The sequence below is a fragment of the Streptomyces sp. UG1 genome (assembly GCF_049974585.1).
Taxonomy (GTDB): domain Bacteria; phylum Actinomycetota; class Actinomycetes; order Streptomycetales; family Streptomycetaceae; genus Streptomyces.
In genome coordinates this window covers 1-113053 of record NZ_JBNGGG010000023.1, presented here as the reverse complement: position 1 = coordinate 113053, position 113053 = coordinate 1, and the positions used below count along the sequence as shown (strand labels likewise).

Annotated in this window: 105 protein-coding genes, 1 tRNA gene and 5 pseudogenes; 49 read left to right on the top strand and 62 right to left on the bottom strand. The window is 70.6% G+C overall.

Translation table 11 applies throughout. The features are described from left to right. Positions 1-15: 15 nt before the first annotated feature. Positions 16-501: an N-acetyltransferase family protein gene (locus ACP4J3_RS25385; RefSeq protein WP_426538202.1), complete on the bottom strand. Its 486-nt coding sequence runs from the start codon at positions 499-501 to the stop codon at positions 16-18. A gap of 170 nt (positions 502-671) precedes the next feature. Then, complete coding sequence (locus ACP4J3_RS25380; RefSeq protein WP_426538200.1) at positions 672-2522, bottom strand: S9 family peptidase; 1851 nt, start codon at positions 2520-2522, stop codon at positions 672-674. A gap of 114 nt (positions 2523-2636) precedes the next feature. On the opposite strand from ACP4J3_RS25380, the gene ACP4J3_RS25375 reads away from it, so the two are divergent. Both ACP4J3_RS25375 and ACP4J3_RS25370 read left to right on the top strand, forming a co-directional pair. Next, on the top strand, positions 2637-3005 hold the full coding sequence (locus ACP4J3_RS25375; RefSeq protein ID WP_426538198.1) for a nuclear transport factor 2 family protein: 369 nt from the start codon (positions 2637-2639) through the stop codon (positions 3003-3005). Positions 3006-3090: 85 nt separating this feature from the next. Next, positions 3091-3891 (top strand): SURF1 family protein, encoded by an 801-nt coding sequence (locus tag ACP4J3_RS25370; RefSeq protein WP_426538196.1) that lies wholly within the window; start codon positions 3091-3093, stop codon positions 3889-3891. Positions 3892-3986: 95 nt separating this feature from the next. Here ACP4J3_RS25370 and ACP4J3_RS25365 read toward each other — a convergent pair whose 3' ends face one another. The 4 genes from ACP4J3_RS25365 to ACP4J3_RS25350 all read right to left on the bottom strand — a co-directional run bounded on the left by ACP4J3_RS25365 (position 3987) and on the right by ACP4J3_RS25350 (position 8568). Continuing rightward, complete coding sequence (locus ACP4J3_RS25365; protein WP_426538194.1) at positions 3987-5063, bottom strand: hypothetical protein; 1077 nt, start codon at positions 5061-5063, stop codon at positions 3987-3989. Between the two features lie 83 nt (positions 5064-5146). Then, on the bottom strand, positions 5147-5830 hold the full coding sequence (locus ACP4J3_RS25360) for a SigE family RNA polymerase sigma factor (protein ID WP_426538192.1): 684 nt from the start codon (positions 5828-5830) through the stop codon (positions 5147-5149). Between the two features lie 396 nt (positions 5831-6226). Next, on the bottom strand, positions 6227-7291 hold the full coding sequence (locus ACP4J3_RS25355) for an aspartate-semialdehyde dehydrogenase (RefSeq protein WP_426538190.1): 1065 nt from the start codon (positions 7289-7291) through the stop codon (positions 6227-6229). Next, complete coding sequence (locus ACP4J3_RS25350; RefSeq protein ID WP_194043037.1) at positions 7291-8568, bottom strand: aspartate kinase; 1278 nt, start codon at positions 8566-8568, stop codon at positions 7291-7293. The genes ACP4J3_RS25355 and ACP4J3_RS25350 overlap by 1 nt, the downstream gene beginning before the upstream one ends. Before the next feature lie 303 nt (positions 8569-8871). On the opposite strand from ACP4J3_RS25350, the gene ACP4J3_RS25345 reads away from it, so the two are divergent. From ACP4J3_RS25345 to ACP4J3_RS25330, 4 genes are all read left to right on the top strand, one after another. Continuing rightward, entirely contained in the window at positions 8872-9615 is a 744-nt protein-coding gene (locus ACP4J3_RS25345; protein WP_426538302.1) for a tRNA-dependent cyclodipeptide synthase, read from the top strand. After that, positions 9605-10792 carry a cytochrome P450 gene (locus tag ACP4J3_RS25340; RefSeq protein ID WP_426538187.1) on the top strand — a complete coding sequence of 396 codons (1188 nt, stop codon included), beginning with the start codon at positions 9605-9607 and terminating at the stop codon, positions 10790-10792. Before ACP4J3_RS25345 ends, ACP4J3_RS25340 begins: the two co-directional genes overlap by 11 nt. A 94-nt stretch (positions 10793-10886) precedes the next feature. Beyond that, entirely contained in the window at positions 10887-11591 is a 705-nt protein-coding gene (locus ACP4J3_RS25335) for a response regulator transcription factor (RefSeq protein WP_426538185.1), read from the top strand. Continuing rightward, the gene (locus tag ACP4J3_RS25330; RefSeq protein ID WP_426538183.1) at positions 11588-12958 is read left to right on the top strand and encodes a sensor histidine kinase; all 1371 of its coding nucleotides are present in this window, start codon (positions 11588-11590) and stop codon (positions 12956-12958) included. The genes ACP4J3_RS25335 and ACP4J3_RS25330 overlap by 4 nt, the downstream gene beginning before the upstream one ends. On the opposite strand, the gene ACP4J3_RS25325 is transcribed toward ACP4J3_RS25330, so the two are convergent. Further along, on the bottom strand, positions 12924-13436 hold the full coding sequence (locus ACP4J3_RS25325) for an SgcJ/EcaC family oxidoreductase (protein ID WP_426538181.1): 513 nt from the start codon (positions 13434-13436) through the stop codon (positions 12924-12926). The two genes, ACP4J3_RS25330 and ACP4J3_RS25325, sit on opposite strands and share 35 nt — an antisense overlap. Before the next feature lie 132 nt (positions 13437-13568). On the opposite strand from ACP4J3_RS25325, the gene ACP4J3_RS25320 reads away from it, so the two are divergent. Beyond that, a complete protein-coding gene (locus ACP4J3_RS25320) occupies positions 13569-14309 on the top strand; it encodes a TSUP family transporter (protein ID WP_426538179.1) in 741 nt (246 codons plus the stop codon). Between the two features lie 49 nt (positions 14310-14358). On the opposite strand, the gene ACP4J3_RS25315 is transcribed toward ACP4J3_RS25320, so the two are convergent. Then, the gene (locus ACP4J3_RS25315; protein WP_426538177.1) at positions 14359-14775 is read right to left on the bottom strand and encodes an SsgA family sporulation/cell division regulator; all 417 of its coding nucleotides are present in this window, start codon (positions 14773-14775) and stop codon (positions 14359-14361) included. 185 nt (positions 14776-14960) lie between these two features. On the opposite strand from ACP4J3_RS25315, the gene ACP4J3_RS25310 reads away from it, so the two are divergent. After that, positions 14961-15797 (top strand): PhzF family phenazine biosynthesis protein, encoded by an 837-nt coding sequence (locus tag ACP4J3_RS25310; protein ID WP_426538175.1) that lies wholly within the window; start codon positions 14961-14963, stop codon positions 15795-15797. A 15-nt stretch (positions 15798-15812) separates the two neighbouring features. On the opposite strand, the gene ACP4J3_RS25305 is transcribed toward ACP4J3_RS25310, so the two are convergent. The 3 genes from ACP4J3_RS25305 to ACP4J3_RS25295 form a co-directional block, all read right to left on the bottom strand. Beyond that, positions 15813-16481: a DUF5063 domain-containing protein gene (locus tag ACP4J3_RS25305; protein WP_426538173.1), complete on the bottom strand. Its 669-nt coding sequence runs from the start codon at positions 16479-16481 to the stop codon at positions 15813-15815. Further along, positions 16474-17073 carry a recombination mediator RecR gene (gene recR / locus ACP4J3_RS25300; RefSeq protein WP_030053254.1) on the bottom strand — a complete coding sequence of 200 codons (600 nt, stop codon included), beginning with the start codon at positions 17071-17073 and terminating at the stop codon, positions 16474-16476. The genes ACP4J3_RS25305 and recR overlap by 8 nt, the downstream gene beginning before the upstream one ends. A gap of 82 nt (positions 17074-17155) precedes the next feature. Beyond that, on the bottom strand, positions 17156-17500 hold the full coding sequence (locus ACP4J3_RS25295; protein ID WP_380850694.1) for a YbaB/EbfC family nucleoid-associated protein: 345 nt from the start codon (positions 17498-17500) through the stop codon (positions 17156-17158). 303 nt (positions 17501-17803) lie between these two features. Between ACP4J3_RS25295 and ACP4J3_RS25290 the strand changes: the two genes are divergently transcribed. Continuing rightward, a complete protein-coding gene (locus ACP4J3_RS25290) occupies positions 17804-18559 on the top strand; it encodes an SLATT domain-containing protein (RefSeq protein WP_426538170.1) in 756 nt (251 codons plus the stop codon). Positions 18560-18578: 19 nt separating this feature from the next. On the opposite strand, the gene ACP4J3_RS25285 is transcribed toward ACP4J3_RS25290, so the two are convergent. From ACP4J3_RS25285 to ACP4J3_RS25270, 4 genes are all read right to left on the bottom strand, one after another. Further along, entirely contained in the window at positions 18579-20120 is a 1542-nt protein-coding gene (locus ACP4J3_RS25285) for a PstS family phosphate ABC transporter substrate-binding protein (RefSeq protein WP_426538168.1), read from the bottom strand. A gap of 57 nt (positions 20121-20177) precedes the next feature. Next, positions 20178-22556 carry a protein kinase domain-containing protein gene (locus tag ACP4J3_RS25280; protein ID WP_426538166.1) on the bottom strand — a complete coding sequence of 793 codons (2379 nt, stop codon included), beginning with the start codon at positions 22554-22556 and terminating at the stop codon, positions 20178-20180. Positions 22557-22635: 79 nt separating this feature from the next. Next, the gene (locus ACP4J3_RS25275; RefSeq protein WP_426538164.1) at positions 22636-23094 is read right to left on the bottom strand and encodes a MarR family winged helix-turn-helix transcriptional regulator; all 459 of its coding nucleotides are present in this window, start codon (positions 23092-23094) and stop codon (positions 22636-22638) included. Next, positions 23091-23723, bottom strand: coding sequence for a type 1 glutamine amidotransferase family protein (locus tag ACP4J3_RS25270; RefSeq protein ID WP_426538162.1), 633 nt, complete (start codon positions 23721-23723; stop codon positions 23091-23093). The genes ACP4J3_RS25275 and ACP4J3_RS25270 overlap by 4 nt, the downstream gene beginning before the upstream one ends. Before the next feature lie 106 nt (positions 23724-23829). Between ACP4J3_RS25270 and ACP4J3_RS25265 the strand changes: the two genes are divergently transcribed. The 5 genes and pseudogenes from ACP4J3_RS25265 to ACP4J3_RS25245 all read left to right on the top strand — a co-directional run bounded on the left by ACP4J3_RS25265 (position 23830) and on the right by ACP4J3_RS25245 (position 30057). Next, positions 23830-24075: a hypothetical protein gene (locus tag ACP4J3_RS25265; protein WP_426538160.1), complete on the top strand. Its 246-nt coding sequence runs from the start codon at positions 23830-23832 to the stop codon at positions 24073-24075. Positions 24076-24176: 101 nt separating this feature from the next. After that, entirely contained in the window at positions 24177-25532 is a 1356-nt protein-coding gene (locus ACP4J3_RS25260; RefSeq protein WP_426538158.1) for an aspartate aminotransferase family protein, read from the top strand. Positions 25533-26013: 481 nt separating this feature from the next. After that, positions 26014-26715 carry a GntR family transcriptional regulator gene (locus ACP4J3_RS25255; protein ID WP_426538156.1) on the top strand — a complete coding sequence of 234 codons (702 nt, stop codon included), beginning with the start codon at positions 26014-26016 and terminating at the stop codon, positions 26713-26715. A 206-nt stretch (positions 26716-26921) separates the two neighbouring features. Continuing rightward, positions 26922-29370 (top strand): annotated as a pseudogene (locus ACP4J3_RS25250) (dolichyl-phosphate beta-glucosyltransferase). A 36-nt stretch (positions 29371-29406) separates the two neighbouring features. After that, on the top strand, positions 29407-30057 hold the full coding sequence (locus ACP4J3_RS25245) for a hypothetical protein (RefSeq protein ID WP_426538154.1): 651 nt from the start codon (positions 29407-29409) through the stop codon (positions 30055-30057). Here ACP4J3_RS25245 and ACP4J3_RS25240 read toward each other — a convergent pair. The 3 genes from ACP4J3_RS25240 to ACP4J3_RS25230 form a co-directional block, all read right to left on the bottom strand. After that, the gene (locus ACP4J3_RS25240) at positions 30050-30340 is read right to left on the bottom strand and encodes a hypothetical protein (protein ID WP_194043100.1); all 291 of its coding nucleotides are present in this window, start codon (positions 30338-30340) and stop codon (positions 30050-30052) included. The genes ACP4J3_RS25245 and ACP4J3_RS25240 overlap by 8 nt on opposite strands. A gap of 142 nt (positions 30341-30482) precedes the next feature. Then, positions 30483-30635: a hypothetical protein gene (locus ACP4J3_RS25235; RefSeq protein WP_426538152.1), complete on the bottom strand. Its 153-nt coding sequence runs from the start codon at positions 30633-30635 to the stop codon at positions 30483-30485. Between the two features lie 527 nt (positions 30636-31162). Further along, on the bottom strand, positions 31163-31846 hold the full coding sequence (locus ACP4J3_RS25230; protein WP_426538150.1) for a TetR/AcrR family transcriptional regulator: 684 nt from the start codon (positions 31844-31846) through the stop codon (positions 31163-31165). Positions 31847-31994: 148 nt separating this feature from the next. Here ACP4J3_RS25230 and ACP4J3_RS25225 point away from each other — a divergent pair, with 148 nt between their 5' ends. Continuing rightward, on the top strand, positions 31995-33005 hold the full coding sequence (locus ACP4J3_RS25225; protein ID WP_426538300.1) for a hypothetical protein: 1011 nt from the start codon (positions 31995-31997) through the stop codon (positions 33003-33005). Here the strand turns inward: ACP4J3_RS25225 and ACP4J3_RS25220 are convergent. Beyond that, positions 32974-33240 carry a hypothetical protein gene (locus ACP4J3_RS25220; RefSeq protein ID WP_426538148.1) on the bottom strand — a complete coding sequence of 89 codons (267 nt, stop codon included), beginning with the start codon at positions 33238-33240 and terminating at the stop codon, positions 32974-32976. The genes ACP4J3_RS25225 and ACP4J3_RS25220 overlap by 32 nt on opposite strands. Before the next feature lie 48 nt (positions 33241-33288). Here ACP4J3_RS25220 and ACP4J3_RS25215 point away from each other — a divergent pair, with 48 nt between their 5' ends. Beyond that, entirely contained in the window at positions 33289-33513 is a 225-nt protein-coding gene (locus ACP4J3_RS25215) for a hypothetical protein (protein WP_426538146.1), read from the top strand. Between the two features lie 50 nt (positions 33514-33563). On the opposite strand, the gene ACP4J3_RS25210 is transcribed toward ACP4J3_RS25215, so the two are convergent. After that, positions 33564-34847: an adenylosuccinate synthase gene (locus ACP4J3_RS25210; protein ID WP_426538144.1), complete on the bottom strand. Its 1284-nt coding sequence runs from the start codon at positions 34845-34847 to the stop codon at positions 33564-33566. Positions 34848-35044: 197 nt separating this feature from the next. Between ACP4J3_RS25210 and ACP4J3_RS25205 the strand changes: the two genes are divergently transcribed. After that, positions 35045-35938 (top strand): diacylglycerol kinase family protein, encoded by an 894-nt coding sequence (locus tag ACP4J3_RS25205; RefSeq protein ID WP_426538143.1) that lies wholly within the window; start codon positions 35045-35047, stop codon positions 35936-35938. A gap of 59 nt (positions 35939-35997) precedes the next feature. Here ACP4J3_RS25205 and ACP4J3_RS25200 read toward each other — a convergent pair whose 3' ends face one another. After that, complete coding sequence (locus ACP4J3_RS25200) at positions 35998-36492, bottom strand: GbsR/MarR family transcriptional regulator (RefSeq protein WP_426538141.1); 495 nt, start codon at positions 36490-36492, stop codon at positions 35998-36000. Between the two features lie 114 nt (positions 36493-36606). On the opposite strand from ACP4J3_RS25200, the gene ACP4J3_RS25195 reads away from it, so the two are divergent. Continuing rightward, positions 36607-37542, top strand: coding sequence for an ATP-binding cassette domain-containing protein (locus ACP4J3_RS25195; RefSeq protein ID WP_426538139.1), 936 nt, complete (start codon positions 36607-36609; stop codon positions 37540-37542). Continuing rightward, positions 37539-39197 (top strand): ABC transporter permease, encoded by a 1659-nt coding sequence (locus tag ACP4J3_RS25190; protein WP_426538137.1) that lies wholly within the window; start codon positions 37539-37541, stop codon positions 39195-39197. The genes ACP4J3_RS25195 and ACP4J3_RS25190 overlap by 4 nt, the downstream gene beginning before the upstream one ends. An 11-nt stretch (positions 39198-39208) precedes the next feature. Here ACP4J3_RS25190 and ACP4J3_RS25185 read toward each other — a convergent pair whose 3' ends face one another. Genes ACP4J3_RS25185 through ACP4J3_RS25175 form a run of 3 tightly spaced genes read right to left on the bottom strand, consistent with a single transcriptional unit; the run spans position 39209 to position 43095 of the window. Then, positions 39209-40429: a cytochrome P450 gene (locus ACP4J3_RS25185; protein ID WP_426538135.1), complete on the bottom strand. Its 1221-nt coding sequence runs from the start codon at positions 40427-40429 to the stop codon at positions 39209-39211. A 9-nt stretch (positions 40430-40438) separates the two neighbouring features. Further along, complete coding sequence (locus ACP4J3_RS25180; protein WP_426538133.1) at positions 40439-41641, bottom strand: FAD-dependent monooxygenase; 1203 nt, start codon at positions 41639-41641, stop codon at positions 40439-40441. Beyond that, positions 41641-43095 (bottom strand): MFS transporter, encoded by a 1455-nt coding sequence (locus tag ACP4J3_RS25175; RefSeq protein ID WP_426538131.1) that lies wholly within the window; start codon positions 43093-43095, stop codon positions 41641-41643. The genes ACP4J3_RS25180 and ACP4J3_RS25175 overlap by 1 nt, the downstream gene beginning before the upstream one ends. Positions 43096-43193: 98 nt before the next feature. Between ACP4J3_RS25175 and ACP4J3_RS25170 the strand changes: the two genes are divergently transcribed. Then, a complete protein-coding gene (locus tag ACP4J3_RS25170) occupies positions 43194-43760 on the top strand; it encodes a TetR/AcrR family transcriptional regulator (protein WP_426538129.1) in 567 nt (188 codons plus the stop codon). 81 nt (positions 43761-43841) lie between these two features. Here the strand turns inward: ACP4J3_RS25170 and ACP4J3_RS25165 are convergent, their stop codons facing one another. From ACP4J3_RS25165 to ACP4J3_RS25130, 8 genes are all read right to left on the bottom strand, one after another. Further along, on the bottom strand, positions 43842-44282 hold the full coding sequence (locus ACP4J3_RS25165; protein WP_426538127.1) for a VOC family protein: 441 nt from the start codon (positions 44280-44282) through the stop codon (positions 43842-43844). A 23-nt stretch (positions 44283-44305) separates the two neighbouring features. Further along, positions 44306-44971 carry a response regulator gene (locus ACP4J3_RS25160; protein WP_194043133.1) on the bottom strand — a complete coding sequence of 222 codons (666 nt, stop codon included), beginning with the start codon at positions 44969-44971 and terminating at the stop codon, positions 44306-44308. Then, positions 44968-46305: a sensor histidine kinase gene (locus tag ACP4J3_RS25155; protein WP_426538125.1), complete on the bottom strand. Its 1338-nt coding sequence runs from the start codon at positions 46303-46305 to the stop codon at positions 44968-44970. Before ACP4J3_RS25155 ends, ACP4J3_RS25160 begins: the two co-directional genes overlap by 4 nt. Positions 46306-46432: 127 nt before the next feature. Further along, on the bottom strand, positions 46433-47107 hold the full coding sequence (locus ACP4J3_RS25150; protein WP_426538123.1) for a response regulator: 675 nt from the start codon (positions 47105-47107) through the stop codon (positions 46433-46435). Then, complete coding sequence (locus tag ACP4J3_RS25145) at positions 47104-48363, bottom strand: sensor histidine kinase (RefSeq protein WP_426538298.1); 1260 nt, start codon at positions 48361-48363, stop codon at positions 47104-47106. Before ACP4J3_RS25145 ends, ACP4J3_RS25150 begins: the two co-directional genes overlap by 4 nt. A 184-nt stretch (positions 48364-48547) precedes the next feature. Next, positions 48548-49816: an acyltransferase family protein gene (locus tag ACP4J3_RS25140; RefSeq protein WP_426538121.1), complete on the bottom strand. Its 1269-nt coding sequence runs from the start codon at positions 49814-49816 to the stop codon at positions 48548-48550. Then, the gene (locus ACP4J3_RS25135; RefSeq protein WP_426538119.1) at positions 49809-50843 is read right to left on the bottom strand and encodes an alpha/beta hydrolase; all 1035 of its coding nucleotides are present in this window, start codon (positions 50841-50843) and stop codon (positions 49809-49811) included. Before ACP4J3_RS25135 ends, ACP4J3_RS25140 begins: the two co-directional genes overlap by 8 nt. Before the next feature lie 196 nt (positions 50844-51039). Continuing rightward, a complete protein-coding gene (locus ACP4J3_RS25130) occupies positions 51040-51972 on the bottom strand; it encodes an alpha/beta hydrolase family protein (protein WP_426538117.1) in 933 nt (310 codons plus the stop codon). A gap of 206 nt (positions 51973-52178) precedes the next feature. On the opposite strand from ACP4J3_RS25130, the gene ACP4J3_RS25125 reads away from it, so the two are divergent. After that, positions 52179-52793 (top strand): TetR/AcrR family transcriptional regulator, encoded by a 615-nt coding sequence (locus tag ACP4J3_RS25125; RefSeq protein WP_426538115.1) that lies wholly within the window; start codon positions 52179-52181, stop codon positions 52791-52793. Between the two features lie 4 nt (positions 52794-52797). On the opposite strand, the gene kynU is transcribed toward ACP4J3_RS25125, so the two are convergent. The 8 genes from kynU to ACP4J3_RS25085 form a co-directional block, all read right to left on the bottom strand. Beyond that, positions 52798-54003 (bottom strand): kynureninase, encoded by a 1206-nt coding sequence (gene kynU / locus ACP4J3_RS25120; protein WP_426538113.1) that lies wholly within the window; start codon positions 54001-54003, stop codon positions 52798-52800. Further along, positions 53996-54868 (bottom strand): tryptophan 2,3-dioxygenase family protein, encoded by an 873-nt coding sequence (locus ACP4J3_RS25115; protein WP_426538111.1) that lies wholly within the window; start codon positions 54866-54868, stop codon positions 53996-53998. The genes kynU and ACP4J3_RS25115 overlap by 8 nt, the downstream gene beginning before the upstream one ends. 150 nt (positions 54869-55018) lie before the next feature. Then, positions 55019-55432: a DUF3151 domain-containing protein gene (locus tag ACP4J3_RS25110; RefSeq protein WP_194043149.1), complete on the bottom strand. Its 414-nt coding sequence runs from the start codon at positions 55430-55432 to the stop codon at positions 55019-55021. A 160-nt stretch (positions 55433-55592) separates the two neighbouring features. Further along, the gene (locus tag ACP4J3_RS25105; RefSeq protein WP_426538109.1) at positions 55593-57092 is read right to left on the bottom strand and encodes an MFS transporter; all 1500 of its coding nucleotides are present in this window, start codon (positions 57090-57092) and stop codon (positions 55593-55595) included. Between the two features lie 89 nt (positions 57093-57181). After that, positions 57182-58204 (bottom strand): class II fructose-bisphosphate aldolase, encoded by a 1023-nt coding sequence (gene fbaA / locus ACP4J3_RS25100; RefSeq protein WP_426538107.1) that lies wholly within the window; start codon positions 58202-58204, stop codon positions 57182-57184. Between the two features lie 154 nt (positions 58205-58358). Then, positions 58359-58907: an orotate phosphoribosyltransferase gene (pyrE, locus tag ACP4J3_RS25095; protein ID WP_426538105.1), complete on the bottom strand. Its 549-nt coding sequence runs from the start codon at positions 58905-58907 to the stop codon at positions 58359-58361. Positions 58908-58917: 10 nt separating this feature from the next. Continuing rightward, positions 58918-59706, bottom strand: a complete 789-nt coding sequence (locus ACP4J3_RS25090; RefSeq protein WP_426538103.1) for an aldose 1-epimerase — start codon at positions 59704-59706, stop codon at positions 58918-58920. Between the two features lie 10 nt (positions 59707-59716). Then, complete coding sequence (locus ACP4J3_RS25085) at positions 59717-60976, bottom strand: pyridoxal phosphate-dependent aminotransferase (protein ID WP_426538101.1); 1260 nt, start codon at positions 60974-60976, stop codon at positions 59717-59719. An 830-nt stretch (positions 60977-61806) separates the two neighbouring features. Here ACP4J3_RS25085 and ACP4J3_RS25080 point away from each other — a divergent pair. The 3 genes from ACP4J3_RS25080 to ACP4J3_RS25070 all read left to right on the top strand — a co-directional run bounded on the left by ACP4J3_RS25080 (position 61807) and on the right by ACP4J3_RS25070 (position 65135). After that, the gene (locus ACP4J3_RS25080; RefSeq protein WP_426538099.1) at positions 61807-62364 is read left to right on the top strand and encodes a DUF2617 family protein; all 558 of its coding nucleotides are present in this window, start codon (positions 61807-61809) and stop codon (positions 62362-62364) included. A gap of 103 nt (positions 62365-62467) precedes the next feature. Next, positions 62468-64111 carry a polyamine aminopropyltransferase gene (locus tag ACP4J3_RS25075; protein ID WP_426538097.1) on the top strand — a complete coding sequence of 548 codons (1644 nt, stop codon included), beginning with the start codon at positions 62468-62470 and terminating at the stop codon, positions 64109-64111. A gap of 124 nt (positions 64112-64235) precedes the next feature. Continuing rightward, entirely contained in the window at positions 64236-65135 is a 900-nt protein-coding gene (locus tag ACP4J3_RS25070; RefSeq protein WP_426538095.1) for an SRPBCC family protein, read from the top strand. Positions 65136-65294: 159 nt separating this feature from the next. Here the strand turns inward: ACP4J3_RS25070 and ACP4J3_RS25065 are convergent, their stop codons facing one another. Both ACP4J3_RS25065 and clpB read right to left on the bottom strand, forming a co-directional pair. Next, positions 65295-65822 (bottom strand): YbjN domain-containing protein, encoded by a 528-nt coding sequence (locus ACP4J3_RS25065; protein WP_194043165.1) that lies wholly within the window; start codon positions 65820-65822, stop codon positions 65295-65297. 140 nt (positions 65823-65962) lie between these two features. Next, positions 65963-68560 (bottom strand): ATP-dependent chaperone ClpB, encoded by a 2598-nt coding sequence (clpB, locus tag ACP4J3_RS25060; protein ID WP_426538092.1) that lies wholly within the window; start codon positions 68558-68560, stop codon positions 65963-65965. Positions 68561-68680: 120 nt separating this feature from the next. Between clpB and ACP4J3_RS25055 the strand changes: the two genes are divergently transcribed. Beyond that, positions 68681-69094, top strand: coding sequence for a pyridoxamine 5'-phosphate oxidase family protein (locus ACP4J3_RS25055; RefSeq protein ID WP_426538090.1), 414 nt, complete (start codon positions 68681-68683; stop codon positions 69092-69094). A 182-nt stretch (positions 69095-69276) separates the two neighbouring features. On the opposite strand, the gene ACP4J3_RS25050 is transcribed toward ACP4J3_RS25055, so the two are convergent. Next, positions 69277-69615 carry a hypothetical protein gene (locus tag ACP4J3_RS25050; RefSeq protein ID WP_426538088.1) on the bottom strand — a complete coding sequence of 113 codons (339 nt, stop codon included), beginning with the start codon at positions 69613-69615 and terminating at the stop codon, positions 69277-69279. A 295-nt stretch (positions 69616-69910) separates the two neighbouring features. Here ACP4J3_RS25050 and ACP4J3_RS25045 point away from each other — a divergent pair, with 295 nt between their 5' ends. From ACP4J3_RS25045 to ACP4J3_RS25035, 3 genes and pseudogenes are all read left to right on the top strand, one after another. Next, positions 69911-70951: a helix-turn-helix transcriptional regulator gene (locus ACP4J3_RS25045; protein ID WP_426538086.1), complete on the top strand. Its 1041-nt coding sequence runs from the start codon at positions 69911-69913 to the stop codon at positions 70949-70951. Beyond that, on the top strand, positions 70948-71943 hold the full coding sequence (locus tag ACP4J3_RS25040) for a helix-turn-helix transcriptional regulator (protein ID WP_426538085.1): 996 nt from the start codon (positions 70948-70950) through the stop codon (positions 71941-71943). The genes ACP4J3_RS25045 and ACP4J3_RS25040 overlap by 4 nt, the downstream gene beginning before the upstream one ends. A 2-nt stretch (positions 71944-71945) precedes the next feature. Continuing rightward, positions 71946-72918: pseudogene (locus tag ACP4J3_RS25035) on the top strand (helix-turn-helix transcriptional regulator). Here ACP4J3_RS25035 and ACP4J3_RS25030 read toward each other — a convergent pair. From ACP4J3_RS25030 to ACP4J3_RS25020, 3 genes are all read right to left on the bottom strand, one after another. Beyond that, on the bottom strand, positions 72881-73930 hold the full coding sequence (locus tag ACP4J3_RS25030) for a LuxR C-terminal-related transcriptional regulator (RefSeq protein WP_426538083.1): 1050 nt from the start codon (positions 73928-73930) through the stop codon (positions 72881-72883). The pseudogene ACP4J3_RS25035 and the gene ACP4J3_RS25030 overlap by 38 nt on opposite strands. A gap of 443 nt (positions 73931-74373) precedes the next feature. Then, entirely contained in the window at positions 74374-75408 is a 1035-nt protein-coding gene (locus ACP4J3_RS25025; protein WP_426538081.1) for an NADP-dependent oxidoreductase, read from the bottom strand. A 23-nt stretch (positions 75409-75431) separates the two neighbouring features. Further along, complete coding sequence (locus ACP4J3_RS25020) at positions 75432-75770, bottom strand: DoxX family protein (RefSeq protein ID WP_426538079.1); 339 nt, start codon at positions 75768-75770, stop codon at positions 75432-75434. 247 nt (positions 75771-76017) lie between these two features. On the opposite strand from ACP4J3_RS25020, the gene ACP4J3_RS25015 reads away from it, so the two are divergent. The 4 genes from ACP4J3_RS25015 to ACP4J3_RS25000 all read left to right on the top strand — a co-directional run bounded on the left by ACP4J3_RS25015 (position 76018) and on the right by ACP4J3_RS25000 (position 80810). Next, the gene (locus ACP4J3_RS25015; protein ID WP_426538296.1) at positions 76018-76914 is read left to right on the top strand and encodes an RNA polymerase sigma-70 factor; all 897 of its coding nucleotides are present in this window, start codon (positions 76018-76020) and stop codon (positions 76912-76914) included. A gap of 545 nt (positions 76915-77459) precedes the next feature. After that, a complete protein-coding gene (locus tag ACP4J3_RS25010) occupies positions 77460-79001 on the top strand; it encodes a circularly permuted type 2 ATP-grasp protein (RefSeq protein ID WP_426538077.1) in 1542 nt (513 codons plus the stop codon). Beyond that, positions 78998-79930 carry an alpha-E domain-containing protein gene (locus ACP4J3_RS25005; protein ID WP_426538075.1) on the top strand — a complete coding sequence of 311 codons (933 nt, stop codon included), beginning with the start codon at positions 78998-79000 and terminating at the stop codon, positions 79928-79930. Before ACP4J3_RS25010 ends, ACP4J3_RS25005 begins: the two co-directional genes overlap by 4 nt. Before the next feature lies 1 nt (position 79931). Continuing rightward, positions 79932-80810 (top strand): transglutaminase family protein, encoded by an 879-nt coding sequence (locus ACP4J3_RS25000; protein ID WP_426538073.1) that lies wholly within the window; start codon positions 79932-79934, stop codon positions 80808-80810. A 37-nt stretch (positions 80811-80847) separates the two neighbouring features. Here ACP4J3_RS25000 and ACP4J3_RS24995 read toward each other — a convergent pair whose 3' ends face one another. Continuing rightward, positions 80848-81972 carry a substrate-binding domain-containing protein gene (locus ACP4J3_RS24995; protein WP_426538071.1) on the bottom strand — a complete coding sequence of 375 codons (1125 nt, stop codon included), beginning with the start codon at positions 81970-81972 and terminating at the stop codon, positions 80848-80850. A 304-nt stretch (positions 81973-82276) separates the two neighbouring features. Here ACP4J3_RS24995 and ACP4J3_RS24990 point away from each other — a divergent pair, with 304 nt between their 5' ends. After that, complete coding sequence (locus tag ACP4J3_RS24990) at positions 82277-82789, top strand: hypothetical protein (RefSeq protein ID WP_426538069.1); 513 nt, start codon at positions 82277-82279, stop codon at positions 82787-82789. 94 nt (positions 82790-82883) lie between these two features. After that, positions 82884-84917: a fibronectin type III domain-containing protein gene (locus tag ACP4J3_RS24985; protein ID WP_426538067.1), complete on the top strand. Its 2034-nt coding sequence runs from the start codon at positions 82884-82886 to the stop codon at positions 84915-84917. A 69-nt stretch (positions 84918-84986) separates the two neighbouring features. Here the strand turns inward: ACP4J3_RS24985 and ACP4J3_RS24980 are convergent, their stop codons facing one another. From ACP4J3_RS24980 to ACP4J3_RS24960, 5 genes are all read right to left on the bottom strand, one after another. Then, positions 84987-85433, bottom strand: coding sequence for a heat shock protein transcriptional repressor HspR (locus ACP4J3_RS24980; RefSeq protein ID WP_426538065.1), 447 nt, complete (start codon positions 85431-85433; stop codon positions 84987-84989). A gap of 5 nt (positions 85434-85438) precedes the next feature. Further along, a complete protein-coding gene (dnaJ, locus tag ACP4J3_RS24975; RefSeq protein WP_426538063.1) occupies positions 85439-86620 on the bottom strand; it encodes a molecular chaperone DnaJ in 1182 nt (393 codons plus the stop codon). Positions 86621-86656: 36 nt separating this feature from the next. Next, entirely contained in the window at positions 86657-87334 is a 678-nt protein-coding gene (gene grpE, locus ACP4J3_RS24970; protein ID WP_426538061.1) for a nucleotide exchange factor GrpE, read from the bottom strand. Continuing rightward, positions 87334-89181, bottom strand: coding sequence for a molecular chaperone DnaK (gene dnaK / locus ACP4J3_RS24965; protein WP_426538059.1), 1848 nt, complete (start codon positions 89179-89181; stop codon positions 87334-87336). The genes grpE and dnaK overlap by 1 nt, the downstream gene beginning before the upstream one ends. 94 nt (positions 89182-89275) lie before the next feature. Further along, on the bottom strand, positions 89276-90340 hold the full coding sequence (locus ACP4J3_RS24960; protein WP_426538057.1) for an MraY family glycosyltransferase: 1065 nt from the start codon (positions 90338-90340) through the stop codon (positions 89276-89278). A 187-nt stretch (positions 90341-90527) separates the two neighbouring features. On the opposite strand from ACP4J3_RS24960, the gene ACP4J3_RS24955 reads away from it, so the two are divergent. Next, positions 90528-92810 (top strand): (Fe-S)-binding protein, encoded by a 2283-nt coding sequence (locus ACP4J3_RS24955; protein ID WP_426538055.1) that lies wholly within the window; start codon positions 90528-90530, stop codon positions 92808-92810. Positions 92811-92938: 128 nt separating this feature from the next. After that, positions 92939-93232 (top strand): zinc-ribbon domain-containing protein, encoded by a 294-nt coding sequence (locus ACP4J3_RS24950; protein WP_426538053.1) that lies wholly within the window; start codon positions 92939-92941, stop codon positions 93230-93232. A gap of 33 nt (positions 93233-93265) precedes the next feature. Here the strand turns inward: ACP4J3_RS24950 and ACP4J3_RS24945 are convergent, their stop codons facing one another. From ACP4J3_RS24945 to ACP4J3_RS24925, 5 genes are all read right to left on the bottom strand, one after another. Beyond that, positions 93266-93958: a DUF2637 domain-containing protein gene (locus ACP4J3_RS24945; RefSeq protein ID WP_426538051.1), complete on the bottom strand. Its 693-nt coding sequence runs from the start codon at positions 93956-93958 to the stop codon at positions 93266-93268. 2 nt (positions 93959-93960) lie between these two features. Then, positions 93961-94140 (bottom strand): hypothetical protein, encoded by a 180-nt coding sequence (locus ACP4J3_RS24940; RefSeq protein WP_426538049.1) that lies wholly within the window; start codon positions 94138-94140, stop codon positions 93961-93963. A 173-nt stretch (positions 94141-94313) separates the two neighbouring features. Then, positions 94314-94928 (bottom strand): dihydrofolate reductase family protein, encoded by a 615-nt coding sequence (locus ACP4J3_RS24935; protein ID WP_426538047.1) that lies wholly within the window; start codon positions 94926-94928, stop codon positions 94314-94316. A gap of 454 nt (positions 94929-95382) precedes the next feature. Further along, positions 95383-96549, bottom strand: coding sequence for an MFS transporter (locus tag ACP4J3_RS24930; protein WP_426538294.1), 1167 nt, complete (start codon positions 96547-96549; stop codon positions 95383-95385). Between the two features lie 56 nt (positions 96550-96605). Then, the gene (locus ACP4J3_RS24925) at positions 96606-97436 is read right to left on the bottom strand and encodes a Chromate resistance protein ChrB (protein ID WP_426538045.1); all 831 of its coding nucleotides are present in this window, start codon (positions 97434-97436) and stop codon (positions 96606-96608) included. Between the two features lie 268 nt (positions 97437-97704). On the opposite strand from ACP4J3_RS24925, the gene ACP4J3_RS24920 reads away from it, so the two are divergent. From ACP4J3_RS24920 to ACP4J3_RS24910, 3 genes are all read left to right on the top strand, one after another. Next, the gene (locus ACP4J3_RS24920) at positions 97705-98985 is read left to right on the top strand and encodes an FG-GAP repeat domain-containing protein (protein WP_426538043.1); all 1281 of its coding nucleotides are present in this window, start codon (positions 97705-97707) and stop codon (positions 98983-98985) included. Positions 98986-99099: 114 nt separating this feature from the next. Next, entirely contained in the window at positions 99100-99753 is a 654-nt protein-coding gene (locus ACP4J3_RS24915) for a DUF5701 family protein (protein ID WP_426538041.1), read from the top strand. Between the two features lie 244 nt (positions 99754-99997). Further along, positions 99998-100927, top strand: a complete 930-nt coding sequence (locus ACP4J3_RS24910; RefSeq protein ID WP_426538039.1) for a YIP1 family protein — start codon at positions 99998-100000, stop codon at positions 100925-100927. A gap of 103 nt (positions 100928-101030) precedes the next feature. On the opposite strand, the gene ACP4J3_RS24905 is transcribed toward ACP4J3_RS24910, so the two are convergent. Beyond that, positions 101031-101528 (bottom strand): phosphoribosyltransferase, encoded by a 498-nt coding sequence (locus ACP4J3_RS24905; protein ID WP_426538037.1) that lies wholly within the window; start codon positions 101526-101528, stop codon positions 101031-101033. After that, positions 101525-102100 (bottom strand): dCTP deaminase, encoded by a 576-nt coding sequence (dcd, locus tag ACP4J3_RS24900; RefSeq protein ID WP_426538035.1) that lies wholly within the window; start codon positions 102098-102100, stop codon positions 101525-101527. The genes ACP4J3_RS24905 and dcd overlap by 4 nt, the downstream gene beginning before the upstream one ends. Positions 102101-102626: 526 nt before the next feature. Here dcd and ACP4J3_RS24895 point away from each other — a divergent pair. The 10 genes and pseudogenes from ACP4J3_RS24895 (at position 102627) to ACP4J3_RS24850 (ending at position 109338) form a co-directional block, all read left to right on the top strand. Next, positions 102627-102700, top strand: a tRNA-Gly gene (locus tag ACP4J3_RS24895). 400 nt (positions 102701-103100) lie between these two features. Beyond that, positions 103101-104086, top strand: a pseudogene (locus tag ACP4J3_RS24890) (SLC13 family permease); the annotation flags it as partial. A gap of 25 nt (positions 104087-104111) precedes the next feature. After that, positions 104112-104696 carry a universal stress protein gene (locus tag ACP4J3_RS24885; protein ID WP_426538033.1) on the top strand — a complete coding sequence of 195 codons (585 nt, stop codon included), beginning with the start codon at positions 104112-104114 and terminating at the stop codon, positions 104694-104696. 355 nt (positions 104697-105051) lie between these two features. Further along, positions 105052-105399, top strand: coding sequence for a GntR family transcriptional regulator (locus tag ACP4J3_RS24880; protein WP_426538292.1), 348 nt, complete (start codon positions 105052-105054; stop codon positions 105397-105399). A gap of 68 nt (positions 105400-105467) precedes the next feature. Further along, a complete protein-coding gene (locus ACP4J3_RS24875; RefSeq protein ID WP_426538290.1) occupies positions 105468-106382 on the top strand; it encodes a DUF1648 domain-containing protein in 915 nt (304 codons plus the stop codon). A 131-nt stretch (positions 106383-106513) separates the two neighbouring features. After that, a complete protein-coding gene (locus tag ACP4J3_RS24870) occupies positions 106514-107245 on the top strand; it encodes a sporulation delaying protein family toxin (protein WP_426538031.1) in 732 nt (243 codons plus the stop codon). A gap of 84 nt (positions 107246-107329) precedes the next feature. After that, a complete protein-coding gene (locus tag ACP4J3_RS24865; protein WP_426538029.1) occupies positions 107330-107929 on the top strand; it encodes an SdpA family antimicrobial peptide system protein in 600 nt (199 codons plus the stop codon). Next, positions 107929-108291, top strand: a complete 363-nt coding sequence (locus ACP4J3_RS24860) for a hypothetical protein (RefSeq protein WP_426538027.1) — start codon at positions 107929-107931, stop codon at positions 108289-108291. Before ACP4J3_RS24865 ends, ACP4J3_RS24860 begins: the two co-directional genes overlap by 1 nt. Before the next feature lie 8 nt (positions 108292-108299). After that, positions 108300-108887 carry an HTTM domain-containing protein gene (locus ACP4J3_RS24855; protein ID WP_426538025.1) on the top strand — a complete coding sequence of 196 codons (588 nt, stop codon included), beginning with the start codon at positions 108300-108302 and terminating at the stop codon, positions 108885-108887. 16 nt (positions 108888-108903) lie between these two features. Then, positions 108904-109338 carry a hypothetical protein gene (locus tag ACP4J3_RS24850; protein WP_426538023.1) on the top strand — a complete coding sequence of 145 codons (435 nt, stop codon included), beginning with the start codon at positions 108904-108906 and terminating at the stop codon, positions 109336-109338. A gap of 408 nt (positions 109339-109746) precedes the next feature. Here the strand turns inward: ACP4J3_RS24850 and ACP4J3_RS24845 are convergent. The 3 genes and pseudogenes from ACP4J3_RS24845 to ACP4J3_RS24835 all read right to left on the bottom strand — a co-directional run. Next, a pseudogene (locus tag ACP4J3_RS24845) lies at positions 109747-110073 on the bottom strand (tyrosine-type recombinase/integrase); the annotation flags it as partial. A gap of 225 nt (positions 110074-110298) precedes the next feature. After that, a complete protein-coding gene (locus ACP4J3_RS24840; protein ID WP_426538021.1) occupies positions 110299-111768 on the bottom strand; it encodes a carboxylesterase/lipase family protein in 1470 nt (489 codons plus the stop codon). Between the two features lie 402 nt (positions 111769-112170). Continuing rightward, positions 112171-112371, bottom strand: a pseudogene (locus ACP4J3_RS24835) (hypothetical protein); the annotation flags it as partial. Between the last annotated feature and the right edge of the window lie 682 nt (positions 112372-113053).

Here is a 113053-nt window from a genome sequence, read left to right as displayed (position 1 = left end):
GGGCAGCGTTCCGGATCAGGGCTCGGGTTTCGCAGGAATGCTCGCCGTCGCCCCCGGCGGGCGCATCATGAAGACGTCGATCGCGTCCTGCGTTTCCACGACGAATCCGTGGCGCTCGTAGAGCCGACGGGCGGCACTGCCCTGCAAGACGTTCAAGCCCACGGTCGTGCCCTGCGCGTCCGTTCGCTCCAGTACCGTGCGCAGCACAGCGGATCCGAGCCCTCTGCCCTGACAGTGCGGGGCAAGGTAGAAGTGCTCCAGCCACTGCCTGCCTTCAGCGGGCCGGACCGTGACACATCCTGCGAGGTCGCGGTCGATCATGATGATCGACGTGTGCCGCGGAGCGAACGAGTCCCGCAACCGCTGCCGTACCCGGTGCTCGTCGTAGCGCCCAAGGCGTTCCAAGTCCGCCCGCATGACGGTGGCCCGCAGCTCCGCGATCACCTCGACGTCCGCCGCCACCGCAGAACGCAGCACCCAGCCCGGGGCGTTCGCCGGCATGTCCGGTCGCGTACCGCTGGCCTCCATGGCCGGAGTATCTCAGTACGCCTGAACTGAACAGGCACATGGGCATCACGACCCGAAACTCCCGCACCGGGGGGCAGGCCCTGGAGTGGCAGGGTGCCCCCCCGCGCCGAGAGGGGGTTCGGCCCTCTGCGGGAGGCCGGAGATCAGGCAGGGCGCCGCCCGTTCAAGTGCCGCTCCGCGAAGTCCAGTTCCAGTCTGACCTGCTTGATCCGCTCGTCCACCACCAGCGAGCCGTGTCCCGCGTCGTACCGGTACACCTCGTGCATCGCGCCCCGCGCCTCCAGCCGCTTCACATAGTTGTCGATCTGCCGGATCGGGCAGCGCGGGTCGTTCACACCCGCCGAGATGTAGACCGGAGCCTGCACGCGGTCGACGTACGTCAGGGGTGACGAGGCCTCGAAGCGCTCCGGGACCTCCTCGGGTGTGCCGCCCAGGAGGGTGCGGTCCATGGCCTTCAGGGCCTCCATCTCGTCGTGGTACGCGGTGACGTAGTCGGCGACCGGGACCGCGGCGATGCCCAGCGTCCACGCGTCCGGCTGGGTGCCGAGGCCGAGCAGGGTGAGATAGCCGCCCCACGAGCCGCCGGTCAGGATCAGCCGGGACGGGTCGGCGAGGCCCGATGTCACCGCCCACTCCCGCACCGCCGCGATGTCCTCCAGCTCGATCAGGCCGACGCGGTGCTTGAGGGCGTCCGTCCATGCGCGGCCGTAGCCCGTCGAGCCGCGGTAGTTGACCCGCACGACCGCGTAGCCGTGGTCCACCCAGGCCGCCGGCCCCGCCGCGAACGCGTCGCTGTCGTGCCAGGTCGGGCCGCCGTGGATGTCGAACACGGTGGGCAGCGGGCCCGTCACGCCCGCCGGGCGCTGCACGAGCGCGTGGATGCGGCCGCCCGGGCCCTCCACCCAGACGTCCTCCACCGGCACCGAGCCGGGGGACTTCATGCCGGGCGGGTCCAGCACCACCCGCCCCGTCGTCGACCGCACCGCCGACGGTTCCGCCGCCGACGACCACAGGTACTCCACGCTGCCGTCCGGCCGGGCCGTCGCCCCCGACACCGAGCCCGCCGGGGTCGGCACGGGCACCAGCGCGCGCCGGGCCAGGTCGTACCGGAACAGCTCACTGCGCGCCTCGAAGCTGTGCGCGATCAGCAGCGCGGTGCCGTCGGGACACCACTCCGCGCTCACATCGCCCGGCAGCTCCAGCGCGAGGTCGGTCTCCTCCCCCGTCGCCACGTCCCACACCAGCGGCTCCCAGCGGCCCCGCCGCTGATGCCCGATGAGCAGCCGCGTGTCACCGCCGACCGGCGCGAAGCCCAGGACCTCCAGGCCCAGCTCCTCGGTGCCGCCCTTGGTGTCGTCCAGCTCGGCGACCGCCGTGCCGTCCGGGCGCAGCACGCGCAGCGCCGAGTGCATCGCGTCGCCGTGCTCGGTGTGCTCGACGGCGATGAGCGAACCGTCGTGGGAGAGATCGCCCACGCCCGCCGACTCGCGGTGCCGGTAGATCTCCACGGGCGGGTCACCGGCGCGGGCCAGATGGATCGTCGTGCCGTCCTCGTCCGTCGAGCGGCCCACGATCGCCGTGCGCCCGTCCCGGCCGAGGGCGAGGCCCGCCGGGTAGGAGGGGTCCAGACCCGGCGCCGCGAGCTCGTCCTCGCCGCCGCCGAAGCGCTGGCGGCGCCACACGCCGAACTCGTCGCCGTCCTTGTCGTCGAACCACCAGATCCAGGCGCCGTCCGGGGTGAGCACACCGTCCGTCGTACCGTTCGGCCGGTCGGTCACCTGGCGCTGCTCGCCCGTCGTACGGTCCCAGGCGTACAGCTCGTACGTCCCGGTGGCGTTCGACACGAACAAGGAGCGGTCCGGCGCGTCTTCCGCCCAGTCGGGCAGCGACACCCGGGGCGCCCGGAACCGCTTCTCCCAGTCCGGCATGTCCTTGTCCTGCATGTGCCCCCGCCTGTGGTGATCGCGCGAATCGGACCCGTTGCTCTCAGTCATGACCCCATAGTGCCCGGCCCGACCGACAGTCCGCTGGCGAGGTCCCCAGCCTGTGGATAACTTCACGGCCGCGGCCGGACCCGATTGTCAGTGCCGGGGTGCAGACTTCCCGGCATGACCGATCTGCGCAAGACAGTCGAGAGGTTCTGGGCCGCCGCCGAGGCGCGGGACTGGGACGCGTTCGCCGGGACGCTCGCCGAGGATGTGGTGTACACCCTGCCGCAGACGCGGGAGCGGATCCGTGGCCGGGAGCGGTATGTGCGGTTCAACCGGGAGTACCCGGGGGACTGGCGGCTGCGGGTCGAACGGATCGTCGCCGAGCCGGGACAGGTCGTGACGTGGATCCACTTCACGGTCGGGCTGGAGGAGATGTACGGCATCTCGTTCTTCACCGGCACCGAGCGGATCGACGCGATAACCGACTTCTGGCCCGAGCCCTACGAGCCGCCGGCCGGTCGGGAACACCTCGTCGAGCGGTACTGAGACGGGGCGGACCGGGGCAGACCGGGGCGGACAGGAACTGACCCCGCGGCCCGGCCCTCGCGACAGCCCCCGTACCTTTGAAGGCGTGTACCGGTTTCTGCTGACGCCCCGTTGGTGGGGGATCAACGTCTTCGTGCTGCTCGCCATCCCGTTCTGCGTGTTCATGGGGTCGTGGCAGCTCGGCCGGTTCGAGGCGCGGGTCGCGGACCATCGCAACGCCGGTGAGCAGGCCGAGGAGAACAAGCGGGAGGCGCCCCGTCCGCTCGCCGAGCTACTGCCGGTGGACAAGGCGACGTCGGGCAGGCAGGCCACCGTGCGCGGGCGGTACGCCGAGCAGTTGCTGGTCCCGGACCGGGAGCTGGACGACAAGCGGGGCTACTACGTCCTGACGCTGCTGCGCACCGACGACGGCAAGGCCCTGCCGGTGGTGCGGGGCTGGCTGCCGGGCGACGCCGACCGGGCCGCCGCCCCCGCCGCACCCGGCGGCGAGGTCACGGTCACCGGCGCGCTCCAGGCGTCCGAGGTGCCCGGGGAGAACGGCGTTCCCGCGCGCGGCGGCCTGCCGTCCGGTCAGACGGGGGCGATCAGCGCGGCATCGCTGGTGAACCTGGTGCCGTACGAGCTCTACGACGCCTGGATCACCCTCGACAAGGCCGACTCCGGTATGAAGCCGGTCCCGGTGGCCGCCCCCAATGACACCGGCCTGGACCTGAAGGCCTTCCAGAACCTCGGCTACACCGGTGAGTGGTTCGTCTTCGCGGGCTTCGTGGTCTTCATGTGGTTCCGCCTGCTGCGCCGCGAGGTGGAGTTCGTGCGGGACGCGCGGCTGGGGCTGGCGCCGGACGAGGACCACCAGGAGCGCGTCTCCAGCCCGTCCGGCGTCTGAAAAGGTCCGTCAGTCCGTCACGGCCCGATGCGTCCGAAAGGGTGCGCGGCCCGAAGAGTCCGAAGGGGTGCGCGGCCCCGGCCCTGCGTACGCGCCTACGCCCCAGCCAGCACACCCGTCCAGTAAATGGCCCCGGCGCACGCGTTGGACACCGTCACCGTGGCCGTCGGGGCTCCCGCCTCCGGCGTGTTGGTGATCGTGACGCTGCCTTCGGCGGTGGTGTCCTCGCTCATGAGCTGGGTGGTGGTGCCGGTGCCCGTGTCGCCGCCCGTGGAGGTGCCCTCGGTCGCGCTGGCCGCGTTGTCGGTCGGGGTCGGGTCGGCTGAGGGTTCGCCGCCGCCCGCGCCTGAGCCGCCCGTGCTCCCGCCGCCGGTCGTGGGGTCGCCCGTGGTGGGGCAGGTCTCCGAGGGGACCCAGGCGAACCGCACCTCGTACGAGGCGCCCGGCTTGAGCAGGAGTGAGGTGAGCTCCTGGGACGGGGCGGGCAGGCCGACCGCCGCGTCGCCGGAGACATGCCGGGACTGGGTGATCTTCGTGGCGTCGGCCGCTCCGCCGGTCACGAAACTCACCGTGCCGGGCGCGCTCACCGTGCAGTCGGCCTGGGAGGCGTTGCTGAAGCGGAAGGTGCCGTACACGCTGCCGTTGGAGTCGGGCGCCTCGGCGGTCCCGCCGGAGGTGCCGAGCTGTTCGGCGGTGCACGCGGTGGCGCCGGCCGCGGTCGTCGCCGAGGGGCCGGTGGTGCTTCCGGCGCCGGAGCCGGTGTCCTTGCCGGTGCCCTTGTCCTCCTCCTTGCCGCTCCCCTTGCCCTGGTTCTCGGTCTTGCCGGAGGAGCCGCCCGAGGTGCTCTGGCCGCCCTCGGTCTCCTTGCTCTGACCGGCCCCGCCCTGCGCCTGCTCACCGTGGCCGGCGACGGACGAGTTGACCTCGGAGCCGGTGGAGTTGGACACGTGCACCAGGGCCGGGACGGCGGTGCCGACGAAGAGGGCCGCGGCCGCCATGCCGACGAGCGCCTGCCGCTTGCGCGCCCGCCGCGCGGGCACCGCCCGCCGCAGATGGTCCAGCGTGCCGTCGCGCGGCTCAATCTCCTGGACCACATCGTGCAGCATGCGGCGCAGGGCCAGCTCGTCCGAGTCGAGTCCCTTGGGACCCTGGTCGTCGGGGCCGTGGTTCACAGTTCCGTTCCCAGCGTGCGATTGCTTCGGATCTTGTTCGTCCGGGCCCCCAGCCGGACCGCGTCGCGCGTCCCGGTCCCCGCTCATGCCGGTGCCTCCATGGCGACCCGCAGCGCCGCGATGCCGCGCGAGCCGTACGCCTTCACCGAGCCCAGCGAGATGCCGAGCGTCTCGGCGACCTGGGCCTCGGTCATGTCGGCGAAGTACCGCAGGACCAGCACCTCGCGCTGGCGGCGCTGCAGGCCCTTCATCGCCTTGATCAGGGAGTCCCGTTCGAGCTGGTCGTAGGCGCCCTCCTCCGCGCTCGCCATGTCGGGCATCGGCTTGGACAGCAGCTTCAGGCCGAGTATGCGGCGGCGCAGGGCCGAGCGGGACAGGTTCACCACGGTCTGGCGCAGGTACGCCAGCGTCTTCTCCGGGTCGCGCACCCGCTTGCGCGCGGAGTGGACGCGGATGAACGCCTCCTGGACGACGTCCTCGCAGGAGGCGGTGTCGTCGAGGAGGAGGGCCGCGAGCCCCAGCAGCGAGCGGTAGTGGGCCCGGTAGGTCTCAGTGAGGTGGTCGACGGTGGTGCCGGCCGCCGCGGTGTTCTCGGCCTGCTCGGCGCCGTCACGCTGACTGGGTATGCGGGCGGGCCGCGCTGCGGGCATGGGCGCGATCACCGGCATGCCACCGGACGCGCCGGGCCTGCCGGGTCGGATGGGCCGGCGGGGCGGCCGTAGGGCCGTACCGCGGGTCGCCGCGCTGAAGTCGAGAACCTCTGCCACGCCAGTTGGACACGCGTCCCCCCGGAAGGGTTGTACGTGCCGGACGTCACTTTCGCGCCACTCTGCGCAGCCGGCCCTCTCACGCCAGGCAGTCCAGTCGACCGTGCGTCAAACGCCCACATGCCTACCCGCTCTTCCCCTATGTCTATGTATGAACGGTCGTCCCCACGCCCGCTCATGGCGTCCCCACGCCAGAAAAACGCGTCTCACACCCACAAGGGCGACCGCAAAGACGCTCCCCGCTCTGCAAGCGGTTGCAGAGCGGGGAGGAAAATCTTCGGCCGCCGACCGGGCCCGGTTCAAGAGGTCCGGACCATCGATCGGCTCACATTCATCACGCAGATCCTACAAACGATTCAGTCGCGGCCCAGCGAATTTCCCGGGCGCCCCGGGAGGTCACGAAAGCTCCGCCGCCACCAGCTCAGCGATCTGCGCGGTGTTGAGCGCCGCGCCCTTGCGCAGATTGTCGCCGCAGACGAAGAGTTCGAGCGCGGTCGGATCGTCCAGCGCACGCCGCACCCGGCCGACCCAGGTCGGGTCGGTGCCCACCACGTCGGCGGGCGTCGGGAACTCGCCCGCCTCCGGGTCGTCGTACAGCACGACCCCGGGTGCGGTGGCCAGGATCTCGCGCGCCTTGGCGACCGTGACCTCGCCCTCGAAGCGGGCGTGCACGGTCAGCGAGTGCACGGTCAGCACCGGCACCCGCACACAGGTCACGGCGACCGGAAGCTGCGGCAGCCCGAGGATCTTGCGGGACTCGTCCCGCACCTTCATCTCCTCCGAGGACCAGCCGTCCTCGCGCAGCGACCCGGCCCAGGGCACGACGTTCAGCGCGACCGGCTCCGGGAACGGCCCGGTGTTCTCGCCGATGGCCCGCCGTACGTCACCGGGGGCGGTCCCCAGCTCGGTGCCGGCCACCAGGGAGAGCTGCTGGCGCAGCGTCTCGACGCCGGCCCGCCCGGCCCCGCTCACCGCCTGGTAGGAGGACACCACCAGGGAGCGCAGCCCGAACTCGGCGTGCAGCGCGCCCAGCGCCACGATCATGGAGAGGGTCGTGCAGTTGGGGTTGGCGACGATTCCGCGCGGCCGCATCCGGACCGTGTGCGGGTTCACCTCGGGCACGACCAGGGGCACATCCGGGTCCATCCGGAAGGCGCCCGAATTGTCCACCACCACCGCGCCCTTGGCGGCGGCGATCGGCGCCCACTGGGCGGCCACCTCGTCCGGTACGTCGAACATCGCGACGTCGATCCCGGCGAAGGCCTCCTCGGTGAGCGCCACCACCTCGACCTCCTCGCCGCGCACGGCCAGCTTGCGGCCGGCCGAGCGCGGCGAGGCGATCAGACGGATCTCACCCCAGATGTCCGCGCGCTGGGACAGGATCTGGAGCATGACCGAGCCGACGGCCCCGGTCGCTCCCACGACCGCGAGCGTCGGTCGGCGCGGCCCCTTCCCCGCCATCAGCGCCCGGTGCCCCCGTACACCACAGCCTCGTCACTGTCGGAGTCGAGCCCGAAGGCGGAGTGCACCGCGCGCACGGCCTCGTTGACGTCGTCGGCACGGGTGACGACCGAGATACGGATCTCGGAGGTCGAGATCAGCTCGATGTTCACACCGGCGTCGGACAGCGCCTTGAAGAAGTCGGCCGTGACGCCCGGGTTGGTCTTCATGCCGGCGCCGACCAGGGAGATCTTGCCGATCTGGTCGTCGTAGCGCAGCGAGTCGAAGCCGATGCCGCCCTTGTTCTTCTCCAGGGCGTCGATGGCCTTGCGGCCCTCGGACTTCGGCAGCGTGAAGGAGATGTCCGTCAGGCCGGTGGACGCGGCGGACACGTTCTGCACGATCATGTCGATGTTGATCTCGGCGTCGGAGATCGCACGGAAGATCGCGGCGGCCTCGCCCGGCTTGTCCGGGACGCCGACGACCGTGACCTTGGCCTCGGAGGTGTCGTGCGCGACACCCGAGATGATGGCCTGCTCCACCTGCTTGTCCCCTTGCTCGATCGGCTCGCTGCTGACCCACGTGCCCCTCAGTCCGCTGAAGCTGGACCGGACATGGATCGGGATGTTGTAACGACGGGCGTACTCCACACAGCGGTGGAGCAGCACCTTCGAGCCGGACGCGGCCAGCTCCAGCATGTCCTCGAAGGAGATCCAGTCGATCTTCTTCGCCTTCTTGACCACACGCGGGTCGGCGGTGAACACGCCGTCGACGTCGGTGTAGATCTCGCACACCTCGGCGTCGAGGGCGGCGGCCAGCGCGACGGCGGTGGTGTCGGAACCGCCACGGCCCAGCGTGGTGATGTCCTTGCTGTCCTGGCTCACACCCTGGAACCCGGCGACGATCGCGATGTTGCCCTCGTCGACCGAGGTCCGGATCCGGCCCGGCGTGACGTCGATGATCCGCGCTTTGTTGTGGACCGAGTCGGTGATGACACCTGCCTGCGAACCGGTGAACGACTGGGCGCTGTGGCCCAGGTTTTTGATCGCCATGGCCAGCAGGGCCATGGAGATCCGCTCTCCGGCGGTCAGCAGCATGTCGAGCTCGCGCCCGGCAGGCATCGGGGATACCTGCTCGGCGAGATCGATCAGCTCGTCCGTCGTGTCGCCCATCGCGGAAACCACGGCGACCACCTGGTGGCCGTTCTTCTTGGCTTCCACGATCCGCTTGGCGACGCGCTTGATGCCCTCGGCATCGGCTACGGAGGAGCCTCCGTACTTCTGCACGACAAGGCCCACGTGCGCTCCTCGCTCAGTCCGTGTGTGTCGGCTCAGTCTATCGAGCGTCCGAAAACGACCTTGGGGTTCCCAGATGGTGAGATTCGAACGCTCCGGGATGGTGCCTGCCCCGGTGCGCGCGGGGCACTCCGGAAAGTGGGGCAGGTCACTAGTGCGAGGTGCGGCCGCCATGAGCCCATTGACGCCCCGACCCCATTGACGCTCTCCGTAGTCGCACACTAACTTCGCGTCGTCGTCGCCACACCAGGGGCACAAGGCTCCATCGGGACTAGCGACGCGAAGGACTTTCCTCCTTTGACGACTGTGACCGCTTCCGAGATCCAGCACGTCACACAGGCCGAATCCGATACGGGCCACCCGGCCGGCCTCTTCAAGATCGAGCCCTTCACTCCGCACTGCGAGGTGATCCGCGCCGCCGGCGATCACGCCGTCATCGGCGTCTCCCCCGGCAACAGCTACTTCTCCGCCCGCCGCGTCCTCGACCTCGCCCGCTGGGGTCTGGCGCTCTTCGCGCGGGTGGACTTCGTCTACACGGATCTGTACGTGGCCGAGATGTACGCGGCGTCCGGCTATCCGCCCGAGGACGCGCGCCGCAAGGCGGTGAAGAACCTGCGCGGAGTACGGGCCAAGGTGCTCGGCGCCGTACGGTCCACGGACCCCGGCGGCACCCGGCTGCACGCGCACGCCATGTCCGACTTCCACGGCAACGCGGCGTACCGCGAGATCCACGACCGCCTCCAGGCCCGCCTCGCCACCGACGACGAGTTCCGCACGACCTGCGAGAAGCTCGTCGACTCCTTCCTGGCCGGCCGGGCCGGACGGGCCAGCGCCGCCCAGCGCGAGGTCTGCCTGGCCTACGTCTGCGCCGAGGCGCCCCTCTTCCTGGACACCCCCGCCATCCTCGGCGTCCCCTCCTCCCTGAACTGCTACCACCAGTCGCTGCCGATGGCCGAGCTGCTCTACTCCCGCGGCGCCGGCCTGCGCGCCTCCCGCAACCAGGGACACGCCATCGTCACGCCGGCCGAGGGGACAGCCGATGCTCACTGAGGACCTCATCGACTTCCCCTTCTCCTGGCGCGGCGACCGGCTCCCGGAGGAAGTGGAGGAGCTGCGCGGCCGCACGCCCGTGCGCCGTGTGCGCACCATCGCCGGGGACGAGGCCTGGCTGGTGTCGTCGTACGAGCTGTGCCGGCAGGTCCTTCAGGACCCCCGCTTCAGCCTCAAGGACACCTCCGCCCCCGGCGTGCCCCGCCAGTACGCGCTGACGATCCCGCCCGAGGTCGTCAACAACATGGGGAACATCACCGGCGCCGGGCTGCGCAAGGCCGTACTGAAGGCACTGAACCCGAAGAGCCCCGGCCTGGTGGAGTGGATGCGGCGCCATGCCGCCGAACTCGTCGACGCTCTGCTCGGCGAGGGCGCCCCGGCCGATCTGCGCGGCGGCTTCGCCGATCCGTACTCGGCGGGCATGCACTGCCGCGTCCTCGGCATCCCGCGGCAGGACGCGCCCCGGCTGATGCGCAGCCTGGACATCGCGTTCATGAACTCGGCCTGCCCCGTCACGGGCGCCCGGCTCAACTGGGACCGGGACCTCGCCTATATGACGGAGCGGCTCGACGACCCGGCGACGACGGGCCTGATGGCCGAGCTGGCCGCGCTGCGCACGGACCCCGACTACGGCCATCTCACCGACGAGATGCTCGCGACGGTCGGGGTGACCATGTTCGGCGCGGGCGTGATCTCCACCTCGGGCTTCCTGACCATGGCCCTGGTGTCGCTGATCCAGCACCCGGACCTGCGGGACGAGCTGGTCGCGCACCCCGGCAGGATCCCGGCCGCCGTCGAGGAGCTGCTGCGCGTCAACCTGTCCATCGGCGACGGCCTGCCGAGGCTGGCGACGCAGGACGTACGCCTCGGAGAGGTGGAGATAAGGGCCGGCGAGCTGGTGCTGGTCCTCGTCGAGGGCGCGAACTTCGACCCGGCCGCCTTCCCCGACCCGCACACGGTCGACCTCGGCCGCGACAACGCCACCGCCCATCTCTCCTTCGGCGGCGGCCGCCACTACTGCCCCGCCACCGCCCTCGGCCGCAGACACGCCGAGATCGCTCTGGAGACCCTCCTGGAGCGGATGCCGAAACTCCGGCTGGCGGTGCCGATCGAGCAGCTCGTGTGGCGGACGGGCTTCATGAAGCGGATCCCGGAGCGTTTGCCGATCATGTGGTAAGTGCGGATCTACCCGCTTTACCCGCAGATCGCCTGTTCACAGGCTCGGCGGCCGGTCTCGATTACCGAAAAGTTCAAGCACTATGGTTCGCCCTGTGCGTGTACTTCTGGTGGAAGACGACGAACCGGTCGCCGAGTCGCTGCGGCGAGGACTGCTGCGCTACGGCTTCGAGGTGGCGTGGGTCACCACGGGTGCCGCGGCGCTGAGCCACCGCGACCCCTACGACGTCGTACTCCTCGATCTCGGCCTGCCCGACACCGACGGACTCGACGTCTGCAAGGCGCTGCGCGAGCGCGGCGATGTGCCGATCATCGTGATCAGCGCGCGCAGCGACGAGACGGACCGGGTGGTCGGTCTGGAGATCGGCGCGGACGACTACGTCTCCAAGCCGTTCGGGGTCCGTGAGGTCATCGCGCGGATACGGGCCGTGATGCGCCGCATGCAGCCCCGTACGCCCGCCGCCGAGGCCGGCCCGGACCGGTACGGCGACCGCCTCACCATCGACCGCAAGGCGGCCCGCGTCCGCCTGGACGACGAGGAGGTCCCCCTCGCGCCCAAGGAGTACGACCTGCTGGCCTTCCTCACCGAGGAGCCCGGGGCGCTGATGTCGCGCGAGCAGATCATGGAGGCGGTCTGGGACGCCAACTGGTTCGGGCCGACCAAGACGCTGGACGTGCATGTGGCGGCGCTGCGGCGCAAGCTCGCCGGGGTGATCTCGATCGAGGCGGTGCGGGGGGTCGGGTTCCGGCTGGAGATCGTGGACGGTGCCAGGGCCGACGGCGGTGGCGGCACGTCATGATCCGCCAGCTCGTCCGCAGCTACATCCTGCTCGTCGCGATCGCCATCGCCCTGTTCACCGTGCCGGTGGCGTTCTCGCTCACCGACCAGTTGCGGTCCGACACCAAGGAATCCGTGCAACGCAAGGCCGCGACCATGGCGGCGCTGCTGGGCAACGGGGACAGCGCCTCGTGCCTGGCCCTGGAACGGATGGCCAAGGCGTACGGCACGGCGACGGAGGGCGAGGTCGAGACGACCACCACCCCGCAGTGCACGCCGCCGCTGGAACGCCCGGACCAGGACGCGGCCCTGACCAGGGCCCTCGAAGAGGACAAGGCCACCGCCGACTGGGGATCCTCCTTCGTCTGGGGCCCGGAACTCGTGATCACGGTCCCCGCCCACTCGGGCGCCGACGACAAGGTCGTCGGCGCCGTACGCATCAATTTCTCGACCGACAAGATGACCTACCGCCTGTGGACCATCTGGGGCTTCAGGGCCGGCCTGGCGGTCGCCGTCCTCGGCGTGGCCGCCCTGATCGGTGCCGGGGTGGCCCGTCGGCTGACCCGCCCGCTGCGTCAGCTCAACGACATGGCGAGCAAGTTCAGCGACGGCGACCTCACGGCGCGCTCTCCCGTCACCGGCCCCCAGGAGACCCAGACGCTGGCCCGCACCCTGAACCAGGGCGCGGAGCGCCTGGACACCCTGATCGCCTCGCAGCGCATCTTCGTGGCCGACGCCTCGCATCAGCTCCGTACTCCTCTCACGGCGTTGCGCCTGTCCCTGGACAACATCGCGGACGGGGTGGACGACGAGTTCGTCAAGGAGGACGTGGAGCAGGCGACGGCCGAGGTCGTCCGCATGAACCGGCTGGTCAGCGGACTGCTGGTGCTGGCCCGCGCGGAGGCGAAGGTGACGGCCGCGGAGCCGCTGCCGCTGCTGGACATCGTGCGGGAGCGGCTGGACGTGTGGAGGCCGGCCGCCGACGAGCGTGGAGTCACCATCACGCTCAAGGGGGGTGCCGACGGCCGGCCGCTCGTGCTGACCAGTCCCGGCCATCTCGACCAGGTCCTGGACAACGTGCTCTCGAACGCCCTGGAGGTGTCACCCGACGGCGGCACGATCACCGTCCAGGTGGAGCCGAGGGGCGACGAAGTGGTGCTGTCGGTTCTCGACGAGGGCCCCGGGATGTCGGACCTCGACAAGTCCCGCGCCTTCGACCGCTTCTGGCGCGGCAAGGGCCTGACCGGGAAGGCCGGCTCCGGGCTCGGCCTCGCCGTCGTCAAACAGCTGGTGACGGACGACGGCGGGACCGTGACGCTCGGGGACGCGCCCCGGGGCGGGCTGAAGGTGACGATCAGCCTTCGGGCATCTTCGAGGAGTGGTGGTTGACGATGAGCCACTCGCCGCCGCGCTTCTCGTACTCGTAGGTGTAGCGGGCCTTGGTCGCGCTCTTCTCACCGGTCTCGGGGTCGGTGAGCGCGAACTCGTACACTCCCGCGTCGATGGCGGAGTTGCCGTCGAGGACGTTGATGTGCGACTCGACCTTCGTGCCGACCGGCTTGTTCTCCAGGAAGTGCTCGAAGTAGTCGACGATGCCGGCGCGGTCGGCGCGGACCTTGTTGGACAGGGTGGGCAGCAGGACCGCGTCGCTCGCGTACAGGTCGGCGACCTTGTCCGGGTCACCGGTCTGCAGCGCTGTGTTCCAGTCGTCGAACAGCCCGGCTATCTCCCTCTCGCTGGGCTTCCCGTGGCCCCACCCAGGCCCGGCGACCGCGGCACCGGCGGCGACGGTGCCGACGGCGACCACGGCGGTGGCGGTGACAATGGCTACGCGCTTGCCCATGGACTTGCGTGCGGTACGAGTCATTGCATCTCCAGTGCGGATCTGGTGCGGAAGTGACTCCAGATTCGCCGTGCACTGGTTAGCGCCCGTGCAGGGGACGTACAGCCCAGGGACAGGGTTCGCCCAATTCGCGCGCGGTGGCCGTACGGTTACCCGATGGCCCAAACCGTGGCGGGCGAGGCGCTGCTGGCCGGCATCGTGCTGCTCGGTGCCTCCGTCCAGTGGCTCACGGGCATGGGTTTCGCCCTGGTCGCCGTACCGGCCCTGGTGCTGTTGCTGGGCCCGGCGCAGGGGGTCGCCCTCGCCAACTGCGCGTGTGGCGCGATCAGCGCCGTCGGCCTGGCGAGCGGCTGGCGGCGGGTGCGGCCGGGCGCGATGGTGCCGCTGTGCGCCGCGGCGGCCTGCACGGTGCCGGCGGGGACCTTCACGACCCGCCAACTCCCCGAACCACTCCTGCTGTTGCTGATGGGCGGCCTGGTGACGATCGCCGTGCTCCTGGTCATGCGAGGCGCCCGGGTCCCCGCCCTGCGCGGCACGAAGGGCGCGGTGGCGGCCGGTGCGGTGGGCGGGTTCATGAACTCCGCCGCCGGGGTGGGCGGTCCGCCGGTGTCCCTGTACGCGGTCAACGCCGGTTGGACGGTACCGGAGTTCGTGCCGAACGCGCAGTTCTACGGGGTGGTCGTCAACGTGTTCTCGGTGACGGCGAACGGGGTGCCGGAGCTGAGTGCGGGGCGGTGGGGGACGGTGGTCGCGGCGATGGCGGCGGGCGGGTTGACCGGCAGACACCTCGCCGCCCGCACACCCGAACGGCGAGCCCGGCGGCTGGTGCTGACACTGGCACTGCTGGGCGGGGTCACGGCGGTCGGGAAGGGGGTGTGGGGCGTGTGGGGGCTGTGAACCCGGTCGGGCCGAGGAGGGCAACGCCTTCCCCGGGTGCGACCGCACCTCACACCCGCCCCCCGAACAGCCCCGCGAGCCCGTCGTCCAGTTCGGCCCCCACGGTCTCCTCGCCGGGCGCGATCACGGTGTAGGTGCGGGCGAGGAAGCGGTACAGGTCCGAGGTGGTGAAGCGGAGGACGGCCACGCCCGTCGGCGAGTGGAACTCCACGTAGGTGTGGGACGTCCCGCACGGCCGTACCCGTACGGTGCCGGGCCCGGCCGGCGCCCGCAGTCCCTCGCCCAGCAGCACCCGGGCGAACGTCCAGGTCGCGGCCTCGCCGTCGAGGGTGACGTGGGGCGGGAAGTCGATGTGCACGGCGAGGGGGTCGGCCGAGGTGTAGCGGAGGGTGGCGGGTATCGCGATGTCGTGGTCCGCGGCGGTGATCAGGTGGGCGCCGGTCGGCTGCTCCAGGGTGACGTACATGGGCGGGCTCCGATTCGGGGGGGGCGGGCGAAGGCATGCATCGGCCGGGTGTGGCCGTTGTGCATGTGAGACCGCCCGGAGGGCCGCCGCATTACGCCACTTCAGAAGCCTTTTCCTGTAACCCACGTCACTCTTCGCTCGTAATCCCCTGGTCCCGTGTCGCGCACGGCGGCTACCGTCCACGAATGGAGATTTCGCGATACGTGGCCTTCAGCAGCGACCCCGCCGGTGGCAACCCGGCGGGCGTGGTGCTCGACGCCACCGGGGTCGACGACGCGACGATGCTGGCGACGGCGGCCGACCTCGGCTACTCGGAGTCGGCGTTCGTGGTGCCGGCCGACGACGGCACGGTGGACATCCGGTACTTCAGCCCACTCGCCGAGGTGCCGTTCTGCGGGCACGCGACGATCGCGACGGCCGTCGCCCACGCGCAGCGGCACGGCACCGGCCGGCTGCACCTGCGTACCAAGGCGGGCCCGGTCACGGTCACCACCGACCGGGCGGCGGACGGCAGCGTGGTGGCGACGCTGGTGAGCGTGGCGCCGCGTACGGCCCCGCTCGCGGGGGCCGACCTGGCCGAACTGCTGGCGGTCCTGGGCTGGTCCGCCGGGGAACTGGACCCGGCGCTGCCGCCGCGCGTGGCCTTCGCCGGGGCCTGGCACCCGGTCGTCGCCGCCGCGAGCCGGGACCGGCTGGCCGACCTCGACTACGACATGGACGCACTCGCCGCCCTGATGGCCCGTCACGACTGGACCACCGTCGATCTGGTCTGGCGGGAGTCCCCCACCACGTTCCACGCCCGCAACCCGTTCCCGCCCGGCGGTGTCGTCGAGGACCCCGCCACCGGTGCCGCGGCGGCCGCGTTCGGCGGCTATCTGCGGGAGCTCGGGCTGGTACCGACGCCCGCCACCCTGACCATCCACCAGGGCGTGGACATGGGCCGCCCCAGCACGATCACCGTGACGGTCCCGGCCGAGCCGGGCACGGGCATCGGCGTGTCCGGGACGGCCGTACAGATCTGAGCCGGTCCTACGGCTCTACGGCTGCTGCACCGACCGCAGCCCCAACTGCTCCCCGATCTCCTGCTCCATCACCTTGCCGGCCTCGAACTCGAGGGTCTCGTCGCCCATCACGCCATGGTCGGTGTCGAGGCCGTCGAGTTCCTCGAGGGGCTGGTCCAGGCGGATGTGGGCCAGGACCGAGTGCAGGGCGCGCAGCGTCGCGGACGCCGTGGAGCCCCAGTTGGAGAAGTAGGAGAACTGCCACCACCACAGGGCCTCGGTGGTGCGCCCGGCGCGGTAGTGGGCCATGCCGTGGCGCAGATCGGTGATGACGTCGGCGAGGTCGTCGGAGATACGGGCCGGGACGGGGGCCTTGCGGGGCTCGTAGGGGTCGAAGACCTCCGAGTAGACGTCGACCGGGTCCAGGAGGCGGGCGAGGTTCTCGCGGAGTTCGTCGACGTCCGGTTCCGGGCCCAGGTCGGGCTCGTAGCGCTCCTCGGGGACGATGTCCTCGTGGGCGCCGAGGCGGCCGCCGGCCAGCAGGAGCTGGGAGACCTCCAGCAGGAGGAAGGGCACCGTCGAGCCCGGCTCGTCGCCCTTCGCGACCTCGGAGACCGCGACCAGGAAACTCTCGATCTGGTCCGCGATCTGGACCGCGAAGTCATCCGGGTTCTGCTCGGTCGCGTGCAGCGTGGCGTCAGACATCTAGGAGTCGTCTCCCCTCGAAGGCGCGGCCGAGGGTGACCTCGTCCGCGTATTCCAGGTCGCCACCCACCGGGAGGCCGCTGGCCAGGCGGGTGACCTTCAGGCCCATGGGTTTGATCATGCGGGCGAGGTAGGTGGCTGTCGCCTCGCCCTCCAGGTTCGGGTCGGTGGCCAGGATCAGCTCCGTGACCGTGCCGTCGGCCAACCTCGCGAGAAGTTCTCGTATACGGAGGTCGTCGGGCCCGACACCCTCGATCGGGCTGATCGCGCCGCCGAGGACGTGGTAGCGGCCGCGGAACTCACGGGTCCGCTCGATCGCCACGACGTCCTTGGGCTCCTCGACCACGCAGATCACCGCCGGGTCGCGGCGCGTGTCCCGGCAGATGTTGCACAGCTCCTCCTGTGCGACGTTCCCGCACGTCGCACAGAAGCGGACCTTCGCCTTGACCTCCATCAGGGCCTGGGCGAGGCGCCGTACGTCCGTCGGTTCCGCCTGCAGGATGTGGAAGGCGATCCGCTGGGCGCTCTTGGGACCGACGCCGGGCAGCCGCCCCAGCTCGTCGATGAGGTCCTGGACCACGCCTTCGTACAACGGACTGCCGTCCTTCCTGGGGTTCCTTACGGTACGTACGGTAGTTGGCGGCGGCCCCTGTAAGGAAGGCGCGCCGGGAACGTCAGAACGGCAGGCCGGGGATGCCGCTGCCGCCGCCCAGGCCCTGGGCCAGCGGGCCCAGCTTCTGCTGCTGCAGGTTCTGCGCGTTCTCGTTGGCCGCCTGTACGGCCGCGATGACCAGGTCGGCGAGGGTCTCGGTGTCCTCCGGGTCCACCGCCTTCGGGTCGATCTTCAGCGCCCGCAGCTCGCCGGCGCCGGTCACGGTCGCCTTCACCAGGCCGCCGCCCGCCTGGCCGTCGACCTCGGTCTGCGCCAGTTCTTCCTGCGCCCGCTGCAGGTCCTGCTGCATCTTCTGGGCCTGCTGGAGCAACTGCTGCATATTGGGCTGGCCACCACCGGGGATCACGATCAGCTCCTTGCGCGTGTACGCGTTTGATGTTTCAGCACGAGCCTACGTGGTCGGCGTGGCCGTCGCCCCAGCACTCTTTCGAGTGAGACGAACTGGAGTGAACTGGAGTCCTATACCTGATCAAGGACCCCTTCCGGGCGGAAAAGAGGCGAAAGGCATCTCTTCGCCACCCATTGGGCGGTAGGAAGGGTCCGGCGCGTCAGCCTCAGGTGTCGCGTGACGTTCCGTGCGCGGTGGGGGGCCTACGGCCCTTCCCGACCCGTACGTGATGTCACGCACCGTGACAGTAGGGAGTGCCGGGTGGGTCAGCCGGAGATGCAGCCCGACAGGTCGCCGCAGGACGGGCGGGGCGGCGGAGGGGCGGCCGGACTTCGGCCGGGCGATCTGACGGGACGGGCGTTTCCGCACGGGGACTGGGGGGAGCCGGCGGTGCGGCTGGACGAGCTGTACCGATGGGTGGAGCGCGGGGCGCTGGAAACGGCGGCGTGGTATCTCGCCGACCGGGTGTGGAAGCGGCGGGCGGCGCGGGCGCTGCGCGGCGGGGCGGCGGCGGGAGCGGTCGTAGGGGCCGCGCTGCCCCTGCTGGACCTGACCGGGGTCGCGGGCGGGGTGGCCCCCTGGGGATATCTGGCGCTGCTGCTGGCGGTGGCCTGCCTGGCGACCGACCGGTTCTTCGGTCTCACGTCGAGTTGGATAAGGGACGTCGCCACGGCCCAGGCCGTGCAGCGGCGGCTTCAGGTGCTCCAGTTCGACTGGGCGACGGAGAGCGTGAGAGAGGTCCTGGGCCCGGCCGAGGGCACGGCCGGTGAGGCCGCCGAGCGGTGTCTGGGCGTACTGCGCCGCTTCTCGGAGGACGTGACCGAGCTGGTGCGGTCGGAGACGGCGGACTGGATGGTGGAGTTCCGCACGGGGGCGGCGCCGATGGGGATCCAGTCGGCGGTGACCGGGGGGACCCGTCAGGAGGCGGGCATGAGCGGCCTGGGCCGCTTCCCCGTCCCGCCGCCGAACGGGTCCCGCCCGAACATGCCGCGCCAGCGCCCGCCGGAGCCGCGGTGATCCCGCCCCCGCCCCCCTCTCAGCGGCACAGCTCCAGCCCCACCGGCGTCCCGCACGGCACATGCCCCTGGGTACGGATCACCTGTCTGCTGCTCTCCTCGCCCAGGTAGGACAGAAACCCCGCCGTCAGGGACTCGTCGGGCGCGGTCCCGTAGGTGTAGGCGTACTCGATGTCGCGGTACGGGTAGGCGCTGTCGCCGCGCTCGATCTCGTCGACGTCGGCCCGGTCGCCGTCGAGCGGCACCGTCCGTACGCCCTTGTGCTCGGCGGCGGCGCTCAGCTCGCTGTACCCGAGGGCGCCGGGCTGCTCGGCGATCTTGTCCAGGACGTCGGAGGTACGGGCGAGTTCGCAGCGCGTGACCGCGGTGACGGCGGTGCCCTCGGGCGGGCGGCAGTCCAGTGACGTGCTCTGCGCCTGCTCCCATCCCCCGAGCACCCGGTCCTGGAACACCTGCCGCGTCCCCGAACTGTCGCTGCGGCTGACCAGGACGATGGGCAGGTCGGCGGTCGCCTTGTCGATGCCGGGCAGCACCTCGCCCCACCGCTTGTACCGCCCCTTGTAGATGTCCCTCACCTGCCGCACGGACAGCCCCTGTGCCCCGAGCCCGATCCCGTCGTTGACGGCGAGGGTGAAGACCGACAGCGCGACCTTCTTCCCCTTCAGCCCCAGGCGCTCGCCCAGCGGGCCGTCGGAGAACGCGATGACCGACCGCGCCCGGACCTTCGACTGGTCGGCCAGCGCGGCGAGTTCGGCGACGCCGGCCTCGCTGCCGCGGGTCTCGACGTCGATCTCGGCACCCTCGCACTTGTGCTCGTAACTCTGCGCCAGCCTCGAGACCACCGGCTCGAAGGCGGTCGAGCCGATCACCGTCAACCCGCCCTGCTCGCAGTCGATCGGATTGCCGTCACGGAAGACGACGATGCCCGCGACCGCCAGCACGCAGAGGGTGAGCAGTCCGGAGAGGATCCTGGCCGGCAGGCTGAACAGCGGCGGCTTGTCGTCCGGCGTCGCGCTGCGGTTGGGGTGCACCTCGCCGTTCCGGAGCCCGCCGCGCAGCCGGATGTCCTTGCCCACGGCACCGCCGGACAGCAGCACCAGCAGCTTGTAGTAGTCGCCGGGGTTGAGCGGGACGCGCGGCAGGCGCATCCGGTTGTCCTCGTAGGAGAAGCCGCGTTGCGGGGTGAAGTGGTCCATCAGGTGGTCGATGTCGGTCGGCTGGGTGACCGAGACGCCCCGGATGGTGCGGTCGGCGAACACCGCGGTCAGGCCGTGCAGTTCGGGGCCGGTGTAGTCGTCGCGGTCGATGTTCTGCGCGCCGTCGTTCTCGACGCGCAGCAGCACGAGTGTCGCGTCGTCCATGTCCGCGTCGAACGCGCCCAGCCGGACGTTGGCCCGGCCCGAACTCAGATCGTCGCCTATGGGGTTGTCCATCTGGACGCGGTAGCCGATCCGCTTCTTGCGCGGCACCCGGCGCTCGTACCAGACCATGAAACCGGACGCGACGACACCCAGCACAGCCGTACCGACGGCCACGATGTTCTCTGCGCTCAGCCACTCCACCGGCGTGACCGTAAGCTCGTTCGACCTCAACAGCCTTACGCATACGGGTACTTGGGGTTACCGCTTGGTGTACGTCAGCTTCTCCCCACTGCTCGTGTTCACGCGCTCCAGCCTGCCGTCGGGCAGCAGCGTGACCTCGGTGGCGGCGCCCGGCGAGCAGGCGGTGGCCGGCTCACCGACCGTCACGCGGGAGGGGCCCACCTCCAACGGGCCGTCCGCGCCCGGCGCCTCGCTGAGCACCGCCTCGAACTCACAGTGATAGGTACCGGTGCCGGCTGGGCCGTCGGCCACGAGCGAGAGCACCGTGTCACCCACCTCGCCCTGCCGGATGGTCAGCCGACGGGTGTTCTGGCCGGTGTCACCGCCGATCGAGGCGGTCCAGGTACCGAGGAACCGCGCCGGGATCACGCCGTCGGCGGATGCCGAGGTGCTCGGGGTGGGTGTGGGCGTGGGCGTGGGTGTGGTCGGGGTCGGGTCGGAGGTCGCGCCGGCCGTGGCGGTGACGGTCGGGGTGGGGCCCGGCCCACCGTCGGCTCCGTCATCGCCGCTCATGAGGGCGTACACCGAACCACCGGCGGCGAGCGCGACGACCAGCGCGACGAGGACGAGCGCCGCGGTGGAACGGGCGCTGCGGTGGGGCGGTTCGGGCTGGGGCGCGGGGAGGTACGGGAGGGGTGGGTCGTGGGGCGGGGATGGGTTGTAGGGCAGGGGTTGGTCGTAGGGCGGAGGTGGGTTGTAGGGCGGGGTGGGAGCGTACGGCCCTGTCGGGTCGTGCGGCGGGATGGAGCCGTACGGCTGGTCGGGAGCGTGCGGCGGAGTGGAGCCATACGGCTGGTCGGGAGCCTGCGGCGGAGTGGAGCCATACGGCTGGTCGGGAGCCTGCGGCGGAGTGGAGCCATACGGCGCAGTCGGGCTGTGCGGCGGAGTGGAGCCGTACGGCGGCGAGGTCGGGTCGGCCGGTGGGTAGCCGTACGCCGGCTGCTGCGGGTGCTGCTGCGGGGAGCCGTACGCCGGGTGGGCCGGGGTGCCACCAGGGGCGGCGGCATCTCCGAAGGCGCCGGCGGGTGGAGCGCCGGGGCTCGGCGGCGGGGTCGGGCCGCTCTGGGGCGCAGCGACGGTGGGGAGTTGGTCGGGCGGTGTCGCGGAGGCGGCCGGGGAGTGCTCGGGGGAGGCGGCGGGGGTGGGTTCGGCGGGGCGGGGCACGGCCGGGACGGGCGCGCCCGGGGCGAGGGCGGGGCTCGGCACAGCAGGCCCCTGCACATCGGAGCCCGGCGCACCCGAGCCCGGCGCACCCGAGCCCGCTTCACCGGACCCGACCGGTCCCACCTCCGGTCCCTCCGGTCCTCCGGGGCCCGCCGATCCTCCCGGCCCTCCCGGTCCCACCAGCCCTCCCGGTCCTCCCGGTCCTCCCGGTCCCGCCGATCCTCCCGGCCCTCCTTGTCCCCCTTGCCCCCCTGATCCCCCTCGTCCCCCTGGTCCCGTGAACCCCACCGGTCCCCCCAGATCCCCCGCCCCCACCGGATCCTCCGTATCCAGCAACCGCACCGCATGCCGCCCCAACTGCGCCACCAGCGCGCTCGGCAGCCACGGGTCCCGGGAGCGGCCGTCCGAGACGGTGTCCTCCGCGCCCGTGCGCTCCAGGATCCAGCCCAGCGTCGGTCGGGCGCCGGGGGGCTTGCGCAGGCAGGCGCGGACCAGTTCGGCGATGCCCTCGGGGACGCCCTCCAGGTCGGGCTCCTCCTGGGCTATCCGGAACATCAGGGCGTGTGCGCCGCTGTCGACGGAGCCGAAGGGGAGCTTGCCGGTCGCGGCGTACGCGAGGATCGAGCCCAGGCAGAAGACGTCGCACGCGGGCGTGATCCGGTCCCCGCGCACCTGCTCGGGCGCCATGAACCCCGGCGACCCGACGAGCGAACCGGTGCGGGTGAGCCCGCTCTCGCCGATCGTCTCCAGGGCTCGGGCGATACCGAAGTCGATGACGCGGGGGCCGTCGATGGTGATCAGGATGTTGGAGGGCTTCAGGTCGCGGTGCACGATGCCCGCGGCGTGGATGTCCTTGAGCGCGTACGCGAGGCCCGCCGCCAGCGTCCGTACCGAACGCTCGGGCAGCGCCCCGTGGTCGTGCCCCACGACCTGCTGGAGGCTCGGCCCGGCGACATACCCGGTGGCCACCCACGGCACCTCGGCCTCGGTGTCCGCGTCCAGCACCGGCGCGGTCCAGAACCCGCCGACCTGCCGCGCCGCCCGCACCTCCTGCCGGAACCGGGCGCGGAACTCCTCCTGCGCGGCCAGCTCCCGCCGTACGAGTTTCACGGCGACGGTACGCCCACGGTCCGACCGGGCGAGATAGACGTCCCCCATGCCGCCCGCGCCCAGCCGCGCCAGCAGCCGATACCCGCCGATCCCCGGCGGATCCCCCGGCCCCAGCTTCTGCATCGCACGCCCCCCAACCAGCCCCCGCCTACGCGTCGGCCCCACGATAGTGCGGCATATGAGGAGGTGAACGGGCCGGTGCCTACGGTTCCGTAACAGGAACGGCGATCTGGTCGAGGGTCTTCGACAACCGTTCCAGAACCCTTACGGCATCGGCGAGTTCCGCCTCCCCGACGGCCTCGGCCAGCAGGTCCGCGAAGGCCGCGTGGCCGGGGTCGATACGGGAGACGGCCGCCCGCCCCCGCTCCGTCGGCGCGAGGAGCTTCGCGCGGCGGTGGGCCGGGTTGGGCCGGTACTCGGCGAGCCCCTTGTCCACCAGCAGATCGGCGATGCGCTGCACGCTCTGCCGGGTGATGCCCATGGACCGGGCGATGCCGGAGACGGGGAGGGGGTCGGTGAGCACCGCGCCGAGGACCTGCCACCAGGCCGCCGTCAGCCCGGCCGGCCTGGCCAGCTCCTCGGCGACCGCGAGGAACTGGCCGTTGAGCCGGAAGACCCCGAGCGCGCTGCGGCTGAGCAGGTCCTGTCGTTCGCGGCTCACAGGACGCCGGCCTTCTCCAGTACGGCGTACGCCTCGGCGTCGGAGTCGTGGAACAGCCGGTACCAGGCGTCGACGGCCTCGTCGTCGTACACCTTCAGCAGCCGCAGGATCTCCCGGGCGAAGGCGACCGGCTCGGTGGGGCCGGCCGTGACGAGCCCACCGTCGGTGACGGCGTCCGCCTCGACATACCGCCCGCCGCCGGCGTACCCGGTCGCGGCCAGGTAGAAGGAGACCGCGCTGGTGTGGTCCCGGTCGTCGAGCAGACCCTCGCGCGCCATGCCTGCCGTCGCCCCGCAGATCGCGGCCACCGGCACCCCGGCGTCCAGGAAGGCGCGGGCGGTGCGGGCGAAGGGGGCGAGTTCGTCGCCCCCCGCCGCGGTAGCGGCTGATGTCTCAGTCCAGAGGTCGGCGCCCGGGAGGATCAGCAGGGCCACGTCGGAGGGCCGTACGTCGGCCAGGGCCAGGTCGGGCTGGATGCGCAGGCCGCCGACGGTCGTGACGGGTTCGCGGGTCGGGCCGACGGTGCGGATCTCGTAACCGGCGCGGGCGAGCTGCGCGGTGGCGTGGCCGGGCTCCCAGTCGGCGAGGGTGTCGTAGACGGCGAGGTACACGGGCTTGCTGCTGCTCATGACTCCTCCAAGGTGAACTCCCCAAGATGAGGATGACAATATGCTGTCATCTCGACAGCTTCCTGTCAATAGCACATCCTCCCGCCACCGCCGTCGTTGGGTAGGCATGAAGATCATCACTGCCACCGCGCTCACCGGCGCGGCTCTCCTCACGGCCGCCGCTCCCGCCTCCGCGGACGACGGCCCCCTCGACTTCGGCATCTTCCAGGGCATCAACGGCACCAAGGGCGACTCGGGCTTCACGGACTCGCGCGTGGGCTGGGGGCAGACGGGCGGCGAGTCGAGCAGCACCGTCCCGAAGTCGGCGCTGGGCATGCTGCTGACCGACCTGACAGCGCCAAGTCAGCGGTAAAACACGCGTCGACACGCGTCGACAACCTGTCGCGGAATCCCGCCGACCACAGACAAGTCGCCGATATCGCGCCGGCCGAACCGGCTCCTACGCTCGGCCGCATGACCCCTCAGCCAAATCCCGAGGTCGGCGCTGCCGTGAAGGCCGCGGACCGTGCGCATGTGTTTCACTCCTGGTCCGCGCAGGAACTCATCGACCCGCTCGCCGTCGCCGGTGGGCAGGGGTCGTACTTCTGGGGCTACGACGGCCGGCGCTTTCTCGACTTCACCAGCGGGCTCGTCTACACCAACATCGGCTACCAGCACCCGAAGGTCGTCGCCGCGATCCAGGAGCAGGCGGCGCGGATGACGACCTTCGCGCCGGCGTTCGCGGTCGAGGCGCGGTCGGAGGCGGCGCGGCTGATCGCCGAGCGGACGCCGGGTGACCTGGACAGGATTTTCTTCACCAACGGCGGCGCCGACGCCGTGGAGCACGCGGTGCGGATGGCCCGGCTGCACACGGGCCGCCCCAAGGTGCTCTCGGCGTACCGCTCGTACCACGGCGGCACCCAGCAGGCCGTGAACCTCACCGGCGACCCGCGCCGCTGGCCCTCCGACGGCGGGACGGCGGGCGTGGTGCACTTCTGGGCGCCGTTCCTGTACCGCTCCCGCTTCTACGCCGAGACCGAGGAGCAGGAGTGCGCCCGGGCGCTGGAGCACCTGGAGACGACGATCGCCTTCGAGGGGCCGTCGACGATCGCCGCGATCATCCTGGAGACGGTGCCCGGGACGGCGGGCATCATGATCCCGCCGCCCGGCTACCTCGCCGGTGTCCGTGAGCTCTGCGACAAGTACGGGATCGTCTTCGTCCTCGACGAGGTCATGGCGGGGTTCGGGCGGACCGGTGCGTGGTTCGCGGCGGACCTGTTCGGTGTGACGCCGGACCTGATGACCTTCGCGAAGGGCGTGAACTCGGGGTATGTGCCGCTGGGCGGCGTGGCCATCTCGGGTGCCGTCGCCGAGACCTTCGCGAAGCGGCCGTACCCGGGCGGTCTGACGTACTCGGGCCATCCGCTGGCCTGCGCTGCCGCCGTCGCGACGATCGAGGTCATGGCCGAGGAGGGCGTGGTCGAGAACGCCGCGCGACTGGGCGCCGACGTGGTCGGACCGGGACTGCGGGAGCTGGCCGAGCGCCATCCCTGCGTCGGCGAGGTGCGGGGCGTGGGCATGTTCTGGGCGCTCGAACTGGTCAGGAGCCGGGAGACCCGCGAACCGCTGGTCCCCTACAACGCGGCCGGCGAGGCGAACGCCCCCATGGCAGCGTTCGCCTCCGCCGCGAAGACCGCCGGCCTGTGGCCGTTCGTGAACATGAACCGCACCCACGTGGTACCGCCGTGCAATGTGACCGAGGCGGAACTGAAAGAGGGCCTGACAGCACTGGACGCGGCGCTGACAGTGGCCGACGAGTACACGCAGTAGCCGCGGGCAGGCGCAGCTCACCGAGTCGGACGGTCACCTGTGAACACCGACCCGCGCCACCCTCCAGCCCACCCGGCGTTCGACCACAAGCCCTCGCCATCCCCACCCCACCCCACCCGCTGGAGGCGCCACCCAACACCGACCCCCACCCCCCTCCGACCCACCCAGCGTTCGACCACAAGCCCTCGCCGCCCCCAGCCCTCACCCACCCGCTGGAGGCGCCCCCCCAACGCCAGCCCGCCCCACCCTCCAGCCCGCACCACCCCCCAGCCCGTCCGGCGTTTGAGGACGAGGCCCGTTCAGGGCCGATGCGGGGGTCTGGGGGCGCAGCCCCCAGGGGACGGGAATGGGTAGGGGCGGCGGGGGCGAGAAAAGTGCGTCGGCGCAGAAAGGTCGCCCAGCACCCGAACGCGTAAGGTGGCGTGCCCGTAGACATAGACGTGCTCGCCACCTCACCGCGACGACGGGAGACGCCCTGACCATGCCCGGCACCAGCGGCAACGGCTCCGTGACGCGAAGTACCCTGCGCCAGCAGATCGCGGACGCGCTGCGGGACGAGGTACTGGCCGGGCGGCTCCAGGCAGGCCGGGAGTTCACCGTCAAGGAGATCGCCGAGCAGTACGGCGTGTCCGCCACCCCGGTGCGCGAAGCGCTCGTCGATCTCTCCGCCCAGGGCCTCCTCGAGGCCGACCAGCACCGCGGCTTCCGCGTCCACGAGTACTCCGTAGAGGACTACCGCGGCATCGTCGAGGCCCGCGGCCTGGTCCTCGACGGCATCTTCCAGGTCCTGGCCACCGACCGGGCGCGCCATCGCGACCCCGACGACCCCACCGTCCACGCCGCCGTCGTCGGAGTGCGCCGCCGCGCCGAGGAGGCCCAGCGCGCCGCCGTCGCCGGCGACCTCACCGTGCTCATCGGCTACGACCTGCGCTTCTGGCGCGAGCTCGCCGCCCTCTTCGGCAACCCCTACCTCGCCGACTTTCTGCACCGGCTGCGCCTGCAGTCCTGGGTCTGCGCGGTCCAGCACCTGCGCCGCCTCCACGATCTGCGCGGCCACCTGTGGTCCCGGCACACCGAACTGGTCGACGCCCTGCTGCGCCGCGACCTGCCCTCGGCCCGTGCGATCATCGCCGCCCACGACGCGGACTCCCTCGCCCTGATCGAGCGGCTGGCAGCCGGATGAGCCCCGAGCGGGGCCTGCCGGGCCCGCCCGAGCTCTCCGCGGACATCACCGATCACGACGCCGCACACGACCCCGGACATAACCACGGACACGACCCCGATCACGACCCCGCCGACACCCACGCCACCGCCGACGCCCACGCCACCAACGCCGACCCCGCCACCGACGCCGACCCCGGCACCGACGCCGCCCCCGGCACCTGCGACCTGTCCGTCGTCATCCCCGCCTACAACGAACGGCACCGCCTCACCCCCACCCTCGACTCCCTCACCGACCACCTCAGCGCCGAAGCCGCCCGCTGGCCCTCCTGGGAGATCATCGTCGCCGACGACGGCTCCACCGACGCCACCGGCGACCTCGTCACCGCCCGCCAGGACCCCCGTATCCACCTGGTCACCGGCACCCGCAACCGCGGCAAGGGCCACGCCCTGCGCCTGGGCGTCGCCGCCTCCCGGGGCCGCCGCGTCCTGGTCACCGACGCCGATCTCGCGACCCCGATCGAGGAGTTGGACCGGCTCGACAAGGCGCTCGGCGAGGGCAACTCCGCGACGATCGGCTCCCGTGCGATCCCCGGCGCCACGATCGGCAACCGCCAGCACCGGCTGCGCGAACTCCTGGGCCGCGCCGGGAACGTACTGATACGCCGTACAGCCCTCCCCGGCATCCACGACACCCAGTGCGGCTTCAAGCTCTACGACGGCGACCACGCCCGCGAGGCCTACGCCGCCTCCCGCGTCAACGGCTGGGCCATCGACGTGGAGGTCTTACGACACCTGCGCCGCGCGGGGCTCACCATCGCCGAGGTCCCCGTCCGCTGGTCCCACCGGCCCGGCTCGAAGGTCGGCCCGCTCGACTACGCCCGAGTGCTCACCGAGATATCCCGGATGGCACTGCGCTCCGTCCGCCCCGCCGACCTCTACGCCACCCTCCTCTTCCTCCTCATGTCGGTGGCGCTCTATTCCGGCCGCGTCTTCGACCCGGCCCACCGCTACCTCCCCGATTCCCTCCGCGACCAGAACCAGTGGGAGTGGTTCTTCGCGGTCACGGCCGACAACGTCGCCCACTTCCGCAACCCCCTCTTCACCGACCTCCAGGGCTTCCCCGACGGCGTGAACCTCATGGCCAACACGGTCATGCTGGGCCTGTCCGTCCCCCTCACCCCCCCTCACCCTCGCCGCCGGCCCCGCGGTCACCCTCAGCCTGGTCATGACGCTGGGCCTCGCCGCGACCGCGGCCGCCTGGTACCGGCTGATGGTCAAGTACGTCGTACGCGGCCGGATCCCGGCCTTCCTCGGCGCCTCGCTCGCCGCCTTCGCCCCGCCGATGGTCAGCCACGCCCACGCGCACCCGAACTTCGTCGTCCTGTTCATGATCCCGCTGATCATCGACCGCGCCCTGCGCCTCACCACGGGCACCCGGACCACCAGGGACGGCGTGGTCCTCGGACTCATGGCGGCGTACCAGGTCTTCCTCGGCGAGGAACCGTTGCTGCTGGCGGCCCTGGGCATGCTGCTGTTCGCCGCCGCCTACGCCGCCGTACGCCCGGACGTGGCACGCGCGTCCTGGCGCCCCCTCCTACGAGGCCTCCTCATCGCCGCCTCCGTCTGCCTCCCCCTCGTCGTGTATCCGCTCGTCTGGCAGTTCGCCGGCCCGCAGAGCTACACCGACATCGAGCACAACCCCCGCTCCTTCAACAGCCCCCTCGCCCTGCTCTCCTTCGCCGAGCGCTCCTGGCTCGCGGGCGACGCCGAGACGGCGGACGCGCTGGCCTTCAACGCCACCGAGCAGAACGCCTTCTACGGCTGGCCGCTGGTCCTGCTCGCCTTCGCGATCCTCGTACGGCTGTGGAGGCAGGCCCTGATCAGGGCGCTGGCGTTCACGGCGGTGGCGGCGGCCTTGCTGTCCCTGGGACGGGAGTTCCGCCTCCCGCTCACCCGCATCACCCTCCCCGGCCCCTGGGAACTCCTCGCCGACAAGCCGCTGTTCGAGGCGGTCATCGAGAGCCGGGTCGCGATGATCTGCGCCCCGGCGCTCGGCATGCTGCTCGCCGTCGCCCTGGACCGGCTGCTCGCGGCCCGCCGCCCGACCACCCGCTACGTCGGCCTGCTCGCCGTCGGTCTCGCGCTCCTCCCCGTCATCCCCGCCCCGCTGCGGGCGGCCGACCGCGTCCCCGTCCCCGCCTTCATCGCGGACGGCACCTGGAAGTCGTACGTCCGCGACGGCGAGGCACTCGTGCCGGTGCCGTTGCCCGACCCCTCCGACGCGGAGGCGCTGCACTGGCAGACCGAGGCCGGTCTCGGCTTCAAGCTGGCGGGCGGCTACTTCAACGGCCCCTACGGCGACGAACGCGTCGGCATCTACGGCGCCGAGCCCCGCTTCACCTCCAACCTGCTGCGCGACGTACGCAACTCGGGCGACGTACCGCCGGTCAACGACTCCTGGCGGGAGCAGGCACGGCTGGATCTGGCGTACTGGAGGGCAGGCGTGCTGGTGCTGGCTCCGCAGCCGAACGACGATGCCCTGCGGGAGACGGTGGAGAAGCTGGTGGACCAACCCGGTAGGTGGACGGACGGAGTGTGGGTATGGGACTGGGACCGGGGCCTGGGACCTGCACGGGAGGAGCTGCCCCCGCGCACACCGACTACCCTGCCTTGACCAATGTGCTGAACGTGCTACGCGAGGAGCCCTCTTTTGGCCTGTGACCTGTGGCTGGTACCGCTTGTCGATGTGTTGTGCCACACCCCCGACAACCCTTTCGCCGAGGAACTCGCGCAATACAACAAGGTGCTCGCCGAGGCCGGGCTGCCTCCGGTGCCGGTGTACCAGTACATGCCGGGCCTGTCCGGCGACGTCGCCCCGGTGGCCGGCTTCGACTACGACGCGCTGCACTTCCTGCGCCGCGCCTATCTGCTCCAGGTCTGCGGCCTCGCGGTGACGCCGGTCGACGAACTGGGCGGCGACTACGAACAGCTCCTGGAGATGTTCGAGTCGACGGCCCAGCAGTCGCACCTGGTCTGGCACTACGACCACGCGGGCGCCTATGTCCCGGTCGACTTCGCCGGCCCGCTGTCCAACGACGAGCTCCTCGCGGGCGGCGGCCCGTTGGGCTCCTCGCAGGCACTGCTGCGCGAGCTGGAGTTCGTGGCCCCGGTGATCGGCATCGACCCGGCCAACCCGCCGGCGGCGCCGCAGCCCCCGCTCACCCCCACGTCCCTGGAGGAACCGGCCGTGCCCGCCCCGTACGACCCCAGCCCGTTCGCCCGTGAACGGCACGTCTGGCTGGGGCTGCACGCGGCGGCGACACGGAGTCTGGCGCAGGGGTCGATGATCGTCTTCAGCTGATCTGGGCCAGGCCCTTCTGCAGGTCGTCGACGTTCATGAGCGGGAAGACCTCGACCGTGGCGCCGAGCTCGTTGAAGAACACCTCGCTGTCCGGGACCAGCTCGGTGCTGTCCTTCATGTCGAAGACCAGGAAGGCGGTCCGCCGTCCTCCCTCTGGCCCGAAGTAGGCCGCCTCCGGCTTGAGCCGCTCCATGCCCCTCTTCATCAACTCCGGCATCCTGCCACTGCGGATGACTTCGGAGGCCTTCTCGGTGTCGAGGGTCGCCTTGAGCATGACGCGCATCGGGTCCGCCTTTCTCTGGGTACGTGCGGGGTCGTGCAGCCCCAGGCTATGGGCGGGATGTACGGTTTGCCCGTTCAATACTCCACTGGGGGTCGGGACCCGGGGGGGGGGAGGGCACCGGCCGGGCACCCTCCCAGCCTCGTCAGTTCTGCTCGACGATGCGGATGGTGCGGATGCCGGTACCCGATAGCGCGTCGGCGTCCTGGTCAGGACCGGGCTTTTCGGTTTCACCCGTTCGTGGATCGGGTTCGTACGGCCCGTCGAACACCTCGTAGGCGACGGGGCGTTGGCCCACCTCCCGGGAGGGCCAGCAGGCACGTCAGTACGCTCACCGCGCGCCAGGAGATGCTCCGGTCGCGGAGCAGGGCGAGCGGCCCCTGGGTGTTGGCGCACCGCGGGGGCATTTCGTTTGTTGGCGTGGCTCTAAGGGGGGCCGTCGGGCGGTAGCGCCAGCTCAAGGGCCAGGTCAGGCCGTTGAGCGCGGGTACCGCGCGATGCGACGTACCCCATCTCGCCTGGGGTCCGCCCGAGACACCGGCTGCGCCCTGCGTGTGGATCGGTAATCGGCCCATTTGGATCGGCTTCGACAGCCGTGAGCAGGCGGGACCAGGGTCGCCGGTGGCCCAAAGGGGCCACTCGCTCAGCCAAGTCCGCCTGCCGCCTGGCACGTTCCCCTGCCGTTCAGAACGCGGTCGCTGCGCGAGCAAGGGCCCCTTCGGATCCGGCACCCCCGCACGGGTCCAGCCGGCGAGGTTGCCACCAGGCGCCCGCACCTGCCATCGACTCGCCGCTCTCGCGCACGGCCCACACCACTGGCGTCATCTATGTTGAATCGGCCGCCGAGGACGACGGCCGGGTGCGTTGCTCGGCGGCGTCGAACGCGGGCGCGAGCGGGTTCAGCGCCGCGCGGAGCTGGTCGGGCAGTGAGCCGGAGGGCACAACCAGTCCTACGGCGGCGAGCCTCTCGGTGACCTCTGCGTTCCCGGCCGGCCGGAGCCAGGCTTCCAGCGCAATGCGCACTGCCGCGGCCACACTTGCCGCGAGGACGCGGGCTGTGTGCGCTCCGGCGTCGTCCAGGCGCTCGGCGATCACCGCCGTGAGAGGGGGCTCGATGCCGGCGGCGGTGTCGAGGAACGCGTCGCCCAGCGCGGTCTGGGTGGCGATCAGCAGCAACGCCTTGTGTTCGCGCTCGCCCGTGTTCGCGTACTGCTCGACCACCGCTTCGGTGACGGCGTCAGCCAGCCGCACCCCTGCGGGCCGGGCCGCGACCGCCGCCGCGATGCGCACCTCCCGGTCCGCGGTGACGGCGGAGACGATCGCCTGCTCACGGCTGGCGAAGTAGTTGTTGTAGGTACGCGGCGAAACCCCGGCCGCTTCGGCGATGTCCTCGACCCGTACCTGGTCCGGTCCGCGCTCTAGGGCCAGGCGCAGGGCCGCCTCGCGCAGCGCCTCGCGCGTGGCCCGCTTCTTCCGTTCCCGCAGCCCCGGTGGTGGTGGTGTCGTCACGGTGTCAGCGTTCCACACAGGACTGCGCGCACGCAAAGTTACGCGGCCGAAAACTTGCGTCTCGGCAAACTTGCGTGCACGCACTTTTCCTGCCAGCCTCGACCCGACTGAAACCGACAGCGAGGACGGCATCATGCGAGCAAGGGGAATGACCTACGGCACCGGATTCGTCGTGCACGGCCAGATGTCCCGCGAGCACTTCGACCCCGCGGTGATCCGGCGCGAGCTCGCCATCATCCGCGACGACCTGCACTGCAACGCGGTCCAGGTCATCGGCGGCGACCCGGACCGGCTGGAGCTGGCCGCCGGTGCCGCCGCCGAACTCGGCCTGGAGGTCTGGTTCTCGCCCTATCCGCTGGAGCTGGATCCGGAGCAGATCCTCAAGCTCTTCCGCGACTGCGCCGAGCGAGCGGAACGACTCCGGCAGCGGGGGGCCACAGTCGTGTTCGTCGCAGGGGTCGAGCTGAGCGTGATGAACCGCGGGTTCCTGTCCGGAGAGAGCCCCGAGGCGCGGGTCGAGCAGCTGATGAGCCAACCCGAGCGGCGGGCCGAGGCGATGCGCGAGCTCGGCGTGCGCATCAACGCATTCCTCCGCGAGGCCGCGGCCACGGTCCGCGAGCGCTTCCAGGGCAGGCTCACCTACGCATCCATCCAGTTCGAGCAGGTCGACTGGACTCCCTTCGACATCGTGACGTTCGAACTGATCCGCTCCGCCGAGGTCGCCGACCGGTTCCGGGACGCGGTGCGCGCCCTGGCCCGAGGCCCGAAGCCGCTCGCCATCACCGGGTTCGGCACCGCGGCCTACCGTGGCGCGGGAGACCGCGGTGGGCGGGTGCTGGAAGTGGTCGAGTACGCCCCAGAGACCAAGGCGCCCGTACGGCTGAACGGCATATACGAGCGTGACGAGGCCGGCCAGGCCGCATATCTGAGCGAACTGCTGGAGATCTTCGAGACCGAGGGCGTGGACAGCGCGTTCGTGTTCTTGTTCGCCTTGCCCGGCTACCCGCACCGCCCGGACGGCGACCCCAGGGACGACTTGGACCGGGCCGGCCTTGGCATCGTCAAACTCCTCGAAGGGCGCCGAGGGCAGACCTACCCCGACATGGAATGGGAACCCAAGGCCGCCTTCACGGCAGTGGCGCAGCGGTATCGGAGGTGACAGGGCCCACGCACGGTGACCACGGTTCCTGGACGACAGCGCCGTGGACCGTCCCGCTGGAGATCTCGTTGCGCACGTCTCCCGCGCCGGTGCGCGTGCCGGCCTCGGCGCCGGCCCGCCGCCGCCAGATGTCCAGCGCCCTGGCGAAGTCCGGATCCTGATCGGCGCGCCCGTTCAGCGGCTCGGCCAGTTGCCGGGCGCGCTCCTCAAGCAGTCCAGCCGTGATCGGCTCCACCGACATTCCCCTGGGCCAGACCGACGGTCATGCCGAGTGCCCGGACATATGGGAGCTGGACCATGGAAGCTGGAGTGCCGACAGCACTTCGAGGAACAGGGCAGCCCCAGTGGGGACGCGGTGCGCCGAGGGGAGTGGGAGAGGTCGCTGCGGGTGGTCGAGAAGCCGGTCTCGCCGTACGTGCAGTGGGAGCTCGCCGTCCGGGACGGAGCCCATCGGCTCACCCTGGGAACGCTGCCCGAGCACACTCCCCATCACGGTCGGGACCGGTGACCGAGGCCGTTACAGCCCTCCTCGGTCACCGGTCCCTCGCGCACCGCGCCCTACAGGAACGAGTTGACCTCGATCGTCTCGTCCCGCCCGGGACCGACGCCGATCGCGGAGATCGGCGCGCCGGACATCTCCTCCAGCGCCTTGACGTAGTTCTGGGCGTTCTTGGGGAGGTCGGCGAAGGTCTTGGCCTTCGTGATGTCCTCCGACCAGCCCGGCAGCGTCTCGTAGACCGGCTTCGCGTGGTGGAAGTCGGACTGCGAGTACGGCAGCTCCTCGACGCGCTTGCCGTCGATCTCGTACGCCACGCAGACCGGGATCTCCTCCCAGCCGGTCAGCACGTCGAGCTTCGTCAGGAAGAAGTCCGTCAGGCCGTTGACCCTCGTCGCGTAGCGGGCGATGACCGCGTCGAACCAGCCGCAGCGGCGGTCACGGCCGGTGGTGACGCCCCGCTCGCCGCCGATGCGGCGCAGCGCCTCGCCGTCCTCGTCGAAGAGCTCGGTGGGGAACGGGCCGGCGCCCACGCGCGTCGTGTACGCCTTGAGGATGCCGATGACGCGGCTGATCTTCGTCGGGCCGACGCCCGCGCCGGTGCAGGCGCCGCCCGCGGTGGGGTTGCTCGACGTCACGAACGGATACGTGCCGTGGTCGATGTCGAGGAGGGTGCCCTGGCCGCCCTCGAAGAGGACCACCTTGTCGTCCTCGAGCGCCTGGTTGAGGACCAGGACGGTGTCGGCGACGTACGGCTCGATCTTGGCCGCGTAGCCGAGCAGTTCCTCGACGACCTGGTCGACGGCGATCGCGCGCCGGTTGTAGAGCTTGGTGAGAACCTGGTTCTTGACGTCGAGGGCGGCTTCGACCTTCTGGGTGAGGATCGACTCGTCGTACAGGTCCTGCACGCGGATTCCGACGCGGTTGATCTTGTCGGCGTAGGTCGGACCGATACCGCGGCCGGTGGTACCGATCTTCCGCTTGCCGAGGAAGCGCTCCGTCACCTTGTCCACCGTCACGTTGTACGGCGTGATGATGTGCGCGTTTCCGCTGATGAGGAGCTTGGACGTGTCGACGCCGCGCTCGTTCAGACCGCTCAGCTCGGAGAGCAGGACCGACGGGTCGACGACGACGCCGTTGCCGATGACCGGAGTGCACCCCGGCGAGAGGATGCCGGAGGGGAGAAGGTGGAGGGCGTACTTCTGGTCGCCGACGACGACCGTGTGGCCGGCGTTGTTGCCGCCCTGATAGCGGACCACGTAGTCGACGGATCCGCCGAGCAGGTCGGTGGCCTTGCCTTTACCCTCGTCACCCCACTGAGCACCGAGCAGCACAAGTGCGGGCACGCGCGTACACCCCTTCCGGGCGGGGCATGTCCAAGGTCAGGGGTGCACGCGTAAGGTGTGTCGCCGCGTGCCCCACCACCGGCTGCGACCGTCATTGGCCGCGAACCGTCGGACCGGATGGCCCCGGAATAGACGAAGCCCCTGGCGCAATAGCGCAAGGGGCTCTTGCACAAAGATGCTACCCGAGGAAGCGAGGCATGGCCGAGGTGGCGACTTTCGCGATGTCCGATCAGCTGCTGGTGGTGATCGATCCGATCGCCCGAAGGACGGACGGCGAGTCCGTGAGGATCGCGAAAGACGTGCTCAGCGCGGGTGCGGCGACGAAAGTGTGCCTTCCGGAGGGCCCGGACGAATTCGCCCGGGCGCTGGCGCGACGCGGCGCTCGCCGGCCGGTGGTGATCGGCGACGACGGGGCGCTGACCCGTGCGGTGGCACTGCTGCACCGGCAGCGGCAGCTTGCCGAGTGTGTGCTGTCGGTGGTGCCGGTCGGGGGCGCGCTGTCGCTGGCCGGATCCCTCGGGGTGCCGACGGGCGCGGTCGCGGCGGCGCGGGCGGTGCTGGACGGGGTGGAGCGGCGGCTCGATCTGCTCGTGGACGACAGCGACGGGGTGGTGCTGGGCGCGCTGCGCATTCCGCCGATACGGGACCCCGCCGCGCCGGCGGGGGCGAGCTCGGTGGGGCCGGGCGCGGGGCGGCCGTGGCTGCGTACGTGCCAGTCCCTCGTACGGACCCTGGTGCCGGCCCGGAGCACGCCCGTGGCCGCGGCGCCGGGACCGTCCCGGCTGCGGGTCGAGGTCGACGGGGCGACGCTGGTGGACCTCGGCCATCCGGTGGAGACGGTGTCGGTGACGCCGGGCTCCTCGGGAGTGGCCGCGGTGGAGGTACGCCCGGCCTCGGTGGGCGCGGAGGCGTCACCGCTACGGGCCGAGGGACGGACGGTAACCGTGTCGGGAGCCCATTTCCGGTACCGGGCGGACACGGCGGTGTCCGGGCCGGTGCGCCGACGGACGTGGACGGTGGGGGAAGGGGCGCTGCGGTTGGTGGTGCCGGGGCGGGGCGGCGCTGCGGGTGGTGGTGCCGGGGTGGGGTGAGCGGTCGAGCGCCGTGGCGCGGTGAGCGGTCGAGCGCCGGGTGCGGTGAGCCCCCGGCCCTACGGGCCGAAGGTCTGCTCCCGGTGTTCCCGCCACCGTTCCAACAGCTTGCCGAACTCGCCCTCCAGGAACTCGAAGAAGGCCAGCGTCTCGGCGATGCGCCGGCCGCCGGGGGTCTCGGCGCCCAGGCTGTCGACGCCCTCGCGCAGGGTTGCCTCCCAGCGCCTGAGTATGGCGTCGCGGTTGGTCATCGCCTCGTACCACTGGTCGCTGTGCACCCGGTAACGCTCGCGCCGCGAGCCCGGTTCGCGCTCGCGGGAGACCATGTGGACCTGGGCGAGATAGCGCACCGCGCCGGAGATCGCGGCCGGGCTGACCTGGAGCTGTTCGCCGAGCTCGGCGGAGGTCATGGCGCCGGCGTCGGACGCGAGCAGCGCGGCGAACACGCGCGCGGCCATACGCTGCATCCCGGCCTCGACCAGCTGCGCCGCGAACGCCTCCACGAACTTCGACACCGCTTCGGGATCCCGGCCCGCCTCACTCGGTTGCGTCATCCGTAGATCATCTCCCTTGCGTTCGCCCAGCTCGCGCGGCACCCCCGAGCCTATCCGCGATTTTGACGCTTTCTTAACTTCACAAATTTGTGAAGACAGCGTACGTTCTGAAGCATGACGAAGGCAATCACCGTCTCCGGACTGCACAAGTCGTTCGGCAAGACGCATGCGCTCGACGGCCTCGACCTGGACGTCGAGACCGGCGAGGTCCACGGCTTCCTCGGCCCCAACGGCGCCGGCAAGTCCACCACGATCCGGGTCCTGCTGGGCCTGCTGCGCGCCGATTCCGGTGCCACCCAGGTGCTCGGCCGGGATCCGTGGGCCGACGCGGTCGAGCTGCACCGGCATCTCGCCTACGTCCCCGGCGACGTCGAGCTGTGGCCCAATCTCACCGGCGGCGAGGCCATCGACCTGCTCGCGCGGCTGCGCGGGGGCATCAACAAGCAGCGCCGGGCCGACCTCATCGAGCGCTTCGACCTGGACCCCACCAAGAAGGGCCGCGCCTACTCCAAGGGCAACCGGCAGAAGGTCGCCATCGTCGCCGCGCTCGCCTCCGACGCCGAGCTGCTGCTGCTCGACGAGCCGACCGCGGGCCTGGACCCGCTGATGGAGGTCGTCTTCCAGGACGTCATCGTCGAGGCCAAGGCCGCCGGCAAGACCGTGCTGCTCTCCAGCCACATCCTGGCCCAGGTGGAGAAGCTCGCCGACCGGGTGAGCATCATCCGGCTCGGGCGGATCGTGCAGTCCGGCACGCTCACCGAGATGCGCCACCTGACCCGTACGACGATCGAGGCCGAGACCGAGCGCCCGGCCGTGGGCCTGGACGCGCTGCCCGGCATCCACGACCTGCAGACCGTCGACGGCCGCGTCCGCTTCGCGGTCGACGGCGCCCGGGTCGACGGCGCCGTGCGCAAGCTCACCGAGTTCGGCATCCGCAGCCTGGTCAGCCACCCGCCGACGCTGGAGGAGCTGATGCTCCGCCACTACGGCGACGAGCTGGCCGCCAACGGGCACTCCGGCAACGGCAAGAGCAACGGAGCGGTGAAATGACCACCGCCGCCACCGCCAAGGCCCCGGCCCCCGCCGCCCCCGTCACCGGCGGCAACACCCTGGCCGGCACCCGCACCCTGATCCGCTTCGCGCTGCGCCGGGACCGCATCCGGCTCCCGGTGTGGATCCTGGCACTGTTCCTCGGCACCCTCTCCACGGCCCAGAACTACAAGCAGCTCTACGGCGACCCCAAGGACCGCGCGAACGTCGTCAAGACCATGGACAGCCCGGCCGGCCTGGCCATGTCGGGCCCCCGCCACTACCTCGACGACTACAACTTCGGCTCGATGCTGGGCCATCAGATGCTCGGCTTCATGGCCGTCCTGGTCGGCCTGATGAGCGTACTGATCATCACCCGGCACACCCGCGCCGAGGAGGAGACCGGCCGCGCCGAGCTGCTGCGCTCGACGGTCGTGGGCCGCCACGCCCAGCTCGCCGCCGCCCTGTCGGTAGCGGTCCTGGCCAACCTGGTCCTGGCCCTGCTGCTCGCCTTCGGACTGTCCGGCGCGGGTATCGAGGGCATCGACACCGCCGGGTCGCTGCTCTACGGCCTCGACCACGCGGCCGTCGGCATCTTCTTCGCCGCCGTCGCCGCGATCACCGTCCAGATCACCGCCCACACGCGCGGCGCGAGCGGCATGGCACTCGCGGTCATCGGCGTCGCGTACGTACTGCGCGCCGCCGGCGACAGCGGCTCCAGCGGCGCCCTGTCCTGGCTGTCCCCGATCGGCTGGGTGCAGCGGACGTACCCTTACGTCGACAACGACTGGTGGCCGCTACTGCTGTGCCTCGTGCTCGCGGTGGCCTGCGCGGCGACGGGCTTCGTGCTCTCCACCCGGCGGGACGTGGGCGCGGGGCTGCGCCCGGAGAAACTGGGCAGCCCGGCCGCCTCCGACGCGCTCACCACGCCGGTCGGCTTCGCGCTGCGGCTGCACCGCGGCATGCTGATCGGCTTCGGGGTGGGCCTGTTCGTGATGGGCGCGATGTACGGCTCGATCCTCGGGGACGCCGAGGACATGCTGAAGGACATCGACCAGATCCAGGAGGCCCTGGACCGCATCGGGGGCTCCAGCATCGCCGAGTCGTTCGCCTCGATGGTGATGGTCGTCATCACGGTCGTGGCGGCGGTGTACGTGGTGATGGCAGCCCTGCGCCCCCGCTCGGAGGAGACCGCGGGCCGCGCCGAGCCTCTGCTGTCCACCGGCCTCTCGCGCAGCCGCTGGGTCGGCAGCCACCTGGCCATGGCCATGGGCGGCGGCACGCTCGTCCTGCTGCTGGCCGGGCTCGGCTTCGGCATCTCGGGCGCGGCCTCGACCGGCGACGGCGGCCTGCTGCTGAAGCTGGTCGGCGCGGCCCTGGCCTACGCACCGGCCCTGTGGGTCACAGTCGGCGTGGCGGTCGTGCTCTTCGGCTGGTTCCCACGCGCGAGCGCGGCGGCCTGGATCGTCCCCGTGTACGCCTTCGTCGTCGGCTACCTCGGCCAGATCCTCCAGTTCCCGGACTGGATGAACAACCTCTCCCCCTTCGGCCACGTACCGCAGCTTCCCGCCGCGGACATGTCCTGGACCCCGATGCTGCTCCTGACCCTCGTCGCGGCGGGACTGGTGTGGCTGGGACTGGAGGGCTTCCGGCGCCGGGACCTGGAGACGAAGTAGGTCCGCAGCCCCTAAAGCTCGACCTCCAACCCTGACAGCCCTCGGATCACGAAGTTCGGCTTCCGCTCCGGCTCCGCCGCCAGGCGCAGTGCCGGAGCCTGCTTCAGCAGGGCCGTCATGGAGGCCGCCAGTTCGATGCGGGCCAGCGGGGCGCCGATGCAGTAGTGGATGCCGGCGCTGAAGGAGATGTGCGGGTTGTCCCTGCGGGTGAGGTCCAGGGCGGAGGGGGTGTCGAACACCGCCCGGTCGTGGTTGGCGGAGCCGAAGAGCATGGCGATCTCCGCGCCGCGCGGGATCGTCGTGCCGGCGATCTCGACCTCGTCCAGGACCCAGCGCTCGAAGAGCTGGAGCGGGGTGTCGTAGCGCATCAGCTCCTCGATCGCGGAGGGGATCAGGGAGTGGTCCGCGCGCAGGGCCGACAGCTGCTCGGGGTTGCGGAACAGGGCGTACCAGCCGTTGACCGTGGCGTTCACCGTGGCCTCGTGGCCGGCGTTGAGGAGGAGGACCGCCGTGGAGATCATCTCCTGTTCGGTGAGGCGGTCGTCGTCCTCGTCGTGCGCCGCGATCAGACCCGAGATCAGGTCGTCGCCCGGCTCCTTGCGGCGGGCCGCGATCAGCTCCCGCAGGTAGTCCGAGAACTCGACGGAGGCACGGACCGCCCTGGTCGCCGTCTCCTGCGACGGGTTCAGCTCGTACATCCCGCAGATGTCCGCCGACCAGGGCCGCAACTGCCCCCGGTCCGCCTCGGGGATGCCCAGCATCTCGGCGATCACCGCGACCGGCAGCGGCTCCGCGACATCCGTCAGCAGATCACCGCCGCCCGCCTCGACCAGCCCGGCCACCAGCTCGCCCGCCAGCCGCTGCACATACGGCTTCAGCCGCTCCACCGTGCGCGGCGTGAACGCCTTCGACACCAGCCGCCGGATCCGGGTGTGGTCCGGCGGCTCCAGGTCGAGCATCCCGTGGTCGTTGAGGACGTGGAACGGCTCGTGCTCCGGCGGCGGCGCGGTGCGGCCGAAGTCCTCGTGCGTGAAGCGGTGCTGGTACGTCCGGCCCAGGCGCCGGTCCCGCAGCAGCGCCGAGACGTCCGCGTGGTGCGGGACCAGCCACTGGTCGGTGGGCTCGTAGTAGTGCACCCGGCCCCGGGCGCGCAGTTCGGCGTAGGCGGGGTACGGGTCGGCCAGGAACGCCGGGTCCCACGGGTCGAAAGCGAGGTCGGAAGCAGCTGCCATGCACGGACGTTAGAACGCCGTCCCCCTCTCTGACCAGGGGGGCAGGGTGAGGGCCGGATGGGCCGGGCGCCCGGTCGCCGGTGGCAGGGCGGTGAGGCCGCGAAGCCTGGCGTTGCGTCTTTCCAGGGCTTCGGCGGTGGTGGGGAAGAGCGCCGCGTCGCCTCGGCCGACCTGTGCCTGGTTATGTTCGACGAATCCGCGGATGTCGCGCTCGTAGGCGGCGAAGGCCGCGGAGTGGTCGCGATGGGCGGCCAGCGAGCAGGCGAGCAGGTAGGCGCCGACGAGGGCGAGGCTGGACCCCTGCCCGGTCAGGAACGACGGGGCGTAGGCGGCATCGCCGACGAGCCCGACCCGGCCGCTGGACCAGTACGGCATGCGGACCTGGCTCACGCTGTCGAAGAACGGGTCGTCCGCGTGGCGCATGGCGGCGACCATGGCAGGGATCTCCCATCCGTCGTCGGCGAAGGTGGCGGCGACGAGGTCACGTTGCGCCTCGGGGTCGCGCAGGGCCTCGCGCGGTGGTTCGGGGTCGGCGAAGTTGAGGAACGCGTGCAGCTCTTCGCTGTCCCCGACCGCGTAGAGCGCGGCGGCCCTTCCGGGGGTGTTCCACATGAGTACTTCATGGGAGAGCCCGAAGGTGTTGGGCATGGGGAAGATGGCGAAGCGGTACCCCAGGTAACGGTGGAATCGGCGCTCGGGGCCGAATACCAGCTTCCGGGTGTGCGAGTGCAGTCCGTCCGCGCCCAGGACCAGGTCGAAGCCGCGCTGAAGGCCGCTGCGGAAGGTGACGTCGACGCCGTGCTCGTGTTCCGTGAGCGCATCGATGGAGTCCTCGAACACGAACTCCACCTCGTCACGGACGGCCCCGTACAGGACGTCCGTCAGCTCCCCGCGAGGCACCTCGACGTCATGTCCCTCGACCCCGCCGGCCACGGACTGTGGATGAACCACCGCCACCTGACTGCCATCGGCGTCGAGGAACGTCAGCCGGCGCGACCGGATGTGCGCCTTGTGGAGCTGCGGCAGGATTCCCATCCGGCGGGCCACCTCCACCGCGGTGCCCCGCACGTCGACCGGGTACCCGCCGCTCCGCGGTCCGGCGGACTTCTCCACCACCGTCACCGCGAAGCCGAAGCGGTGCAGCCAGAACGCCACGGCGGGACCGGCGATACTCGCGCCGGAAACCAGGACGGTGCCTTTCGACGCGGTCATCACACCGCCTCCCGCTCGAGGTCGGGCGACGGCGCATCGTGGCTGAGGCGGGTGCTTCGCACGAGCATGACGGCCAGCACCGCGGCGATCGCGAACGCGCCGGAGGCGACCGCGACATAGCCGTACACGCCCGTGGCCGAGTTCGTCGTCTCCCCGTCGACGACCACGGCGGTCGTCTTGAGCACGGCCGCGCCCACGAAGTCCATCACCACCGCCCCGATCGAGACCATGACCATGACCAGGCTGGACACGATGCCCTGCCGCTCGGGGGACGCCAGGCTCCCCGCCATGTTGAAGCCGGAGGTCCCGAGCGCCCCCACCGTGACGCCCAGCAGGAATCCGCAGCACAGCGCGGCGGCGAGCTGGGAGGCCCCGAGGAACATGCCCAGGGTCACCACCGTGCCGAGCATGATCGCCCCGGCCAGCGTCAAGGCCGGTCCGATGCGTGCGGCGAGCCATCCGGCCCCCGGGCCGCCGAGCGTGACGCCGACTCCCGGCGCCGCGAGCAGCAGTGCCACGGATCCCTGGTCGGCCAGTCCGTACCCGAGTCCCTGATCCGTCGAGACGTCACCGATGAGCGGGATGAGCTGAAGCATGCTCTGGTACGAACCGGCCGCGAGGAAGACGACGAGGAGCGTGAGCACCAAGGGCCCACCGAGGTTCCTGACGTCGATCAGGGGGTCGGGCTTGCGGCTGGAGACCAGGAACCACCTGGCCAGTGCGGCGACCCCGCCGGCGAGGAAAGCCAGCGGGACGGCGGCGAGCCAGCCGAGGTCCGAGCCCAGGCTGACGTAGCCGAGCACCCCGGCGAGACCTCCGCCGAGCAGGAGGGCACCGCCGACGTCGATCTTGCCCGGTGTCCTGGTCGGGGACTCGGGAAGGACGTGGTGCACACAGATCGCCATCACGGCCGCGACGACGGCCGACAGGAGGAACAGGATCTGGAAGCCGAACTCCACGGCCAGTTTCTCGACGAGGAAACGGGACGCGATGTTGAGCACCGCGGAGCCGGAGGTCACGATGCCCACGATGATCATCGCGATCCGGGGTGCGCAAATCCCTCGCACGATGGCGACGGAGAGAAACACGCTGGCCAGAGCCGCCCCTTGCAGCATGCGCCCCGGCACGAACAGCCAGATGCCGGGAGCCACCGCGCACAGGACGGCCCCCGCGCAGCTCAGGCATAACGTCAGCACCAGCACCTTGCGTTTGCCGTAGATGTCGGCGCTCTTTCCGAGCAGCGGCGCCCACAGCACTCCCGCGAGCATCGCGGTGGCGTTGAGCCACGCCGCCTGGTCGGTGTCGAAGTGGTCGAGCATCTCCGGGAGGACGACCAGTGGCGCGGTGATCGCCGAGTCGACCACGAAGTTCACCAGGGCCAGGACCGCCACCAGTCCGATGAGCCGCCCGTTCCATCTCGTGTGCAGTCCGGTGTCTGTGCTTCCGGTGCTCACACGCACCCCCCTTAAGATACGTTTCGGTTTCTTATTTGCGAGAGTAGAGTACGCCGATAAGAAACGTCAAAGTTTCTAATGAGGGTTGAAGGAGTGTTGTGGGAAGACGGCGCGGTGAAGCACTCGAGGCGGCGATCCTCGAAGCGGCCTGGGACGAGTTGAGCGAGCGGGGGTACACGAACCTGACCGTCGACTCCGTCGCCCGGCGGGCCGGCACCAGCAAACCGGTGCTCTACCGGCGCTGGGCGGACAAGCAGAAGCTGGTCGAGGCGGCGGTCGTACGCCGCAACGCCCTCCAGCAGGTCACCCCGGCCGACACCGGGTCCCTGCGCGGCGACCTGATCGCCGTCCTCACCGAGCTGAGTGAGAAGCAGACGCCGTTCCTCGTCCAGCTCAGCCTGCTGCTCACCGGCTACTTCGCCGAGACCGACACCAGCTTCGCCGAGCTGCGCGAGATGTTCCTCGCCGGGCGCCGCTCCGGACGCGACGAGATCATGGAGCGCGCCGTCGAGCGCGGCGAGATCGACCCGGCCAAGCTCACGCCACGGATCGCCTCACTCCCCTTCGACCTGCTCCGAGGCGAGACGATGATGACGCTGCGGCCGGTCCCGCGCGAGGCGATCGAGGAGATCGTCGACACGATCTTCCTGCCGCTGGTGCGGTAGCGCTCCGCTGGGAGGGCCGGGATGGGGTTGTTGGTTGTGTGCGGCGCCGTGGGGGCTGGTCGCGCAGTTCCCCGCGCCCCTTTAGGGCGTTGCCGTGCCGAAGTCCGGCAGGGTGACCGAGCCATCTTCGGCCAGAGGGAAAGCGGGGTTGTGGGCGATCTCCCACGCGTGGCCGTCGGGGTCGGTGAAGGCGCTGGAGTAGAAGCCGATCTCATTGACGGCCGCGGGCTTGGTGATCGTCGCGCCGGCCCGCTCCGCCGCCGTGAGGAGCGCGTCCACCTCCGCCTCGGAGCGGACGTTGTGGGCGAGGACGATCCCGCCGAACCCACCCGCCGTCCCGGGCTCCAGACCGCAGTCCCGCGCCAGCTTCTCCCGGCTCCACAGCACCAGCCCCAGACCGCCCGCCTGGAAGAAGACGGTCTCCTCGACCTCCTGCCCCCGCCAGCCCAGCGCCTCGTAGAAGGCCTTGGCACGGGCGAGATCGGAGACTCCCAGCGTGATCAACGTGATGCGCTGTTCCATCCCCTCACCGTAGCCCCGGTGCCTCAGCCCGGCGTGACCAACCGCGCCTCGTACGCGAACACCGCCGCCTGCGTACGGTCCCGCAGCCCCAGTTTCACCAGGATCCGGCTGACGTGGGTCTTGATCGTCGACTCGGCGACCACCAGCCGCTCGGCTATCTCCGAGTTCGACAGGCCCTGCGCGATCAGCACCAGCACCTCCGTCTCCCGCTCGGTCAGATCCCCGTACGCCGCGTGCGCGGACGGCATCAGGCGCGGGGAGTCGGACAGCTTGGAGAACTCCGTGATCAGCCGTCTGGTGACCGAGGGGGCGAGCAGCGCCTCGCCGGCCGCCACCACCCGCACCCCGTCGGCGAGCTGGCGCGCCGAGGCGTCCTTGAGCAGGAAGCCGGAGGCCCCCGCGCGCAGCGCCTGGTACACGTACTCGTCGAGATCGAAGGTGGTCAGCACCAGCACCTTGGCCGCGCCGTCCGCCGCGACGATCTCCCGGGTCGCCTCGATGCCGTTCAGCTCCGGCATGCGGATGTCCATCAGCACGACGTCCGGGGTGAGTTCACGGACCCGGTCCACCGCCTCACGGCCGTTGACCGCCTCGCCGACGACCTCGATGTCCGGCATCGCGTTCAGCAGGACCGAGAAGCCCTCACGCACCATCATCTGGTCGTCCGCGATCAGCACACGGATGGTCATGACGCGTCCTCAGTCGTCACCGCGACCGGCAGGAACACCGTCACCTCGTAGCCTCCGTCGTCCGTCGGGCCGGCCGTCATCTCGCCGTTCAGCATGGTGACCCGCTCCCGCATGCCGGTGATGCCGTGCCCGGCGCCCGGTGAGGGTTTCACCAGGCTCGGCGCGGGCGGCGGGCCGTTGACTATGCGCAGGCCCAGCCCGCCGAGGACGTACCCGATCTCCACCGCGGCACTCGCTCCCGGCGCGTGCCGCAGGCTGTTGCTCAGCGCCTCCTGCACGATCCGGTACGCCGACAGCTCCACGCCCTGCGGAAGGGCGCGCACCGCTCCGGTCACCGTCTTCTCGACGCTCAGTCCGGTGTCCCGCACATTCGCCAGCAGTCCGTCCAGGTCGGCGAGGGTGGGCTGCGGGGCGTCCGGGGCCTCGTAGTCCTCGGCGCGGACGACGCCCAGTACCCGGCGCAGCTCGGTCAGCGCCGCCACCGCGTTCTCCCGGATGGTGGCGAAGGCCCGCTCCAGCTCCGGCGGGGGGTTCTCCACCCGGTAGGGGGCGGCCTCCGCCTGGATCGCGACCACGGACATGTGGTGTGCCACCACGTCGTGCAGCTCACGGGCGATGTTGGTGCGCTCCTCCAGCCGGGTGCGCCGGGAGCGCTCGTGCGCGGTCACCGTCTGCTGGGCGGTCACCTCCTGGCGGGCCTCCCTGCGGGTGTGCCAGATGGCGACGACGAGGAGGATCAGCGCGGAGAACACCAGCATGGGGGCGGTGTCGTCGCCGTAGTAGTAAGACGGGCCGAGCATCACGTCCGCCACGAAGCCGTACACCGCGGTGAGTGCCCACATGTATCCCGCCGTGCGCGGTCGGGTGCGTATGGCCACGACCGTCAGCACGGTCAGATGGCAGGCGAAACTCGCGGGCAGCCACGGATAGCCGTCCATGGTGTCGCCGAAGACCTGGCTGACCGGGGCAGCCGCCATGGACAGCCAGAACGCGCCGATGGGCCGGAGCATGGTCAGCAGGACGGGGAACGCGGTGAGCGGGCCGATCAGTACGCCTGCGTCGTTGTCGACGGCCCCGATGAACAGCGTGATCACGGCGATCCCGGTGATCAGGGTGTGCGGTGTCCAGGCCGCGTACTCCCGCAGCCGGCCCGGCAGCCGCCGGGTCACCGGCCCGTCCACGCTCATGCGGGCCAGGGGGCGGTAGGCGAAGGCGTCGTGGAACAGGTCCTGCCGCAGCCCGCGCAGGGCGTTCGCGGCGAGCCGGAACTCCGGGCTGCGCGGCTTGGCCTCGTCCCTGGGCGGCGGGGTCGGCATCTGGGTCGTCTCGGTCACGTACAGAACGGTATGCGCCAGGGGAGGTCGCGGTCGTCCCCATGGAGAGGGGTTCCGGCGGGTCCATCTCAGGTACTACGGGTATCCCCGCTGGTCGGGCCCGGTCGGTGCCCCGACACATGCCCGGTCAGTACCCCGAGGGCCGCACCACCCCCGACTCGTACGCGAACACCGCCGCCTGCGTACGATCGCGCAGCCCCAGCTTCACCAGGATCCGGCCCACGTGCGTCTTCACCGTCTGCTCGGCCACGACGAGGCGCTCGGCGATCTCCGCGTTCGACAGGCCCTGAGCGATCAGGGCGAGGACCTCCGTCTCGCGCTCGGTCAGGTCCTCGACGCGCTTCTTCAGCGGGGCGCGGGGACGCTCCCTCAGCCGGGAGAACTCGGTGATCAGGCGGCGGGTGATGACGGGCGCGAGGAGCGCGTCGCCGGCCGCCACGACCCGTACCGCCTCCGCGAGCTGGTCGGCGGAGGCGTCCTTGAGGAGAAAGCCCGAGGCGCCCGCGCACAGCGCCTCGTAGACGTACTCGTCGAGGTCGAACGTCGTCAGCACCAGCACCTTGATGTGCGGTGCCGCGGCCGTGATGCGGCGGGTGGCCTCGATGCCGCCCAGCTCGGGCATGCGGATGTCCATCAGGACGACGTCAGGGACCAGCTCGGCGACCTTCGCGACCGCGTCCAGGCCGTCGACCGCCTGGCCGACCACGTCGATGTCGGGCTTGGTGTTGAGCAGCACGGAGAACCCCTGCCGGACCATCTGCTGGTCGTCGGCGATGACTACGCGGATCGGGCTGCTCGTCATGGGGTCGGTTCTCCTGTCGGGGGGTGGGAAGGTGCCGGGGTGTCGCCCCGCGGGAGGAAGGCCGAGACCGCGAACCCGCCGTGCTGGGTGGGGGCCGCGGTGAGGTGGCCGCCGAGCATGGCCGCGCGCTCCCGCATGCCGAGCAGGCCGTGCCCCGCGCCCGGGCCGGCCGGGGCGGGGTGCTGCGGGCGGGAGTTGACGACGCCCAGATGCAGGCCGCGGAAGTCGTGGGAGACCTCGACCCGCACCTGCGAGCCCGGCGCGTGCCGCAGGGCGTTGCTGAGCGCCTCCTGGATGATCCGGTACGCCGACAGCTCCACGCCCGTGGGGTACGGCGGGGCTTCGCCCCTGATGTCGGTGACGACGTCCAGTCCGGCGGCACGGGTGTTCTCGATGAGGGCGTCCAGCCGGTCCAGCACGGGCTGGGGGGCGTCGGGAGCGGCTCCGGTGCCGGGACCGCCGAGGCCGTAGGGGTCTTCCGCACCCTCCGGTGTCTCGGAGCGCAGGACGCCCAGCACACGGCGCAGTTCGGTGAGGGCGTCCAGCGCGTTCTGCCGGATGCCCGCGAGGTTCTCCCGCAGCTCCTCGGAGGGGTTCTCCACCAGGTGCGGGGCCACCTGGGCCTGGATGGAGATCACCGACATGTGGTGGGCGACCACGTCGTGCAGCTCGCGGGCGATGCGGCTGCGCTCCTCCAGCACGGTGCGCCGGGCCCGCTCCTCGGCGGTGAGTGTCTCCTGCTCGACGAGTTGGGTACGGGCCTCCCTGCGGCCGCGCAGCGCGGTGCCGACGAGGACGGCGACGGCGAAGACGGCGACCGCCGTCACTCCCGTCGACGAGTACTGCCCCCCACCGATGATCCCCTGCACGACGAACGTCGCCACGCCGGTCGCCGCCAGAGCGACGAGCGCCGTGCGCGTCGTCGGTCTCAGGGCGAGCAGAAGGAAGATGGCGGCATGGGCGAGGATCTCCGATGTGCTCCAAGGCCAGTTGGGGCCCGGTTGGCGGGTCGGAAGCATCCCGCGGACGGCCAGGGCCGTGACGACCGCGCCGCCCAGTGACAGGGCCCAGGCGAGACCGGGCCGGCGCAGGGCGAGGACGACCGCCACGCCCTGGACGCCGCCGGCCAACAGGCCCTGAGCGACGCCGAGTCCGTAGTCGTCGCTCATGTCGGTGCCGCCGGCCAGGAAGACGCCGAGAGCGAGATAGCAGGTCAGCAGGATCGTCAGCCAGCGCAGCCAGCGGTACCGGGACAGGTGCGGGAAGGTGGGGGAGGGGGATGCGCCGAGGGCCCTGCGAAGACGGTGGCGGGGCTTGGAGGCGGGTTCGTCGCCGGGTGCGGGCGACCCCTGCGGGGGCCGGGCGCTCTCGGCGACTGCGGGAACAACGCGCCTCTCCTCGGACTTGGGGCCGCACTCCTCGCCGTTCACGCGGTCAACCCTAGACATGGCGGTGTGCCTTCGCTTCCGTACCGCGAGCGGCCGGGCGGGAACGGATCACCCGGGACGCACGGCCGGTCGGGCGGCGCGGGCCCTGTTCATACCCGCGGAACGCCGTCCAGCACACCGCCAGGGCCAGCGTGAACACCGGGAGCCAGAGCACCCGGGCCGCCACCCAGCCGAGGTCGTCGGGGACCGTGTGCAGGCCGGGGAGGTGGCCCGCCGTCAGGGCCGTGGCCGTGGTGGCCATCAGGGCCGTCTGGTGCCAGAGGAAGATCGTCATCGCGGAGAGGTTGAGCACGGCCACCGCCGCCCAGGCCAGGGGGCGGCGCATCACGCGGCGCAGCGGTGCGCGCAGCAGCAGCGCCAGGCCGCACTGCGCCAGCCCGAAGGTGACCGCGGCCAGCGTCGGCGGGTTGAGGTTGGAGACACCGGCACCGGGCACGCCGACCATGGACGCCGGATAGCCCGCCCAGGCGACGAGCGCCGCCGTCGTCACCGCGCCGCCGCTCAGCAGGATCCAGCCCTCCCCCACTCTCGAATTCGCTCGAGCGGGGGGACCCCCATGCCGGCGCTCCAGCTCGCCCCGGGTCCAGGCCGCGCCCAGGGTGAACGGCACCAGCCAGCCCGCCGCCAGGTTCACCCAGCCGAGCCAGTCCGGGCCGCCCAGGCCGAAGCGGATGAGGTCCACATGGAGGACGACGGCCAGGGGCCACAGCGGGTTGAGGCGCAGCAACAGCGGTGTCGCCGCCGTCAGCGCGGCGAAGACCAGGAGGAACCACAGCGGGGACAGCGCCAGTTTGCACAGGGTGTGGACGGTGTCGACGTCCGTGCCCGACAGGAGCAGCAGCGCCGACGCCACCGTCCACAGGACGAGGACCGCCGCCACCGGTTTGAACAGCCGGGACAGCCGGGACCTCAGCCACTGCCCGTACGTCGTGCCGCGCTCCCGCGCCGAGGTGTAGCCGCGGGTGGCCACATGCCCGCCGACCAGGAAGAACACGGCGAGGGTCTGGAAGACCCAGGAGATCGGGGCCAGCCAGGGCAGGTGGTGGAGCGGGCTCGCGGTGCGCAGGCCCGCCCCTGCGCCGTCCGCCACCAGGGCCGTCACCAGCCAGTGGCCCAGGACGACGCCGAGGATGGCGAAGGCCCGCAGGGCGTCGACCGCCCGGTCACGGTCGGCGGGGGTGGCGGCATCGACCTGGGCGGCGCCCCGGTGTACGCCCTTCCAGGCGCCACTCAGGCGCGCTGTCGCCGTCGACTCAGCCATGGGTCACCTCCGAGGTCTCGCCCAGGACGATGCGGGTCAGGTTCGCCAGGGACGTCGACCCTGGCCTGAAGTAGTCGCTGTGGCCGCCGTCGCCCGCCGCGAAGACACGGGCGCCGAACGACGGGGAGATCGGGTCGGTGCCGAAGCCGACGGTCGTGCCGAGCAGGTCGACGCTGACGTGCGGCACCTCCGCGACCCAGTCGTCACCGCCGCGAGCCGCCCAGACGCGGGCCGGGGTGTGCAGGGCCGCGGCGGTGTCCGCGCCGGTGCCAGGGCTGCCGACCAGGGCGATGTCGTCCACGTCCAGGTGGGAGGCGGCACGGCCGCACACCACCGAGCCGTAGGAGTGGCACAGCAGCGAGAGGCGGGCCTCCTGACCGGTGACGGCGCGCAACCGCCGTATGAACTCCCGCAGTTTCGGGGCCGCCTGTTCGGCTCGGCCCGTCGTCGTGACCGTGGTGCTGACCGTGCCCGGGGTCTCGTAGCCGAGCCAGGCCACCACGGCGGTGCCGGTGCCTTGCGGGACCTCGCTGGTCAGCCGCTCGTACAGGGCGCGGGCGGCGTCGCGGAAACGGTCATAGGTGTCGATGGACGTGTCGGAGCCCGGTACCAGGACCGCGATGCGGTCGGCGTGGGCCAGGTCGCCGAAGACCTCTGTCGCGAGGCCGGCACCGCGGCCGTCGAAGGTGAGGAACTGGCGGGACGCGTCGGCCATCTCACGATCGGCGGCGGCGCGGTCCCGGTTGCCGTGGGCCGCGGCCATGCGGGCCGCCTCGGCGGCGTTGGCACGGTTGGCCGCGTAAGCCTTGTCCAGCGTCGTCGCCGTCACGGGTGCGAGGGCGGCGGGGGCCGGGGCCGGTATCTCCGGGCGGGCGGCACCGGACAGGGGGACGACCACGGCGGCGGTGATCAGCGCGGCGAGGAGGGCTCGGCGCCGACGGTGGGTACGGCGGGGCTTCCCGTACTCGCCGGTCCGGTGCCCCGCCCCGGCCTCGGCGGTCCCTGTCGTACGCCCCGTACGCCCCATGGTCGTCTTCCCTTCCAGTCCGCCCGGCCATCGGGCTTGTCTGGAGGGGAAATTACGGATCCGGACTCGTCGTCCGCGTCACACCAGGGAACTCACCTGCGACGTAGCTCTCAGGTACTACGGGTATGAAGGGTCACCCCGAGGAACCCCGAGAACCCCCGAGGAACCCCGAGGAACCCCGAGGAAGATGAAGCGGTCACCACGCCAACTGCGCGATCTCCTCCACCACCACCGCACACGCATCCGCCGCAGGATCGATCAGCGGAAAGTGGCCTACGTCCTCCAGCAGCGTCAGACCGACCACCTCCCCCGCCTTCGCCGCCGCGTCCGCGTACGACTCGGCGACCGCCGGCGGGACCACGATGTCGGTGCGGCCCTGGACGAGCGTGGTCGCGATGCCCGTCGGGAGCAGGAACGCGGGGTCGGCGTACGGCTGGCGCTCGGCGAACTCCGCGTCGCCGCCGAGGAGTTGCCGCGCCGCGCCGGAGCAGACATCCAGCTTGTCGGCGACCGTGAAGTCGGCGATCGGGGCGAGGGCGACCACACCGCGCAGGGGCGCGGGCCGGTCGATGCGCCAGGGCGCGTCCGCCGGGAGGACATGGCGGGCCGCCGCCCAGAGCGCCAGATGGCCGCCCGCGGAGTGGCCGGTGAGCACCGTCCGGCGCGGATCGGCCTGCGGAAGAGCCTCCCGTACGAGCGCGGGCAGCGCGTCCAGGGCCGCGGCGACATCGTCGAAGGTCTCCGGCCAGCGCCCGGCGACCGGACCGCCCCCACCCGGCCCCGCGGCCTCCGGACCGCCGCCCGGACCCGCCGCCCCCGAAGCACCGCCGTCGCCCGCCCCCCGCCGGTACTCCACATTGGCCACGGCGAACCCCCGCCGCGCGAGGAACTGCGCAAACGGCGTGACATGCCGGCGGTCGTAAGGGGCCCGCCACGCCCCGCCGTGCAGGACGACGACCAGCGGGGCCGGCACGCCGCTCGCCGCGGTCTCCCCGCGGGGTACGTAGAAGTCGATCACCTGGTCGGGGTGGTCGCCGTAGGACGCGATGGCGTCGGGATCGACGGGCGGGTGCGAGAAGGCCGACTGCTCCTCGGCGGCGTCCCGGGCAGCTACGGCGTCGTCCGGCATGCTCCAACCTCTCAGCGACGAAACGGATTTGGACGAGAACAATGGGCGGACCAGGTGGGAATCGGCCGTTGGCGGGGACGGTACCAGGCCCGTTACATGCGCCGACACGCGGATGTCACGCTCGGTGAGGGGTAAACGGTTCTGCCGTTTCGTTACGCTGGCCCCGGAGATCGCACCGCACCTCGCCGTGCACCAAGGAGGCCGATATGTCCGCCGAACCCGGCACCGTACGTCCCGGAGGGCGTACCGCGCGTGTTCGTACGGCCGTGCTGCGGGCGGCCGGAGACGTGCTGGCGGAGCAGGGTTTCGCCGGCCTCGACCTCGCCGACGTCGCCCGCCGCGCGGAGGTCGGCAAGACGACCGTGTACCGGCGGTGGGGCTCGGTGACGGGGCTGGTGGCCGATCTGCTCGCCGACATGGCCGAGCAGTCGCTGCCGCGCGAGGAGACCGGGTCGGTGCTGGACGACCTGCGCGCCAACGCGGCGCTGGTGCGGCGGACGCTGGCCGACCCCCGGCAGGGTGCGCTGTTCCGCGCCGTGATCGCCGCGGCGACCTGCGACGAACGTACGGCGCAGGCGCTGCGGCGGTTCTACGAGGTGCGGGTGGCCGAGTGGGCGCCGTGCGTGGAACAGGGCGTCGCCAGAGGGGAGTTGCCCACCGGGACGGACGCGGAGGCGGTCGTACGGGCGGTGTCGGCGCCCTTGTACTACCAGTTGCTGACGACCGGGGTGGTTCCCGACGCCCCCGCCGCGGAGCGCGCCGCGCGGGCCGCGCATGCGGCTGCCGTGGCGGGGGTGTACGTACGTCAACGCCCGGGCTAAGGAGCTACGGCAAGACCTCCCCCAGCACCCGCGCCGCCCGCTCCACCTCCGCGAACCCCACATACAGCGGCGTGAAACCGAACCGCAGCACATCGGGATGCCGGAAGTCGCCCACGACCCCCCGCTCGATCAGCCGCTTCATCACGTCCCCGGCGTCCTCGCACCGCAGCGCCACCTGGCTGCCGCGCTCCGAGTGAGGCACCGGCGTCAAGGACTCCACGCGCCCCTCCCCCACATACTCCGCCACGCACTCCAGGAAGAAGTCCGTCAGCGCCAGGGACTTCGCCCGCACCGCCTCGATCGACACGCCCTCCCAGACCTCCAGCGCCGCCTCCAGGGCGAGCATGGAGAGGATGTCCGGCGTGCCGACGCGACCGCGCAGCGCGCCCGCCGCCGGCTCGAAGTCGCCGCGCATGCCGAAGGGGTCGGCGTGCGAGTTCCAGCCGGGGAGCGGGGAGTCGAAGCGGTCCTGGAGGTCCCGGCGCACATACAGGTACGCCGGTGAACCCGGGCCGCCGTTCAGGTACTTGTAGGTGCAGCCGACCGCCAGGTCCACGCCGTGCTCGTCGAGCCCGACCGGCAGCGCGCCCGCGCTGTGGCACAGGTCCCAGACGGCGAGCGCGCCCGCGGCGTGCACGGCGGCGGTGAGGGACGGCAGGTCGTGCAGCCGGCCGGTGCGGTAGTCGACGTGGTTCAGCAGGACGGCGGCGGTACGGTCACTCAGCGCGCCCGGCACCTCGGCGGGCACCACCGGCCGCAGCGTACGGCCGGTCATGCGCGCCGCCGACGCGGCGATGTAGCCGTCGGTGGGGAAGGTGGTCGCGTCGACGAGGATCTCGTCGCGGCCGGAGTCGGAACCGGACCCGGTGGCCTCCGCAATCCGCACGGCCCCCACAAGTGCCTTGAAGACATTGACACTCGTCGAGTCGCCGACCACGATCTGCCCTGCCGCCGCGCCGACCAGCGGCGCGATCCGGTCGCCGATCCGCTCGGGCGCGGTCCACCAGCCGCTCTCCTCCCAGGAGCGGATCCGCAGCTCGCCCCACTGCCGGCGCACGACGTCCTCGACGCGGCCGGGGACGTTCGCGGGCAGGGCGCCGAGCGAGTTCCCGTCCAGGTACACGACGTCATCGAGGACGAACTGCTTGCGGACCCCGGCCAGTTCGTCGGCGGCGTCCAGCGCCCCCGCCCTCGTCACCAGCTCAGACATGGGACCTCGCCGTCCACAGCTCGGGGAAGACGTTCTTGCGCGCCCGCTTCTCCAGCCAGGCCACGCCGGCCGAGCCGCCCGTGCCGGGCTTGGCGCCCATCGCGCGGCGGGTGGCGACCAGGTGGTCGTTGCGCCAGCGCCACACCAGTTCCGCGACGTCGGTCAGCGCCTCGCCGAGGCGGGCGAGTTCGGCGTTCTGGTCGCCCGCGTAGATCGCGGTCCAGGCCGCCTCGACCGCGTCGGACGGCTCGTAGCGCTGCGAGACGTCGCGCGTGAGGACGGCCTCGGGGATGTCGCAGCCACGCCGGGCGAGGAAGCGGAGCACCTCGTCGTAGAGGCTCGGCTCGTGCAGGGCCTTCTCCAGTTCCGCGTGCACGCGCGGGGCGCCGCGGTGCGGGACGAGCATGGACGCGGACTTCTCGGCGAGCAGGAACTCCATCCGGCGGTACATCGCCGACTGGAAGCCGGATCCCTCGCCGAGGGCGCTGCGGTAGGCGTTGAACTGGGCCGGGGTGAGCTGACCGAGCGGCTTCCAGGAGGCGTTCAGCGCCTCCAGCTCCCGTACGGAACGCTTCAGGGCGTCGATCGCCACGCCCGGCCGGTCCTCGCGCAGCGCCCGGGCCGCGGTCTCCCACTCATGGACGATGACCGTGAACCACAGCTCCATGACCTGGGTCGTGACCAGGAAGACCATCTCTCCGGGGTCGTCGGAGAGGGTGTGCTGGAGGTGGGTGAGGACGTCCGCCTTGACGTAGTCCTCGTAGGGCGTGGTGCCGGCGAAGTCGAGATGCGGTGTCTCGGGCTCTTGAGTCTCCGGGGAGGTTTCCGGTGATGTCTCCGCGGACTGATGAGCCTGCTGGGACATTGCTGTCTCCTGTGTAACTCCGGGTAGCGGTCCGCCCTGCCGTTATCGGCAAAGGGGCCCCGGTCCCCACCCGGCATGTTCCGGGATCGCCCCGGACATCGCAAGGCCCGCCTGATCACATCGGCGGGCCTTGCGGGGAGCGCCGTCGCCCTAGCCCAGGGTCTGGGCCGCCGTGGGTGAGGAGTCCTTCAGGAACTGGGTGCAGCGCTCGTACTCCTCCTGCTCGCCGATCGTGCCGGCGGCGCGGGCGAGGGCGTGCAGGGCGCGCAGGAAGCCGCGGTTGGGCTCGTGCTCCCAGGGGACGGGGCCGTGGCCCTTCCAGCCGCTCCTGCGCAGGGCGTCGAGGCCGCGGTGGTAGCCCGTACGGGCGTAGGCGTACGACTCCACGACGCTGCCCCGCTCGAAGGCCTCGTCGGCGAGCTGGGCCCAGGCCAGGGAGGAGGTCGGGTGCTTCGCGGCGACGTCCGCGGGGGCGGTGCCGGCGGCGAGCAGCTCGCGCGGCTCGGGGTCGTCGGGGAGGTGGGTCGGGGGCGGGCCCCCGAGAAGGTTTTCGTGAATGGCCATGGGTCCAGTCTGGCCCATGGGGTGGGCACGGCTCGGGTGCCCACCGGGTTTCCCCGCCCCCCGCCGCCCCTACCCGTCCCGTTCCCGGAGGCTGCCGCCCCCGGACCCCCGCTTCGGCCCGGAACGGGCCTCGTCCTCGAACGCCGGACGGGCTGAAAAACTACAACCGCTTCCGACTCGGCGCCCCCTCCAACGGCGGCGCCACCACCCCGCCATGTGTGCGGCACTCGGGGCGGGTGCAGTCGGGGGGCAGGCGGCGTACCGTCGCGAAGGCGAAGGCCGCGCCCGCGACCAGTACGGCCGCGCACAGGGCCATCGCCTGGTCGAAGGCATCGTCGAAGGCGTCCGGAGAGCGGTACGCCTCCGGCCCCATCCCGGTCAGCACCGGCAGCGCGGCCACGGCGATGAGGCCGGCCGCGCGGGCCGCCGCATTGTTGATGCCGCTGGCCAGCCCCGCCCGCGCGACGTCCACCGAGGCGAGGACGGTGGCGGTCAGGGGGGCCACCAGGGTGACCAGGCCGAGGCCGAGAACCGAGACGGCGGGCAGTACGTCGGCGACGTAGGAGGCATCCGGCCCGACCCGCAGCATCAGCAGCATGCCGGCCGCGCACACCAGCGGCCCGACGGTGAGCGGGATGCGCGGGCCGATCCGGTCGGCGAGGGCGCCCGAGCGGGCCGACAGCAGCAGCATCATCAGGGTCGTCGGCAGCAGCGCCGTACCGGCGGCCAACGCCGAGTAGCCCGAGACGACCTGGAGCTGGATCACGGCGAGGAAGAAGAATCCGCCGAGGGCCGCGTACACGCACAGGGTGACGAGATTGACCGCGGTGAACTGGCGGGACGCGAAGATGCCGAGCGGCATCATCGGGTCGGGGCGGCGCTTCTCGACCAGCACGAAGGCGACCCCGGCCACCACGCCGACCACCGCCGTGAGGACCACGACCGGCGAGCCCTCCCCGGCCTCGATCAGCGCGTATGTCACCAGGGCGAGGGACAGAGCACCCAGGGCGGCGCCCAGTACGTCGAAGCGGCCGTGCTTGGTGCCTCCCCCACTCTCGGCTTCGCTCGAGCGGGAGGTGCCCCCATCCGACTCGGGCACGTGCCGCACCGCGATCGGCGCGCACAGCAGCGCCAGCGGGACGTTGAGCAGGAACACCCAGCGCCAGCCCGGGCCGTCCACCAGCCAGCCGCCCAGAAAGGGGCCCACGGCCGCGCCGACGCCCCCGAAGCCGGACCACAGGCCGACCGCCCGCGCCCGGTCGTCGGGGTGGAAGGACGCCTGGATCAGGGCCAGGGACCCGGGGGTGAGCAGGGCGCCGCCGATCCCCTGCAGCGCCCGCGCGGCGACGAGCACGCCGGCGTTCGGGGCGAGGCCGCACAGCAGCGAGGCCGCGGCGAACCACACCACCCCGACGACGAAGATCTTCCGCCGCCCGTAGCGGTCCCCCAGCGAACCGCCGAGCAGGATCAGCCCGGCCAGCGTCAGCATGTACGCGTTGACGGTCCACTGGAGCGCGGCGAGGTCGGCGTCCAGGTCACGGCCGATGCGCGGGAGGGCCACGTTGACGACGGTCGAGTCCAGCATCGCCATGCTGGAGCCGAGGATGGTGGTGAGCAGGATCCACTTGCCCTGCGGGGAGGCCAGCCGGACATCGGGCATGGCCTCAGGTATACAGCGAGCCCGGCGCCGTGGGCAGGCGCCGGGCTCACCGAATACGTACGGCGAATGCGTACGGCGAATGCGTACGGCTACTTGATCTTCGTACCCGTCGAGCGCAGGTTGGCGCAGGCCTCCGTCACGCGGGCGGCCATGGACGCCTCGGCGAGCTTGCCCCAGGTGCGCGGGTCGTAGGTCTTCTTGGAGCCGACCTCGCCGTCGACCTTGAGCACACCGTCGTAGTTCTTGAACATGTGATCGGCGACCGGACGCGTGAAGGCGTACTGCGTGTCGGTGTCGATGTTCATCTTGACGACGCCGTTGTCCAGCGCGGTCGCGATCTCCTGCTCGGTGGAGCCGGAGCCGCCGTGGAAGACGAAGTCGAACGGCGACGGCTTGCCGAACTTGGCGGCGACACCCTCGTTCAGCTCCTTCAGCAGCTCGGGACGCAGGACGACGTTGCCCGGCTTGTACACGCCGTGCACGTTGCCGAAGGACGCGGCCAGCAGGTAGCGCCCCTTCTCGCCGAGGCCGAGCGCCTCAGCCGTACGGATCGCGTCGTCGACAGTCGTGTACAGCGAGTCGTTGATCTCGTGCGAGACGCCGTCCTCCTCGCCGCCGGTCGGAGTGATCTCGACCTCGAGGATGATCTTCGCGGCGCGGGCGCGCTCCAGCAGCTCCTGGGCGATGGAGAGGTTGTCGGCGAGGGTCTCGGCCGAGCCGTCCCACATGTGGGACTGGAACAGCGGGTTCTCGCCGCGGGCGACGCGCTCCTCGGACACGGCGAGCAGCGGCCGCACATACCCGTCGAGCTTGTCCTTCGGGCAGTGGTCCGTGTGCAGGGCGACGGTGACGTCGTACTTCTTGGCGACGATGTGCGCGAACTCGGCCAGGGCGACGGCGCCGGTGACCATGTCCTTGCTGTGCTGGCCGCCCAGGAACTCCGCACCACCCGTGGAGATCTGGATGATGCCGTCGCTCTCCGCCTCCGCGAAGCCGCGCAGGGCCGCGTGCAGGGTCTGGGAGGAGGTCACGTTGATGGCCGGGTAGGCGAACTTGCCTGCCTTCGCCCGGTCGAGCATCTCGTTGTAGACCTCGGGGGTTGCGATGGGCATCTGTCCGCTCCTTGGAGTGTGCGGGTTGACGTACAGCGTTAACGCGCTACTGCGTTACTGCGTTTTTTCTTACGGCCCTGACCTAGATTTTGGGGGGTGTGACGTCGTCGTCGGCCCCATCTTTCCAGACGAACCGGGATGCTCCGAGCGCCTGTCAGTCCAGACCGAGCTCGTCCTTGGAGTACGCGAACAGGTACGGCACCCCCGCGCCCTCCTGGATCTTCTCGGCGGCGCCGGTGGCCCGGTCGACGATGGTCGCCACGGCCACGACCTCGGCACCGGCCTCGCGCACGGCCTCGACGGCGGTGAGCGGGGACCCGCCGGTGGTGGAGGTGTCCTCGACGACGAGCACGCGCCGGCCCGCGATGTCCGGGCCCTCGACCCGCCGCTGCAGCCCGTGTGCCTTGGCGGCCTTGCGCACGACGAAGGCGTCGAGCCGCTTCCCGCGCGCCGCGGCGGCGTGCAGCATGGCGCCGGCGACGGGGTCGGCGCCCATCGTGAGCCCGCCCACCGCGTCGAACTCCAGCTCGGCGGTCAGGTCGAGCAGCACCTGCCCGACGAGCGGCGCGGCCTCCCCGTCGAGGGTGACGCGCCGAAGATCGACGTAGTAGTCGGCTTCCAGACCCGACGACAGGGTCACCTTGCCGTGCACCACGGCCTTGTCCTTGATCTGCTGCAGCAGCTCGCCGCGTACGTCAGTCATGCCGCCCAGCTTAGAGCCGCCGCCAGCTCCAGACGGTGGTGGCCTCCAGCGGCTCCAGGGGCGTGACCAGGCGGGGCATGCTGTTCAGCCCGTTGGGCGGCCCGGTCTGCGGCTCGACGCACACGGCGGCGTCCTGCTCGTCGTACACGACCACCCACTCCTCCCGGCTGCTCACCTTCAGCTCCAGCTCCCCCGGCCAGGTGAGCGTGACGTCGACACCGCCGGGCATGCCGAAGCAGTCGTCCCAGGGGCCGGGCTTCGGGTCGATCCGGTTCCCGGTGGGAAGGTGGTCGTCGCCGCGCTCCTCCTGCCAGGCGGGGCTGAAGTCGAGCCGCACGTCCTCGCTGCCGAGGTTGCGGTTGAACCAGGGGTGCCAGCCGATCTGTGCCGGGAAGGACGTCTCGTACGTCTCGACGGACATGGTGAGGGTGAGGCTGTCCTCGGCGAGGCGCACGATCTGGGTGACGCGGCCGGGGTAGGGCCACGGCTCGGCCAGGTCGTACGTGATGACCGCCTCGTCACCCGTGACCCGGGCGACCTTCCAGGCGCCGTCGCGCGCGGTGCCGTGGATGGCGTGCGGCGGGGCGTTCAGCGGCAACTGCTGCACCACGGCACCGTCCAGGAACCGCCCGTCCCGGACCCGCCCGCACCAGGGAACCATCGGGAAACACCCGAACCGCTCCCCCTGCCGCAGCAACTCCGTCCCCCCGACGCGCAGCCCCGCGACCCGCCCGCCGTTGCCCGGCAGCACGTCCACCTCCGCGTCACCCGCGGTCAGCGTGATGTGTTCGTTACTCACGGGGACGACCCTACTGGGGCGGCCAAGAGCGGCCCATCGGGCCCTGTCCGGCGGAGGACCGCACCTTCAGCAGCCTCTCGATCGCCTCCTGAAGGATCTCCTCGCGCTTGCAGAACGCGAACCGCACGAACGGCGCCCCCGCCTCCCGGTGGTCGTAGAAGACCGCGTTGGGAATGGCGACCACCCCGGCCCGCTCCGGCAGCGCGCGGCAGAAGGCGAAGCCGTCCCCCTCCTTTGCCAGTGCGGTGCCGAGGGGGCGGATGTCGGTGGTGATGAAGTAGGTGCCGGCGGGCTTGAACACCTCGAAGCCGGCCCGGGTGAGGCCCGCCGCCAGCAGGTCGCGCTTGGCCCGCATGTCCTCGCGGAAGGCGGTGAAGTAGCGGTCGGGCAGGGCGAGCGCCTCGGCGACGGCGTACTGGAACGGCCCCGAGGAGACGTACGTCAGGAACTGCTTCGCCGAGCGCACGGCCGTGAGCAGGGGGGACGCCGAGGTCACCCAGCCGACCTTCCAGCCGGTGAAGGAAAAACTCTTGCCGGCGGAACCGATCGTCACCGTCCGCTCGCGCATGCCGGGGAAGGTCGCCAGCGGCAGGTGCTCGGCGTCGTCGAAGACCAGGTGCTCGTACACCTCGTCGGTCACCACCAGCAGGTCCCGCGCCACGGCCAGCTCGGCGATCGCGGCCAGCTCCGCCCGGGTGAGGACGGTGCCGGTGGGGTTGTGCGGGGTGTTGATCAGCAGTAGGCGGGTGCGGTCGGTGACCGCGGCGCGCAGCTCGTCGAGGTCGAGGCGGAAGCTCGCGCCAGCCTCGTCGACGTGGGGGCGCAGGGTGACCGGCACGCGGGTGCCGCCCGCCATGGCGATGCAGGCCGCGTAGGAGTCGTAGTACGGCTCGAGGGCGATGACCTCGTCGCCGGGCTCCAGCAGGGCGAGCAGCGCGGCCGCGATGGCCTCGGTGGCGCCCGCGGTGACCAGGACCTCGGTGTCGGGGTCGTACGACAGCCCGTAGCACCGCTCCTGGTGCGCGGCGACCGCCAGGCGCAGCTCGGGGATGCCGGGGCCCGGCGGGTACTGGTTGCCGCGCCCGTCCCGCAGCGCCCGCACGGCTGCCTCGCGGACCTCCTCGGGCCCGTCGGTGTCGGGAAAGCCCTGGCCCAGGTTGATGGAGCCGGTGCTCAGGGCCAGCGCGGACATCTCCGCGAAGATCGTCGTCCCGAACTCGGCGAGCCGGCGGTTGAGCAGGGGGCGGGTGGTGGAGGTCATGCCGGCCATCCTGCGCCCAAGCTCTGGACTTCCTCAACTCTGCTTTGGGCCGCGGGACGGCCGGGCATCTGACTGCCACGCACCGAGCGGGAGGTGCCCACGGGGGGACGCCTCGGTCCGCTTCGGGGGAACGGAAGGAGGCTGACGCCATGGCCACAGTCATCGTGGGGGCGCTGGTCGCAGTGATGTTCGTCGTGATCGTGGTGTCCGTCGCGCGCCGCAGCGCGCGTCCGGCCCACCGTGCGCACGGTCGCCGGTCCAACTCGTACGACAGCGGAGGCGGCGCGGCGGCGGGCAGCTGGTGGGTCGGCGGTGGGGACGGCGGCTCGGGGGGTTCGTCCTGTGGTGGCGGCTCGTCATGCGGAGGCGGGTCGTCCTGCGGAGGGGGCGGGGGCGGATGCGGTGGCGGAGGTAGCTGACACGGGGCAGCCAACCTCCCCGAACAGGGGGAACCGCGTCCGGGAGGGAGCGGGGCCGGTGCCTGGGACCGGCCCCGCTTTCGTGCCCTGCGGTATGTGGCCTCGTGTTCTGCGGTACACGGCTTCCGGTGCGGTCGGCCGCGCCCCGGCGCACGCTCCGTCACCATCGGCGCACGCCGGAGTTGAACAGTTGAGCTGATAAGCCCTCTGAGGGATGGAAACCCCACGAACTTGGGTAAAAACGCTGTGGCGGCGCCCTAATTCATGATTCAGTGAAAATCACCAACGCAGCCCCTCGGACGTCCCGCGGACACCTTCTGACCGGCCGACTGGGCTGCCCGAGCCGATCCCTGGTGTCGGCCGGGGTGCGCCGGAGCCCGACACCTCCCTCCTTTCTTTGCGTGCTTGCGGAGCCGACCCATGCTCACGACCCTGAACACCGCTTATACCGACACGCGCGCGGCCGACCTCGCCTGGGCCCTGGGGCGCGAGCCGCTGCCCGCGCTGGCCTCGCTCGACCTCGAACTGACCGGTGCGAAGCTTCAGTTGAGACTGCTCGGCGCGTCCCACCAGGTGCTGTTGGACGAGGAGCGCGGCATCTGCTCGGAGACGGTGGCCTGTATGCCCGGCAGCAGCACACCGCTGCCGCTCGGGGTGGCCAAGCGAGCGGGGGACTGGGAGTACGAGTTCGCCGCCCGGGTGGAGATGCTGTCGCCGGGTCAGTTCGCGGCCCGGGCCCAGGAGTTGCTGGCCCTGGTCGCCGACCATCCGCACGGCCTGGTCGGCGTCTTCCCCGGCAGCCCGTACGCCTTCACCGCGCTGCTGGCCCAGCATCACGAGGGGCAGGTCCACTGGCGTACGTGGCACGCGTACCCGCAGGACGGGCAGTTGGTGGCGACGCGGACGAGAGTGGGAGCGCGGATGCCGGCGGTCTCCGCTCCGCGCCGGTCGGTGCCACTCAGCCCGTCCGGCATCTGAGGATTCCGGGGACTCCGAGATTCCGGGGACGCAAACGTCCGACACCTCAACTCCACACGTGTGGGTGACGAAGCGTACCCCGGCAGTGACGTACGGTCGCAGCGTGATCGAACCGGACGCGCCCGCCCCACCCGGCACACCGCCGCCCTGGGCAGGCCCCGCGCGGCTTCCGATCCGGCCCGGCACCGGGCGGTTCCTGGTCCTCGCGGGCGTCTTCGTCTGCGCGGCCTGCGGACTCGTGTACGAACTCGAACTCGTCGCGCTGGCCTCGTACTTGATCGGCGACTCCGTCACCCAGGCCTCCGTCGTGCTGTCCGTCATGGTGTTCGCGATGGGCATCGGCTCCCTGGCCGCGAAGCGGCTGCGCCCGTACGCCGCGGCCGGCTTCGGTGCCATCGAGGCCGTCCTCGCCCTCGTCGGCGGGTGCAGCGCGCTCGCCCTGTACGCCGTCTTCGCCTGGACCGGCGACTGGGGCGGGGTGTGGGCCAACGGCCCGCGTGTCCTCCTCGTCGCCTTCTCCCTGACCATCGGCCTGCTCATCGGCGCCGAGATCCCGCTGCTGATGGAGCTGATCCAGCGCATCCGGCGCCAGGACGCGGGCGGCGCGGTGGCCGACCTGTTCGCCGCGGACTACGTCGGCGCACTCGTCGGCGGCCTCACCTTCCCCTTCCTTCTCCTGCCCCTGCTGGGCCAGTTGACCTCGGCCCTGATCACCGGCGCGGTCAACGCCGTGGTCGGCGGGGCACTCGTGCTCGGCCTGTTCGGCCGGGACCTCACCCGCCGGGCCCGCTGGCTGCTGGTGATCGCCAACGTCACCGTGCTCGGCCTCCTCGCCTCCGCCGCCGTACTCGTCGACGACTTCGAACGGGCCGCGCGGCACGCGGTGTACGGACGGGACGTACGGGTCGCGCTGCAGACGGACGTCCAGGAGGTCGTCATCACCGGCGGCACCGGGGGCCGCCCCCTCGACCTCTTCCTCGACGGCCGGCTGCGGGTCAGCGGACGCGACGCCCGCCGCTACCACGAGGCGCTGGTGCACCCCGCGATGAGCGGCGGGCACACCCGCGTGCTGATCCTCGGCGGCGGTGACGGTCTGGCGGCGCGCGAGGTGCTGCGCCATCGGGGGGTGCACCGGCTCGACGTCGTCGACGTCGACCCCGAGGTGGTACGGCTGGCACGCCGGGACCCGCCCCTGTCCCGCCTCAACGGACACGCCTACGACGACGACCGCGTCCACATCATGACGGCGGACGCCTTCCACTGGCTGCGTACGGCGCCGCCGGCGACGTACGACGTCGTCATCTCGGACCTCCCCGACCCCGGCATCACCGCCAGCACCAAGCTGTACTCGCAGGAGTTCTACGGCCTCGCCCGCCGCGCCCTGACCCCACACGGCCGTCTCGCCGTGCACGCCGGCCCGGTCTCCTCCCGCCCCCACGCCTTCTGGACGGTCGACACCACCCTGCACGCCGCGGGCCTGCGCACCGCCCCCTACCGCGTCCGCGGCCAAGGCTCCGGCTTCACCCCGGGCCCCGACCGCTCGACCGGCCCGACCCGCGCACCACAGGACTGGGGCTTCATCCTGGCGGCGCGGGGGAAGCGACCGGACCTGCGCCTGGGCACGGGAGCGGGGGCACCGCGATTGGGGACCTTGACCCAGGCGGGCCTGGCGGCGGACGCGCGGGCGGCGGAGGGGACGCGGGTGGCGGGGCTGGGGGCGTCGACGTTGGTGCATCCGCGGTATTGAGGGGCCGGGCGATACCGGTCGAGGGCCTGCGTGAGCGGGAGGGTACGCCCGGTGGGCGGGTGTGGGGGGAGAAAGACGGGATGTGTGGGTGCGGTTCGCGTCATGCTGGGTAGGCTCGATCGGCATGGAGCATGAGGTGTTCGTTCCGGTTGCGGCGGAGCGGCTCAGGGAGGTGCTGGCCGATCCCGCACGGGTCGCCCGGGCGGTCCCCGGGCTCCAGCAGGACGCCGGGGCCGAGCCGGTCGCCGGGCGGCTGAGGGTGCGCGTCAGCGGGCACACCATCACCTATCGGGGTGCCATGCGGGTCTCCGCGCGGGAGGACGGTTCGTACGCCGTCGAGGGCGACGCGGTCGAGGCGCGCGGCAACGGTTCCGTGAAGCTCGCGCTCACCCTGCGGGTCACGGAGGCCGAGGGCGGGGCCACGGTGACGTTCTCGGGGACCGCGTCGGCGGACGGGCGGATCTCGGAGTTCTCCGCGGAGGTCGTGGGGTCCACGGTCGGCCGGCTGCTGAATCGGGTCGCGGCGCAGCTCGGGGTCGTGGCGGGCGAGGCACCGCCCCCCGAGCCGGAGCCCATGGAGGAGGCGCTGGCGCCCGGGGAGTTCGAGACACGGGTGACCAGCGACTTCGAGACGACGCCGGACGCGGACGACGCACCGGCACCGGAACCGGAACCGGAACCGGCACCCGACGAGGGCGGCGAGTCCCCTTCCGTTTTCGATGCCGAGGTGCCGCCGCCGTCGCTGGATCCGCGGGCCGAGGAAGCCGGGGAAGCCGAGGAAACGGTGTCCGAGGGCGGCTCCGGAGAGGACGCGCCGGTCGCCGAGGCGGCGCACGCCCGGCGGACGATGATCGGGCGCAGCGCGGAGGAAGTGGATCACGCGCCGCCCCGGGGGCGGTACGCGCCGGTGCCGGCCCCGCAGACCGTCGCGCCGAGCACCACCCTGCGGTGGGCGGCTCCGGCCGCGGCGCTGGTGGTGGCCTCGGCGATCGTGGCGGGGCGGATACTGCGGCGGCGTCGCTGAGGCGCGTCGGGCTGGGCCACGAGGAGCACCGTCACTGAGGCGCGTCAGGCCGGGCCACGGCTGCGAGCCCCGCCGCCGACGAAACGGCAAGAGCCCGGCCCGGCACGCGGCCGTGACGGCCGGTGCCCTGGCCGGGCTCCGCACGATGTGCGCCGAGGGTTACTCCTCGTCGCCCTCCGGCTTCTCCGCTTCGTTGATCTCCTGCTCCAGGCCGAGCTGCTCGACGAGCCACTTGTCGAACTCGATGGCGGCCCGCACCCAGCTCACCGTCGACGAGACGAAGTGCTCCAGGCTCACTCCGGTGCCGATCAGCATCTGCGCCTCGCCGATAAGGCGGACGGTGCCGTCGTCGTGCGTGTGGCTGTAGACCTTGGGCCACAGCGTCCGGCGGTTCCAGTCGTCGATCGACTCCAGAAGCTGGGGCTTCTCGTCGATCTTGTGGGGCCGGTCGTAGAACGTCCGCACCGAGAAGACCTGCTGGTCACCCTCGCCGCGGAACATGAAGTACGTACGGAACTGCTCCCACGGCGCCGCGAGGTCTCCCTCGTCGTCGACGACGTACTTCAGCTCCATCTGGTCGAGGAGCTGCTTCACGAGGTCCTGATCCGGGACAACAGGGCCGGGCGGCGGCCCGGACTGCGGCTGCTGGCCCCCGAAGTTCGGAATCGAGGACGGGTCGATGCTCACCGTGATTTTCCCTTCGTACGGATCCCGCCATCCTCCCCCATGCGGGGAGGGGGGTGGCAAGCCCTGACGGTCCTGTCAGCCGTCGGCTGACTCGATCCGGTCATCGAGTCGGGTACCCGGCTCCACCGGGTACCCGGACATCACAGCGTCTTACCGGTCGCCGGCCCCACGATCAGGCCGTCCCCGAAGGCGTCCACCCGTACCGTGTCGCCGTCCTTGACCTCGCCCGCCAGGATCTCCTTGGCGAGCCGGTCGCCGATGGCGGTCTGGACGAGGCGGCGCAGCGGGCGGGCACCGTAGGCCGGATCGTTGCCCTCGTCGGCGAGCCAGTCCAGGGCCGCGTCGGTGATCTCCAGAGTCAGCCGGCGCTCGGCCAGCCGCTTGGCCAGGCGGTCGATCTGGAGCCGGGCGATACGTGCCAGCTCGTCCTTGGTCAGGGCCGAGAAGACCACGAGGTCGTCCAGGCGGTTGAGGAACTCCGGCTTGAAGGAGGCCCGGACCACCTCCAGCACCTGCTCCTTCTTCTCCGCCTCACTGGTGATCGGGTCCACCAGGAACTGACTGCCCAGGTTGGACGTCAGCACCAGGATCGCGTTGCGGAAGTCGACCGTACGGCCCTGACCGTCCGTCAGCCGCCCGTCGTCCAGGACCTGGAGGAGGATGTCGAAGACCTCGGGATGCGCCTTCTCCACCTCGTCCAGCAGGACCACGGAGTACGGCCTGCGCCGAACCGCCTCCGTGAGCTGGCCGCCCTCCTCGTAGCCGACGTAGCCGGGAGGCGCGCCGACCAGCCGGGCGACGGAGTGCTTCTCGCCGTATTCGCTCATGTCGATGCGGACCATCGCCCGCTCGTCGTCGAAGAGGAAGTCGGCGAGGGCCTTGGCGAGTTCGGTCTTGCCGACGCCGGTCGGGCCGAGGAAGAGGAAGGAGCCGGTCGGGCGGTCGGGGTCGGCGATGCCGGCACGGGTGCGCCGTACGGCGTCGGACACGGCCCGTACGGCCTCGGTCTGCCCGATGAGCCGACGCCCCAGCTCGTCCTCCATGCGCAGCAGTTTCTGCGTCTCGCCCTCCAGGAGCCGACCGGCGGGGATGCCGGTCCAGGCCGCGACGACGTCGGCGATGTCGTCGGAGCCGACCTCCTCCTTGACCATGGTGTCCTTGGCGACCTCCTCCTCGGCGGCGGAGGCGGCCTCCAACTCCTTCTCCAGGGCGGGGATCTCGCCGTACAGCAGCTTGGAGGCGGAGTCGAAGTCGCCGTCGCGCTGGGCGCGTTCAGCCTGGCCGCGGGCTTCGTCGAGGCGTTCCTTCAGCTCGCCGACGCGGTTGAGGGACTGCTTCTCCTTCTCCCAGCGGGCGTTGAGGCCGCGCAGCTCCTCCTCCCGGTCTGCGAGGTCGCGGCGCAGCTTGTCCAGGCGCTCGCGGGAGGCGGGGTCGGTCTCCTTGTCGAGGGCCAGCTCCTCCATGCGCAGCCGGTCGACGGAGCGCTGGAGTTCATCGATCTCGACGGGGGACGAGTCGATCTCCATGCGCAGCCGGGAGGCAGCCTCGTCGACGAGGTCGATGGCCTTGTCGGGCAGGAACCGGGAGGTGATGTACCGGTCGGAGAGGGTGGCCGCGGCCACCAGCGCGCTGTCCGCGATCTGCACCTTGTGGTGGGCCTCGTAGCGTCCTTTGAGCCCGCGCAGGATGGCGATGGTGTCCTCAACGGTCGGCTCGGCGACCAGCACCTGCTGGAACCGCCGCTCCAGCGCCGGGTCCTTCTCGACCCGCTCCCGGTACTCGTCGAGGGTCGTCGCACCCACCATGCGCAGCTCACCGCGCGCGAGCATGGGCTTGAGCATGTTCCCGGCATCCATGGCGGAATCACCACCGGCACCTGCCCCCACCACGGTGTGCAACTCGTCGATGAAGGTGATGATCTGCCCGTCGGAGTCCTTGATCTCCGCGAGCACGGTCTTCAGCCGCTCCTCGAACTCACCCCGGTACTTCGCGCCCGCGACCATGGCCCCCAGGTCCAGCGCGACGAGCCGCTTGTCCTTCAGCGACTCCGGCACATCCCCCTTCACGATCCGCTGGGCGAGCCCTTCGACGACGGCGGTCTTGCCGACGCCGGGCTCACCGATGAGGACGGGGTTGTTCTTGGTCCGGCGGCTGAGCACCTGCACGACCCGCCGGATCTCCTGATCCCGCCCGATGACGGGATCGAGCTTCCCCTCCCGGGCGGCGGCGGTGAAGTCGGTCCCGAACTTCTCCAGCGCCTTGTACTGCCCCTCGGGGTCGGCGCTGGTCACCCGCCGTCCACCGCGGGCCTTCTGAAACGCCTCCAGCAGCTTCTTCGCACCGGCCCCCTGCCGGGTGAGCACCTCAGCGGCGGTGCCCCCCTTCGCGGCGATGCCGATGAGGAGGTGCTCGGTGGAGAGGTACTCGTCGCCGAGTTCCTTGGCGCGGGCCTGCGCGTCCGCGATGACGGCGAGCAGCTCACGATTGGGCTGGGGCGGCGCGACGGTGGACCCGGTCACGCTGGGCAGCGCGGCGAGCGCCTTCTCGGCACCGGCGCGCACGGCGGCCTGATCGGCGTCGACGGCCGCCAGGAGATCGACGATGTTCTCGTTGTCCTGCCCCTGGAGCAGAGCCAGCAGCAGGTGGGCGGGGGTGAGATCCGGATGCCCCTCGGTCACGGCCCGGTTACTGGCCGCATTGATCGCATCCCGGCTCCTGTTGGTCAGCTCGGCGTCCACGTGTCCGTTCTCCTCCTGGCGTCAGCGTCTCCCAGTACTGACTGAGTCAGCGTACACAAAGTTGAGCCTATTCCGCTCAAGGTAGTCGGGAGGGACTCACGGCGGCTAGGTTCCTTGGGCATGGCCGCATACCCCCAGGATCCTGGCGCGCCGGACGCGCCGTACCTCACCTTCTGGCAGGAGAGGCACCTGTGCACTCTGACGACCCTGCGCCCGGACGGCACCCCGCATGTCGTACCCGTCGGAGTGACATACGACCCCGAGGCGCGGCTGGCTCGGGTGATCACGAACAAGTCCAGCGCAAAGGTGGGCCATGTGCTGGCCGCCGGCCCCGACGGGGCGCCCGTCGCGGTCTGCCAGGTGGACGGGGGACGGTGGGCGACGCTGGAGGGACGGGCGCGGGTCCGCACCGATCCGGAGCGGGTGGCGGACGCGGTACGGCGGTACGCGCAGCGCTACGGGCGAACTCCGGGGCCGAATCCCGACCGTGTGGTGATCGAGATCGAACTGACACGGGCGCTGGGGCGGGGGTGACCGGGGGTGACGGCGAGGACGACGGGGACGACGGGGCGGGCGACCGGTTTTCGGCCACGGCCCGAATACCCGGATACCGCGAAATATCCCGCAAAACTGCAGCGGCGTCACCGTGTTCAGGTCACGGTGACGCCGCTGCGGGGGGAAGCACCTGAGCGATCTGTTACGACGGGGGAATCGCGTCAGGCACTGCGGGGGGTGGCTGAGACAGTCCTTGGGGAGGCCGGGGCCTCCGGCTCCACCAGCCGGTGGTCGCGCTGGTCGAGGTTGACGAAGATCATTCCGTACCGGATGGCACACCTCACAGGCTGCGGCGCCCCCCGAGGCCGCCGCAGACACCGGTACGCCCGTACGTCCTCATCCTCGTCCCGCGTGACGACGACCGGCTCACCGAAGACGGTCACCATCAACGAGTCACCGGGGTGGGGGATCGCGGTGACGAGGTCGATGAAGTGCCAGCCGGAGCGGTATGCCGTGGCCATTTCGCGGCGGAAGGAGCGGTCGTCGGGTGGGGTCGTCATCGCAATCAGTCCCAGGAGGTGTCGGCAGGGACAGGCGACGTTTCGCCGCTCGCGTCCACGACAGTCACACTCTGAGCGCTGCCCACCTCGTGCACGTCACTCTCCGCACCAGACAGGCCAGCCAAGGTTCCGAAGGCCGCAACGGTGGAGAAGGCGGCGACAAGCACCGAGCGAAGCATTCTCTTACACATAGTCGGCTTCGTCCTCACTTGAAGGTCCCCTCTTCCCCCGTCGAGTAAGACGATGGCTCATTCAGGCACGTCATGGCCACACGATCGATGCATCATGTTCCTGCATGTTCAGGACCCTGGGGGGTGGAGAATTGGGGACGAAAGAGACACAAGCGGCACATCCCCACGCCATAACCGAGCTATGCGACGAGGGCGCCCGGCTCTATACCGGTGCTCTCCGAGCTGGCCGTATCGCTCGAGCAGAGGTGGAGTCAGCTCCCTGCCTGCTGGAATTCGCTCTCCTGCACCCCGACCCGGACGACGCCACTTGGCTACGTCCCGTGCCACCGTCGATCGCGCTGGCCCAGCGCCTTCACCCCCTTGAACGAGAGATCACGGACCGTAGGCGTCAGTCCCTCCATCTGGCAGAAGTCTTTGAGCCGTTCATGAACGTCAGCGCCGAGGGCACCACGCCCACCCATGCCATCACTGTGCTGGAAGGGCGGGACCGTATCAATGAGGCGCTCAACGGCGCGACGTCCGAGTGTCACACCGAGGTACTCACCGTGCAGCCGGGTGGCCGCCGCCGGGAGGGAAACCTCCTGAAGGGGCTGGACCGCGACAGACCACTGATCGAGCGGGGGGTCCGCTTCCGCACGCTGTACCAGCACACCGCGCGGCACAGCCCCGAGACCCTGGCCTACGTGGACCAAATGATCTCCAGCGGCAAAGTCGAGATCCGCACGATCGACGAACTTGTGGAGCGGCTCATCATCTGCGACGAAACCGTGGCCTTCATTCCCATACGGGAGGACCGCCAGGTCGCTCTGGAACTCCGGCACCCCGGCCTGGTCCGCTATTTGATCAAGGTCTTCGAGTTCATGTGGGTGCGTGCGGTGCCTCTCAAGGTCGGGACGCCGTACGAAACGGCCCCCGACGGCATCACCGACATCCAGCACTCCATAGCCAAGCTCCTCATCGAAGGCCACGTGGACGAAGCCATAGCCCGCCGCCTGGGCATGAACGTGCGTACCTGTCGAGCCCATATAGCCAAGCTGGCCACCGCCCTGGGCAGCGGCAGCCGAGCCCAGCTCGGCTTTCTCATAGCGCAGTCAGGCATCCTGAACGGAGATCACCGACCGTCAGGAGGAGAGAGGCCGGCGTGACCGCAGAGACGCACAGTCACCCAGCAGAAGACGTGTGTGCGGCAGGTCTGGAACTGTATGCGCACGCCCTGCGTGAAGGTTCCGTGTCAGAGCAGGACGCCGCTCCGGTGTCCTGCCTACTGCATTCAGGGCTGCTCCGCCCGGACCTGGACGATGTGCGCCGACTGCGCCCCCTCACTCCTGCCCTGGCTCTCCCGAAGCTGCTGCGAAAGGTCGCCGAGGACATCGCCCAGCGCCGCCGGGCCGAGACGCGTCTGGCCGAGGCGTTCGAACCACTCCTGGCCTTGGGCTCGCAGCACGCTCCTTCAGCAGAACCAGCGGAGATCAGCCTCCTGAAGGGCTTCGACCAGATAAACCAAGCCATCACCGAGGCCATGACAGACGCCTCACGTGAACTCCTCACCATTCAGCCCCACAATGGCCGGGATCCCGGCCCCGGCCTGGCTCAGGCCCTGAACCGCGACCAAGGCCTACTCGATCGCGGCGGCCGTATCCGCACCCTCTACCAGCACACCCAGCGCCATTCCCCTGCTGTGATCGCCCGCTACGAGCATCTGAACGGCGACGCCGAGGCGCGGACTCTGGACCAAGTCACCAAACGCCTCATCGTGATCGACCGCACCGTCGCCTTCATCCCCGCCAATAGGGACCGGACCTTCGCCCTCGAAGTACGCCATCCGGCTCTGACGGACTACTTCGCCATTGTCTTCGACGTCCTTTGGCGCATGGCAACGCCGATGTACCCCCAGGCCGTCCAACCGCCTTCTCTCAACGGCATCACCCCTCGCCAACGCGCGATCGCCGCCCTCCTCGTCGAAGGCCACACCGACGCAGTCATCGCCGACCGCCTCGGCATGAACATCCGCACCGCCCGCGTCCACATCGCCAAACTCGCCGCCACCCTCAGCAGCGAGAGCCGAGCCCAACTCGGCTACCTCATCGCGCAGTCCGGAATCCTCGACAAGGATCCTGAAACCGCTGAGGAGAGTTGAGCGTGACCGCAGAGGCACACAGTCACGAGGCGGAGCAATTGTGTGAAGCGGGCTTGAAGCTGTACACCCGTGCCCTGGATCAGGGCTCCGTGCCGGATCACGAAGCACGTCAGGTGCCTTGCGTGCTCCGATCCGGCGTGCTTCGCGCAGACATCGAGAACCCGCACCGACTGCGTCCCGTCGCACCGGCTCTTGTGCTCCCGCAACTGCTTCGAAATATCGCCGAGAACGTAGCCCGGCACCGCCGCAACGAAACCTGGCTGGCCGAGGCGTTCGAGCCGCTCCTGGCGCTGGACGTCGAGCGCATACCCACCACCGACACAGCGGCGATCGATCTCCTGAACGGGTTCGAGCAGATCAACCACGCCATCAGTCAGGCGATGCTCCGGTCGACCGACGAGGTCCTGGCCATCCAGCCCGGCGGCAAGCGGCCCCTGTCCCAGCTCACCGATGCCTTCCCTCGAGAGCAGGAGACGCTCACGCGAGGCTGCAGGATGCGCACGCTCTACCAACACACCACCCGCCATGACCCAGCGGTTCTGGCCCACTACGAGCGTCTCGTAGGCGATGTCGAGGTCCGCACCCTGCATGAGGTGCCCGAACGCCTTGTCGTCCTCGATCGCGTAGTGGCCTTCATCCCTGCCAACGCGGATCGCACGCTCGCCGTCGAGATCCGTCACCGTCCCCTGGTCGCATACCTGGCTACCGCCTTTGACCGTCTTTGGCACATGGCCACCCATGTACCCCAAGGCAGTCCAGCAGCCCGCCTTCAACGGTGTCACTCCCCGCCAGCGAGCCATCGCCGGCCTGCTCATCGAGGGTCACACCGATGCCGTCATCGCCGACCGCCTCGGCATGAACATCCGCACCGTCCGCGTCCACATCGCCAAACTCGCCAAGGTCCTGGGAAGTGACAGTAGGGCTCAACTCGGCTACCTCATCGGGCAGTCGGAGATCCTTGATCTGGAACGCTGAGTGACGGCGACGATGAAACGCCTGCCGTCCGCGATGGCCCGTCCAGACCCACTTGGGCGATGCGGACGCCCAGTTGCGTACGGCTCGCTGCCCCCAGAGTCTCCGAGAGCTTGGCGATGTGGGCACGGCAAGTACGGACGCTTATGCCGAGCCGCTCGGCGATCACCGCGTCCTGGTGACCCTCCGCCAACAGCGCGGCGATGGACTGCTCACGGTGGGAGATGCCCTCGATGCCGGTGTCGGGAAGGGGGGCCGTGAGCGGGATCGCCAGGCGCCAGAAGCGTTCGAAGACCGTCACCAGATAGTGGACGAGCCCCGGATGCCGCAGTTCCAGTGCGATCGTGCGGTCCGCGTTCGCGGGGATGAAAGCCACCGTACGGTCGAAGACGATCAGTCGGTCGATGACCTCGTCCAGAGTGCGAGCCTCCACCGAATCGCCCATCAGCTCAAGGTAGTTGAGCAGGCCCTGGCCGTGCCGGGCCACGTGCGTGTACAGGTCCCGCATCCGCACGCCCCGCCTACGCAGCGCCATCGCCCGGTGCAGCCCCTCCGTCAGCTCGTGCTCGGGACGGATGCCGCCGGGCTGCACGGTCAGCACCTCCCTCGTGCACGCCTGGGTCGCCTCGTCCAGCGCGCCCTGGATGCGCGAGTCACCGTCCAGGACCCGGATCGCGGTGCCCTCGGCGCCGGACGCCTGCGACAGCGGGGGACCGAGCCCGGCGTACCACTCGAACGCCGCCACCGCCGAGCCCATCCGCCCCTGGCTCGCGCTGACCTCGTCGTAGATCCCGCGCAGCAGCCGCGTCATGACCTCCTGCGGGGAGGTCGGCACCAGCCAGTCCATGTCGTCGGGATCGGGGTGCAGCAGCGCCAGTTCCAGCAGGCAGGGCACCGCATCGGCATCCCGACGCGGCACTCGGCCCCGCCGTACAGCCCGGGAATACACCCGGTCCCCGGCCTCACACAGTCGGTCGGCGCCGTGAGGATGCTCCTCCGCCCCGTGCCCGGACATCTTCCACCCCCGACTACCGACCTTGCCGCACACTATCCGTAACCTCGTGCAGCACCCTCACAGCGTTCATGGCAACCGCCCGACCACCCCAGCGCAACTATGCGCAGAGGGGCTTGCCACCGCAACACGGCCCGAACCCTCATACGCACCTTCCAACCCGCTCCACATCAGGCATGTTCAGCATATGAAAGCCACTGCGCGTGCACATGCCATGCATGGTTGATCAAGCGACGGCAAACGAGTGCTCAGCCACGGCACAGGTCCGGCGTGGGTCGGCCGCTGGTGGAGAAGGGTGGGCTCCGGCCGGCAGTTGATCCCGCAGTCCATCCTCCTCCGGGCCCGTCTGTGCACGCCGGGGCGCGCACTGCCATGCGGCTTCCCCCTGGCGACGGCCACGGAACTGCTGGATCCGGACCTCGATCGCGCCTGCCGGCCTGTTCCGATCAGGGGATGAGGACGGTCTTGCCGGCGAGTTGTCCGGCGGCGGCTCGGTCGTGGACCGCGGCCGGGTCGGCCCGCAGCCGCTCGGCGAGATCTCCGCCCTCGACGCGGGCGACCAGCTCGGCGATCCGGGCGAACCGGTCGGCGGCGCGGGCGTGGACCCTGGCCAGGTCGGCCAGTGGCAGCCGCTCGGCCACCTCGATCGCCAGCTCTCCGGCGTCGACGCGGGCGACCAGCTCGGCGAGCTGGGCGGCGTCGCTGCGCGCGAAGGCCCGCACCGTCCGCACGCCGCGCCCGGCATCCTGTGGGCCGGGCGTGGTGATGCTGACGAAGGCCCCGCCATCGGCGGCCAGGTCCACTAGCTGCGCGTTCTCCGCTGGGCTGGTGGGCACCAGGTTCAGCACTACGTCGAACTGTTGCCCGGTCACCGCCTTCGGGAGCGGAGTGGCGGTGTAGTCGACGATCCGGTCCGCGCCGTAGGAGCGGATGCGATCGCGGCTGCGCATGGAGGCGGTCGCGGTCACGGTGGCACCGGCCCGGGTGGCGAGCTGGACCGCGTAACCCCCCACCGCGCTGCCCGCGCCGTTGATCAGGATGCTCTGCCCTGCCGTCAGGCCGGCGTGCTCGAACAGTGACTGCCAGGCCGTCAGCCCGACCAGAGGCAGGGCCGCGGCGTCGGCCGGCTCGACTGCGCGGGGGGCGGTGGCCAGCGCCTCGGCGGGTGCGGCGACGTACTCGGCGGCCGCGCCCGGCGCGGTCGCCGGCAGGAGCGCGACCACCGTCTCCCCGACGCTCCAGTCGGTCACACCCTCGCCGACCTCGGTGATGACACCGGACAGGTCGAGGTTGGGAATGTGCGGGAAGGTCACGGGCACGATGTCCTGCCGCAACCCCGAGCGCAGCGCGGCGTCCGCGTCGTTGAACGAGGTGCCGGCCACCTGCACCACCACCTGCCCCGCACCGGCCACCGGCCGGTCCGCCTCCTCGTAGACCAGGACGTCGCTGGCACCGTAGGAGTGGAATCGCACTGCCTTCATGATCTCTCCGCTCTCGTCATCCGCTATGCGCATGGTGTGCTCATGGCCAGGTCCGCCACGATCTCCTTCTCTCGACGGCGGAAACGCGTGATGACCGCGCCGGTCATCAGCAGCACCCCGCCGGTGGCGGCGAGCGGCACCAGCACCGGCGCGATGTCGAGCGCGGCGGACAGGATCAGACCCACCGCCGCAAAGAGCTCGACAGCACCGATCCCCTTGACGGCGGCGGCGCTGAAGTCGTTGACCCATCTCCCGCTGGGATGGGCCGCCAGAGTCTCCTTGGGCAGGAGCAGCTTGGTGGCACTGCCGGTCAGGAAGACGACGGCGAGCAGTCCGGCGGTGATCCACAGAGCGAGGTTCATAAGGGTTCTCCTTGCAAACTGGTCGAACACGAGATGCCGGCGACCCGATCCTTGTGACACCGCATCTGCGTGACCTGGGCCACACTCCAGGAAGGGCAACGAGTGGCACTGCTCGTGCTTCGGCTCTTCGCTCGCCGTAGTGGTGTCACAAAAACGGCGGGGCAGCTCTCTTATGGGCGACGCATCGAGAGCGGAGAGACAGGAGCACCCCGTGGCCGACACCTTCCGGATCCCCGAGGCGCCCGGCATGAGCGAGGACGACCGCCCGGACCCCGCCACAGAGGCCTTCGTCACCCACCGCAACCTGCTGTTCACCATCGCCTACGAGATGCTCGGCTCGGCCGCCGACGCCGAAGACGCCCTGCAGGAGGCCTGGCTGCGATGGGCGGACGTGGATCTCGACGCTGTACGGGACCGGCGTGCATACCTGATCCGGATCACCACCCGCCAGGCGCTGGCCCGGCTGCGCACGCTCAACCGGCGCAAGGAGTCCTACGTCGGCTCCTGGCTCCCCGAGCCGCTGCTCACCACGCCCGACGTGGCCGAGGACGTCGTGCTGGCCGACAGTGTCTCGATGGCGATGCTGCTGGTGCTGGAGACGCTCACGCCGGCCGAACGCGCGGTGTTCGTGCTGCGCGAGGTGTTCGACCTGCGGTACGACGAGATCGCGCGAGCCGTCGGCAAGCGCCCTGCCGCGGTCCGCCAGATCGCGCACCGCGCACGGGCACACGTCACCGCGCGCCGCCCACGCGGAGTCGTCTCCCCGGCCGAGACCCGAGACGCCCTCGAAGCCTTCCGGCGGGCGATCGAAACAGGCGATCTACAGGGCCTGCTCGACGTCCTCGCGCCGGACGTCGTCCTCTTGAGCGACGGCGGCGGAGTCGTGCAGGCCGTGCCCCGGCCGGTCGTGGGGGCCGACAGGGTGGTTCGCTTGCTGGCCGCCGGCCTGGACATGGTCGGCGCCCGAACCTCGGTCGAGCCGGTGCAGATCAACGGCTGCCCGGCTCTGATCATCCGGCTCGACGAGGAGACCGACAGCGTCGTGGCGGTACGGATCGACGCCGGCCTCATCACGGCGGTCTACTCCGTGCGCAACCCCGAGAAGCTGTCGCGTATCGAGCGGGCGACTGCCGTGAGCCGCTGAGCCCACGGGCGTGGCAGGAACACGAGGATCTCACCGTACTTCGCGAAAGCGCGAGGCCAACGCCTCCCCGGATACGCCGCGAACACCACCCATGCCTCCGGGGTATGCTCCGGGCGACTTCGACGCACCCCTGACCCGCGTTGCCGCCGCCGCAGCAGGTCCCCAGTGGCTCCGGCATGGCCAACAGGCCGGGAACGACAGCAGGTTGTCACGTGCGGATGCGGTCGCGTGGCTCAGTCATCAGCGAGTGGCCGCTTTGGGCCACCGGCAACCCCGGTCCCGCCTGCTCACGGCCGTCGAAGCCGACCCAAACGGGCCAATTGCCGATCCGCGCGAAGGTCGACGCCGCACGGCTTTCGGCTCGCGCGGCGCTCAGTGCCGACAGCCCTCTTGGCGTAGCTGTGCCGGTTGGCCGGCCAGGGTTCACGAAGCAGCGCCGCCCCTCTCGCCGCCCCGCTCGTCACCCCGGACGCCACCCTTCCGCCGCCACATCCCGGAAACTCCCTAGTGATCACCCCGTTACACACCCCACTTAACGTCAGGCCATGGCGGACATATTTGACGCGTACGCGTTGGCCGACGCGTGGGACGAGATGTTTGAGCGGCCAGGTGAGGTCAGGACCGCCTATGAGCCGGTGCTGGCGGCGCTTCAGCCGATCGAGCCGAGCGAACTGCGGTTCCGGGCCGACCAGATGGCCCGGGCGTTCACCGACCGGGGCGTGACCTACGCCTTCGCGGGTGAGGAGCGGCCCTGGCCGCTCGACCTGGTGCCCCGCATCCTCGACGCCCTCGAGTGGGATCTCATACAACGCGGAGTCGGTCAGCGGGTGCGGGCCCTGGAAGCCTATCTCGCCGACGCCTACGGACACGCCCGCGCCTTCGAGGACGGGGTCGTGCCCTGGCGGTTGCTGCTCAACTCCCCCCACTTCCACAGGGCGGCCCACGGGGTCGAACCACCCGGGGGCGTGCGGATCCACGTCGCCGGGATCGACCTCGTACGCGACGAGGCCGGGGACTTCCGGGTGCTGGAGGACAATGTGCGGGTGCCGAGCGGCGTCTCGTACGTGATCGAGAACCGGCGGGCCATGACCCGGATCTTCCCCTCCCTCTTCGCCGAGCAGCATGTGCTCCCCGTCGACGGTTACGCGCAGCGGCTGCTCGCCGCCCTGCGTGCCGCCGCGCCCGGCGGGACAGCCGATCCCCGGGTCGTGGTCCTCACCCCGGGGCCCAGCAACGCCGCCTACTTCGAACACGCCCTGCTCGCCCGGCTGATGGGCGTGCAGCTCGTCGAGGGCCACGACCTCGTGTGCCGCAACAACCGGGTCTGGATGCGGACCACCCGCGGCGAGGTCCCCGTCCATGTCGTATACCGACGCCTCGACGACGACTTCCTCGATCCCCTCCACTTCCGCCCCGACTCGGTGATCGGCTGCCCGGGGATCATGAGCGCCGCCATGGCCGGTAACGTCACACTCGCGAACGCCGTGGGGAATGGGATCGCCGACGACAAGCTTCTTTACACCTACGTCCCGGATCTGATCCGGTACTACCTCGACGAGGAGCCGATCCTCCCCAACGTGGAGTCCTATCGGCCGGAGGAGCCAGGGCAGTTGGAGGCCGTGCTCGATCAGATCGAGCAGCTCGTGATCAAGCCCGTCGACGGCGCCGGCGGGCAGGGCATCGTCATCGGGCCCAGGGCCGACCACGAGACGATCGAACGCACTCGCAAAGCCGTCATCGCCGACCCCCGCGGCTTCATCGCCCAGCGGCCCGTCGCCCTGTCCACCTCCCCCACCCTCGCGGGCGAGCGCATGGCACCCCGCCACATCGACCTGCGCCCCTTCGCCGTCAACGACGGCAACGATGTCTGGGTGCTGCCCGGCGGCCTCACCCGGGTCGCCCTCCAGGAGGGCAACCTCATCGTCAACTCCAGCCAGGGCGGCGGCTCCAAGGACACCTGGGTGCTGGCCGAGGGGCCGGCGGAGCGGCCTGCGGCTCCGGCCACGGCACTGCCCGACGTCGCCCCGCGCCGGCTCGGACCCGACGGCACCCCCACCGTCGTACAGGAAGGGGCACAGCAGCAGTGAACGACGTGATCCTCTCCCGCATAGCCGAGGCTCTGACCTGGACCGGACGGTATGTCGAACGCGCCGACGCCACCGGCCGCATCCTCGACGCCTATCTGCACCGCATGCTGGAGGACCCCTGGCGCGACGAGGACGTGGCCTGCCGGTCGCTGTACGCGATCCTCGGGATCGACGCGGGCGACGAACCGGTCGACATGCAGCAGGTGCTCGACCAGTTGGCCTTCGACGCCCGCTCGACCGGGTCGATCGAGGGTGCGCTGGGCGCCGCCCGGCTGAACGCGCGCAGTGCTCGCGAGGCCGTCTCCTCCGAGATGTGGGAGTGCCTGAACTCGACGTGGCACGCGCTGGAGGACCAGCGGGTCGCGGCGCGCCGCATCGGCCCGTACGCCTATCTGGAGCTGGTGCGCAGGCGGGCGGCGCTGTTCTTCGGCCTGGCCGACTCGACGATGAGCCGGGACGACAGTTGGCGTTTCGTCGTCCTTGGCCGGAGTCTGGAGCGGGTGGACATGACCGTACGGCTGCTGTCGGTGCGGGTGCTGGACGCCGCGCACGCGCCCGACTGGCCGACCCTGCTGAGCGCGTCCGGCGCGGACGAGGCGTACGCGCGCGTGTACAGCGGTTTCGGCGACACCCCTCGGGTGGCCGAGTTCCTGCTGCTCGACCGGGACTTCCCGCGCTCGGCGCTGCACGCGCTGACCACGGCGGAGGAGTGCCTCACCGCGCTCGGCCGCCCTCGCCAGGACCCGGCGCGCCGCCCGATCGGCCGGCTGCGCACCCGTCTCGAATACCTGGACACACACTCCCTTGAGGACCAGTTGCCCGGGTTGCTGAAGGACCTGCAGCAGGCCTGCATGATCTCGGCGGACGCGGTGGCCGACCGGTTCTTCCCGTACCAGGGGCCCGTCGAGTGGGCCCAGGAAGGAGCGTGAGATGACCAATCAGGGGACCATTCGGGGGACCACCCAGGGCACTCGCCGCCTCCGTATCAAGCACGTCACCCGTGTCTCGTACGCCCAGCCGGCCGCGTCCTCGCACAACGAGGTCCGCATGACCCCGCTGACCCTGCCCGGCCAGACCACCCTGGACGCCCGGATCGCCGTGAGCCCGTCGGCCACGACCTGGTCGTACTGGGATTATTGGGGCACCCAGGTCACCGGCTTCGAGCTGATGGACCCGCACGCCGATCTCACCATCACGGCGTCGAGCCTGGTGGAGACCCACCCGCCGGGCTCGCTCCCGGAGGCGCCCGTGTGGCGGGAGCTCGCCGAGCGGGTGGACTCCTCCCGGCTGCTGGAGTTCACGGGGCCGACATCGCGTACGACGGTCCCCGAGCGGCTCGTCGACAAGGCGCGGGAGGCGGCGGCCGGTCTCGATCCGCACGGGACGGCGATCGCGGTGTCGGCGCTGGTCGCCGACCAGGTGTCGTACCTCCCCGGCGCCACGGGGGTGAACACGTCCGCCGCCGAGGCCTGGGAGCAGGGCGCGGGCGTCTGCCAGGACATCGCCCACCTCACCCTCGCCCTGCTGCGCGGCCTGGGCCTGCCGGCCCGGTATGTCTCGGGCTATCTGCACCCCGAGCGCGAGGCGGAACTGCACCGCCCGGTGGCCGGCCAGAGCCATGCCTGGGTCGAGTACTGGGCGGGCGACTGGTGCGGCTACGACCCCACGAACCGGACCCGGGCCGACGAGTCCCATGTGGTGGTCGGCCGCGGCCGCGACTACGACGACGTCACCCCGCACAAGGGCGTCTACCGGGGTGTGCCCGGCGGTCCGCCGGAGGTGACGGTGGAGTTCACGCGGGTGGCGTGAACTCCCAACTCCCGGCCGCCGACGGGGGGCTGCTTCGCTACTTCAGCCCGAGCTTGCTGCAGTCCGCCTTGTACTCGCCCTTGCAGATGTCGGACACCTGGTAGATCTCGTCGGCGATGACGGTCTCCTCGATGTTCTTCTTCGTCAGGGCGACCACCGGGACGAGGCGGGCCGGGATGTCCTTGTGGGTCGGGCTGTCGACCTGCTGCTGGGTGAGCGAGTCGAACTGGATGTCATGGCCCTGGACCTTGGCCACGGCCATCTCCGCGGCGCTCTCGGCCTCCAGCGGGTACGACTTGTACACGCTCATGAACTGCTCGCCGGCCACGATCCGCTGGACGGCGTCCAGTTCGGCGTCCTGCCCGGTGATCGGCGGCAGCTTGGTGACGCCCGCCGCCTCCAGGGCCTTGACGATGCCGCCGGCCATGCCGTCGTTGGCGGAGTAGACGCCCTTGATGTTGTTGACGCCGATGGACTTGATGGCCTGGGCCATGTTGTCCTCGGCGTTCTCCGGCTTCCAGTCCTTGGTGTCGTAGGACTTGGCGATGTCCACCGCGCCCTTGAGCTCGGAGAGGGCGCCCGCCTTGAACTGCCCCGCGTTCGGGTCGGTGGGCGAGCCGTTCATCATGACGATCTTGTCGGAGGAGTCGACCGGGTTCATGGCCTCCAGGAGCGTGCGGCCCTGGACCTCGCCGACCAGTTCGTTGTCGAAGGAGACGTACGCGTCGATCGGACCCTCGGCCAGGCGGTCGTAGGCGATGACCGGGATCCCGGCCTCCTTGGCCTTCTCCACCCCGCCGGCGATGGAGTGCGCGTCGACGGCGTCCAGCAGGATGACGTCGACCTGGTCGTCGATCATCTGCTGGAGCTGGCTCGCCTGCTTGCTCGCGTCCGCGTCGGCGTTCTTGTAGACGACCCGGCCCTGCTTGTCGGTGAGCTCCAGGACCTTGTTCCTGATGATGGGGTAGTCGAACTTGTCGTAGCGCGTGTTCGCCGTCTCCGGCAGCAGCAGCCCCACCGTGATGTCGTTGCCCTTGGTCGGGCTCGCCTCGGTGCTGTCCCCGGTGACGCCCAGTGCCCCGCACGCGGCCAGCGAGAGGGTCATCGTGGACGCGGACGCCACGGCGATGGCGGTACGGCGCAGGGGGCGCAAGGGACGCATAGAGGAGCTCACTTCTGGTGCCTTCGGGACACGGGCGCGCCATTGCGCCCAGGTGACTGAAAAGCCAACGCGCCGACGCCCCTCAGCGTCAAGCAAAACCACTTAACGAGTGCGCAACACCACGCTCCGCTTTGCATGTAAAGACATGCCGGAACCTCTCCAAACAGTCATTACACCCCGTCCATCAAACCCAGGACAGCTTCACATCGCCGTACCGCGCTCGGCCACAGGATCGAACGAACCCGGCCAGCCGGCCGCCCGGCCGTCGCGGGCACGCGGGCACCCTGCTGCGAAGATCATCCGTATGACCGCCACCGAAACCCCCGTCGAGGACACCGTGTCCGGTCCGTTGACCGTCCGCCTGGACACCGAGCGCGGTGAGGTCGTCGTCGAAGGCGAGACGGTGCCGCGGATCGTGCTGCGCCGCGCCGCCGGCACCGAGGCCGAGGAGCACATCCCCGTCGGCACCCGGGACGGCGGCCGGCTGACGCTCACCGTCGACGGCGAGGAGGCGGGCGTGCACCCGGCGAAGGGTCGGCTGACCCGGCGTTCGTACGCGGTCGAGGTCCGGTATGCCGGACATGTGTGGCGGCTGGTGCCCGACTCGATACCGGACAGTCGCCTGCTGCGCGACGGGCGACGCCTCGGGGAGTTCAGCTCCGAGGGCAACGGCGAGGTCGCCGCCGACTGGCGCCCGGGCGCCACGCCCGAGGCCGTCGACGTGGCCCTCGGATACGCCCTCGCGGCGGGGTTCGGCACGGGCGCGCAGCCGATGTGGATGCTGGTCGCGGACGCGATCGGTGACCTGTTCCCCTGACCTTCGCGGCGCCCGTACAACCAATTGAGGTGCCGGCCGGTCCTGTTCGGCGACGGTTGATCACCACCGTCGCCGAACAGGACTGAAGGACCGCATGAACCCAGCCAGACGCACGACCGCGGCCACCGCGACCGCCGTCGTGCTCGCCACCGCGGGCGGCCTGCTCGGCGCCCTCGCCGCGCCCGCCTCCGCCGCCGTGACCTGCAACTCTCCGGTGTTCAAGCGGCAGTTCTTCGCGAACACCGCGTTCTCCGGCACGCCGAAGAAGACCGACTGCGACAGCGTCATCGACCAGAACTGGGGCACGGGCGCCCCGGCCACCGGTCTGCCCAGGAACTACTTCGGCGTCCGCTGGAGCCTGACCCGGGACTTCGGCTCCGGCGGCCCCTTCACCTTCAGCGCCTCCGGCCTCGACGGCATCCGGGTCTACCTCGACGGCGTCCGCAAGATCGACCTGTGGCGGAACACCTCCACGACGGTCTACAAGACGGTCAACGTCACCATCCCCTCCGGCAGGCACTCCCTGCGCGTCGACTACGTCAACTGGACCGGCAGTGCCAAGGTCAAGTTCCGCTACGCGCCCAGGACTTCGGCCACCGTCGACAAGGTCCGGCCGCTGGCCCCGACCGGCGCCGCCGTGACCTACGACCAGGCCACCAGCAAGGCGAGGGTGACCTGGGCGAGGAACAGGGAGATGGACCTCGCGGGGTACCGCGTCTACCGGCGTCTGAAGGGAACCGGTGACTACCGCGTGGTCAGCGGCGGCACCCTGCTGACCGGCACCTCCTTCACGCAGTACCTCGCGCCGACCGGCACCGCGTACTACTACGAGGTGCGGGCCGTGGACCGGGCCGGCAACGAGTCGGCGGGCAGCACCGACCAGCTCGTCACGACCGTGGACCGCACCGCGCCGCTGACGCCGGTCGTGTCCGCGAGCGACGATCCGGTGCGCGGGGTCACCCTCGACTGGCAGGACGACGCGTACGGCGTGACCTACGACGTCTACCGCGCCGCGGCCTCCGACGGGGAGTTCGTGAAGCTCGGCCTGTCGTACGGCTCCAGCCGCCTCGACGAGACCGCGCCCTACGGCGACACCTCGTACTACCGGGTCGTCGCCAAGGACGGCGCCGGCAACACCGCGGCCTCACAGGTCCTGGCCTTCACCCGCCCGCTGGCGGTGCCCGCCATGGACACCGCGGGCACCAACGAGGCGGAGACCGGGATCGAGCTGCGCTGGACGACGTCGAAGGCGGCGCCGGCCGAGTTCCGTGCCTACCGCTGGGACCGCTCCGACCCGGACGCCGTCCCGGTACACGTCGTCTGCGAGTCGTACCGGGTGGGCAACGAGGCCGACTACTACCCGCAGTACGGCTGCACCGACCACTCCGCCGAGCGGCGCACGTCGTACGCGTACTACGTGACCAGCGTCGACAGCCAGGGCCGGGAGTCGGCGCCCTCGCGCACGGTCTACGCGAGCCGCCGGGACACGACCCCGCCGCCCACGGTCACCGGCCTCACCCACACGAGCACGGAGTACGGCACGGTGCTGCAGTGGGACGAGAGCACGGCCGAGGACCTCGCCTCGTACACCGTGCTGCGCGCCACCGACGCCCGTGACACCTCCACCTACGAGTGGATGGCCTCGCTCCCGCCCGGCACGACCCGGTATGTCGACGTCGGCGTGCCCGACGACGAGAACTGGGTCTACCTCGTGGACGCGGTGGACACGTCGAACAACTCCCTCTACACGCTGTCCGGCAACCCGGCGGACGTCGTCGCCAACGTGAGCGTCGACGAGTTCGACCTCACCCCCGCCCACACGCCCCCGCACACCGCCGCCTGGACCCTGTCCGCCGAGGCGGACGAGGCCGGCCGGGCGGTGCTGTCGTGGACCTGCGGCACCGACTGTGACACCAGCGGATTCCACGTGTACCGCTGGGACCGCGCGACACAGCAGTACGTCCGCCTGACCGACGTACCCCTGGCCGCCGACGCCCGCGGGTACACCGACCCGGCCACCCCGGCCGGGACGACCAGCCACTATGTCGTCTCGGCGGTCGCCGCCGCGGACGGTTCGGAGATGTACACGGGCCTCGCACCCGTCGTCGTCGCCCCGAACGAGGGCTGAGCACCGCATGCGAAGGGGCCCGGAGGTTCTCGGCGAACCTCCGGGCCCCTTCACACACGTGCGTGCCGCCTAGTCCTTGGGCTTCTTCGGCCGCCAGACCACCAGCGCGCTGGTCTGCTGCACCTCCTGGTACGGGACCAGGTCGCGGCGGTACGACGCGTGCACCGCCGCCTCGCGCTGCTGCATCGCCGCCGCGGCGCCTTCGACGGCGGCCTGGAGTTCGGCCACCCTGGACTGCAGCGCGGCGACCTGGTTCTCGAGTTCGATGATGCGCTTGATGCCGGCCAGGTTGATGCCCTCGTCCTGCGACAACGCCTGCACCTGGCGGAGCAGTTCGATGTCGCGGGCCGAGTAACGGCGGCCGCGGCCCGGGGTGCGGTCCGGCGACACCAGGCCCAGGCGGTCGTACTGGCGCAGGGTCTGCGGGTGCAGGCCGGAGAGCTGGGCCGCCACCGAGATGACGTAGACCGGGGTCTCCTCGGTCAGTTCATACGGGTTGCGTCGACGGCCGTCCATCTCGATCAAGCTCCCTTCGCGGCCTGGAACAGCTCCGCCCGCGGGTCCTCGCCCGCGGTCGCCTCGCGATACGCCTGAAGCGCGTCACGAGCCTTCCCCGAAAGGTCCTTCGGGACACTCACCTCGACGGTGACCAGCAGGTCTCCGCGGGTGCCGTCCTTGCGGACCGCGCCCTTGCCCCGCGCCCGCATGGTGCGGCCGTTGGGGGTGCCGGGCGGCAGCTTCAGGGTGACCGGCGGTCCGCCCAGGGTGGGGACCCTGACCTCGCCGCCGAGGGCCGCCTCCGTGAAGGTCACGGGGACGGTCACCGTGAGGTTGTCGTCCTTGCGGCCGAACACCGGGTGCGCGTCGACGTGCACGGTGACGTACAGGTCACCGGCCGGGCCGCCGCGCTCGCCGGGCGCTCCCTTGCCGCGCAGCCGGATGCGCTGGCTGTCCGACACCCCGGCGGGGATGCGGACCTGCATGGTCCTCGACGACTTCGCGCGGCCGCTGCCCTTGCACTCCATGCAGGCGTGCTCGGCGATCAGGCCGCGCCCCTTGCAGTCCGGGCACGGGTCGGTGAGGGAGAACCCGCCGCCCGAGCCCCGCGCCACCTGGCCGGTGCCGACACAGGTCGGGCACACCCTCGGCGTGCCGTTCTTGTCGCCGGTGCCCGCGCAGGCCTTGCACGGCGACTGCGAGGACATCCGCAGCGGGACCGTCGCGCCCTCGATCGCCTCGGTGAAGCTGAGGGTGACCTCGGTGTCGATGTCCTGGCCCCGGCGTGGCTGGGTACGGGTGGTGCCCGTGCCGCCCCGGTTGAACAGGCCCCCGAAGACGTCACCGAGTCCGCCGCCGAAGCCGCCGGCGCCGGACTGGCCGCCCTGGGCGCCGCCTCCGAAGAGGTCGCCCAGGTCGAAGTTGAAGGAGCCGCCGCCCGCGCCCGGCCCCGGGCGGAAGCCGCCGTTGCCGAAGAGGGCGCGTGCCTCGTCGTACTCCTTGCGCTTCTTGGGGTCGCCGAGGATGTCGTTCGCCTCGGAGATCTCCTTGAAGCGCTCCTCCGCCTTGACGTTGCCCTTGTTGGCGTCCGGGTGGTACTCGCGGGCGAGCTTGCGGTACGCCTTCTTGATCTCGGCCTCGGTGGCGTCCTTGGGGACGCCGAGGACCTTGTAGAAGTCCTTCTCGATGAAGTCCTTGGTGCTCATCCTCGACGTCCCTCCTCTCTCCTCGTCAGTTCAACGTCAGCCCTCGTCCGGGCCACCGCTCTCCTTGTCGTCGGCCGTCGCGGCGCTCGCGGCGCTCTCGTCGGATCCCTCGCCCTTGACGGTCTGCGCGCCCGGCTGGGGCTCGGCGACCGCCACCCGCGCGGGGCGGATGGTGCGCTCGCCGATGCGATACCCCGGCTGGAGGATCGCGACGCAGGTCGTCTCGGTGACGTCCGGCGCGTAGGAGTGCATGAGCGCCTCGTGGATCGTCGGGTCGAAGGGCTCGCCCTCCTTGCCGAACTGCTGCAGGCCCATCTTGGCGGCGACGGTCTCCAAGGACTCCGCCACCGACTTGAACCCGCCCACGAGTTCGCCGTGTTCCCTCGCGCGGCCGATGTCGTCGAGCACGGGCAGGAGCTCGGTCAGGAGGTTCGCGATGGCGATCTCCTTGACCGTGATCCGGTCGCGCTCCACACGGCGGCGGTAGTTCTGGTACTCGGCCTGGAGCCGCTGGAGGTCCGCCGTGCGCTCACCGAGCGCCGTACGCACCTGGTCGAGCTGGGCCACCAGACCGGCGTCTGCTGCTGATACGTCCCCGGCCGGGGCCGCCCCCTCCGCGTTCGAGGAGGGCGCGGCCTTCGGCTCGGCGTCGTCGGGGGTCGCGCCGGAGGGGACGTCGGGCTTCTCCTCGAAACCCGGGGTCTCCTCCGTCATTACGCGACACCGTCCTTGCGCTCGTCGTCCACGATCTCGGCGTCGACGACGTCGTCGTCAGCGGCCTTGCCGCCCGCCGTGGCGCCCTCGGGACCGCCCGCGGCCTGCGCGCCCTGGGCGTCGGCGTACATGGCCTGGCCGACCTTCTGGGAGACCGCGGCGACCTTCTCGGTGGCGGAGCGGATCTCGGCGGTGTCCTCGCCCTTGAGCGCGGTCTTCAGCTCCTCGACGGCCGCCTCGACCTCGGTCTTGACCTCGCCGGGGACCTTGTCCTCGTTGTCCTTGAGGAACTTCTCCGTCTGGTAGACGAGCTGCTCGCCCTGGTTGCGGGACTCGGCGGCCTCGCGGCGGCGGTGGTCCTCCTCGGCGTACTGCTCGGCCTCCTGGCGCATCCGGTCGACCTCGTCCTTCGGCAGCGAGGAGCCGCCGGTGACGGTCATCTTCTGCTCCTTGCCCGTGCCCAGGTCCTTGGCGGTCACGTGCATGATGCCGTTGGCGTCGATGTCGAAGGACACCTCGATCTGCGGGACGCCACGCGGGGCCGGCGGCAGACCGGTCAGCTCGAACATCCCGAGCTTCTTGTTGTACGCCGCGATCTCGCGCTCGCCCTGGTAGACCTGGATCTGCACGGACGGCTGGTTGTCCTCCGCCGTCGTGAAGATCTCCGACCGCTTGGTCGGGATGGTCGTGTTGCGCTCGATGAGCTTGGTCATGATGCCGCCCTTGGTCTCGATGCCGAGGGACAGCGGGGTCACGTCGAGGAGCAGGACGTCCTTGACCTCACCCTTGAGGACACCGGCCTGGAGCGAGGCGCCGATGGCGACGACCTCGTCCGGGTTCACGCCCTTGTTGGCCTCCTTGCCGCCGGTCAGCTCCTTGACGAGCTCGGCGACGGCGGGCATACGGGTGGAGCCGCCGACGAGGACGACGTGGTCGATCTCGTCGATGGAGACGCCGGCGTCCTTCATGACGTTGAAGAACGGGGTCTTGCAGCGCTCGAGCAGGTCGGCCGTGAGCTGCTGGAACTGGGCCCGGGTGAGCTTCTCGTCCAGGTGCAGCGGGCCCTCGGCGGAGGCGGTGATGTAGGGCAGGTTGATCGAGGTCTCGGTGGAGCTGGACAGCTCGATCTTGGCCTTCTCGGCGGCCTCACGCAGGCGCTGGAGGGCCATCTTGTCCTTGCCGAGGTCCACGCCGTGGCCGGAGGCGAACTGCTTGACCAGGTAGTCGACGACGCGCTGGTCCCAGTCGTCACCACCGAGGTGGTTGTCGCCGTTGGTGGCCTTCACCTCGACGACGCCGTCGCCGATCTCCAGCAGGGACACGTCGAAGGTGCCGCCACCGAGGTCGAAGACGAGGATCGTCTGGTCGTCCTTGTCGAGGCCGTAGGCGAGGGCGGCCGCGGTGGGCTCGTTGACGATGCGCAGCACGTTCAGACCGGCGATCTCGCCGGCCTCCTTCGTCGCCTGGCGCTCGGAGTCGTTGAAGTAGGCCGGGACGGTGATGACCGCGTCCGTGACCTTCTCGCCCAGGTAGGACTCGGCGTCCCGCTTCAGCTTCTGGAGGATGAAGGCGGAGATCTGCTGCGGGTTGAAGGGCTTCCCGTCGAGCTCCATCTTCCAGTCGGTGCCCATGTGGCGCTTCACGGACCGGATGGTCCGGTCCACGTTGGTGACCGCCTGACGCTTGGCGACCTCGCCGACGAGCACCTCGCCGTTCTTGGCGAAGGCGACGACGGACGGCGTGGTCCTGGCGCCCTCGGCGTTGGTGATGACGGTGGGCTCGCCGCCCTCCAGAACGCTGACGACGGAGTTAGTCGTGCCCAGGTCGATGCCGACCGCACGTGCCATGGTTGATTCCTCCAGCTGACTTGAGTGGAACGGACTCAAGTGTGCACGACGGCTCCCCCGGGGTCAACAGAGCTGAGTCGACCCCACTCAACTCTTATCCGTTCCTTACGCGCAACGGCGCCCTGACCTGCGACGATGTCGCCTGCACCGGCGGCCGAACAGGGTCCCCTACGGGAAAATAGGGTTGACGCCGAGGCCCGTAGGGCTTGATGTGCAGCAGCGCGAATACGGCGATCAGGGCACCCACTCCCACCCACAACGCCCCGGACCGCGCCATCCATCCCATATGCACGAGAACGCCGACGAGCATCCCGGCGAAGCCCGCGACCCCCAGCAGGACGGCCGCGCCCTGCGGGGTGAGGCCGATGCGGCGCAGGCGGTGGGCGAGATGGTCGGGCCCGCGCCGCAGCAGCGGCCGTCCGGCCAGCCGCCGGGACAGCGCCACGAGCAGGAGGTCGGCGGTGGCCAGGGCGGTGAGCGAGTAGAGCACGCCCGCGCTCGACACCGGATCGCGCCCGGCCCGGACCATCACGGCCGACGACGCCAGCACGAACCCGACGAAGAGCGACCCACAGGCCCCGAGGCCGATCCGCGCGGGATGCCAGTTGTGCATGAGGAACCCGGTCAGCGCGGCGGCCAGCACGCTGAGCAGCACGGCGAGTTCGTCCATCACCTCGGCGGCGGCGCAGACGCCGACCCCGAAGGCGGTGAGCACCCCGACGGTCCCGACCAGCCCGTCGGCGTGATCCAGCGCCTTGAAGCCGACGGCCACCAGCACGATCCAGCCGACGGCCACCAGCCCCAGCAGGATCCCGGTGTCGCCGTACGGCACCACGCAGGCCGCCGCCACGGCCGTACCGCCGACCAGGAACCTCGCCTTCACCCGCCGTACGTCGGCGACCAGCCCGAGCACGGCGACGGCGCCCGCGGCGACCAGCAGCCGCATGATCTCCGGGCCGAGCGGGGCGAACCTGGTCCACTGCCCGGCGGCGGCGACCAGGCAGGTCACGAGCGCGACGGCGACGCCGCCGAGCAGCGGCAGCGGACGCCGGCACCGCCGGTCGAGGACGCCGAAGCGCAGGGCGGGCAGGCGGAGCAGTGCCGCGAGGAGGGCGGTCAGCAGGAGGGCGGTGGTGGCGGCGGCGATCCCGTAAAGCACGGGCCTAGATTAGTGGCGTATATACCATTTCGGGATGAATAACACGATCTGTTCTTAAGGCAAGCCTCAGCGACCCAGATCACCTCGCGCCTGGCTACAGTGCGATGGGGGATGCGGGTAGTCTCAGAGGACTGCATAAGTTACCGCTTAGTAATGTCGCCCCCTCGCAGGCCCGAGGAGCCCCGAAATGCAACTCGCCGCGATCATCGTCTCGATGGTCCTCATGGCAGTCGGCGTCGCCCTGTTCGGCCGTGCCATCGTGCAGATCTTCCGATTCGTGATGCTCGGCCAGCCCCTTGCCGCCGGGGCCCGGACCAATGACCCCGTCCTGCGCACCATCACCTTGGTCAAGGAGTTCCTGGGCCACACCAGGATGAACCGCTGGGGCATCGTCGGCGTCGCGCACTGGTTCGTGGCGATCGGCTTCTACACGCTGCTCCTGACGATCGTGAACGCCATCGGCCAGCTCTTCCAGGCCGACTGGATCCTGCCGGTCATCGGCGACTGGGCGCCGTACAACGTCTTCGTCGAGTTCATCGGCACGATGACGGTGGTCGGCATCCTGACGCTGATCGTCATCCGGCAGTTGTCCCGGCCGGGCAGGGCGGGCCGCAAGTCCCGGTTCGCGGGCTCCAACACCGGCCAGGCGTACTTCGTCGAGGCGATCATCATGATCGTCGGCATCTGCATCTTCATGCTGCACGCGCTGGAGGGCGCCCAGCACCACGTGGACGGCTACGAGGCCTCGTTCTTCATCTCGTACCCGGTCGTCTCGTGGCTGGAGGGCATGGACCTGGCCACCCTGCAGAACCTCACGTACCTCTTCGCGGGCCTGAAGATCGCCGCCTCCTTCATCTGGATGATCACGGTCTCCCTGAAGACCGACATGGGTGTGGCCTGGCACCGCTTCCTGGGCTTCCCGAACATCTGGTTCAAGCGCAACGCCGACGGCTCCACCTCGCTCGGCGCCCTGCTGCCGATGACGTCGGGCGGCAAGCCGATCGACTTCACCGACCCGGGCGACGACGACGTCTTCGGCGTCTCCCAGGTCGAGCAGTTCTCCTGGAAGGGCCTGCTGGACTTCTCCACCTGCACCGAGTGCGGCCGCTGCCAGTCGCAGTGCCCGGCTTGGAACACGGGTAAGCCGCTGTCGCCGAAGCTGCTGATCATGTCCCTGCGCGACCACGCGCACGCCAAGGCGCCGTACCTGCTGGCCGGCGGCGGCAAGGACATGGAGGGCGAGGAGAAGGCGTCCGCCGAGGCGTTGAAGGACGTCCCGGCGGCGGCGCTGGCGGAGGCCGAGCGCCCGCTGATCGGCACCGTGGAGGAGAACGGCGTCATCGACCCGGACGTCCTGTGGTCCTGCACCACCTGCGGCGCCTGCGTGGAGCAGTGCCCGGTGGACATCGAGCACGTCGACCACATCGTCGACATGCGCCGCTACCAGGTGATGATCGAGTCCGCGTTCCCGTCCGAGGCGGGCACGATGCTCAAGAACCTGGAGAAGAAGGGCAACCCCTGGGGCCTGGCCAAGAAGCAGCGCCTGGAGTGGCTCAAGGAGGTCGACTTCGAGGTCCCGGTCGTCGGCAAGGACATCGAGGACCTGAGCGACGTCGAATACCTCTACTGGGTCGGCTGCGCGGGCGCGCTGGAAGACCGCGCCAAGAAAACGACGAAGGCCTTCGCCGAACTCCTCCACATGGCGGGCGTCAAGTTCGCGATCATGGGCGGCGACGAGAAGTGCACCGGTGACTCCGCCCGCCGCCTGGGCAACGAGCCCCTGTTCCAGGAGCTCGGCATGGAGAACGTGATGGCGCTGAACATGGCGTTCGGCGAGGAGATGGACGACGAGGGCAAGGTCGTCCCCGAGTCGGCGAAGCCCAAGTCCGCCAAGAAGATCGTCGCCACCTGCCCGCACTGCCTCAACACGCTCGGCAACGAGTACCCGCAGATCGGCGGCGACTACGAGGTCATCCACCACACCCAGCTCCTGCAGCACCTGGTGGACGAGGGCAAGCTGACCCCGGTGACCCCGGTCGAGGGCATCATCACCTACCACGACCCGTGCTACCTGGGCCGCCACAACAAGATCTACACGCCGCCGCGCGAGATCATCGCCAGCGTCCCGGGCGTCCGCAACGAGGAGATGCACCGCCACAAGGAGCGCGGCTTCTGCTGCGGCGCCGGCGGTGCCCGGATGTGGATGGAGGAGCGGATCGGCAAGCGCATCAACGACGAGCGTGTCGACGAGGCGCTGTCCGTGAACCCCGACATCGTCTCCACGGCCTGCCCGTTCTGCCTCGTCATGCTCACGGACTCCGTGAACGGCAAGAAGAGCGACGGCAAGGCCAAGGAGTCCATCCAGGTCGTCGACGTCGCCCAGCTCCTGCTGGAGTCGGTCAAGACCCCGGTGGACCCGCAGGACACGGCGGAGACCGAGAGCGAGCCGGAGCCGGCCCCGGCGAAGTGACCGGCCCGACAGCACGACGGCGCCCCCTGTCCCGTACGGTCCGTGCGGGACAGGGGGCGCCGTATTGCGGCAGGCTGTAGAGCAGGAACTGATCGAAAAGGTCGGAGAGGATCGGAAAGGACCACGGCGTGATCATTTTCGGCACCAAGGGCTACCTGTACCAGCTCGCGATACTCACCCTGGTGTGCGGCCAGTGCGGCAACCCCGCGGCGCACACGCTGCGCAAGCGCGTCACGAAGTTCACGCTGTTCTTCGTGCCGTTGTTCCCGGTCTCGACCAAGTACGCGACGCAGTGCACCTTCTGCGGCGCGGAGCAGAAGGTGACGCAGGAGCAGGCCGAGCAGCTCCAGGCGCAGGCCACCGCCGGGGGCCCCGGCGGTCAGCAGCCGTACGGACAGCCTCAGCAGCCGTACCGGTCCTGACCCGACCGGCTTTCCGGAACCCCGGGCGGCGGCCTACGACTTCGGCTGCTTGGGCCCGTTGATCGTGTCGGCGGCGTGCTTGGGGCCGGGGCGCGACGAGAACTGGCCGACCAGCTCGCGAAAGCAGACCAGTGCGGTGATCGGTGGGATTCCGACGATCACCATCGCCAGCAGGGAACCCGCGGACTGGCCGATGCACAGGGCGACGGCCACGCCGGAGGAGATGAACATGACCGCCCAGGAACGCCGGGCGGTCCGGCGCTGGACGGATGCGCGGAGAATGGACAGGCCGGCCAGCAGCCACGGCCCGTACACCGTCAGCGGCCACCAATGCGCCAGCTCCGGCGAGACCACGAGCAGCGCGATGGAACGTAGCTGATCGTACGAATATGAAATGGACCAGGTGAGCATCGTCACTGCACACAGGGTGATGAGTGTGACCAGGATGGAGACGGTGAGGAATCTCGGGTTTCGGGTGAGGCTGTGGGCGCCCGGCTGCGGTCGCTTGCGGTGCACCGGACGGGTCGGCGGGGTCGGCCGGTCCTTCTCCCGCCGGGGCGGAGCGTGTTCCACGACGGGCGTGGAACCCAGCATCTGCGCCAGCTCCCGGTCCAGGTCCCACCCCTCCGGCGAGAACGCCGGATCGGACACCTGCCACAGGTTCTGCATGTCGAGCTGCTGGGTGTAATGGGGCTGTTCGTCTACCGCTTCATAGTCGGTCCTCATTTCTAGAAGTTCTCCCCTTCCATCGCGGCCCGGAGATATTCACGCTCCATCCGGCTGATGGTTTTCAGGAAATCGTCCAGCAGATCAGAGCAGTGCGTGATGCTTTCCGCAGCGGTCTGATCAGCTACCTGAAGCGGACGGACCGGAAGACCGTCAGCCGCGTATTTTTCCTGCCAAGTCACGCCCACATAACGAGTGCCATGCGGGGCAGGACATCTGGCATTCGGGGGAATATGCGTCAACGGTGATTATCTGGAATATCCAATGACCGCCCCCGGAAGCTGAAATTCAGACGGGTTGCATGGATGACGACGACCCATCAATGACTCCGTATGAATTCCGATCATGGCCGACTTCAGACCCCGTGGGCCCCGTAGGTCCCGAACCGCGGAGTTCCCACCGCTTCGAAGACGTGTACGAACAGTCCGCCGGGCGTCGTCCGATGACTGACGAGGCGGAAGCCCGCGGGCGCGCCGCCGTCCGGGAACAGCCGCCGGCCCTGCCCCACCACGACCGGGGCGATCACGAGGCGCAGGGTGTCGATCAGGCCGGCGGCCAGCAGGGACTGGGCGAGCCGGGCGCTGCCGTGGATCTGCAGCTCGCGGCCCGGCTGCCGCTTCAGCTCGGCGACCTGGGCCGGCACATCCCCGGAGAGGATCGTGGTGGGGTTCCAGTCGGCCCGGGTGAGGGTCTGAGTGGCCACGTACTTCGGGAGGCCGTTCAGCGTGGCGGCGGCCGGATGGTCGTGCATTTCCGGCCAGTCCCTGGCGAAGTTCTCATACGTACGACGCCCGAACAGAAACGCGTCCGCCTCGCGGAGCCAGCTCCCGGCCAGCCGCTCGAACTCCTCGTCGAGATACGGCACGAACCAGCCGCCCCGAGTGAACCCACCACTGGTGTCCTCGTCCGGGGACCCGGGCCCCTGCGAGACACCGTCCAACGACACAAACTCCTGCACCGCGACCTTCATGGGGCACCCTTTTTCGCTGAGCTCGTGGACGTCCTTCCCTATGGACCCTATGGACCGACCCTATGGACTTTGGAGGACGCGGGCACTCATCTGGCCTTCGGGGGATGCGGGAGCTCAGCTGGCCTTCGGGGGATGCGGGAACTCATCGCTCGCCGGGCTGGTCCGGGGCGGCGTCGGCGCCGCGGGGGTGGCGTGGGCGCCGCGGGGGTGGCGTGGGCGCGCGCACTCATCGCTCGGCACCGGAGCCGTGGGTGAGGGCCGTCCGGCATCCCCCTGCGCACCTCGCACGGCCCGCGCACCCTCATCGCTCGCCCCGCTGGCTTCGACACGGCTCCGATCGTGGCTCCCCGGCGGGTCGCCAGGCCGGAGCGGGACCGGCGGCGAGGGCCTCGTAGCCGTGGGTGAGAGTGGCCGTCCGGCATCCCCCTGCGCACCTCGTACGGCCCGCGCACTCTCATCGGTCGCCCGGCTGCTCCGGTACGGCCTCGGGTGCGGCGCCCCGCCTCGCGGCCAGGGTCAGGGCAGGGCCGAGGGCGATCAGGAGGGCGAGGGCCGCGTAGCCGTAGGCGAGGGTGGCTGTGGTGGCGATCGAGGCCACCAGTAGGGGGCCGCCCGCGTCGCCGAGTTCGCGGCCCAGTTCGGCCGAGCCCATCGTCTGGCCCAGGCGTTCCGCGGGGGTGGCGGCGGCCAGGGCGGCGAAGGCGAGCGGGGTGATCAGGCCGGTGCCGGTGCCGATGAGGGCGGCGGCGAGAAGGAGGCCGGCCAGTCCGGGGAGGGTCGCGCAGGCCAGCCCCGCCGCGGTGGTCAGCAGCCCGGCGGTGAGGCCGGTGCGGACGGTGAAGCGACCGGCGTCCAGGGCCCGCCCGGCCTTCGGCTGTACGACGGCCGCGCAGGCCGCCAGCACCGAGACCGCCGCACCGGTCGCCACCGTGCCGAGGCCGGCGGTGGCGCCGGAGACCGGCAGGAAGCCGACGCCGACGGAGAGGGCGGCGGTAGCCGCGGCCAGGGCGGCCGTGGGGCGCAGGAACGCCGGGTCGGCCAGGCGCCGGGTCAGGTCCAGCACCGTCTGGCGCTGCTTGGGAAGCGGCGGTACGTGTGGGACGGCGACGGCGGCCCACAGCGCGACCGCCGCGCCGAGCACCGCCAGCACCGTGAACAGCAGCCGCAGCCCGCCGGCCCACACCAGGACCCCGCCGAGCAGCGGGCCGAGGGTGTAGCCGACGGACTTGTGGAAGCCGTAGCTGCCGAAGACCCGCCCGTGCCGCGCCGCCGGGTTCAGCCGGGCGACCAGTGCGGAGGCGGACGGCGAGAACGCCGAGGCCGCGGCGCCCTGACCGAGCCGGGCGGCCCAGAGCCAGCCGGGGCTGTCGGCGACGGCGTAGGCGGCGGAGGCGAGCGCGAACCCCACCAGCCCGCCGAGCAGTACCGGACGCGCGCCGATCCGGTCGGCGAGGGTGCCGAAGACCGGCTTGAGCACCACCTCGGCGCCGTCGTACAGGGCGAGCAGGCCGCCGAGCACGAGCAGGGACGTCACCGCGTCCTCGGAGTGGCCGCCGAGGTTGGCGGCGATGCCGTGCGCGCCGAAGGCGGTGGTGAAGCCGGCGGCGTACAGGGGCCACATCCGGGCGGCGGGGGTGGGGGCAGGGGCAGGGGCGGCTTCCGGGGGCCGTATCCCACTCATCGGCCGGACTCCTCCCCGGGCGCCGGCCTTCGTTTCTCGGGGGCGGGCTTTCCCTCCTCGGGGGTCGGTCTCCCCTCCTCGGGGGTCGGTCTCCCCTGCTCAGGCGCCGATCTCCCCTCCTCGGGGGCCGGCCTTCCCTCCTCAGGGGCCGATCTCCCCTCCTCAGGGGCCGATCTCCCCTCCTCAGGGGCCGATCTCCCCTCCTCGGGGGCCGGTCTCCCCTCCTCGGGGGCCGGTCTCCCCTCCTCCGGCGCCCGCTGCTCCGGCACCTGATGCAGTGCGGCGAAGACGCGCTCGGCGTAGTCCTCGCAGGCGGCGACGCAGCCCTTGAGGCGTTCGGTGGCCGCCGAGACCTCGGGGGCGCCGAAGACGTCCCGGGCCGTCAGATCCCGGTGCCAGCGGCGCAGCCGTTCCAGCGACTGTTCCTCTTCCTCAAGCTCGGCGAGGGTGAACTTGGCGATACGGATCTCTTTCGCCAGCTCCGCCTCGAACTTGCCGCAGTCGGCGAGGAACTCGGCCCAGTCGGCGGAGCGAGCGGCCGTGAACATCTCCCGCAGCCGCCGCCCGTCCTGCGCCCCGCGCCCGCTCGCCGCCAGCGACACCGCCTCGCCCCCGGCCCGCTCGGTCAGCTCCAGCGCCCGGGCGATCCCGGCGCCGAACACCGGCACGTCCGGTACGGCCCACACGCCCTGCCCGAGCGACAGCGCACCGATCTTCCGCAGCTCACGCCAGACCGCGACCCGGTGCCGGGAGGGCTCGGCGGGAACCTTGACGACGAGCACGATCCATCGCGTACCGCTACTGCTGCCACTGCCACTGCCAGTCACACATCGGAATGTATCAACCGTTACATCCGCCAGCCAGAGGGCGCCGAGCCCGAGGGCTATGGGCGTCCGAGAGCCGGTGTGCCGACCGCTCGTACGCCGCCGGCTTGTCCGGCATCAGCACCCGGTAGAGGCCCTGGATGCCGTGCACCCTGTCCCGCCACAGGACTGTCGCCCCACCTCGAACGCATGCATGATTACCCAGTTGTTGCCCCTGACACTCACGAGGTGAGCGGTGCGCGTGCGAAGAAGCGGGATGTGTGCGGCGGCTATGGCCTGCACCCTTGCCACCCTCGGCACCCTGGCCCTCACGGCCTGCGGCAGCACCTCGCACGACGGCTCCGAGTCCGCCCGGCACACCCCCGTCCAGGTGGCCGACGCCCCCGCACTGCTCCCTGTCCCGCAGGGCGAGGGCAGCGAGGTGCCGGACGACTTCAACGGCGACGGACACCGCGACCTCGTCCTCAACGACCTGGTCAAGGCACAGGCCCACGCGGACGACGCCGGCATCGGCATCGTCTACGGCAGCGAGCGCGGACTCACCCCGGGCGCACGGCAGTTGCTCCGCCCCGAGCGGCAGGCCGCCCCGACCGGAGGCCAACTCCCGGCCGTCTTCGACGCGGAGGCGACCTGCGACCTGGACGGCGACGGCTTCACGGACCTGGTCGTCTCCACCGACCCGCCCTACGACGGCCAAGGACAGCCCCCGGTGCCGCTCCAGCTCCTCTTCGGCTCCCCCAAGGGCCTCACCGGCAAGGCGGTCAAGCTGGTCATCCCACCGCGCGCCCGCGTCGGCAACGACTGGCCCGACCAGCCGGTGTGCGGGGACTTCGACGGCGACGACGCGCAGGACCTGGTGGTGCACGCGTCGGGCGGCCAACTGAGCTTCCTGCGAGGCCCGTTCACCCGCAAGGGCACCCCACGCGCGGCGGCCGCCCCCATCCAGGCGCCCGGCAACGTCCCCACGGGCCCCGCGGCCGACGTCGACGACGACGGCTACGACGACCTGGTGGTCCGTACGGCAGCGGGCCAGGGCCCCTCCGCACTCGTCCTCGGCGGCCCGACCGGCCCCACCCGCACCGGAGCCGCCCTGCCCGCCGGCATCGACGTGGCCCTCGGCACCTTCGGCAGGGGCAAGGCGGCCCTGGACGCGGCGATCGGCACGATGGACGGAACGTCCCTGCGCTACGACCTCCCGACCCCCGCCGCACGCGGCACCCTCCCCTCCCCCGGATCGATCCTCGACGCCGCCGACTTCGACGGCGACGGCCTGAGCGAACTCCTCTCCAGCGGCTCGCGGTTGCGCATCTTCCACGGCCGTACGACAGGACTCGCCACGACGGGCATGGTGACCGTCGAGCCCCCCGCACCGGGCACCACCCGCGTCGTGTCCACCGGCGACTTCGAGGGCGACCGCCGGGCCGACCTGGTCGTGCGCACATACGCCGGCGAAACGAAGGACACGGTGGCGGTGTACCCGGGCACGAAGAAGGGCCTGGTGACGGCGAAGCCGTCGGTGACCTTCTCCAGCGCGGAGTTCCTGGCGCGGTAGCCGGCGCCGCGCGTTCGGCGTCAGCCGGGAACGTTCCGTCCGGACACCCCGTTGAACTTCCGGACACCTCGTTGATCTGTCGACCTCACGCCGCCCACCGAACCGAGGAGCGCCTTGCCCGAGACGTCGCCGCCCGCCGACCTGCCCCCTCTCCCGCCGCTCACCACCCAGGCGGAGCATCTGATCGCGCTAGGCGTACCCGACCTCGCGGCGATACCGGCCGACGAGCTGCGCGCCTTCGCCGAGAAGGCCGAGCGCGGCGACGGCGGCACCCTGCTCGCCGTCCACCCGGACCGCGCCCCCGCCTCCGCCCTCGCCCCACTGCTCCGGCGCGCCGACAAGCCCGGCTTCGCCGTCGTGGACATGCCCGACGTCGACGACTTCGCCCCCGACGGCATCGAGCTGCCCGACGCTCCCCTCTACGTCGTCACCGGCATCGACCGAGGCGACCAGATGGCCAACTGGAGCCCGGAGGAGGCGCTCCCCGCGCTCACCGAGCAGACCCGCACCCCGCTGCTGCTCACCGAGGGCATCCACTGGGTGCTCCAGCAACCGGCGGCCCTGGAGCGCAACCGCTGCTTCATGACGATCGGCTCCCGGCTGCGCAAGGCCAACGGCGCCCTGGACGCCCGTACCCCGGCGATCTGGATCAGCAACGGCACGGGACGCGACGGCCGCGAGCGGCGCGACGCCCCGAAGGTCGGCTGGTGCTGGTGGGGCAACCGCCACACGTGGCTGGGCTTCGCCTCCACGACCGGCCGCAGGTAGGAGAAGGGGAGGGGAGGAGCCGTACGGCATTCCTGAGCGGTCCTGGGGCGGTGTCCCGGTGGCAGCCCCCTGCTGGTCGTCTGCGGTTGCCTGATGGTTGCCCGAGCTTTCCCTGAGTGGCCCCTGAAACCTCCCCTCCCCCTCCCCTGGCTTCCCTTAGGGGATGTCACAGCTCGGCCGCAAAGCCGGGCCCTGACCGCAGGGCCCGGCACGCGATTCTCCGGGACCAGGTACGTTCGAAGACGTGGCTGGATTCAGGATCGGACGGGGCAGCCGGAACAACGGCACCCCGCAAACGCGCCCCCAACAACCTCCGTACGGGCAGCAGGCGCCCCAGGGACCGTCGTACGGCTACCCCCCGCAGCAGCCGCACGCCGGCTCGGGCGGCGGGAGCGGCTGGCCGCAGGCGAACGGCGGTGGCGGCTACGGCGGTTACGGCCCCGGCGGGCAGGGCGGGCACGGCGAGCCGGAGTACTTCGGCGACGCCGGCTACCCGCACGGCCCGGGCGGCGGCGCCCCGGACCCGTACGCGGCGAACAACCCGGGCCACACCCAGGCGTTCTCGGTCGGCGACGACCCCTACAGCCAGGGCGAGACCTACCAGGCGGGCGCGGCCCCGGCGGCCCCGATCGGCCCCCGCCTGCACTGGAAGGCCCTGCTGCGCGGCATCGTCCTCTCCCCCACGCAGACCTTCCTCCAGATGCGGGACTACTCGATGTGGGGCACCGCCCTGATCGTGACGTTCCTCTACGGCCTGCTGGCCGTCTTCGGCTTCGACACCGCACGCCAGGACGCGATCAACGCGACCCTCTCGAACGCGGTCCCGATCGTCCTGACGACGGCGGTGGCGATGGTCCTGTCGTCCTTCGTCCTGGGCGTGGTGACCCACACCCTGGCCCGCCAGCTCGGCGGCGACGGCGCCTGGCAGCCCACGGTCGGCCTCTCCATGCTGATCATGTCCCTGACGGACGCCCCCCGCCTGGTCTTCGCCATGTTCGCCGGCGGCGACGCGACCTTCGTCCAGGCCCTCGGCTGGGCGACCTGGGTGGCGGCCGGCGCCCTGCTCACCCTGATGGTCACCAAGTCCCACGACCTGCCCTGGCCGAAGGCCCTGGGCGCGAGCGCGATCCAGTTGGTCGCGCTGCTGTCGATCGTGAAGCTGGGCACGTTCTAGGTCCACCGACAGGTGACCCGGCGTGTATGTGGAAGGGCCCCGGCGCACGCGCGCGGGGCCCTTCTCAGGTGCTGGGTGCTGGGTGCTGGGTGCTGCACACCTGTCAGGCGTCGAGCACCTGCCCGGCCCGCTGGACGACGGGCGGTTCGACGCTCCACGGGAAGTTGATCCACTCGTCGGTGCGCTTCCACACGTACTCGCACTTCACGAGGGAGTGGGACTTCTCATAGATCACGGCGGACCGCACCTCGGCGACATGCTCGACGCAGAAGTCGTGGACGAGCTTCAGGGTCTTGCCGGTGTCGGCGACGTCGTCGGCGATCAGCACCTTCTTGTCGGTGAAGTCGATGGCGTTGGGGACGGGCGCGAGCATGACGGGCATCTCGAGGGTCGTCCCCACCCCCGTATAGAACTCGACGTTCACCAGGTGGAGGTTCTTGCAGTCGAGGGCGTAGGCGAGCCCGCCGGCGACGAAGACCCCGCCCCGGGCGATGCTGAGCACGATGTCCGGCTCGAACCCGTCGTCGGCGATGGTCTGCGCGAGCTCACGGACGGCGGTGCCGAACCGCTCGTAGCTGAGGTTCTCCCGCACCTCCCTCACACCTGAGTCCGGTGGAAGTTCTTGAAGGACCGGGAGGCGGTGGGCCCGCGCTGCCCCTGGTACCGGGATCCGTACCGCTCGCTCCCGTACGGGAACTCGGCGGGCGAGGTGAGCCGGAACATGCAGAGCTGGCCGATCTTCATGCCGGGCCAGAGCTTGATGGGGAGGGTGGCGAGGTTGGACAGCTCGAGCGTGACGTGCCCGCTGAACCCCGGGTCGATGAACCCGGCGGTGGAGTGGGTGACGAGCCCGAGCCGCCCGAGCGAGGATTTCCCCTCGAGCCGGGAGGCGAGATCATCGGGGAGGGTGATGACCTCGTACGTCGAGGCGAGCACGAACTCCCCGGGATGCAGAATGAACGGCTCGTCGCCCTCGGGCTCGACGAGCCGCGTGAGATCGGCCTGCTCGATGGAGGGGTCGATGTGCGGGTACCGGTGGTTCTCGAACACCCGGAAATACCGGTCCAGCCGCACGTCGACGCTGGACGGCTGCACCATGGTCTGGTCGTAGGGATCGATCCGTACCCGCCCGGCGTCGATCTCGGCCCGGATGTCCTTGTCTGAGAGAAGCACGCCCCGAGGATACGCAAGGCGCGCGGAACGACGACAATCGCGACGTCCGCGCGCCCGGCGCACACCTGCGGTGACTGCTGCTGCTACCGCTTCTCCATCTGCACCGGCACCACACTGCGGAGCCGCGCACACCGAGGACACCGGACGAGCCGGCCCGGTCCGAGGCGCTCGGCCTGCTGCATCGGGAACGAAGCGGTGCTGAACACGTGCCCATCGGCACAACGGACGACGGTGCGCTCCATCAAGTCCTTTAAGTCCCTTCCCCAAGAGCCGCGTCTGGCTGCTGCCTGCCTGACGACGAGAGGCCACATTACGGGATCAAAGGGACGGCCCTCCAGACGGCACTCCGACCCCGCCCGGACCCTCTCCCACCCCTCCACCGTACGCCCCAACTCAGGCCCACTGCACCCGGATCCCACCCCTGAAACGCACTCAGGCCCCACGGCGTCAGCGCCGGAGGCCAGTCATGAGGTACAGTGACGAAGTGATCGGACACCGCCTCCGGATCTTGGGGCGGCGATCTTACGCGGGTGTAGTTTAATGGTAGAACATCAGCTTCCCAAGCTGAGAGCGCGAGTTCGATTCTCGTCACCCGCTCCATGATGAAACCCCAGGTCATTGACCTGGGGTTTGTTAGTTGTCTAGTCCAATTTGAGGGCTACGTACCCTCTGCGTCCTCTAAGTTGCGCGAATGCGCCCACGAGAGGGGCTCCGGAGGCCACTCCCTGACGAGGCATCAGCCGAACGCCTCGAATAGCGAGACGCACTTCTTGTGACCCGCGTCACCTCCCAGGCGTTCGCGGGTGAAGTCACATACGCAAAGCGCCAGTTCGCTAGCCCAGGCAAGCGCCATCCAGCGCACCCGTTTCGGTCGCACTCATCCGCCGGCAAAGGCGAGCCTCCCTGGGCGGCGCGCGCAGGCAACACTCCGGCACCGGAGCGACCAGCGAAGGACAAAGTCGCAGGTTGCGGTGCATTCAACCGTTGAATGCGGAACTTACGTTGGTGCGGTGGCAGCTCCCATCGGTTGCTGGGAGGGGGTTCGTGGTCGCCTCCGTGATCACGGCGGTGCTCAGCCTGGACGCGACGGTCGTCCTGCTGACCCCGGTCGTCTTCGCCACCGCAGCACGGGCCGGCTCCCGGCCGCCGCCGCACGTCTACGCCACCGCCCACCTGGCCAACTCCGCCTCCCTGCTGCTGCCGGTGTCGAACCTGACGAACCTGTTGGCGTTCACCGCGAGCGGTCTGACCTTCACTCGGTTCGGAGGCTGATGACGTTGCCCTGGCTGGCCGCGATCGCCGTCGAGTACGCCGTCTTCCTCCGCCACTTCCGTGCCGATCTGGCTGCCGGCACGGCACCGAGCAGGTCCGAGAGGGGCCGGGCGGTACCCGTCTTCACGCTCGTCGTGCTGGCTCTGACACTCGGCGGATTCGTCGTGACGTCCTTCGCCGGGCTGGATCCCTCCTGGGCGGCATTCGGCGGGGTCGTCGTGCTCGGCCTCAGGGCGCTCGGGCAGCGCCGTACGACCGTCAGGGCGCTGGTCGGCGCGGCGGCTCCGCTGTTCTGCCTGTTCGTCCTGGCCCTGGGCGTCGTGGTCAAGGCAGTCGTCGACAACGACCTGGACGCTGGCCTCGGGCATCTGCTGCCGGCCGGGGACTCGCTGCCCACTCTGCTCGCGGTCGCGGTGGTGGCCGCGGCGCTCGCCAACGTGATCAACAACCTGCCTCGCGGTTCTGGCCCCGCTGCCGCTCGTGGCCCCGAGCGGCCCGGGTCCCGTCCTCGCGGCACTGATCGGCGTGAACCTCGGCCCCAACCTCACTTACGTCGGCTCACTGGCCACCCTGCTGTGGCGGTGGATCCTGCACGCCCACGACACTCGGGCGGAGCTCGGCCACTTCACCCGCCTCGGCCTGGTCACCGTACCGACTACGCTCCTTGCCTCCACCGTGGCCCTGTGGGGAATGCTGCACACCATCGGGACCTGACCTTCCGCTGCCTCCGGAGCCGCTCATGAGCGTCATCGTCTGGATCACCGAGGGCACCTGGCCCGCCTGCGTCGACGCCGCGATCGACCGCGCCGCACCGGAGGAGGACCTCGTGCTGCTGTACGTCCACGACGACACGGTCGCCGAGACGGCACACGGCGCGTTCGCCGGCCTCCTCGGCCGCGGCCACCCGGAACGCGACCCCGGCCGCCGGATGGAGCAACTCGCCGAGTCCGCGGTCCAGGACCTGCTCGCCGCCGCCGAAGAACGCCTGGGCCGCCCGTCCCGGCGGCTCCTGGCCCACGGCCCCACCGAGCGCACGGTGGTCGAAGCCGCCACAGACGCGAACCTGCTGATCTGCGCCCGCGACGGCGGCCCCACCCGGCTCGGCCCGCACAGCCTCGGCCACGCCACCCGCTTCGTCGTCGACCACGCCCCTTGCCCGGTGCTGCTGGTCTGGCCCAGGAACGCTCCCCGCACCCGCACGGGCCGGATCATCCCCCGCCTCCACCACCCGGGCATCGCCTGTGATCTGCAGCTCGACGGTCTCCAGACCGACCCCGCCAAAGATCGTGTGGGCCGAACTGGAAGCACCATGGCCAAGTCCTGAGACCTCGCACGTTCTTGACGCTGATGCCGTCAGGGGCATACGCAGGCGCTGCGCGTGCGCGCTGTAATGGCCAGCCTCGCCGTGCGGGCAACGGGCGCGGATCGTGGGACTGTTGCTGTCCGGCACCGGCACTTCCCTGTGTGACATCCGCCCACGACATCCATCAGCGCTTGTCGGACGCCGCTGCTAGGACGCAGGCAGCGACGGAACCCCGGCAGGTAGGCCGAAGAGGTGCCACAACGCCCGCCTCTTGAGGCCAAGACCGTTGGCATACGGGGAGATGAACTGGTCGATCTGGGCGATGCCTGCCGCCCCTGCCACACATAAAACGAATGGTGCTATCGTCAGTAGCACCATGTTGCTGAGACTGGATGTCGCAGAGAATCGCCCCCTGCACGAGCAGGTGGCAGGCGCGATCCGGCGCGCCATCACCGACGGAGAGTGCGGTCCGGGGGATCGATTGCCCCCGGCGCGCGACCTTTCCCAGGCGTTGGGCGTCAACGTCAACACCGTGCTGCGCGGCCTGCGGACGCTGCGCGACGAGGGTGTGCTGGAGTTCCGGCGCGGCCGGGGTGTGACGGTGGCCGACGGGGCGGACCAGCGCTCCGTACTGCTGGATCGCGTGGGCGATCTGGTGGCCGAAGCGGCGCGCCTCGGCTACAGCAAGAACGACGTCATCGAGATGATCAGGGGGATTCCGTGAACAAGCACTCGGCCCGCGGTGGCGGAACTAAGTGGGGCCTTGTCGGGTGGTGCACCGGGATCCTGCTGATGCTGGTGGGGATGCCTCTGGCTGCGAGCGGACGGTTGCCGGAGAGGCTGGCCACGCACTGGAGCGGAGCGGGGGAACCCGACAGTTCCATGCCGCTGTGGGCGGCGGCAGCCTTCCCGGCTCTGATCTGGACAGTGCTGACTGTGGGGGTGACGCTCGGATCGCGGCGCGCAGGTCCGGACTCCGGCGGGGCGATCCGCGGATGGACGGGTGTCACGCTGACGACCGGGGGGATCTTCCTGGTCGGCGGGCAGGCTTCGGTCGTGCGGGCGAATCTGGACCGGTCCGACTGGCGCGAGGCGGGTTCGGTGACGAGTCTGGTCGTGGCGACCGCCGTGGTGGCGGCCACGGCAGGCGCGCTCGCCTGGCTCGCCACCCGTCAGGAGCCTGCGACGCAGGGCCAGGCGGCGGACGGTCCGAGCATGGACATCCCTGAAGGCCAGCGACTGGCGTGGTTCTCCCGCACGTCCAACCCGTGGCTTCAGATGACATCCGCCGGCACGGGGCTGGTGGCCCTGACCGCCGCCGTGGCCGCCGTGGGGGGCCTGACAGATCCGCTTCCGGCGCTGATCCTCATGGCACCGTTCGCGCTCGCCTCGGTTCTGGTCCTCGGCTGCGCCTCGGTACAGGCGCGGGTCAGCGAGGAGGGGCTGAAAGTGTCCTTCGGTCCGCTGGGCTGGCCGGCACGACGCTGGGCCGTCCAGGACATCGAATCGGCCCGCGTCGACCACCGCACACCGGCGCAGGTGGGGGGATGGGGGTACCGGCTGAGCGGGCTGGGGACCACCGTGATGCTTCGCCGTGGCGAGTGTCTTGTCGTCCGCGCAAAGGGCAAGGACTTCGCCGTAAGCGTGGACGACGCCGAACGGGGCGCCGCACTCCTGAACTCCTTGGGCGCAAAGTCCCCAAGGTGAGAAGTCGGCCTGGCCCACGTTTCCCCCGGCGCGGGCCGGGCCGACCCCGACAGAAAGCGATTAGACCACCGCTCGCATTCCCCTCGTGTGACGTCGGCCACTTTTGTTCGACTTCCTCTTTTCCGTGTCTGATGATCTTCGACGGCATAACGCTCCGGGGGAAGCGTGGTGACCGCATCGAGGGGAACGAATTGAATATCAAGCAGCGCGGGATATTGGCTGTAGCCGGCGTTACCGCGGCGGCTCTCTGTGTGGCTGCAGCACCGACGGCGATCGCGGACACCACCAGCACGTCCGCCAAGCCGGCAGCCGTCGCGACTGCCGCCTCGGCCAAGTCCGACGGCGAGAACGTCTTCCGCGGGCTGTTCTTCGGGCAGGGCAAGGTCGGCGAGAACCTGGCCGAGCTGGAGCTCTTCTCGGCGGCACGCCAGCACATCGGCAACGACTCCCCGGACGAGGTCCGCGCGTCCAATGCGGTGATCGAACTGATCAACAAGAAGTCGCCCGGCTTCTTCGCCGACCTCAGCCGCAAGACGCGCAGCGGCGACCCGCGCCAGGTGGAGAAGGCTGTCAGCAGCGCTCAGGAGATGCTCCTCGCAGTGGCCAAGACGGACAAGTCGGCCGCTCCCAGGGAGAACGGGCAGCGCTGCGGCGTCACCGTGGCCGTTGGTGCCGCAGTCGTCCACATCGCAACCGTGGTTACCGCGGCCGGCGCCGTCGTCACGGTGACCGTCGCGGTGGGCGCCAACTTCGTCAAGGGCAAGAACTGGTTCTGGAGCGCGAAGCCGACCAGCGGTGACGAGACGCCGCTGTCGAAGGACGAGGCCGTCGCGCAGGTCACGGAGGCACTCAAGGCCGCCTAGTACCGAACGGGGCGGGGAGGCTGCAGACTCCCCGCCCTCGCGGCCGGGCCTTTCAGCGCCTCACGGGGGCAGGAACTCACCACCATGAAAATAAAATTCCGTCGCTTCTGCGAGGCTTTTACGCAAAGCTGTGACGGCTCGGTCTCCGTTTCGCTGAAAGCGGTGGCCACTGTTTGCACTGCATGGATCATCGTGATTGCATACGTGGCCCAGGAACAGCTACCGAAGAACGTCATCTCACTGCCCGCCCAGGAGAAGGTGAAGTATACGGTCGTAAATCTGGCTCCGCAGGGTTGGGCATTCTTCACCAAGTCACCTCGGGACCCTGAAATCGTTCCCTTCAAAAAGGCACCAGGGGACTGGAGACCGCTTGCACTGACTCCCCATGCCTCACCACGGAACGCCTTCGGCCTCAATCGCGAATCGCGCGCTCAGGGCGTCGAGATCGCGGTGCTGCTTTCCGCCGCGAAGAAGGACGACTGGCGCGAGTGCTCCGACGACAGACAGCACTGCCTGAAGAGTTTCGGCACGCCCGCGCGGCACGTCGAGAACCGCTCACCGGACCCCACCCTCTGCGGAACCGTCGGCCTCTTGCAGGAACGCCCCACCCCGTGGGCATGGCGTGACCTGATGCCCGAGGCCCACAGCCCGGAACGCGTCATGGTGCTGGAGGTGACGTGCTGATGCGTCGGCGCACCATCCCCATACCGTGGACCACCGGCTACGGTCTGGCCCGTACGCTGCTGGCCCTCGGCACACTCGGCACGCTGGCGTTCAGCGACGCGGCCACCCTCTTCCGGGAGGTGGCCACCGTCGGCCAGTACCCGCTGTGCCGCGGTGTCACGGCCGGCGGCGCCTTCTGCCTAGTGGAACCCGACCACTACGACACCATGCGCTGGCTGTGCTGTCTCGTCCTCGTCATCGCGGCCAGTGGTTGGCGGCCCCGCTTCACCGCCATCCCGCACGCCTACGTGGCCTTCAGCGTCTTCACCGGCATCTCCATCCCCGACGGCGGCGATCAGATCACCTGGGTACTCACCTCCTGATCGCCATCGTGGCCCTGGGAGACTCACGCCGCTGGCACTGGCAGCCCAGCCCGCCTGAACTCCCCCAGTCCGAAGGGCGCGACCTGCTCGCCCTCCTCGGCATCAGCGCAATCGTCGTAGCGCGGATCCAGATGGCCGTCCTGTACTTCCAGTCCTGCGTGGCCAAACTCCCCCACGCCGAGTGGGCCGACGGAACCGCCCTGTACTACTGGGTCAACAACTACGACTTCGGCTCCCCCGGCTGGCTGCGGCCGATGGTCAACGCCATCGTCCACAACCCAGTTGGCGTGGCCGCGATGACCTGGGGTCCTCTCGTCATCGAGATCGCCCTCGCTGCCGCACTCCTGATGCCGCAAAAGGTCCGCTGGATCCTGCTGCCTGCCGGGGTCCTTCTGCACTTGTCCATCGCCGTCGTCATGGGCCTGTGGAGCTTCGCCTTCGCCATGTGGGCCGGCCTGCTCCTCCTCCTGGCACCCCTCGGCCACGACCCCGACCTCGGACGCATCCTCCGCGCGTTGTCACGACGGACTCCGGGGCCAGAGCCGGTACACGACGGGCCCATCGACGAACCCGTCAAGGAACACGCCCACGCCTGACGCAAGGAACAGCACCATGCCGTCACACATGCTCAAGACCGCCGCCGTAGCTCTGGCCTCCACCAGCGCTGTCCTGCTCTCCGGCACGCCCTCGTCCGCCGCAGACGTGCAGTGGAACGTCGCGCACGGAACCGCCACCGCTCAGGGAACCCGCACGATCCAGAAGGGTCCTCTGAACTCCACGCTCGTTGTCCGAGGCGAACTGACGAACACTGGGAACGACTGCTACTCGGTGTGGTTCCAGTTCACCCATGACTTCGTGCCCGGCCCCACCATCAAGCAGGCCACCCAGTGCGGCCCCGGCTCGGCCCCGATCGACTTCCGCACGACGACCAGGCCGACCACCACCGGCTCCGTCTTCATCTGCAAGGGCGAGACCCGGGAGGACTGCGGAGACCGCAGAAGCATCACCTCCTGGCCCGTTCAGAAACCCACCCCTCGTAACAGCTGACCGACACCGCCCAGGGTCGGCAGCCTGGACTGCGGAGTAGCCGCCCCCGCGGCGCGTGCGGCCCTCGGCCAGGACGCCGCGCCAGAGGCTGACGGACGAGATGCAGACGTCCAGGTCGTCGCCCTGGCCATGTCCGTCGAGCACGCGTCCTCGGCAACCAAAGACGAGAACGTCTCCGTACGAGGCAGCCCATGGGTATGTGCGCTGTCGGCAGCACCGGTCTCTCCCCTTCCAAGGTGCCGTGCCCTCCGCGTGCCCGTAAGGACGGAAAACCACGGTCAACAGCGGTGCAATCCGACCCCAACGACCACCCCGAGGAGCAGATATCTGCGCAGGTCAGAGCCGTACGGCCCGCTCCATGAATAAGGCCCAGGTCATCGACCTGGGCCCTCTTGCTGTCCGTCGTGATCAGCGCTCGCGAGCCAGATTCGTGCCACAAGGCTTGTCAGGCTCCTTCTCCGCACGGGCGGCGGCACGAGCCTTCCGAACCGTCGCGTCCACCCGGCGGCGACCTCCTCTTGGCGCTCGTCGTCAGAGTGGAACCGGAAGCCCTCCGGCATGCCGACGATCTCACGTGCCTTCCGCCACTTCCGCCCGAAGGTGCTCCGCCGGAAGGGAGCGCCTTTCTCGCCGACGAACAGCAGCCCGTCGGGGCCCCGGCTCGGCGTAGCTATCCAGGTGTCGGCGGAGCTCCCGACGGAGGAACGCGGGAAGAATCACAGTCCGGCCGGCAGCGCACCGTGAGGACATGAAGGCCGAGCGAGATACGGACCAGGCGGTTCGGCTCCTCGAAGAGGTCGACGAAGACCACTTGAGATCCCATCTCCAAGCGGCGTTGTTCCTCAAGAGGTCGTCAGCGTGCAGGGACACCGACACCCTCCGCGAACACAACGTCGGCCTTCACAACCACAGCAGGTCATGAACGCCGACGTCACGTTCGCCCCCAGGAGTCGCCAACGGTTACCCGGTGGCCGCGACCTTGTCCCACAGCATGCAGTGGTGGGCGGCGGTGAAGTCACCGGCCGGGCGCGGGCCGCCGGCCGACGCGGTCTGCAGGACCATCACCTCGCCCGGCCGGACGCGCTGGTCGGCCATGTCGGGGAGGCCGGGGGCACGGGGGACTCCGTCTGCGACGAACGACGACCAGTACCGGATCATCTGCCGGGACAGCTGCCGCTCCTCGGCGTTGAACGGCGCCTCGCGTCCGTTGTGCCGGAAGAGGTACTGGAGGTCGTTGGTGTGCGTGGCCCCGAAGTCGTAGTCGGTGTTCTGGTTGCGGAGATTCTCGGCGGGCGGACCGGTCACGTCCGCGAACTCGTACTGATACACCGGGGCGCCCTTGGCGAGTTGCCGGCTGACCCGGGCGGTCGGACAGGAATAGTCCCGGTCGCCGCGGGCGGCGGCGTGTGCAAGCGTCGGGGTCGGGTGCCCGGTCAGGGGATAGCGCGCCAGCACCTCGTCTGCGATGTCCTCGCCGAACCAGTCGCGCATGGTCCGGGGGTACTGCTCCGCCATCAGCGGCTGTCCCTTGCCGTCGAAGTCGAAGTAGTCGAAGTACCGTCCCTCGGTGCGGGTGGTACCGAAGAGGGTCGGCACCTTGGCCTGCTGACCGGCCGCGAAGGTCTCGGCAGGCTGGCGCGGCAGCACGCGGTCGCCGACGATGGGTCCCCAGCCGTGACCGGACTGTGCGGCGAGAAGTTCCTGCGGGGTTTTGGTGCGCAGGCAGTCCAGCACGGCGGCCGAGTCGGTGTCCGTGCAGCCCAGAGCGTCGGCGTAGGCGCGACCGGTGGTCTCGGCACTCTTGGCGGGGATGGCCGCGCAGTCGCGGTAGGAGGCGGACTGACTGATCGCGGCCCGGAACAGCCCGCGTGCGGTGGGCGAGGCCAGCTGGGTGCACACGGCACGGCCCCCTGAGGACTCACCGGCGATGGTGACCGCGTGCGGGTCGCCGCCGAAGCGAGCGATGTTGGCGCGTACCCAGCGCAGAGCCGCCTGCTGGTCGAGCAGGCCGTAGTTGCCCTGCACACCGGGCAGAGTGAGGAAACCGGAGGCTCCGAGACGGTAGTTGATGGTCACCACGATCACGTTGCCGTCCGCGGCGAAACGGTCAGCGACGTAGTCTTCGCCGCCGCCCTGGATCATCCCGCCGCCATGGATCCACACCATCACGGGCACCCGCCGCGGCTTCGCCGGAGTGTAGACGTTCAGGTTCAGGCAGTTCTCGGTGTAGGTGCCCTGTTGCGGATTCGTGCCCTGCAGGCAGCGGGGGCCGAACGCCGTGGCGTCGCGTATGCCCTTCCAGGCCGGGTGGGGCTGTGGCGGACGCCAGCGCAGCGCGCCGACCGGATCGGCGGCGTACGGGACGCCGAGGAACTGCCGCCCCTCGGCGGTCGCCTGGCCCCGGAGCGGGCCGGCGGTGGTCTGTATCACCGGGGACCGGTCTAACGCGGTCCGCGCGGGATCGGCGCCAGAGGCAGAGGTGGGGGTGAGCACAGCCAGTAGGGTCGCGAGACACGCTACGGCAGCTGTGCGATGGGCTCGGAACATGGGGTTCGTCCTTCCATCGCTCGACGTACTGCAGTTGTGCAGTAGGCAGCACGGAAAGGATATTGAAAGTCCAACTTCTTGCGGTCGGAAAAGCGGAACTGCCCACTCACCGGGAGAGGGGCTGGTCACAGATGCTGCCTGCGGACACCGTCGATGGCGCAGGCTCGACCGGTCCCCCTTGTTGCCCACAGTGCAGTTTCCCAGTTGTGCCGGAGTCTGCCGGATGGCGCTGCGCACCCGGCCGGCCCCAGCCGGGGCGCTGGGACCCGGCGGCGTTCAGCGACGTCAGCGGACGTCGACGTAATCGCCGGAGGCGGTGGCGGGTGCGGTGGTGGACGAGCCGGCGAAGGTGTAACGCCAGTAGTCGGCCGTCGACGCCTTCGCCGTGGTCTTCAGGTTTCCGGAGCTGTCGGTGGTGATCGTCTTCACGGTCGTGTACGCGAACGTCCCCTTCTTGCGGAACTGCAGCTTCACCTTCAAGTGAGTCAGGCAAGTGATCACTTCACCGGAGGGCTGTGCACTGGCGAAAGCTTCCCGAGCTGAGGGCACGAACGAGCCGAGCACACAGCCCGTTCATACAGGCGCCCGTTCTTCGAGGCCGTGCCCACAGCGTGCCCGTAAGGACGGACAACCACGGTCAACAGGGGTGCGATCGGGTCGGCGCGACGACATCGGCCCGATGATTCCCCGCAGGTCACCAGGCATGTGACTGCCCTAGCGCCGTCGCTTCCCAAGCTGAGAGCGCGAGTTCGATTCTCGTCACCCGCTCCATGATGAAGGCCCAGGTCAGAGACCTGGGCCTTGTTGCTGTGCGTGGTGATCAGTCGGTGGTCAGTCGCCGCATGCCGGATTCGTACCAGTGCGCGTCGTCGTCTTGCTCTTCCCCTCGTCCCTGGCACCGGTGCCCTTCTCGCCGCAGCCGGCCAAGGTGAGACCGAACGCTGCGACCGCGGAGACCGCGCTCAGGGCGCAGCGGGCCGGGCGGTGAGGAGAACGGGAACGGGGCTTGTGCATGCTGTCCGGAGGAGCTCGCCAGGGACCCCAAGAGTTCACGCCTCGTCTGTTGTTCTTCTCGGGGGGCGCGTAGCCCACCGGTGGGACCTGCGGCCCCGCCCATGGTCACGCTCCGGGGTGCAGCCCGAGCCAGCCCGGCGTGGGGTCGCCCTTG

Coding starts and splice junctions, on each gene's coding strand:
- ACP4J3_RS24980 (WP_426538065.1), bottom strand. CDS start 85,433: ATGGACGGCCGTCGACGCAACCCGTATGAACTGACCGAGGAGACCCCG.
- grpE (WP_426538061.1), bottom strand. CDS start 87,334: ATGACGGAGGAGACCCCGGGTTTCGAGGAGAAGCCCGACGTCCCCTCC.
- ACP4J3_RS25140 (WP_426538121.1), bottom strand. CDS start 49,816: ATGGCTGAGTCGACGGCGACAGCGCGCCTGAGTGGCGCCTGGAAGGGC.
- ACP4J3_RS25070 (WP_426538095.1), top strand. CDS start 64,236: ATGGAGCATGAGGTGTTCGTTCCGGTTGCGGCGGAGCGGCTCAGGGAG.
- ACP4J3_RS25330 (WP_426538183.1), top strand. CDS start 11,588: ATGATCCGCCAGCTCGTCCGCAGCTACATCCTGCTCGTCGCGATCGCC.
- ACP4J3_RS24880 (WP_426538292.1), top strand. CDS start 105,052: ATGTTGCTGAGACTGGATGTCGCAGAGAATCGCCCCCTGCACGAGCAG.
- dnaK (WP_426538059.1), bottom strand. CDS start 89,181: ATGGCACGTGCGGTCGGCATCGACCTGGGCACGACTAACTCCGTCGTC.
- ACP4J3_RS25325 (WP_426538181.1), bottom strand. CDS start 13,436: ATGACTCGTACCGCACGCAAGTCCATGGGCAAGCGCGTAGCCATTGTC.
- ACP4J3_RS25270 (WP_426538162.1), bottom strand. CDS start 23,723: ATGAGCAGCAGCAAGCCCGTGTACCTCGCCGTCTACGACACCCTCGCC.
- ACP4J3_RS25200 (WP_426538141.1), bottom strand. CDS start 36,492: ATGACGCAACCGAGTGAGGCGGGCCGGGATCCCGAAGCGGTGTCGAAG.
- ACP4J3_RS25225 (WP_426538300.1), top strand. CDS start 31,995: ATGACCTACGGCACCGGATTCGTCGTGCACGGCCAGATGTCCCGCGAG.
- dnaJ (WP_426538063.1), bottom strand. CDS start 86,620: ATGAGCACCAAGGACTTCATCGAGAAGGACTTCTACAAGGTCCTCGGC.
- ACP4J3_RS25015 (WP_426538296.1), top strand. CDS start 76,018: ATGAGCGAGGACGACCGCCCGGACCCCGCCACAGAGGCCTTCGTCACC.
- ACP4J3_RS25305 (WP_426538173.1), bottom strand. CDS start 16,481: ATGTCTGACGCCACGCTGCACGCGACCGAGCAGAACCCGGATGACTTC.
- ACP4J3_RS24850 (WP_426538023.1), top strand. CDS start 108,904: ATGCCGTCACACATGCTCAAGACCGCCGCCGTAGCTCTGGCCTCCACC.
- ACP4J3_RS25205 (WP_426538143.1), top strand. CDS start 35,045: ATGGCCGAGGTGGCGACTTTCGCGATGTCCGATCAGCTGCTGGTGGTG.
- ACP4J3_RS25315 (WP_426538177.1), bottom strand. CDS start 14,775: ATGTACGTCACCCTGGAGCAGCCGACCGGCGCCCACCTGATCACCGCC.
- ACP4J3_RS25215 (WP_426538146.1), top strand. CDS start 33,289: ATGGGAGCTGGACCATGGAAGCTGGAGTGCCGACAGCACTTCGAGGAA.
- ACP4J3_RS25130 (WP_426538117.1), bottom strand. CDS start 51,972: ATGCCGGACGACGCCGTAGCTGCCCGGGACGCCGCCGAGGAGCAGTCG.
- ACP4J3_RS24930 (WP_426538294.1), bottom strand. CDS start 96,549: ATGTGGCCCCTGTACGCCGCCGGCTTCACCACCGCCTTCGGCGCGCAC.
- ACP4J3_RS25340 (WP_426538187.1), top strand. CDS start 9,605: ATGCTCACTGAGGACCTCATCGACTTCCCCTTCTCCTGGCGCGGCGAC.
- ACP4J3_RS25195 (WP_426538139.1), top strand. CDS start 36,607: ATGACGAAGGCAATCACCGTCTCCGGACTGCACAAGTCGTTCGGCAAG.
- ACP4J3_RS24860 (WP_426538027.1), top strand. CDS start 107,929: ATGCGTCGGCGCACCATCCCCATACCGTGGACCACCGGCTACGGTCTG.
- ACP4J3_RS25180 (WP_426538133.1), bottom strand. CDS start 41,641: ATGACCGCGTCGAAAGGCACCGTCCTGGTTTCCGGCGCGAGTATCGCC.
- ACP4J3_RS25240 (WP_194043100.1), bottom strand. CDS start 30,340: ATGCGCGTCATGCTCAAGGCGACCCTCGACACCGAGAAGGCCTCCGAA.
- ACP4J3_RS25045 (WP_426538086.1), top strand. CDS start 69,911: ATGTTCAGGACCCTGGGGGGTGGAGAATTGGGGACGAAAGAGACACAA.
- ACP4J3_RS25320 (WP_426538179.1), top strand. CDS start 13,569: ATGGCCCAAACCGTGGCGGGCGAGGCGCTGCTGGCCGGCATCGTGCTG.
- ACP4J3_RS25150 (WP_426538123.1), bottom strand. CDS start 47,107: ATGACGAGCAGCCCGATCCGCGTAGTCATCGCCGACGACCAGCAGATG.
- ACP4J3_RS24875 (WP_426538290.1), top strand. CDS start 105,468: ATGCTGGTGGGGATGCCTCTGGCTGCGAGCGGACGGTTGCCGGAGAGG.
- ACP4J3_RS25030 (WP_426538083.1), bottom strand. CDS start 73,930: ATGTCCGGGCACGGGGCGGAGGAGCATCCTCACGGCGCCGACCGACTG.
- ACP4J3_RS24865 (WP_426538029.1), top strand. CDS start 107,330: ATGAAAATAAAATTCCGTCGCTTCTGCGAGGCTTTTACGCAAAGCTGT.
- ACP4J3_RS25135 (WP_426538119.1), bottom strand. CDS start 50,843: ATGGGGCGTACGGGGCGTACGACAGGGACCGCCGAGGCCGGGGCGGGG.
- kynU (WP_426538113.1), bottom strand. CDS start 54,003: ATGTCTGAGCTGGTGACGAGGGCGGGGGCGCTGGACGCCGCCGACGAA.
- ACP4J3_RS25385 (WP_426538202.1), bottom strand. CDS start 501: ATGCCGGCGAACGCCCCGGGCTGGGTGCTGCGTTCTGCGGTGGCGGCG.
- ACP4J3_RS24990 (WP_426538069.1), top strand. CDS start 82,277: ATGACCGCCACCGAAACCCCCGTCGAGGACACCGTGTCCGGTCCGTTG.
- fbaA (WP_426538107.1), bottom strand. CDS start 58,204: ATGCCCATCGCAACCCCCGAGGTCTACAACGAGATGCTCGACCGGGCG.
- ACP4J3_RS25255 (WP_426538156.1), top strand. CDS start 26,014: ATGCCCGGCACCAGCGGCAACGGCTCCGTGACGCGAAGTACCCTGCGC.
- ACP4J3_RS25085 (WP_426538101.1), bottom strand. CDS start 60,976: ATGGCCGGCATGACCTCCACCACCCGCCCCCTGCTCAACCGCCGGCTC.
- ACP4J3_RS25050 (WP_426538088.1), bottom strand. CDS start 69,615: ATGACGACCCCACCCGACGACCGCTCCTTCCGCCGCGAAATGGCCACG.
- ACP4J3_RS25260 (WP_426538158.1), top strand. CDS start 24,177: ATGACCCCTCAGCCAAATCCCGAGGTCGGCGCTGCCGTGAAGGCCGCG.
- ACP4J3_RS25025 (WP_426538081.1), bottom strand. CDS start 75,408: ATGAAGGCAGTGCGATTCCACTCCTACGGTGCCAGCGACGTCCTGGTC.
- ACP4J3_RS24920 (WP_426538043.1), top strand. CDS start 97,705: ATGGCCTGCACCCTTGCCACCCTCGGCACCCTGGCCCTCACGGCCTGC.
- ACP4J3_RS25010 (WP_426538077.1), top strand. CDS start 77,460: ATGGCGGACATATTTGACGCGTACGCGTTGGCCGACGCGTGGGACGAG.
- ACP4J3_RS25080 (WP_426538099.1), top strand. CDS start 61,807: ATGCTCACGACCCTGAACACCGCTTATACCGACACGCGCGCGGCCGAC.
- ACP4J3_RS24985 (WP_426538067.1), top strand. CDS start 82,884: ATGAACCCAGCCAGACGCACGACCGCGGCCACCGCGACCGCCGTCGTG.
- ACP4J3_RS25110 (WP_194043149.1), bottom strand. CDS start 55,432: ATGGCCATTCACGAAAACCTTCTCGGGGGCCCGCCCCCGACCCACCTC.
- ACP4J3_RS25280 (WP_426538166.1), bottom strand. CDS start 22,556: ATGCAGAAGCTGGGGCCGGGGGATCCGCCGGGGATCGGCGGGTATCGG.
- ACP4J3_RS25380 (WP_426538200.1), bottom strand. CDS start 2,522: ATGACTGAGAGCAACGGGTCCGATTCGCGCGATCACCACAGGCGGGGG.
- ACP4J3_RS25190 (WP_426538137.1), top strand. CDS start 37,539: ATGACCACCGCCGCCACCGCCAAGGCCCCGGCCCCCGCCGCCCCCGTC.
- ACP4J3_RS24885 (WP_426538033.1), top strand. CDS start 104,112: ATGAGCGTCATCGTCTGGATCACCGAGGGCACCTGGCCCGCCTGCGTC.
- ACP4J3_RS25265 (WP_426538160.1), top strand. CDS start 23,830: ATGAAGATCATCACTGCCACCGCGCTCACCGGCGCGGCTCTCCTCACG.
- ACP4J3_RS25105 (WP_426538109.1), bottom strand. CDS start 57,092: ATGCCCGATGTCCGGCTGGCCTCCCCGCAGGGCAAGTGGATCCTGCTC.
- ACP4J3_RS25375 (WP_426538198.1), top strand. CDS start 2,637: ATGACCGATCTGCGCAAGACAGTCGAGAGGTTCTGGGCCGCCGCCGAG.
- ACP4J3_RS25355 (WP_426538190.1), bottom strand. CDS start 7,291: ATGGCGGGGAAGGGGCCGCGCCGACCGACGCTCGCGGTCGTGGGAGCG.
- ACP4J3_RS24995 (WP_426538071.1), bottom strand. CDS start 81,972: ATGCGTCCCTTGCGCCCCCTGCGCCGTACCGCCATCGCCGTGGCGTCC.
- ACP4J3_RS24870 (WP_426538031.1), top strand. CDS start 106,514: ATGATCTTCGACGGCATAACGCTCCGGGGGAAGCGTGGTGACCGCATC.
- ACP4J3_RS25160 (WP_194043133.1), bottom strand. CDS start 44,971: ATGACCATCCGTGTGCTGATCGCGGACGACCAGATGATGGTGCGTGAG.
- ACP4J3_RS25310 (WP_426538175.1), top strand. CDS start 14,961: ATGGAGATTTCGCGATACGTGGCCTTCAGCAGCGACCCCGCCGGTGGC.
- ACP4J3_RS24955 (WP_426538055.1), top strand. CDS start 90,528: ATGCAACTCGCCGCGATCATCGTCTCGATGGTCCTCATGGCAGTCGGC.
- pyrE (WP_426538105.1), bottom strand. CDS start 58,907: ATGACTGACGTACGCGGCGAGCTGCTGCAGCAGATCAAGGACAAGGCC.
- ACP4J3_RS25020 (WP_426538079.1), bottom strand. CDS start 75,770: ATGAACCTCGCTCTGTGGATCACCGCCGGACTGCTCGCCGTCGTCTTC.
- ACP4J3_RS24945 (WP_426538051.1), bottom strand. CDS start 93,958: ATGAGGACCGACTATGAAGCGGTAGACGAACAGCCCCATTACACCCAG.
- ACP4J3_RS25115 (WP_426538111.1), bottom strand. CDS start 54,868: ATGTCCCAGCAGGCTCATCAGTCCGCGGAGACATCACCGGAAACCTCC.
- ACP4J3_RS25055 (WP_426538090.1), top strand. CDS start 68,681: ATGGCCGCATACCCCCAGGATCCTGGCGCGCCGGACGCGCCGTACCTC.
- ACP4J3_RS25125 (WP_426538115.1), top strand. CDS start 52,179: ATGTCCGCCGAACCCGGCACCGTACGTCCCGGAGGGCGTACCGCGCGT.
- ACP4J3_RS25185 (WP_426538135.1), bottom strand. CDS start 40,429: ATGGCAGCTGCTTCCGACCTCGCTTTCGACCCGTGGGACCCGGCGTTC.
- ACP4J3_RS25165 (WP_426538127.1), bottom strand. CDS start 44,282: ATGGAACAGCGCATCACGTTGATCACGCTGGGAGTCTCCGATCTCGCC.
- ACP4J3_RS24935 (WP_426538047.1), bottom strand. CDS start 94,928: ATGAAGGTCGCGGTGCAGGAGTTTGTGTCGTTGGACGGTGTCTCGCAG.
- ACP4J3_RS25000 (WP_426538073.1), top strand. CDS start 79,932: ATGACCAATCAGGGGACCATTCGGGGGACCACCCAGGGCACTCGCCGC.